The sequence below is a fragment of the Delftia acidovorans NBRC 14950 genome (assembly GCF_001598795.1).
In the GTDB taxonomy this organism is placed as follows: Bacteria; Pseudomonadota; Gammaproteobacteria; order Burkholderiales; family Burkholderiaceae_C; genus Comamonas; species Comamonas acidovorans.
The window spans coordinates 57672-168746 of record NZ_BCZP01000011.1; the positions used below are offsets into that span (position 1 = coordinate 57672).

Below are 111075 nucleotides of genomic sequence, written 5' to 3' on the forward strand. Positions count from 1 at the left end.
GCCAGGGCGGCCTCGTCGATGGCGCCCATGTCATCGAGCGGCAAGGCGCTGACCCGCACCACCGCATCGCCTGCGCCAGCCAGGGCAGCCTGCAGGGTATCGCGCTCTCCGCCCACCACGTAGGCGACCAGACCGTCGAACCCCGCAGCATTGCGCCGTGAAAGATGCACATCGGCGGCTCCCACCGCCATCAGGCGGGCTTTCAGACCGCCCGCTTCCGCCCCGCTGTCCGTACCCGCCATCGATCCGATCCCTTCAAAGCTGTGGCTCCGACGCCGATTCACTGCCCTGCCCAAAGACCGGCCGGATAGTTACAAACATTTTCTTTAATGTCAATGCAGCCATTCTCATTAAGAGAAGGTTCAATGGAAACATTGGCATGCCAACGCAAGAGAAACGCCGACAGCAAAGCCTGGCAAATTCAATTGATTATTGAAAATGGATTTTCAATATATTTTCACCGCATGTATATCACTGAAATCAGTGATATCGACATCGTGGCGTCAAAGAGCGGCGCCAGGAAGAGCGGGCGGCAAGATCACGGCGAAAGCCATGCAGGCCCGGGAACTGAAGGGTGACTGCAAGAGAGCTGCTGACCTTGAACGGGCAGGATATGGGCAGGGCATAGGCAGGCGGCCAATGCACCATGGCTGTGCATGAAAACGGTCATCAGTGGCAGCCCTGCCATGAATAAGCATGCCACCCATAAATCAGTGCTGCCAGGATCTTTTTTTTGACGCAAGCGCTTATTGAAGCAATTGCGCCACAGTCACGGAAACAGCACGGAAAGCCATCGAAACAAAACAATGCAAATTCCGAGCTGGGCAGGGGCCAGGATTTGCACGAGGAAGATCGTCCAGACGAAAAAAAGCCCCTCGGATTTTATCCGAGAGGCTTTTCACCAATATATTTGGTAGGCGCGATTGGACTCGAACCAACGACCCCCACCATGTCAAGGTGGTGCTCTAACCAGCTGAGCTACGCGCCTGTCGTTTGTTGAAGCCGCAAGTATAGCAGTGCAAAACAGGGCTTCCGGGCAAGTTGCGCAGTTTTTCCGATCACAGCACCCTGGCGCGTTCCAGCATGGCGTGCATCAGCACATTGCAGCCTGCGGTGATGTCGGCCGGCGTGGCGTCCTCGATCTCGTTGTGGCTGATGCCGTCCTTGCAGGGAATGAATACCATGCCGGCCGGTGCCAGCCGCGCCATGTAGACCGCGTCATGCCCGGCGCCCGAGACGACGGGCATGTGCGAGTAGCCCAGGGCCTTGGCGGCGCGCGCCACCGCATCCACGCAGTCGGCATGGAAGGGTTGGGCGGGGTAGCTGGACACCAAGTTGATCGCTATGGGCAGGCCCGTTTCCCGGCTGATGCGGTCGGCCACGGCGCGGATGTCAGCGTCCATGGCTTCGCAGTCGGCATCGGTGGCGTTGCGCAGGTCGATGCTGAATTTGACCTGCCCCGGGATCACGTTGCGGCTGTTGGGATGGACCTGCACCATGCCCACCGTGCCGCGCCCGTGGGGCGGATGGCGGTGGGCGCAGGCCACCACTTCCTGCATGAGCTGCGCGGCCGCCTGCAGCGCGTCCTTGCGCAGGGCCATGGGCGTGGGGCCGGCATGGGCCTCCATGCCCGTGACCACGCAGTCATACCAGCGGATGCCCAGCACGCCGGTGACCACGCCAATGGTCCTGGCGTTGTCCTCCAGCACCGGGCCCTGTTCGATGTGGGACTCGAAGTAGGCGCCGATCGGGTGGTCGCCCGGTTCCTGGCTGCCCACATAGCCGATGCGCTCGAGCTCGCCCTTGACGGTCTTGCCTTCGGAGTCGGTGGCCGCATAGGCATGCTCCAGCGTGAAGGCCTTGGCGAACACACCCGAGCCCATCATCACCGGCACGAAGCGCGAGCCTTCCTCGTTCGTCCAGAAGGCCACCTCGATGGGCGCTTCGGTCTCGATGCCGTGGTCGTTGAGCGTGCGCACCACCTCCAGCCCCGCCAGCACGCCGTAGTTGCCGTCGAACTTGCCGCCCGTGGGCTGGGTGTCGATGTGGCTGCCCGTCATGATGGGTGGCAGGCTGTTGTCGCGCCCGGGCCGGCGCATGAAGCCGTTGCCGATCTTGTCGATGGTCACCGTCATGCCCGCCTCGCGCGCCCAGCGGGTCACCAGATCACGGCCCTGGCGGTCCAGGTCGGTCAGCGTCAGGCGGCAGACGCCGCCCTTGGGCGTGGCGCCGATCCGGGCCAGCTCCATGAGTGAATCCCACAGCCGGCTTCCGTTGACGCGCAGCTGCGCGATGTCCTGCTTCACTTGGGTATCTGTATCCATTGCGGTCTCCTTGTCATGCGGGCTTCAGCGCGCCACGGCCGTGGGCTGCAGCGTGGCGGCGCGGCGCTGCACCGCGTCGAAGTTGGGGCCGAAGGCCGGGCGCTTGATATAGCGCCCCTTGCCCATCTCGGCGCGCAGATCGCCCTGCGCATAGGCCACCACGCCCTGGCTGATGGTGTGACTGGGCATGCCTTGCACGGTGCGCCCCTCGAAGATGTTGTAGTCGCCCTTGGAGTGCTGGGTCTTGACCGACAGGGTGTGGGTGGCGGCAGGGTCCCAGACGACCAGATCGGCATCGGCCCCCACGCCGACCAGGCCTTTGCGCGGATAGATGTTGAACAGCCGGGCGGTGTTGGCCGAGGTGATGGCAACGAATTCGCTGGGCGTCAGCCGGCCGGTGTTCACGCCCGCATCCCAGATCACGGCCAGGCGCTCTTCCACGCCGCCGGTGCCGTTGGGGATCTTGGCGAAGTTGTCCCGGCCCATGGCTTTCTGCGCGGCGCAGAAGGTGCAATGGTCGGTGGCCGTGGTGTGCAGTTGGCCCGACTGCAAGCCCTGCCACAAGGCCTCCTGGTGGCCCTTGGCCCGGAAGGGCGGGCTCATCACATGGGCGGCGGCCTTGGCGAAGTCGGGGTCGCGGTACACGCTTTCGTCGATCACCAGATGGCCGGCCAGCACCTCGCCATACACGCGCTGGCCGCGCGCACGGGCAGCGGCAATGGCCTGCGCCGCCTCGGTGCAGCTGACGTGCACCACGTAGATGGGCACGCCCAGCACGCCGGCGATGGCGATGGCGCGGTTGGCCGCCTCGGCCTCCACCATGGGAGGGCGGGCCAGCGGATGGCCCTCGGGCCCGGTGATGCCCATCTTGGCCACTTCCTGCTGCAGCAGGTAGACCAGCTCGCCGTTTTCGGCATGCACCGTGGGCATGGCGCCCAGCTCCAGCGCGCGCTTGAAGCTGTTCACCAACGTTTCGTCGTCGCACATGATGGCGTTCTTGTAGGCCATGAAGTGCTTGAAGCTGTTGATGCCCTCCTCGCGCACCAGCGTGCCCATATCAGCATGGACGCTGTCGCTCCACCAGGTGACGGCCACGTGGAAGGAGTAGTCGGCCGCAGCCTTCTCGGCCCAGCCACGCCATTTGCGGTAGGCGTCCAGCAGCGGCTCCTGCGGATCGGGAATGACGAAATCGATGATGCTGGTGGTGCCACCGGCCAGCGCCGCCGCCGTGCCGGTGTAGAAGTCATCGGCCGTGACCGTACCCATGAAGGGCAGTTGCATGTGGGTGTGCGGATCGATGCCGCCGGGCATGACGAACTGCCCCGAGGCATCGATCACCTGCGCCCCGGCCGGCACCAGGGCCGCCACATCCGGCCCCACGGCCGCAATCGCCCCATCCACACACAGCACATCGGCCTTCTCCTGCCGGTCTGCATTCACCACCGTGCCGCCACGCACCCATACCGAACCCTGTGATTGACCCATAGCGTCATGCCTCCTGTTGGTTGGTCCGGCCTATGCCTTGCTCAGCGCGGGAGCGCCCTTGGTCACCTGGCCTGCCATGCCGATGCGGTAGACCACGCCGGCAATGAACAGGCCGATGAACCATGCGTAGTCATAGGCATGCTTGAAGAAATCACCCACGTTCGGGAATGCAGCGGGGAACGCCGCGTGCAGGAAGCCGGGCAGGTTGGGCGCCACGCCCAGGGCGAAGGCCGCCACGGCCACCCAGTTCCAGCCGTTGGAGTAGCGGTAGACGCCCTCTTCCCTGTACAGGTCTTCCACCACCAGCTGCTTTTTGCGCACCAGAAAGTAGTCCACCATCAGAATGCCCGCGATCGGCCCCAGCAGGGCCGAGTAGCCGATCAGCCAGGTGAAGATGTAGCCCTCGGTCGATTCCAGGATCTTCCAGGGCATCATCACGATGGCAATGGCCACCGTCATGTAGCCACCCACGCGGTAGCTGATCTTCTTGGGCGCCAGGGCGGAGAAGTCATAGGCCGGCCCGACCAGGTTGGCCGCCAGGTTCACGCTCACGGTGTCGATCAGCAGCACGATCAGCGCGATCAGCACGGCCGCCCCCGTCATGCGGCTGGCGACATCCACGGGGTCCCACAGGGCCTTGCCGTAGATCACCACGGTGCCCGACGTCACCACCACCGCCAGCATGGCCAGTAGCCCCATGGGCACCGGCAGGCCGATGGCCTGGCCCACGACCTGGTCCTTCTGCGACTTGGCAAAACGCGTGAAGTCCGGAATGTTCAAGGCCAGCGTGGCCCAGAAGCCCACCATGGCCGTCAGCGACGGCCAGAACACCGACATGAACTGGCCCGCCTTGGGGCCGCCCGGCGCGTACTGCGAAGGCTGCTCCATGATGGGGCCGAAGCCGCCGGCCTTCTGGTAGACCCATCCCAGCAGCACGAAGCAGATCAGAATCTTGAGCGGCGCAGTCCAGGTCTCCAGCTTGCGGATGGACTCGATGCCATGCACCACAAAGTAGAACTGGATCGCCCAGAACACCAGAAAGCACACCAGCTGCCCCACATTGATGCCCAGGCCCGCGATCTTCTCGCCTTCCAGCGGATGGCCCAGCAGCACGCCCAGCAGGGTGTAGATCATCATGCCGCCGAACCAGGTCTGGATGCCGTACCAGCCACAGGCCACCAGGGCCCGCAGCAAGGCCGGCAGCTTGGCGCCATGGGTGCCGAACGAGGCACGGGCCAGCACGGCAAAGGGAATGCCGTACCTGGCCCCGGCATGGCCGATGAGCAGCATGGGAATCAGCACGATGAGATTGCCCAGGAACACCGTCATCACCGCCTGCGACCACGACATGCCGTTCGTGATCATGCTGGCGGCCAGCGTGTAGGCCGGGATGCACATCACCATGCCTATCCACAGGGCGGCGAAGTGGTACCAGGTCCAGGTTCGCTGCCTGGGCAGCGTGGGTGCGAGGTCGTGGTTCCACAGGCTGCCTGTGGACTCACCGGAATGCGGGGCATGCGACATTGCGAAGCTCCTTCTCGAAGAGAGAAATCACCAATCCATTGCTGATCCAGGGTCTGACCTTTTCCATCAAGCGCATTTCGTGCCAGGTCGGCCCGGATGCGGGCCGTGCGCCGACCTGCCGCAATGCCCCCTCTAGCCCTGCGCCGTCACGGCCTGGCGCATGGGGTTGTTCGGATGCGTGGTCCAGTTCGCATACTCCCCGGTGACCGTCTGGCCGGTGCGGGGGTCCACCTCGCCCGGCTGCAGGCTGCGCATGGTGATGCATTCGGGCACGGGGCAGATGGACACGCACAGGTTGCAGCCCACGCATTCGGTGTCATCCACCTCGAACCGGCGCACACCGCCCTCCTTGCTGAAGGTGATGGCCTGGTGGGAGGTGTCCTCGCAGGCCACGTGGCAGCGCCCGCACTGGATGCAGCTGTCCTGGTTGATGACGGCCTTGTCGATGTGGTTGAGGTTGAGGTCCTTCCAGTCCCTGACCGTGGGCACGGCCCGGCCCTGGAAGTCCTCGATGCGCGCAAAGCCGTGCGCGTCCATGTAGTTGGACAGCCCGTCGCACATGTCCTGCACGATGCGAAAGCCGTAGACCATAGCCGCCGTGCATACCTGGACATTGCCGCATCCCAGCGCAATGTATTCGGCCGCGTCCTTCCAGGTGGTGATGCCCCCGATCCCCGAGATGGGCAGGCCCGCAGTCTGCGGATCGCGCGCGATCTCGGCCACCATGTTCTGGGCGATGGGCTTGACGGCCGGGCCGCAGTAGCCGCCGTGCGAGCCCTGGCCGTCGGTGCTGGGGTGCATGACCAGGGTGTCCAGATTCACGCCCATCAGCGAGTTGATGGTGTTGATCAGGGACACCGCATCCGCGCCGCCGGCCTTGGCCGCACGCGCGGGAAAGCGCACGTCGGTGATGTTGGGCGTCAGCTTCACGATCACGGGCAGCCGGCTGTACTGCTTGCACCACTGCGTGACCATCTGGATGTACTCGGGCACCTGGCCCACGGCCGCGCCCATGCCGCGCTCGCTCATGCCGTGCGGGCAGCCGAAGTTCAGCTCCAGCCCGTCGGCGCCGGTGTCCTCCACCATGGGCAGGATGCGTTTCCAGCTTTCCTCCACGCAGGGCACCATCAGCGAGGCGATCAGCGCGCGGTCAGGCCAGGCCTTTTTCACGCGGGTCATCTCCTCCAGGTTGGTGCGCAGCGGCCGGTCGGTGATCAGCTCGATGTTGTTCAGGCCCATCACGCGCCGGTCCTGCGCCATGAGGGTGGAGTAGCGCGGCCCGTTCACGTTGACCACATGCGGGTCCTCGCCCAGCGTCTTCCACACCACGCCGCCCCAGCCGGCCTCGAATGCGCGGGTGACGTTGATCTCCTTGTCCGTGGGCGGTGCCGAGGCCAGCCAGAACGGATTGGGGCTGGAAATGCCCAGAAAGCGGCTGCTGATGTCTGCCATGTCGATGCTCCTTGAAAAGCGCGGGCACAGCCGCTCAAACCCCGGCCGCCACGGCGCTGGTCAGCGCCTGGTGCATGGCTCGCGCGGCGACCTTGCCGTGCTCCACCGCCTGCACGGTCAGGTCCTGGCCACCGGCGCGGCAGTCGCCGCCGGCCCAAACGCGCGGCACGCTGGTGCGGCCTTCGTCGTCGGTGTCGATGCGGCCGTCACGCAGGGCAATGGCCGCGCCCGCCGGCGTGGCCACATAGGTCTGGCCAATGGCCTTGAGCACCATGTCGGCCGGCACGTCGAACACCTCCTGCGTCACCTGCAGCCTGTCTCCCTCCATGCGGGTGCTGGCCATGCGCACGCCGCAGACCTTGCCGTCCTGCACCAGGATCTCCTGGGGCGCGGCCCACAGCCGCAGGTTGACGCCATGGGTCTGCGCCCATTCCTGCTCCACCCAGGAGGCGGACAGCGCATCCTTGCCCCGGCGGTAGAACATGGTGACCTCGTCGGCGCCCAGCAGCCTGGCCTGCACGGATGCATCCACCGCCGTCATGCCGCCGCCGATCACCACCACGCGCCGGCCCACCGGCACCGTGGATTTGTCGGCCGCCTGGCGGATGTCGGCAATGAAGTCCACCGCATTGCGCAAGCCTTCGGCCTGCGGCTCGGCCGCGCCCAGCGCGTTGACGCCCGCCAGACCCAGGCCGAGGAACACGGCGTCATGCTCTGACAGCAGCGAATCCAGCGTGAAATCTCGCCCCAGCCGCTGGTTGTTGCGCGGCGTGATCCCGCCCACGGACAGCAGCCAGTCGATTTCCTTCTGCGCAAAATCGCCCGGGGTCTTGTAGCTGGCCAGGCCGTATTCATTGAGCCCGCCCAGCTTGGGCCGGGCATCGAACAGCACCACGTCGTGGCCCTGCAGCGCCAGCTGATGGGCGCAGGTCAGGCCGGCAGGCCCTGCCCCGACCACGGCCACCTTCCTGCCCGTGGCGGCGGCACGCTGGAACAGCGGTGCACCATCGGAGGCCATGAAGGCATCGGTCGCATAGCGTTGCAGTGCACCAATTTCGACCGGCTTGTCTTCCTGGGTGTTGCGCACGCAGGCCTGCTCGCACAGCTGCTCCGTGGGGCAGACACGGGAGCACATGCCGCCCAGCGGGTTGGCCGTCAGGATCTCGCGCGCTGCGCCACGGACGTTGTCCTGGGCGATGCGGGCGATGAAGGCCGGCACATCGATGCTGGTGGGGCAGGCCGTGGTGCACGGCGCGTCATAGCAGTAGTAGCAGCGCTCGGCCTCGATCAAGGCCTGGGAACGGTTCAGCGCGGGATGGGCGTCAGAGAAATTGGCCGCGTAGTCGGCCAGGTTCAGTCGGCCGGCGGCAATGCCGCAGGCGCGTTGCGCGGGGCTATCCATGGTGCATCCTCCAGAGTCAGGATTGAGGGCGTGAAAGGGGCCGCGGCATGCAGGTGCACGCCGGGCCATCTCGGACAACGCAAGGCGGGCCGCAGGAAGGACTCCTGAACGGCCCCGGATCCAACAACACAGTCTTCGGAGGTTTCATCGTGGTCCTCGCATGTGTAAGTGACGCCTCTTGTCGGGCGCACTGGGGGTGGAACGGAATTTACGCGGGTGAAAAAATTTACCAATCAGTAAAATCACCCAGAAAGTCGTCAGCAAGAAAGATGCCAGACAATCGCACCAAAATGGCGCCACTTATCCCGACTTACCATCTGCGCAATGGCAACCCTTTCTGACAATGCGCCCCCGTCCCTGGCGCGATCGGCCACGCGCAAACCCACGGCTGCACGCCTGCGCAAGGAACTGAACATCCTGCAGACGGCCGAGCTTCACTTTGCGCAATACGGCTTCGAAGGCGCATCGCTGGAACTGATCGCGCACGACGCCGGCCTGAGCCGCCACAACCTGCTGTACTACTTCGCCAGCAAGGAGGAGCTGTACCTGCGCGTGCTGGGCGACGTGCTAACGCAGTGGCTGGCCGGCATGTCCGACCTGCTGCGCGGCGACGACCCTGCGGAGGCCCTGCGCATCTACATCCGGGCCAAGCTGCAGTCCTCGCGCGAACGGCCCCATGGCTCCCGTGTCTTCACGCGTGAGGTGATGGCCGGCGCGCCCCGCTTCGGGCAGGCCATAGCGAGCCAGGTAGGCCCGGCGCTGGCGGCAGACGTGCAGGCCTTCGAGCGCTGGGTGGCGCAGGGCAAGATTGCCCGCGTGGATTTCACCCACCTGATGTTCATCCTCTGGTCCGTGACCCAGGCCTATGCCGATCAGCAGGCCCAGTTCGCGCTGCTGCTGGGCCGGCCGGAACTGACCGCCGGCGACTACGACACGGCGGCCGATCTGATCTACCGGCTGGTAATCCGTGGCCTGCAGCCGGATACCGCGGCTCTCGCACAATGAGCGCATGAATCACAGCATCCGCCTGAGACCCCTGGAGCGCGAAGATCTGCGCTCCGTGCATCTGCTCAACAACAATGCCGCCATCATGCGCTACTGGTTCGAGGAGCCCTACGAGACCTTCGACGAGCTCTCCGCGCTCTACGACGCCCACGTGCACGACCAGACCGAGCGCCGCTTCATCGTCGAGCACCAGGGCGATCGCGCCGGTCTCGTCGAGCTGGTGGAGATCGACCTGATCCACCGGCGCGCCGAATTCCAGATCATCATCGCCCCCGAGCAGCAAGGCCAGGGCATCGCAGCCCAGGCAACGCGGCTGGCGCTGGACTATGGCTTCAAGACGCTCAACCTGCACAAGATCTTTCTCCATGTGGACCAGGAGAACGAGAAGGCCATCCACATCTACGCACGCATAGGCTTCGTGCAGGAAGGCGTGCTGATCGACGAGTTCTTCGCCAACGGCCAGTACCGCAATGCCATCCGCATGTACCTGCTGCAAAACGACTACCTGCAGGCACAGGCCGGCATCGGCACCTGAGCGCAGACCTTCATCCTTTCGGCGACCTCTTCCTGGCTGCTGCCTCGTTGAGGGCGGCTGCCTCGCGCACCAAGTCCTTGAACGCTTGCGCATCGATCTCCTCGCCTTCGCGGATATCGATGGCACGGCGCACCTTGCCTCCAAGGCTGGCGTTGAACAGGTGCTGCGGGTCGGCCAGCGATGCGCCTTTGGGAAAGGTAAGCTTCACGGCCGATTGGTAGGCCTCGCCCGTGCACAGAATGCCGCTGCACGACCAGACCGGCACCGACCATTTCCACTCTTCCGCCGCGTCCGGAAGCGCTTGCACGATGAGCCGGCGCACATGCGCCAGCACCTCGCCGCGCCAGTCGCCCAGCTCGGCAATGCGCTGGTTGATCAATGCGCTGGCCGACGCGGCCGCCTCGGGCGAAACTGTCTTGATCATCCATGTCTCCCAAAGTGATGCATGTTCGATCACAAGACAGGCCAAGGCAAGACCACAGGGAGAACGCACAAACAAAAAAGCCTTCTGAGTGATCAGAAGGCTTTTTGCATTCCATCTGGCAATGGAAAATTGGTAGGCGCGATTGGACTCGAACCAACGACCCCCACCATGTCAAGGTGGTGCTCTAACCAGCTGAGCTACGCGCCTGTGTTTGTTCGAGAAAGCGATTCTAGCACGGCTTTTTCAGCCTCCAGGCAAAAATGCCTGAACATGCTCAACGCCGCCGCGCCGAACGCACGCCCGCCACGGCGGCCACGATGCCCAGCACCTTGCTCAGGCGGCCCGAATCGGCCACCTCCACGGTGAAGGTCATCCAGGCCGTTCCCTTGACGGACTGGGTCTGCACGCCAATGACATTGGTCTTTTCGCGCGCAAAGACTTCCGAGATATCGCGCAGCAGGCCCTGCCGGTCGGCGGCCTCCACGGACACATCGACCGGGTAGACGGCCGAGGCCACGGTGGCCGCCTTGGGCTGGCCCCAGGCCACGTCGATCACGCGCTCGGAATTGCGCGCCGCCATCTCGCGGAAGTTGGAGCAGTCGGAGCGGTGCACGCTCACGCCCTTGCCGCGCGTGACAAAGCCCCGGATGTCGTCCGGCGGCGCAGGCTTGCAGCACTTGGCCAGCTGGGTCATCAGCGAGTCAACGCCAACCACCAGCACGCCGCCCTTGGGCGAGTCCGTGCCGCGCGCCTTGCGCACGAGGGTGAATTCCTCGGGTTCCTCCTCCACCTCGGCCGGCCGCAGCACGGTCTCGATATTGCGCAGCGAGTACTCATCCTTGCCGACGACCTCGAACAGCGCATCTGCCGACTTGAAGCCCAGCTGCACCGCCAGCTCCTCCAGCTTGACGGCGGTCTTGCCCTCGCGCTGCAGCAGCTTCTCGACGGCCTCGCGGCCGCGCGCGACGGTCTCGTGCGTGGCCTGGGCATTGAACCAGGCGCGCACCTTGGCCTTGGCGCGGTTGCTGGTCAGGTAGCCGAGGTCGGCGTTGAGCCAGTCGCGCGAGGGGCGCCCCTCCTTGACCGTGGTGATTTCCACGGTCTGGCCGTTTTGCAGCGGCGTGTTCAGGGGCACCATGGCGCCGTCCACGCGCGCGCCACGGCAGCGGTGACCCAGGCTCGTGTGCACCGAGTAGGCAAAGTCCACCGGCGTTGCACCCTGCGGCAGCTCGATGACGGCCGCGTCGGGGGTGAGCACGTAGATGCGGTCCTCGAACAGGCCGCGATGGTGCGCGCCCGCCAGGTCGCTGCCCCAGGCCAGCAGCTGGCGCAGCACGGCGATCTTGGCGTCGTACTCGCTGCTGGCGGTGACGCCCGCGTATCCCTTGGTGCCCGCCTCCTTGTAGGCCCAGTGGGCGGCCACGCCGTGCTCGGCATGGTCGTGCATGGCCTGGGTGCGGATCTGGATCTCGATGGCACGGCCCGTCTCGTCGCGCACCACGGTGTGCAGCGACTGGTAGCCGTTGGGCTTGGGCTTGGCGATGTAGTCGTCGAATTCCGCCTCGATGGGCGTGAACTGCTCATGCACCCAGGACAGGGTGGCGTAGCAGTCCTTGATCGTGGGCACGACGACACGCATGGCGCGGATGTCGAAGACCTGGTCGAAGTTCAGCGACTTGCCGCGCATCTTCTTGACGATGCTGTAGATGTGCTTGGGCCGGCCCTGCACCGTGGCGCTGATGCTGTGCGCACGCAGATCGGCCTCCAGCCGCGCCCGCATCTGCTCCATGTAGGCCTCGCGCTCCACGCGCTTTTCATCGAGCAGGCGGGCCACTTCACGGTAGGTCTCGGGCTCCAGGAAGCGCAGGGACAGATCTTCCAGTTCCCACTTGATCTGCCAGATGCCCAGCCGGTTGGCCAGCGGCGCGAACACCGTCAGCGCCTCGCGCGCAATACCGGGAGAGACCGGGCGCTTGCTGGCCGCGTAGTAGCGCAGCGTCTGCAGGCGCGAGGCCAGCCGCAGCAGCACGACACGCAGATCGCGCGAGAAGCCCAGCAGCATCTTGCGCACGTTCTCGGTCTGCGTGGCCTCATCGTCCAGATACTGGCCGCCCAGCTCGGCGCCGCGCGCCTGCTGCTGCACGCGCATGAGCTTGTTGGTTTCCACGGCCAGGGTGGCGAAATTCTCGCCAAAGGCCTTGGCGATCACTTCCTGCGGACGATTCAGGTGCACGCTGGCATGCACCAGATAGATCGCCGCCTGCATCGTTTCGGAGCCACCGATGGTCTTGAGGATGGCGGCCACCGCATCGGCATGGGCCATCGTGTTCTCGCCGGACTCCATGGTCTCGGTGGCGATCAGCGGCTCGGCAAAGGTGCGCGCGCGGGCCAGCGCGTTGACCTGTTCGGGCAGGGTCTGCGACGTGGCCGTGATCAGGTGCGGCAGCACCGCCGGCACCTGGCCAGGCGCGGCTGCGGCGGGCGAAGGCGCCTGCACGGCGGCCTCGCTGCTGGCGGTCTTCATTCGTCACTCTCCCTGGCCTGCTCGGCAATATTCATGGTGCTTGGCAAGCGCTCTTCTCCCCATAAGAACCGGCACAGCAAGGCCACTTGCCCTGCTGCGACGAAGGTGGGCGCATGCCCCACCCCTTCAAATTCCACGCAATGCGCCTTCGGTCCGCGCTGCGCCATGGCCTGCGCCGTGGCCGCAGTCAGCAGATCGGACTGCGCACCACGAACTAGCAAGACGCGTGCCTTGATCTGGTCATACAGCTGCCACAGCAGCGCTTCGCCGGCCTGGGCCATCTCGGGCGTCATCTGCTGCAGGGACACTGCAATCTGAGGGTCATAGTGCAAGACAAGGCCGCCATCGGCGGCCGGCCGCATCATAGGTCGCGTCAATCGCAACCATTGCCCTTCGCTATGTGGGCCGAAGCCTTCGGAAATCAAGAGCAGCGCATGGGCTGCCTGTTCAAGATTTTCAAAATGCACGCCCTTGCCCAGGTACTGACATATGCGCTCCAGGGCAGACCACTCGATGACAGGCCCCACATCGTTGAGCACCAGCCTGCGGATGGGCGCCGGCAGCGGCAGCCCCGGCTGGCCTGCAAGCGCCATGCCGATCAACCCGCCCATGCTGGTGCCCACCCAATCCAATTGTTCGACAGGCGCCTGCGCATGCACCTGGGCCAGCAAGGCCAGCATGTCGGCTGCGTAAAGAGGCACCTGGTAGGCGGCCGGATCCTGCAGCCAGTCGCTTTCGCCACGCCCGACCACGTCGGGGCAGATCACGCGGGCGCGTTCGCTGAGCCGCTCGGCCAGCACGTCGAAGTCACGCCCCTGGCGCGACAGGCCGTGCACGCAGACCACGACATGGGGATGGTGCGGATCGCCGGTGCGATTCCATTCCCAATAGGCCATGCGGTGCGACGCATTATCTTGAGCAGCCGAGCTGGCAGTACGGCTCCAGGGTGAGGCACGCCCGGCAACTGCCGGGCAGGATACGTAGTTCAGCGTAGGATGATTCATGGAAACGCATTCGCGGAGCCGGCGCCGATAATGGCTGTGTTGCATCGTACATTCATTCGGAGACTCTCTATGTTGAAAGGCAAGACCGCCCTCGTGACCGGTTCGACCAGCGGAATCGGCCTCGGGATCGCGAAGGCGCTGGCCCGCCAGGGCGCCAATATCGTGCTCAATGGTTTCGGCGATGTGGACGGCCCCCGTGCCGAAGTGCTGGCCGCAGGCCAGGCCGCCGGCGCCCAGGTCGCCTACCACGGTGCCGACATGAGCCGCGTGGCAGACATCGAGGACATGGTCCAGTACAGCGTGCGCAACTTCGGCCAGATCGACATCCTCGTGAACAATGCCGGCATCCAGCACGTGGCACGCGTGGAAGACTTCCCGCCCGAGCGCTGGGATTCCATCATCGCCATCAACCTGTCCAGCGCCTTCCACACCTCGCGCCTGGTCCTGCCCATGATGCAGGCGGCCGATGGCGGCAAGGGCTGGGGCCGCATCATCAACGTGGCTTCGGTGCACGGCCTCGTGGGCTCGGCGCAGAAGTCCGCCTATGTGGCGGCCAAGCACGGCATTGTCGGGCTGACCAAGGTCACGGCCCTGGAGAACGCCACCTCCGGCATCACCTGCAACGCCATCTGCCCCGGCTGGGTGCTGACGCCGCTGGTGCAAAAGCAGGTGGACGCCAAGGCCGAGCAGCACGGCATCAGCAACGAAGAAGCCAAGAAGCTGCTGCTGGGCGAAAAGGAACCCTCGATGCAGTTCACCACGCCCGAGGAGCTTGGCGAGCTGGCCGTGTTCTTCTGCTCGCCCGCTGCCGCCAACGTGCGCGGCGTGGCCTGGAACATGGATGGCGGCTGGGCTGCGCAGTAATCGCGGCCAGACAGATCACTGCCAAAAAAGGAGCGCCACGGCGCTCCTTTTTTCATGAATGGGTCACCCGGTCAGTACATCTGCACTGAGCCCGAAACGTGGACCATCACCTGCGCCTTGCCCGCTTCCACGGACACGGCATCCATTTCCGCGCCGGCGGCCTTGGCGGACATGGCCATCATGCGCGGACGCGGCATGGGCACCGAGGTATCGCTGCTGCTCACGTTGACCTCGCGCAGGCTGTAGTTGGCAAAGCCGAAGCTCTTGGACAGCGTGGAGGCGCGCTGCTTGAACTGTTCGATGGCCTTGGCCTGGGCCTCGCCTTCGACCTTTTCACGGGCCTCGCGCGACAGGCCGAAGCCCACTTGCGACAGCGTCATGTCCTGCACCTGGGCCGCCGTCTGCGTGATGCGCGCGAAGTCGCGGCCCTGCAGAAGAATCTCGGCGCGGCCCTGCCAGCCTTCCACCTTGTTGTCCTTGCCATAGCGCGGATAGATGCCGAAGCTGCCGGTGCTCACATCCATCTGGCCCGACTGGGCGCTGCGCTTGGTCACTGCCATGGCGGCCTCGACCACTTTCTGCAGCTGGGACTGGACCGTGGCCGCATCGCGCCCTTCGCGCGTGGCCGACAAGGTGGCGGTCAGCAAGTCCTGCACCACATCCACCGAGCCTTCTGCAGACAACTGCACCACATTGGCCGGCTGTGCCTGCGCCGTGGCGGCGTTCTGCGCCCAGGCACCGCTGGCACAGGCCAGCGCAGTGGCCGCGACCACGGACTTGACCCAGGGGCGGGACAGCTGTTTGGAAAGCTTGCTCATGCGTTCACCCTTTGAAATGAAAGGTAGTTCAGGGATACAACTGCATGCCGCCCTTTCGCTACGGCATGCCGCCAGATGGTGACAGGTGTGGAGCCGTTCAGGCCTATTCGCCCCGTCATTCACAACATTATTGCAACGATAAATGCATCAACGCGATGAACCCATAGTTAAATATTCTAAAGACACATTTTCCGTTCTAAATTTAAACGCAACATCTGTAACACACGGCAAAAGTTCGGGGTTTTGACCAGACTTTTCAGCCCAAGCTGGTAACAATGGCGGCTGTTACAAATGACCGACCGAGGATGAACATGGCCACTACGACCAACCGCACCGACAAGATCCTGGTGGTGGATGACGATGCGCGCATCCGCGACCTGCTGCGCCGCTACCTGACGCAGGAAGGCTTCGAGATCATGATTGCCGAAGATGGCAAGGCGCTGAACCGCATCCTGCTGCGCGAGACCGTGGACCTGATCGTGCTTGACCTGATGATGCCCGGCGAGGATGGCCTGTCCATCTGCCGCCGCCTGCGCTCGGCCAATGACCGCACGCCCATCATCATGCTGACCGCCAAGGGCGAGGATGTGGACCGCATCGTGGGCCTGGAAGTGGGCGCCGACGACTACCTGGGCAAGCCCTTCAACCCCCGCGAACTGCTGGCCCGCATCCATGCCGTGCTGCGCCGCCGCCCGCCGCAGGAAGCGCCGGGCGCGCCTTCCGGCGACAACGAGGTGGTGAGCTTCGGCCCCTTCACCTTCGACCTGGGCACGCGCGTGCTGCAAAAGAATGGCGAGGAACTGCCGCTGACCACGGGCGAATTCGCCATGCTCAAGGCCCTGGTGCGCCACCCGCGCCAGCCGCTGTCGCGCGAGAAGCTGGCCCTGCTGGCGCGCGGCCGCGAGTTCGAGCCCTTCGACCGCAGCCTGGACGTGCAGGTCTCGCGCCTGCGCAAGCTGATCGAGGAAGATGCCGCCGCACCGCGCTATATCCAGACGGTCTGGGGTGTGGGCTACGTGTTCGTACCCGATGGCGCGAACTGAAATGCATCACCCCCTGAGGCGCTGCGCGCCTTCCCCCTCTCTCGCTACGCGGGAGGGGGACGACGCCCTCGCCGCGAGGCGGCTCTTGCTCGGCGTCCCTGGGTTGGGGCCGTAACGTTTTATGTGCCGTTGACAATGCGCAGCGCCAAAACCTCACCCTGTCGACCGAGACAACCGGTAACGCAGGCTGGCCGGCACAGGCGTAATCTCGCAGCCGGCCCCTAGAATGACGAACCGCATTCCATGAGTTCCTTCACCGTCCCGCCCCACGACGCCACCAGCCCTGCGCCGCTCGACTACGAGCGGCGCATGACTGCGCGCTCTCCGCTGGGACTCAATCTTTTCTGGCGCACCTTCTGCCTGCTGGCCCTGCTGCTGGTGGGCAGCATCCTGGCGTGGCTGCAGACGCTGCGTGCCTTCGAGTTCGAGCCGCGCACGCTGCACACCGCCCAGCAGATCGCCTCGCTGGTCAACCTCAGCCGCGCGGCCCTGGTGCATTCGGATGCCATCAACCGCGTCTCTCTGATCAAGACCATGGCCGACCAGGAAGGCGTGCGCATTCTGCCGCGCGAGCCTGGTGACAGCTTCGAGCTGCTGGACCAGAGCACGCTGGGCAAGCGCCTGACCGAGGAGCTCACGCGCCGCCTGGGCTACGGCACCATCGTGGCGCGTAGCGTCAATGGCGAACCGGGGCTGTGGGTGGGCTTCACCATCAATGGCGACCGCACATGGCTGCTGATGGACCGCTCGCGCTTCACGCCGGCCAGCGGGCGCACCTGGCTGATCTGGCTGATCACGGCCGGCCTGCTGTCCCTCGCGGGCGCGGCAGCCATCGCGCGCCTGATCAACCGGCCGCTCAAGCAGTTGAGCTATGCGGCCAACCGCGTGCGAGATGGCGACTTTGACGCCAGCCAGCTCGACGAGGAAGCCGTCACCAGCGAGATCCGCGAGGTCAACATCGGCTTCAACCGCATGGCGCAGAAACTGGCCCAGCTGGAGCAGGACCGCGCGGTGATGCTGGCTGGCATCTCCCACGACCTGCGCACGCCACTCGCCCGCCTGCGGCTGGAGACCGAGATGAGCGTGGTGGACGACGTGGCGCGCGAGCATATGGTGGCCGACATCGTGCAGCTGGACGCCACCATCGACAAATTCCTGGACTACGCCCGCCCCGACCATGTGACCCTCAACCCGGTCAACCTGCATGCCGTGGTGTCTTCCTGCGTCTATGCGGTGCAGGACCACCGCGAGCTGCAGATCAGCATGGCCGTGCCCGAAGGCGTCTATGTACTGGCCGACGAGGTGGAACTGGCGCGCGTGATCTCCAACCTGTTCGAGAACGCACGCCGCTACGGCAAGACGCCAGAGACCGAAACCACCCACGTGGACGTGACGGCATCGGAGCGCGAAAGCTGGGTCGTGATTCGCATCCGCGACCATGGCCGGGGCGTGCCGCCCGAGCAGTTGGCCAGCCTGACCCAGCCCTTCTTCCGTGGCGACTCTGCGCGCACGGCCGCAGCGGGCGCGGGCCTGGGCCTGTCCATCGTGGACAAGACGGTGCAGCGCATGGGCGGCGTGTTTGCGCTGTCCAACTCCTCCACGGGCGGGCTGGTTGCCCATGTGCAGTTGCAGCGTGCCTCGGGCGTGGCCAAGGGTGCCGAGCCCGAGCAGCGTCTGCAGCGCCCGCAGATCAAGCGCCAGCTGCCTCCGCGTGCGCAGGACGGCGCCCTGGACGGAGAAGACTGAGCCCGCAGTGCGCGTTCGTCAGATACGTTCGGCAGATACAAAGGCCCCGGCGATCATTGACCGATCGCCGGGGCCTTTTGCCATGGGGACGGCACCCCGCTGGTCAGGCGCGGAACAGCAAGGCGGCGGCGCGCGCCTCCATGGCCTGTTGCTGGCCCACGGGCCCGAGCTTCTCGGCCGTCTTGGCCTTGACGTTGACCTGGTCCAGCGCCAGGCCCAGCGCCGTGGCGATGCGCTCGCGCATGGCAGGAATGTGCGGCGCCAGCTTGGGAGCCTGGGCAATGATGGTGCTGTCGATGTTGCCAATCTCCAGGCCCGTGGCGCGCACGCGGCGCGCAGCTTCCACCAGCAGCACCAGCGAATCGGCGCCACGGAATTCGGGGTCGGTGTCGGGGAAATGCCGGCCGATGTCGCCCAGCGCCGCGCCGCCCAGCAACGCGTCGGTGATGGCGTGCAGCAGCACGTCGGCATCGGAGTGGCCCAGCAGCCCCAGTTCATGCGGCACCTCGATGCCGCCCAGGATCAGCTTGCGCCCGGGCACCAGGGCATGCACGTCCCAGCCCTCGCCAATACGAAAATTCATGTGAAACATTCCAGGTTCAGAAAAACGGATTGCCCGACGCCTGCGGCTGGTCGCGCTTGCCCCGGTAGCGTTCCAGCGTCGCGCCATGCGCGCGCTGCGACAGCACGGCGGCAGCCAGCGCAAAGTCGTCGGGATAGGTGACCTTGAAGTTCTGCGCGCCGCCGGGCACCAGGCGCGGGCGCTGGCCCACGGCCTCCATGGCGCTGGCCTCGTCGGTCACGGCCGATCCCGCGTGCTCCAGGGCGTCGAGCAGCGGCGCGATGCGAAACATCTGCGGCGTCTGCGCCAGCCATTTGTCGCTGCGGTCCACCGTGCCCGCCACGCGCACCCCGCCAGGCCCGGTCACGGCTGTCTTGAGCGTGTCGGGCAGCTTGTGCGCCAGCAGGCCGCCCACGGCATCGTGCTCGCAGGCGTCGATCAGGGCATCGATCAGTTCGGGCGTCACCAGGCAGCGCGCGGCGTCGTGCACCAGCACCCAGTCATGCGCACTCGCACCGCGCGCCAGCAGCTCCTTCAGGCCGTTGGTCACGGATTCGGCCCGCGTGGTGCCGCCGCAGGCCGCCGTGGAGTAGCGCGTGGGCGACGGGCCCGGCAGGCCCTGGCGCCAGAAATCATCGCCGGGGGCAATCACCACCAGCGTGTGGTGCACGCGCGCTGCACCGGCAAAGGCGGCCAGCGTGTGCGCCACCATGGGCGCACCGGCCACCAGATGGTATTGCTTGGGCAGTTCAGGCGCAGGCGCATCGGGTGCGATGGCGCGCGAGCCCGTGCCCGCACAGGGGATCAAGGCCCACAGGCGGGCCGGCTCCAGGGACGCGGGCGCAGCCGCCGCAAGCAGATCTGTCATGGAGGCGCATTGTAGTGACCGCCATGCGCGGCCACGAGCGGCCATGAGCCACCATGGACATGCGGGCATGCCTGCATGGCCGTCATGCGTGCTGGCTAAAATGGTTCGATACCCCTCTGCGCGTGCCGAGGGGTTTTGTCGTTACTTCGCCCAGGCGCTGCGGCGCCAACGTCCAAGCACCATGGAACTGCCCAAGCTCACTCCCGGAAAACGCTTCACCCTGCCCCGCCCCGTGGGCAGCGCCGACGCCCTGCTGCTGGCCCGCCTGGGCGAGCGCGAGAAGGCTGCTGGCCGGGTGACGGCCATCGTCACGGCCGACGCCTCGGATGCCCAGCGGCTGATCGACGAGATGGCCTTCTTCGCCCCGGGCCTGCGCTGCGCGCTGTTCCCCGACTGGGAGACCCTGCCCTACGACAGCTTCTCCCCCCACCAGGACCTGATCAGCGAGCGCCTGGCCACGCTGTGGCGCATCAACCAGCGCGACAAGGAGCATGGTGCCGACGTGGTGCTGGTGCCCGCCACCACGGCGCTGTACCGGCTGGCGCCGCCCTCCTTCCTGGCCGGCTACACCTTCGAGTTCAAGAGCGGCCAGAAGCTGGACGAGGCCAAGCTCAAGGCCCAGCTGACCCTGGCCGGCTACCAGCATGTCTCCCAGGTGGTCAGCCACGGCGAGTACGCGGTGCGGGGCGGCCTGATCGACCTGTTTCCCATGGGCTCGCTGCAGCCCTACCGCGTGGATCTGTTCGACGACGAGATCGACTCCATCCGCACCTTCGATCCCGACACCCAGCGCAGCCTCTACCCCGTGCCCGAGGTGCGCCTGCTGCCCGGCCGCGAGTTCCCCATGGACGAGGACGCACGCGCCAAGTTCCGCCAGCGCTGGCGCGAGCTGCTGGAGGGCGATCCCACGCGCAGCCGCATCTACAAGGACATGGGCCAAGGCATTGCCACGGCCGGCATCGAGTACTACCTGCCGCTGTTCTTCGACGAAACGGCCACCGTGTTCGACTACCTGGGCGCCGATGCCACCGTGGTGATGCATGGCGACCTGGAGCCGGCCTTCCAGCGCTTTTGGCAGGACACCAAGGAGCGCTTCCGCCTGGTGCAAGGCGACCCCGAGCGCCCGGCCCTGCCGCCCGAGGTGCTGTTCCTGTCCGCCGACCAGTTCTACACGCGCGCCAAGGAGCACGCCCAGCTCGCGCTGCGCCCAGGCACCGAGGACGTGGCAGACAGCGCCATCTTCCAGAAGCTGGAGGACCTGTCCGTGGTGCGCGGCGCGGAAGACCCGCTGGCGCGCCTGCAAAGGCACATTGCCAGCAGCGCCCACCGCATCCTGCTGCTGGCCGAGTCCGATGGCCGGCGCGAAAGCCTGCTGGACTTCTTCCGCGCCTCGGGCGTGAACCCGCCGGTCTTCGACTCGCTGGCCGAGTTCCAGGGCGATGCGGGCGAGAAGGTGGGCATTGCCACGGCCGGGCTGATGAACGGCTTTGCCTGGGTGGAGGAAGGCCTGGACTTCGTCACCGAGACGGAGCTGTTCGCCACCAGCCCCACGGGCCGCAGGCGCCGCCGCCAGGAGCAGGTCAGCGATGTGGAGGCGCTGATCAAGGACCTGTCCGAACTCAAGGTGGGCGACCCCGTGGTGCATTCGGACCACGGCATCGGCCGCTACCAGGGCCTGGTCAACATGGACATGGGCCAGAAGAACCCTGACGGCACGCCGGCCGTGCAGGAGTTCCTGCACCTGGAGTACGCGGGCAACGCCGTGCTCTACGTGCCCGTCAGCCAGTTGCAGCTGATCAGCCGCTACACGGGCGTCTCGCCCGAGGACGCGCCGCTGCACAAGCTCGGCGGCACGCAGTGGGAAAAGGCCAAGCGCAAGGCGGCCGAGCAGGTGCGCGACTCGGCAGCCGAGCTGCTGAACATCTATGCGCGCCGCGCCGCGCGCCAGGGCCATGCCTTCCGCTACTCGCCCCAGGACTACGAGCAGTTCGCCAACGACTTCGGCTTCGAGGAAACGGCGGACCAGCGCGCCGCCATCCACGCCGTGATCCAGGACATGATCAGCCCCCAGCCCATGGACCGCCTGGTCTGCGGCGACGTGGGCTTCGGCAAGACCGAGGTGGCGCTGCGCGCGGCCTTCGTGGCCATCACGGGCGGCAAGCAGGTGGCCTTTCTCGCGCCCACCACGCTGCTGGCCGAGCAGCATTACCAGACCCTGGTGGACCGCTTCTCCAAGTGGCCGATCAAGGTGGCCGAAGTCTCGCGCTTTCGCTCGGGCAAGGAGATCACGGCGGCCGTCAAGGGCATTGCCGACGGCTCGGTGGACATCGTCGTGGGCACGCACAAGCTGCTGTCGGAGTCCACGCAGTTCAAGAACCTGGGCCTGCTGATCATCGACGAGGAGCACCGCTTCGGCGTGCGCCATAAGGAAGCCATGAAGGCCATGCGCGCCGAGGTGGACGTGCTCACGCTGACGGCCACGCCCATCCCGCGCACCATGGGCATGGCGCTGGAAGGCCTGCGCGACCTGTCCGTCATCGCCACCGCGCCCCAGCGGCGCCTGGCCATCAAGACCTTTGTGCGCAACGAGGGCACGGGCGTGATCCGCGAGGCCGTGCTGCGCGAGCTCAAGCGCGGCGGCCAGTGCTACTTCCTGCACAACGAGGTCGAGACCATCGAGAACCGCAAGCAAAAGCTCGAGGAAATCCTGCCCGAGGCACGCATTGCCGTGGCCCACGGCCAGATGCCCGAGCGCGAGCTCGAACGCGTGATGCGCGACTTCGTGGCCCAGCGCTACAACATATTGCTGTGCTCGACCATCATCGAGACCGGCATCGACGTGCCCAGCTCCAACACCATCCTCATCAGCCGCGCCGACAAGTTCGGCCTGGCCCAGCTGCACCAGCTGCGCGGCCGCGTGGGCCGCAGCCACCACCAGGCCTATGCCTACCTGATGGTGCCCGACCTGGACAGCCTGACCAAGCAGGCCCAGCAGCGGCTGGAGGCCATCCAGCAGATGGAGGAACTGGGCTCGGGCTTCTACCTGGCCATGCACGACCTGGAGATCCGCGGCGCCGGCGAGGTGCTGGGCGAGAACCAGAGCGGCAACATGATGGAGGTGGGCTTCCAGCTCTACAACGAGATGCTGTCCGAGGCCGTGCGCAGCCTCAAGGCCGGCAAGGAGCCCGACCTGCTCAGCCCGCTGTCGGCCTCCACCGACATCAACCTGCACGCGCCGGCCCTGCTGCCCAACGACTACTGTGGCGACGTGCACCTGCGCCTGTCCTTCTACAAGAAACTGGCCACGGCCCGCACCAGCGACCAGATCGACACCCTGCTCGAAGAAATCGTGGACCGCTTCGGCAAGCTGCCGCCCCAGGCGCAGACGCTGATCGACGTGCACCGCCTGCGCGTGCTGTCCCAGCCCTACGGCGTGGTCAAGGTGGATGCGGCGCCCGGCGTCATCAACATCACCTTCAAGCCCCAACCACCCGTGGACCCGATGGCCATCATCCACCTCATCCAGAAGAACAAGCACATCAAGCTGGCCGGCAACGAGAAGCTGCGCATCGAGCGTGCCCTGGACAACCCCAAGGACCGCGCCCAGATGGTGCGCGACGTGCTGCGCAGCCTGGGCCAGCCGCTGGTGGAAGCGAAGGCGGCCCAGCCCGCATAGAACGCGTCGTTCCAGCCATGTTCCTCGAAGCGAGCATTGCCCTGCTGGCCCTGGCCACCGCGCTGTGGCTGCGCCCCTGGCGCATGCTGGCCGGCCGCACCGGTCCGGGCGGCCCGCAGGACCGCATGGCCTCGCCCCTGATCACGCCACTGCTGGGCGTGCTCGTGCTGCTGCCCTGGATCTGGGCCCTGCCCACGCTGCACCGCATGCCGCTGCAATTGCAGTGGTCATCTGCGCCGCTGGTGGTGCTCATGCTGGGCTGGCCCCTGTCCGTGCCGCTGCTGCTCATCGTGGGCGGGCTGGCCGCCCTGCTGTCGCCGGCCCTGGGCTGGGGCGATGCGCTGGGCATCGCGGTCTGGCAGGGCATCGTGCCTGCCACGCTGGCCATGCTCTGGGGCGCGGCGCTGCGGCGCTGGCTGCCGCACCAGATCTTTGTCTACATCCTCGCGCGCGGCTTTGCGGGCACGGTGCTGTGCGTTTTCATCTCGGCCCTGCTGGCCCAGGCGGCGGGCCACGCCCTGCCCGGCGTCAACGAGGATCTGTCACGCATCGCGCGCTGGCTCATGGCCTGGGGCGATGCCGTGGTCACCGGCATGGTCACCGCCATCTTCGTGGTGTTTCGCCCCCAATGGCTGGCCACCTGGTCGGACGCCATCTACCTGCGCCAGCCGCCCGCAGCCTGACGGCAGGCCCGCCACTGGATATGATTTGCGCCTGTTTCCCGCCAGCCCGGCGGCCCGTCCCCTTTTTGCTGCCCCACCCATGACCGATGTCACCGAATTCGCGCCCGGACTGCTGATCCGCGGCATCCAGCCGCCACTGAAGCTGGCCGACTACAAGCTCATCGCGTTCGACATGGACTCGACGCTGATCACCATCGAGTGCATCGACGAAATCGCCGACGCCACCGGCAAGAAGGCCGAGGTCTCGGCCATCACCGAAGCCACCATGCGCGGCGAGATCACCGACTTCAAGGACAGCCTGCGCCAGCGCGTGGGCAAGCTCGTCGGCGTGACCGAGGCCGACATGGCCCGCGTGCTGGCCGAGCGCCTGAAGCTCTCCCCGGGCGCCGAAACCCTGGTGCGCGCAGCCCAGGCTGCGGGCCTGAAGGTGCTGCTGGTCTCGGGCGGCTTCACCTACTTTGCCGAACATGTGCGCGGCATGCTGGGCATCGACTTCGTGCGTGCCAACGTGCTGGAGATGCGTGACGGCGCGCTGACCGGCGGCCTGATCGAGCAGCCCTGGGGCGACATCTGCGACGGCGCCGAAAAGCGCCGCACCCTGCTGGAAGTCGCCTCGCTGCTGGGCATTCGCCCCGACCAGTGCATCGCCGTGGGCGACGGCAGCAACGACATTCCCATGATGCAGGTCGCAGGACTGTCCGTGGCCTACCACGCCAAGCCGCGCGTACGCAACGAAGCCAAGGTCTCCATCACCGAAGGCGGCCTGGACCGCCTGCTGGAAGTCCTGCGCTGAAAACGGGCGGCAGTGCGCGCGCAGGCCGCTGCGCCGCTCCGCAATCAATAGCTGAGAATGTTCTGTGGGCTTGCTTTTCCGGCAAGCCCCAGTCTTTTCTACAATGCTTCACGCAGCCCCATAGGCCACCGCCCCAGCGCCGGGTGGCCCACCTACAACAGCAGGCTGCACGCCGGCGCATCCGCGCGCCGGTGCTTGGAATCTCCTCCCCCATCCCCATGTGATACACAAGGCCGCAGGCCTGCCCGCATACGGGCAGCCTGTGGCGCGCCGACCGGCGCGGGCCCGCCTGCGCCGACCGTGTACATGACCACCATGATTGGAAAAAACTCCGTGAAGACTTCGTTCCGCGCCACTGCCTCCGTGATCGCCCTGGCCATTGCATCGCTGACCGTGCCCACGCTGGCCCAGGCCAAGCGCATGGGCAGCGGCGGCAAGTCCGTGCGCCCGGCGTCGATCGGCAAGGCCCCCGCTCAGCCCGCAGCGCCTGCGGCACCCACCGCCAGCAAGGCGGCGACTCCGTCCACCCCCGCCGCGCCGACCACGCCTGCAGCCCCGACCGCTGGGGCAGCCCCCGCTGCGGCACCTGCGGCTGGGGCCGCTCCCGCTGCGGCAGCCCCCGCTGCTGCTGCACCTGGCGCGGCTGCCGCTCCCGCAGCACGCGGCTCCGGCATGATGGGCACGCTGGGCGCCGCTGCCGTGGGCGCCGTTGCAGGCTCCATGGCCGGCAATGCGCTGGCTGGCGCCATGACCCCTGAAAAGGACGCGGCCGCCAAGGAAGCCGAAGCCAAGGCCAAGGCCGCTGAAACCGAGGCAGCCGAGCTGCAGCGCAAGGCCGACGAAGCCAAGGCCAAGGCCGAAGCCGCCCGCGCTGCCGCCAAGTAAACCGCCTGCGTTTTCCCCCGGAAAGGCCGCGCCCGTCGCGGCCTTTTGCTTTGTAGGGCGGCCGTTTCAGCGCGGCCCGGCGCGCAGCGGCTGCAGCAGGTGCGACAGGCCGTTGTGGTCCAGTTCCTGCATCAGCGCCAGCAACTGGCCCAGCTCTCCCTTGGGGAAGCCTTCGCGTGCGAACCAGTTCAGATAGTTGCCGGGCAGGTCGGCGATCAGCCGGCCTTTGTATTTGCCGTAGGGCATGTGCACCAGCACCAGCTTTTGCAGCATTTCGGAGTCCATGGCGGCGATGGTACGCGCTGCGGCATCGCAAGAATCTGCATAAAAAGCCACAGCCTTATAACCAAATAGCAAAATTGTTCATTGCGGCCGCTGGCTCCGCACTAGACTATGCGCCTGCCTGCCGTACCGCCCGATACAGAACCACTCCACCGGGCCTGCGGCGTTTTTGCAACCCGTTGAAGAAAGTCCTCCGGTCATGTTGAAGAAAGCCCTCTCCGCAATCGCGATTGCCACGCTGGCCCTGACGGCCCAGGCCGCCGACGTGCTCAAGGTCGGCGCCACCGCCGTGCCCCATGCAGAAATCCTCAACCATGTGAAGCCGGCCCTCAAGGCCCAGGGCATCGACCTGCAGATCAAGGAATTCAGCGACTACGTGCAGCCCAATGCGGCCGTCGAGGACAAGCAGCTGGACGTGAACTTCTTCCAGCACCAGCCCTACCTGGACAGCTACAACAAGGACCGCAAGACCTCGCTGGTGGCCGTGCCCAATGGCAAGGTCCACGTGGAGCCCTTCGGCGGTTACTCGCAGAAGATCAAGAACGTGAAGGATCTGAAGGACGGCGCCACCATCGCCATCCCCAACGACCCCTCCAACGGCGGCCGCGCCCTGATCCTGCTGGCCAAGCAGGGCCTGATCGAGCTCAAGGACCCCAAGAGCCTGACCCCCACGCCGCTGGACGTGGCCAAGAACCCCAAGAAGCTCAAGTTCAAGGAACTCGAAGCCCCGCTGCTGCCACGCGCGCTGGCTGACGTGGACCTGGCCCTGATCAACACCAACTACGCCATCGAGGCCAAGCTCAATCCCACCAAGGATGCGCTGTTCATCGAAGGCTCCGATTCGCCCTACACCAACATCGTGGTCTCGCGCCAGGACCGTGCCAACGATCCCAACATCGCCAAGCTGATGAACGCGCTGCACACGCCCGACGTGAAGAAGTTCATCCTCGAGAAGTACAAGGGCGCTGTCGTTCCTGCGTTCTGAGGCGCAGGGAATGCAGCCGCTCGGCTGCATCCTGTCCCCGCAAAAAAAGCGCTGCCTCGGCAGCGCTTTTTTCATTCCCCTTCCCTGGTATCGCCACTCAACCCGCAGGCGTCACCTCGGCCGGCGCCTTGGCCGCCGCAGCGGGCCGCGTGATGGCGCTGCCCATGGCCGCGCCCATGATGCAGGCGATGGCCAGCCACTGGGTCCCCACCAGGTGCTCATGCAGCAGCAGCATGCCCATGAGGGCGGCAATCGCAGGCTCCGTGGCCAGGGCGATGCCGAAGGTGGCCGGTGGCAGGCGGCGCAGGGCCATCATCTCCAGCGTATAGGGCAAGGCGCTGGAGATGGCCGCCACCACCAGACCGAAGGCCAGGATGGACGGCTGCAGCAGCTTGGCCCCCGCTTCGGCCACGCCGAAAGGCACCACCACCATGGCGGCGAACACCAGGCCCAGCGACACGGCCTGGCCGCTGGGAATGCTGCCCAGGCGCTGCCCCAGCAGGATGTACAGCGCCCAGCAGATGGCAGCGCCCACGGCGCAGGCAATGCCCACGGGCTCCAGCACCAATCCGCCCGCGCCGGCGCCCCCTATCGGCAAAATCAGGGCCAGCCCCGCCACGGCCAGCGCCAGCCAGACAAAGTCCACCGGCCGGCGCGAGTGGTAGATGGCCACGGCCAGCGGACCGGAGAATTCGATGGCCACGGCCAATCCAAAGGGAATGGTGCGCAGCGCCATGTAGAACAGCAGGTTCATGGCGCCCAGCGCCACGCCGAAACGCAGCAGCGCCCACGCCTGGGGGCGGGCCAGCGTCCAGCGCCAGGGCCGCCAGATGGCCACCAGGATCAGCGCGGCAAAGCCCACGCGCAATGCCGAAGTGCCCTGGGCGCCCAGCACCGGAAAAAGCTGCTTGGCAAGAGAAGTGCCCACGCCCAGTGCCGTGACCGAGCCCAGCACGGCCAGCAGGGGCCAGGCGCGGTTCCATGTGGTGTTTGTTGTCATGGCACGTACGATATTGCAGGCCAGCGATGCAAAAGGCTCGTTTTGGGGCCTCTTCGCGCAACATTCGCTCTTTCCGACCGCCTCGCACCCGTTTTCTGCCCCTGCCCCATGCCCGCCATCGCACTCGATACTTTTGACCGCGCCATCCTCGACGTGCTCCAGCGCGACAACCTCACGCCGCAGCGCCTCATTGCCGAGCAGGTCCACCTTTCGGCACCGGCCGTGCAGCGGCGCATACGGCGCCTGCAGGAGCTGGGCGTGATCACGGCCAACGTGGCCGTGGTCGATCCCGTGCGCACGGGGCGCCCGCTCACCGTGCTCATCAACGTGCAGCTGGCCAACGAGCGCCCGGACCTGTCCCTGGCCTTTCGCGCGCGCGTGGCGCGCGAGCCCGCCGTGCAGCAGTGTTACTACGTGACCGGGGAAGCCGACTATTCATTGATCGTCACGGCTGCCGATATGCAGGAGTACCAGGCGCTGGCGGCGCGGCTGTTCTCCGGAGACGACAACATCCGGCGCTACACCACCTCGATCGCTCTGGAACGCATCAAGACCGGGCTGCAGTTGCCGATGGCAGAACACAAGCCCGACAATGAAACAAGTTGACACAACCTAGACATACACCAGGAGACTGCTTTGAGCGCACCTTCACCGGACAGCATGGCCCGCCTCGTCGCCACACGCACCCTCGACAAGTACGAGCGTGACTACTATCCCAAGCGCGACCGCATCACCATTTCCTTCCGGGGCGACCTGGCCGAGCAATACAACTACGACAAGATCCAGCCCTTGTCCGAGGCCCAGCGCCATGGCCACAAGGTCGTCATCGAGGCGACCAGCCAGAAAACCGGCGCCACGGGCCACTACTGCATCGAATGCAACAGCTGGAACCTCATCGAGGCCGTGGGCACCTGGGCGCCCGGCGAGGAAGCCCCGGCCGCAGACTGATCTGCGCGGTCAGCCAACTGCCGGTGCCAACGCGCTGCCAGCCACCCACCAGGCCAGCGCCAGCATCATCACGCCCGTGAGGCCATCGAGAACGCGCCAGGCCTGCGGCTTCTCGAACAGGCGCTTCATGCGGCGGCCCGCAAAGGCCAGCGCCACGAACCACGACAGGCTGGCCGATGCGGCGCCCACCACATAGACCCACTTGAGTACGCCTTCCTGGCGCGCGCCGATGGAACCCATGAGCAGCACCGTGTCCAGATAGACATGGGGGTTGAACAGGGTGATCACGGCCAGCGTGGAGACCACGCCCAGCAGGCCACGCGGGGCCAGTTGCCCGCCCGATGCCGCCAGTTGCGCATCGGGCGCCATGGCCATGCGCCACAGCGCGATCAGCCCATAGGCCAGCAGGAACAGGGCGCCGCCCAGCGTCAGGTAGCGGGCCAGGTCGGGGTTGTCGCCCAGCAGCCGGGCCATGCCCGCCACGCCCAGGCCGATGAGCACCACGTCGCTCACCACGCACCAGGCCACGCAGGCGCGCACATGCTGACCGTGCACGGCTTGGCGCAGCACATAGAGGTTCTGGGCGCCGATGGAGACGATGAGAGACAGGCAGACCGTGAAGCCCGCCAGCCAGGAAGAAGAAACATTTGCAGTCCACATGGCCGGGATTGTCTGGCCGGCAAATGGTTAAGTAAAATTACATTTACTCAACCAAATGAAGAATATCTAAATGCTCGACTACGCCGGACTCGAAGCCCTGGCGGCCGTGGTGCGCGAAGGCAGCTTCGAGCGCGCGGCGCGCAAGCTGCATGTCACGCCCTCGGCCGTTTCCCAGCGCATCAAGCTGCTGGAGGAGCGTGTGGGCCAGGTGCTGGTGCTGCGCGGCCAGCCCTGCTCGGGCACCGATGCGGGCCGCAGGCTGTGCCTGCACCTGGAGCAGGTGGCCCTGCTCGAAAACGATCTGCGCCGCAAGAACCCGGAGCTGGTCCCCGAGGGCCAGACCGCCCTGCCCACGCTCAAGCTGGCCGTCAATGCCGACTCGCTGTCCACTTGGTTCATGGATGCCATGTCCGCCTTCACGCGCGACGGCAACGAGCTGCTGGACATCAGCATCGACGACCAGGACCACACGGCCAAGCGCATCCGCGAGGGCGAGGTGCTGGCTGCCGTCACGGCCACTTCCTCGGCCATTCCCGGCTGCAATACCTGGCCGCTGGGCCGCATGCGCTACGTGGCGGCGGCCAGCCCCGACTTCATCCGCCGCTACCTGAAGGACGGCATCACGCCCGAGGCCATGGCGCGCACGCCCATGATGAGCTACGGCCGCAAGGACAGCCTGCAGGACCAATGGCTGCAACGCCTGGGCGCAGAGGGGCGGCGCAACACGCCGCGCCACTTTCTTCCCTCCAACCAGGGCTATACGCGGGCCTGCGAGCTGGGCATGGGCTGGGGCATGCACCCGCCGCTGATGATCGGCGCGCAACTGGCCGAAGGCAGCCTGGTGGAGCTGCTGCCCGGCAACGACCTGGACATTCCCATGTACTGGGCCCATGCGCGCAATGCACAGGCCAGCCTGCAGCGGCTGACGGACTGCGTGATCCAGGCGGCAGCCGCCTGTCTTGACCCGATGGAGTGAGGGGGCCATCGACGCCCCCCTCTTTCCCCGCCTCGCCCACTCCGTCGAATCCACATCCCCGGCCAATGCGTTTTTGCCGGCCCGGGATCATCGCAATACCGGAAAAAACAGGTCTTCCATTCATTGAAGCCGCTGAAATACCGGCGTCATCAGATAATCCCGCGCACGCCCGGAAAATACAAACAGGAACAGTCCTAGAAATCAAATAGGAGCATTCCTATAAGGCAGATACAAGCGTCCCGGGGGGCAAAAAGAAGGACTCAGATTCTCTGAAAAGCCTTGACATCATTTGCAGTGAGCCTAGAGAATTCGCGGGCCTCAAGGCAATTTCATAAAGCCGCCACTCTTTTTGAAAATCACGCAGGCAATAGACGCGCCTCGAAATACTTTCCATATCCAGGAAATCGGCATCTCCGGCAATTCCTCCATTGCCGGATATTCAGGATTCGCCTATGAACACCACAGGAATACACAGGGACGAATACACGGGACAGACAATGCAGGAGTACTCCTTCGCTTTTCATTTGCGCATTCCATTCATTGCGCATGCGGCATGCCAGCGGCGCCGCGAAGCCGGCGGCATGCCTGCGCCGCCCGCAGGGCGCCACCAGGGCTTCACCCTGGTGGAGATCATGGTGACCCTGGCCGTGATGGTCATCCTGCTGGCCATTGCCGCCCCCAACATGAACGACATGGTGCAGGCCAGCCAGCAGGAGTCCGCACTGATGCGCCTGTCCGCGGCCCTGCGCATGGCCCAGCACGAGGCGGGACGACGCAACCAGCGCATCACCATCTGCCCTGCCAGCGCGGGCCGCAAGGCCTGCAGCGACACCGCCATCGGCAGCGGTCCCTATCAGGGGCTCCAGGATTGGTCCGGCGAGCTGATCGCCTTCAGCGACGGCAGCACCCCCCGCGTGATCGACGAGGACGACCAGGTCCTCAGGGTGTTTCCCAGCGTGCGCAGCGTGGATCTCTTCGCCTGGTATCCGACGGGCGGCCAGGGCATGAAATCGGCGGGCCACGCCGTACACGCGCTTCCGGACGGGCAGATCTGCTGGCCCACGGCCCGCCAGGGCGCACCGGGCGCCGAGCAGGTCCACCGCGTGGCCTACCCCTGCAACCCGGACGTGACCTTCACGGCCTGCCCGAGTCGCGCCCGGCACCTGCCCGCCCGCCATATCGCCATGTATGCCGGTGGCCTGCAGGACCTGGCGCCGCGCGACCCGCTGCCCCGCGCCTCTGGCAGCAGCAAGCCGCCAGCCATAGGCTGCGCCGCCAGCCTCTGAACACAAGCGAGGACTTCGCATGGACAGGAAGGATCCACACCCCGCTCCCACCCCCGCCGCAGCTGCGGCATCGCAGGCAGGCTTCACGCTGGTGGAGGTCATGGTCACCCTGGTGGTCATTTCCGCCGGCCTGCTGGGCACCCTCAAGGGGCTCTATCAGAACCTGGGCGACCTCAATGCCTCCTACCAGCGCACGGCGGCCGTGCAAAAGGCCGCCGAGATGGTGGAACGCCTGCGCGCCAACCGCCGGGGCGCACTGGCAGGCGACTTCGACGGCGGTGGCGGCACCGCGCCCAGATCCTGCAGCGACCCTGGCGAAGGCGGCGACGACAAGGCCCATGCCCAGTACCGGCTGTGCCTGTGGCAAAGGGACCTGGGCAACGCCCTGGCCCAGGGCCAGGGCAGCGTCAAGACTGCCGAAGGCAAGACCCTCATCACCGTGACCTGGAGCCATCCCCGCAGCGGGGATGGAAACCCCGAAGAACACAGCATCGAGGTCATCCCATGAGAGATCGGCTGGCATCCCGTGGCCCGCAGCAGGGCCTGACCCTGGTGGAACTCATGGTGGCGGTGGTCATCGCCCTGTTTCTCCTGGCCGCCTTGGCGGGACTGTATGTGAACGCAAGAGGCCTGCTGCGCCATGAAAATGCACTGGCGCGCATGCAAAGCGATGCACGCCTGAGCTTTGGCGTGATGGGCCAGGCGGTGCGCAATGCGGGCTTCACGGGCTGCAGCACGGCCTTGAGCAAGGTTCCCCCCTTCATCGCCGAGCCCCTGAGGCTCGGGCGCCACTGGAATCTGTTGGACCCCATAGGCATCCGGCGCGGACAGGCACAGGATGGTTGGACCAGTTTCGCGGAAGATGTCCCTGCCCAGGCCAGCGCCCGGTCGGACGTGCTCAGGACCGCGGGTACGGGCACGCACAAGAGCAGCCAGCAACTGAGCGACAACGATGTGGTCGTCGCGACCGATTGCTCGCAGACCTACATTTCCCGCCGGGCGCTCCTGGATACCTGCATCAAGCCCCCGCCCGGATCGGGAATTTCCGGCTTCTCCCCGGACCGGGGCACCTGCGGCCTGACGCCCCTCAAGCGCGACGCACGCGTGCTGCCCGCAATCAATGACCTGTTCTTCATCGGGCGGCTCAAGGACGGCAGCGCCACCGGCCTCATCCACTGCTCCAGCAGCCTGATCGATCCCAAGCCCGGTCACCGCAAAGCCAATGACCTGAGCTGCCGCATGCTGGCCGAAGGGGCCGTGGATCTCAAGATCGAGTCCATACACGGCCAGCCCTCGGCCGCCGTGCAGCAAAAGGCGCCGGGCAACAGCGTATGGAACAACACCGGCTCCGGCCTGGCCGGCAGAGCGACGACGCCGGGCCCGACTCCGCCGCCACCGCCTCCTGCCGTGCGCGCCGTGGAAGTGCGCCTTCTCATGGCCTCCGCGCCTGGCATGGGTGCGCTGCTGCACGCACCCCAGAGCTACACCTTCTATCGCGACAGCAACGGCGCTCCCCAGCGCACCACCGCAGCCGATCGGCGGCTGTACCGTGAATTCAGCGCGGTCTTCACGCTGCGAAACCGGGTGGAATGAGCATGGCAAGGACACGGACACAAACACGGACACAGGGCGGCCTGGCGCTCATCACCACCATGATCATCATGATGGCCCTGGTGATGCTGTCGCTGGCCGCCATGAACATGGGCCTGCTGCAGGGCCGGTCCACGGGCAACCGCAACGACTGGCACATCGCCTTCCAGGCCGCCGAGGCCGCGCTGCGCGACGGAGAGCAGGACATCACCACCCGCAACCCGGCCCTGGAGGCCTTTGACGATGCCTGCACAGCGGGCCTGTGCCTGCCCAGGGAAGACGGCAGCTCGTGGTCCGAGGCGCTCATTGCCCAGGACACGCTGGGCGTGGCGCTGGGCACGCACACCGGGCAGACCGCCCCCGGCCCCCAGGGAGCACCGACACCGCGCTACCTCATCGAGCGGCTGGAGACCCCTGCTCAAAGCGTGGTCGTGCAGGGCTATGGCGCCGACCAGGGCCGCCCTCCCGTCTTTCGCGTGACGGCCATCGGCATGGGAGCGGCCCGGCGCGCCGATGGCAGTCCGGCCTCGCGGGTGGTGCTGCAAAGCATGTACATCAATTGAAGGAAAGACCATGCGCAAACTCCCTCTGCAAAAGCCCAGCACCCCCCTCTTGCCGGCGGCAGTGGCGATGCTGCTGCTCGCCTGCATGGTCGGCCCCCGCGCGCAGCAGCCGCCGCGCCCCGTGCCTCTGAACATCTCACAGGTGCCCCTGATGGCCACGCAGAACGCCACGCCCAACGTGCTGCTCATCATGGACAACTCCAACAGCATGGACGAGGCCCCGAACGGCTCCGCCGTCGGCAGCGACAGCAATGACAGCAAGTCCGAGATCGCCCGCGCCGCTGCCCGCACCATCATCGAACGCTACCAGGGGCGCATGAACTTGGGCCTGATGGCCTACCAGCAGGAAGACGTCGTCCCGCGCAGCCTGAGCAACTCGCTATACGACGTCAGCTACGACCCCAACCACTTCGACCCGCAATGGACGGGCACGCGCGCCAGCCCCACCCGCAAGCGCTTCAGGGTTCCCAACCCCAGCGACAACGGGCGTTTCATCTACTACAACGTGGCCTTGCCGTTCTATGGTGGCGGCGACACCTCCAGCCACTGCTTTTCCGCCACGGCCAACGCCGGGCCCACGCCCGCCAATCCCGACGGCTTCCGCACCAACGAGACCGTCGATGGCCCCTGGGACGTCTATTCATGCTTCAGCGACAAGACAGGCACTACCAACGCCACCAACACCACCGGCAATGCGGGATACAACAACTTCCAGGGCCGGGCAATGTTCAACCCCACCGACTCCGACTATGCCCAGGGCATCTACGACTTCGGCAGGCAGATGTTCGACACTCCCATAGGACAGGCCTGGTTCAGCGAAAGCTTTCCGGGCCGCGGCTTCCTGCACCAGCCCATCCGGCCGCTGGACGTCGCCCACAGGGCCGCTCTGGAACGCAAGCTCGCCACCTCGCAGTTTCTGCTTAACGCGCCCCGTGATCCCGCCCGGCCCCTGCAGAACGCGGGCAACACACCGCTTGAGGGGACGCTGCTGACGGCGCTGGACTACTTCCAGGGCGAGGAACTTTGGCGCAATGCCGCAGAAGGCTATTTGCCCGCCTGCTATCCGCTGCCCCAGTCCTGCGGCCGCAACTTTGTGGTGCTGCTCACCGATGGCCTGCCCTCGACCCGGCCCGACGGCACCATCATCCAGGACATGGCGGCCGGCCTGCGCCAGACGGCAGAGGCCGCGCGGCGCCTCAGGCAAGAGGCCAACGTGGAGACCTTCGTCATCGGATTCGCCCTGCCCTTCGGCACCAATCCCGAGCAATTGAACGAGGTGGCCGCCGCCGGGGGCACGGAGCGCGCCTTCGCGGCCAACGACCCCGCGACCCTCGATACCGCCCTGCAGGCGATCTTCGCCGACATCGCCGCCCGCTCCTCCAGCGTGGCCGCCGTGGCGGCCAACTCCACCAACGTGTCCAGCAGCACCAGGATCTACCAGGCACGCTTCGATCCCCGCGACTGGAGCGGCACGCTGTCAGCGCACAGCATCACAGGCACTGCGGTGGCCGAACAGGCGCAGTGGGAGGCACGCATTCCTGCGACACGCCGCATCCTCAGCTACCGGCCCGACACGCGCCAAGGCGTGGCCTTTGCCTGGGATGAATTGAACCCCGAGCAGCAAAGGCAGATCGGAGCGCCCGACGTGCTGGCCTACCTGCGGGGCAGCCAGGCGCAGGAAGCGCCCCGTGGACCCCTGCGCAGGCGCACCAGCCTGCTGGGCGACATCGTCAACTCGGCCCCGGTGTATGTGGGCGCGCCCGAGATGCCCTACGCCGAGGCCTCCTACCGCGAATTCCGCAAGGCACGGGCCGATCGCCGCAAGATGGTCTACGTGGGAGCCAACGACGGCATGCTGCATGCTTTCGACGCGGACACGGGGCAGGAGCTCTTTGCCTATGTCCCCTCGACCGTGATCCCCCACCTGCGCCAGCTGTCCGATCCGAACTACCGCCACCGCTTCTACGTGGACGGCTCGCCCATGGTGGCCGATGCCTTCATCGGCGGCCGGTGGCGCACCATCCTCGTGGGGGGTCTGGGCGCAGGGGGCCAGGGCGTGTACGCGCTGGACATCACCGATCCCGATGCGATCACCGAAGCCGCCGCCAAGGACGTCGTGCTGTGGGAGTTCGGCGACCGCGACCGGCGCGCACCGGGCAGCAACCGACCGGCCGGTTTCGATATGGACATGGGCTTCAGCTTCGCGCAGCCTTCCATCGCCAGGACCCGAGCAGGCTGGATGGCCCTGTTCGGCAACGGCTACAACAATGTGGAAGCGGACGGCGCGGCCAGCGCCAGCGGCAATGCCGTGCTGTACGCCGTCAACCTGGAGACCGGCGCGCTGCACAGGAAATGGGACACTCGCCGAGGCGTGCAAGACAGCACGCGCAGGTGGCCCAATGGCCTGAGCACGCCGGCTGCCGTGGACCTGGATGACGACGGACTGGTGGACCGCGTCTATGCGGGAGACCTGCAGGGCAACATGTGGCGCTTCGACCTCATGGCCGCGAGCGGGGACGGGGGCGGGATCGTGCCGTCGGTCAACGGCACTCCTGCACCGATGAGCACCCCCTGGGGCGGCAGCTTCCACGGGCAGCCCATCACCACGCGGCCCGAGGCCAAGATCAGCCACGGCACGCTGCAATCGCACGTGCAGCTGCTGTACGGCACGGGCAAGAGCTTCGAGGTCGGCGACCATGACGCTGCGGCCCCGGCCTCCGCATCCCAGTACTTCTTCAGCCTGCTGGACGAAGGCGCCGGGGGCTCCTCCGCAAGCCACAGCGTGCTGAAGGTCACCAGTGTCGACGCCGGCGCCGCCAACGGCGATGGCCGCACCACGCAGATGTCCCTGCGGCTGATCTCCGACGGCCGCCCCGGCAACAGGAACTGGATCATGCCCCTGGCCGACGCGGGCGAGCGCTTGATCACCCATCCCATGCTGCGCCGCGACCGCATCATCTTCACCACGGCCGTGCCCAGCACGCAGATGTGTACGGCAGGCGGCCATAGCTGGCTGATGGAACTCTCGCTGGACGGCCAGGGCGCGGAGAAGTATGCCGACGGCCTGTTCGACATCAACGGCGACGGTACGGTGGACGGCAGCGACCGCTACGGCGACAACGACCGCGCCACCGGGGGCGCGCGGCTGGAGGGCATCAGCTCGCAGCCCGCCATCCTGAACAACGGCAAGCAGGAAACCAAGGTCATGAACAGCACCGCAGGCCTGCAGTCGCTGGCCGAAAGCAAGGGGCCGCTGAGCAACAGGCGCATTTCCTGGCGCGAGGACACCCCGGCCGACATCCATCCGCTGGGCCTGGACTGACCATGGGCATGCAGAACAACCCGTTGCCGACGCCCGGCCGCCGCCGGACGGCAGGCGGCTTCACCCTGATCGAGCTGATGGTGGTGGTGGCCGTGATCGGCATCCTGTCGGCCATCGCCTATCCCAGCTATGCCGAGTACCTGCGCAAGTCCCGCCGCACCGATGGCAGGCGCGCCTTGCTGGAGGCCGCAGGCGCCATGGAGAAGTACTTTTCCGCCAACCTGACCTACGAGGGTGCGACGCTGGGGGGCACCGGCGTCTATGCCAGCCGATCTCCCGACGGTTTCTACACACTGTCGCTGAGCCCTGACCCCACCGCATCGAGCTACACCCTCATTGCCTCGCCGCTGCGAAGCCAGCTCAGCGACAAATGCCATACCTTCACCTACGACCACCTGGGCGTGGGTGGGGTCCGCAATGGCACCCTGGCTGCACGCGATTGCTGGTAGCAGCTGAGCAGCTTACCCAGGCAGCCGCGCTCAGGGTTCGCTGCCCGGCCCAGGGCTCGGGGCCGGCGCCCCGGGCCCGGCAGGCTCGGGCCGCTGTATGGTGCGCACGGCCGCACGCACGCGGGTGAGGGTGTGGAAGTCCAGCAGGCTGGTGGCCATGATGGTTTCCCAGAGAAAGCAGGCCAGGGCCGAGAGAAACATCAGCACGCCGAACAGAAAGCCCAGCACCGCATAGCCATGGCCGTTGATGCCGTAGGCCTCGCCCAGGAACAGCAGGGCAATGGTCAGGCCGATGCAAAAGCCGCAGACGGTCAGCAGCCCTATGCAGACATTGGCCAGCCGGCCGCGCTTGCGCAGAAAGTGCAGTTCCGTGAGGCTGCGCGCGATGAAGTCCTCTTCCTGCGGGTTGCGCAGCAGTTCTTCCAGCTTGCGCGCGCGGTCGATGATGCGGGCCAGCCGCCCGGCCACGGCGCCGATCATGCCGGCCACGGCCGTCAGGAAGAACACCGGCGCCAGCGCCAGCTGGATGCTGTGGGTGACGGTATCGGCGTCTAGCGACCAATTGATCATGCGGTCCTCTGCGTGCTTTCTGTTGTCTGGTGCGGCCATGCTGACGTGTTTTCGCGCGGACAGTATTGTGGCCGCAAGCGGGGCCGGCAAGAGGCCATGTCGCCAGCTTTTGGCATTCAGCGGGCCGGTGGCGCTGGCAGCATCTGCCGGCACAGCGACAGCATCTCGGTCAGCAGGGCAGGCGCCTGGTCGCGCCGGCAGACCACGCCCAGGGGCGCCAACCTGCCCGTCAGCCGCACATCGAGCCGGCACACGCGCGCATGGGTCTGCAGGCCCGGCGCAATGCTCAGTGGCACCAGGGCCACGGCGCCGGGCTGGCTCAACAGGCCCTCCAGTATCGGCAGAGAAACGGTGGAGACGGGAAACCAGGGCGCATCGGGCAGCGCCTGGAGCACCTCGGCCTCGAAAATCCCGCGCACGGCGATGTTGGCCGTGGGCAGCACCCAGCGCGCGCCGGTCAACGCCTGCAGCGGTACGTCACGGCGCCCGGCCAGTGCATGCGAGCGTGCGGCCACCACCACGGCCGTGTCGGCCAGCAGCGGCTCGAAGACGAAGGCGCCGGGCAGCAGCGCCGGCTCGCGGCAGAACACCGCATCCAGCCCGCCGCCCAGCAGCTGCGACAGCAGCCGGGTGCTGGCGTCTTCGTGCACATCGACATGCACCTCGGGGTGCTCGGCATAAAACCGCGCCAGCAGGGGCGAGAGAATGGCCAGGGCTGCCGCCGGAATGGCGCCCAGGCGCAGCGCGGCCGCGGCGCCCCGGCGAATGGCAGCCAGCGATTCCGCCACCTCCTCCAGTGCGGCCAGCACGCCGCGCACCGTGTCCACCAGGGTCTGGCCGGCCAGCGTGGGGCGTATGCCGCGCGCATGGCGCTCGAACAGGCGGATGTCCAGCACGCGCTCCATCTCGGCCAGCGCCTGGGTGGCGGCCGACTGGCTCATGTGCAGCGTGGCGGCGGCCTGCACCACCGAGCCGCATTGCTGCAGCGCCACCAGCAGCTGCAGCTGGCGCAGGCGCACATGCTTGGTCAGGCGCGAATACAGCAGCCGCCCCTGGGGCGTGGCCGCATCGTCCAGGCCGTCGCGGTCATCGAAGTCATTGCTCATGGAAGTCTCAGTGTTTTCCCCAGGCAGGCCCTGGCGCGCCACAGGCGGCGCAGGGCAAGCTATCGGAACGGCTTATAGCTTGGCACAAATACCGTGGCCCACGCGGGCGGCAGGATTTCTATAGTCGCCTGCATCGGGAGCCGGCGCGGCCCAGGCCTGCGGCTCCTTCACCGTTGATGGAACCCATGCCATGCAAGCCAAACCCCTCTTTCAGCTGCCGCGGCGCACCGTGCTCTCGCTGGGCACGTCCGGTCTTGCCGCCGTGTTGTGCGGCCTCACCCTCGCCCACACGGCCTCCACGGCCCATGCGGCCGACGCCTATCCGAACAAGCCGGTCAAGCTCATCGTGCCGTTTGCGGCAGGCGGCTCCACCGACATCGTTGCGCGCGTGATCGCAGAGGGCCTGCGCAGCACGCTGGGCCAGCCCGTGGTGGTGGACAACAAGGCCGGCGCTGGCGGCCTGATCGGCACCGAAAGCATGGCCCAGGCCGCGCCTGACGGCTACACCATCGGCATGGCCACGGTGAGCACGGCCACCATCAATCCCTCGCTGTACACGCGCGCCGCCAAGCTGGAAGGCAGGCTTTTGCCCGTGGCCAACCTGGTGACCATGCCGTCGGTCTACATGGTCCACCCCAAGATGGGCGTCAAGGATTTCCCGGGCTTTCTGGCCAGGCTGCGCGCCCAGCCCGGCGCCTACAGCGCGGGCGTGCCGGGCCTGGGCACGCTGGGCCATCTGATGGTGGCGTCCTTCAACGAGACCATGAAGACCCAGGTGCAGATCGTGCCCTACCGCGGCAACGGGCCGGCGCTCAACGATGCGCTGGCCGGCATGGTGCAGGTGATGACCGACCAGCTGCCTTCGGCCATGCCCCAGATCAAGGGCGGCAAGCTCATCCCCGTGGCGCTGTCGGGCGACAGCCGCTCGCCCGACCTGCCCGATGTGCCCACCTTCAAGGAGCTGGGCTACGCGCAGCTCAACGAACTGGGCATCAGCTGGTTCGGGCTGGTCGTGCCGGCCGGCACGCCACCGGCCATCGTCCGGCAGTTGCAGGATGCGTCGGTGAAGGCCGTGCGCCTGCCCGAGGTGCAAAAGCACCTGAAGCTGCTGGGCGCCTCGGTCACCGAGATGGACCAGGCCCGCTTCCCGGCCCAGATCGCCAGCGAACTGCAGCGCAACAAGGCGCTGCTGGACAAGGCAGGAGTGAAGCCGGAATGAGCGCAGTCGAGCATCTCCAGGACTTCTTCCAGCAGCAGTCCCCGCGCATGGCGGCCCTGGCCGACAGCATCTGGTCCCTGGCCGAACTGCGCTATGCCGAAACCGCTTCTGCCCGGCTGCACATCGATGCGCTGGAGCAGGCGGGCTTTCGCATCACGCGCGGCGTGGCCGGCATTCCCACGGCCTTCCTGGCCGAATGGGGCGACGAGGGCCCGGTGCTGGCCTTCCTGGGCGAGTACGACGCGCTGTCGGGCCTGAACCAGCAAAGCGGCGCCCTGGTCTGCACGCCTTCCACCGACAGCCCCGGCCTGGCGGGCCACGGCTGCGGCCACCATCTGCTGGGCACCTCGGCGCATTTCGCGGCCGTTGCGCTGCAGGAGCACCTGCGCCGCAGCGGCGCCAAGGCACGCGTGCGCTACTACGGCTGCCCGGCCGAGGAAGGCGGATCGGGCAAGACCTTCATGGCGCGCGCCGGGGTCTTCGACGATGTGGACGCGGCGCTGACCTGGCACCCGGCCAGCTTCACCGGCGTGTTCAGCCAGAGCACGCTGGCCAACATCCAGGCGAAATTCATCTTCCACGGCAAGGCCGCGCATGCCGCGCATTCCCCGCACCTGGGCCGCAGCGCGCTCGACGCCGTGGAGCTGATGAACGTGGGCGTGAACTACCTGCGCGAGCACATGCCCACCGATGCGCGGGTGCACTACGCCATCACCGACTCGGGCGGCCTGTCGCCCAACGTGGTGCAGGCGCGCGCCGAGGTGCTCTACCTGGTGCGCGCCGCGCGCAACCACGAGGCAGCAGCGCTGTACGAGCGCGTGCAGAACGTGGCACGCGGCGCCGCGCTGATGACGGATTGCCGGCTGGAGATCGTCTTTGACAAGGCATGCTCCAACCTGCTGCAAAACCGCACGCTGAACCAGGTGATGTATGCGCAGATGCAGGCCCTGGGCCCGCTGCACGTGGACCCCGGCCTGCATCGCCTGGCCGGAGACTTCCAGGCCACGCTGGACAGCAACGACGTGGACCAGGTCAGCCGCCCGTTGGCCAGCGTGCTGCGCGGCAAGGTGCCGGCGGTGTTCGAAGGCCTGGCGCCCTACGATCCTGCCGTGGAGGACACCCTGTTCGGCTCCACCGACGTGGCCGATGTGAGCTGGATCACGCCCACCGTCCAGGCCTGGGTGGCCTGCTACGCCTTCGGCACGCCGCTGCATTCCTGGCAGATGGTCTCGCAAGGCCAGTCCGGCCTGGCCCACGCAGGCATGGTGCGCGCCGCCCAGGTGCTGGCGGCCACGGCCATCGACTTGCTGGAGCAGCCCGAACGCATTGCCCAGGCCAAGGCGGAGCTGCTTGAGCGCCGCGGCGGCCGACCCTATGCGTGCCCGATTCCTGCGGAGGTGCCCTTGCCGTTCATGCGGGGGTGATGGGCCTAGCTCGCCCTGGATGATGGACTACTACCCCATGCCCAGTTCCCGGGCTTGCCCGGGCTTGCCCCTTTGCGCTGCCGCAAACCCACCCCGCCGCCGCGTTGACCCATCACAAGCCCTCCGCGCCAGGCCACGGCGATAGTTGGATCGGGACCCCACCGATACCAACAAACCACAGGAGGACTTGTGAAGCTGATGATTGATCTTTTTTCCACCGACTACGGCCTGATGAGCCTGGGCGCCATCGTCTTCATGCTGATCATGGCGGGCTTTTTCCTGCGCCTGTTCCTGGGCAAGATGAAGCACGTGGCCAACAAGCCGCTTGAATGAAGAAATGCCCAGGCAGGGGCTGGCCTGGGCATTCGCACGCAGCAGCCCTGCGCACTCAATAGTGAGGGGGCAGCTCGTCGCGCAGATTGGTCGCGCCGCCGGCGGGTCCGCCTTCGGGCACCCGGCGGCGCAGGTCGCGCAGCTCGTCAAGCAGCCGTTCGATCTGCTGCTGCTGGCGGTAGATGGTCAGGTTCAGCTGCTCCAGCAGGTCTTCGGTGTAGCTGGCCTTGATCTCCAGCTCCATCACGCGCGCCTGCAGGGCATCGGCGTCTGCGTGCCCGCCGCCATGTTCTGCGTCGTCAGCCACGCTCATGCCTTGAGCGCCTGGGCCAGGCGGGCGATGCCTTCGCGGATCTTGTCCTCGTCAGCCGTGGCGAACGAGAGGCGGAAGCTGGTGGCATCGGGGTTTTGCGCAAAGAACGGCGCACCCGGCACAAAGGCCACGCCCTGGGCAATGGCCCGCTTGGCCAGCTCACCGGCATCGGCCAGCGCGCCGCCCTTGCCGGTCAGGCGCACCCACAGGAACAGGCCGCCCTGGGGCTGCAGAAATTCCACGGCATCGCCGAGGTGCTCGCGCAGCGCATCGCCCATGGCCTTGGCACGGCGCGCGTAGACCTCGCGCACATGGGCCAGGGTGGCGGGCATGGCGCCGGACTTCAGGTACTGCGCGGCCGTGGCCTGGGCAAAGGTGCTGGTGTGGGCATCGCTGAACTGCTTGCACATCACGGCGCGGCCCAGCAGCTCGGCCGGGGCCACCAGCCAGCCAATGCGCAGGCCGGGGCTGAGCACCTTGCTCAGCGAGCCGCAGTGCGCCAGCCAGTCGCGGCTGCCGGGCACCTCGCTGGACAGCGCCAGCAGGCTGGGCGGAGGCGCTTCGCCAAAATACAGGTCGCCGTAGGGATCGTCCTCCACCACCAGGGTCTGGTACTTGACGGCCAGCTCCAGCACCTTCTTGCGGCGCTCCAGGCTCAGCATGGCGCCGCTGGGGTTGCCGAAGGTGGGGATCAGGTAGACCAGCTTGGGGCGGTGCTCGGCAATGAGTTGCTCCAGCGCATCGACCTGGGCGCCTTCGGCATCGATGGGCGCGCTGATGACTTCGGCGCCGTACAGGCGGAAGCACTGGATGGTGGCCAGGAAGGTCGGGCCTTCGACGATGACCTTGTCGCCGGGGTTGATCATGGTCTTGCCCAGCAGGTCCAGCGCCTGCTGGCTGCCCGTGGTCACCACCAGTTGCTCGGGGGCCAGCTCGCGCACGCCCTTGGCGGCCATGAAGGCGGCGATCTGCTCGCGCAGCGGCTGGTAGCCCTCGGTCGCACCGTACTGCAGCGCGGCGCCCGGCTCCTGCTGCAGCGCAGCCTGGGAGGCGGCGCTGATGCCGGCCACATCGAACATGGCGCTGTCCGGGAAACCACCCGCAAAGCTGATGATGCCGGGCTTGCCCAGCAGCTTGAACAGCTCGCGGATGGCGGAGGTTTCTACGTTGTTCAGACGGTCGGCGAATTGCATGGGCAGGAGTCTCTTTGTCGGTGCAATGAAAAGGCGAAGCCTGCATTGTCGCCAATCCTGCCGCAGCTTTCCTGCACGATTAGAAGCCCCCTGAGTCGCTTCGCGCCTTCCCCCTCTCTCCCGGAAGGCAGCTGCGCTCAATCCACCTTGATGTCGGCTCTGGCGGCCACGGCGCGCATTTGCGGCAGTTCGCGCTCTATGCGCTCCTGCAGCGCGCTGGCCGGACCCCATGCGGGCGACAGGCCGATGTCCACCAGCTTCTTCTTCATGGCCGGCTCGGCCATGGCGTCGGCCAGCGCCTTTTCCAGCTTCTTCTGGATGGGTGCGGGCAGGCCGGCCGGGGCGAGGAAGGCAAACCAGGTGTCCATGGCAAAGCCCGGGTAGCCGCTTTCGGCCACGGTGGGCACCTGGGGCAGCAGGGCCAGGCGCTGCGGGCCCAGGGCTGCGATGGGACGGATCTTGCCGGCCTTGATCAGCGGCGTGGTGGCCACCACCGTGTCCACGGCCACCTGCACCTGGCCGCCCATCAGCGCGGTGAGGCTGGGCGAGCTGCCATTGAAGGGCACATGCACCATGCGCATACCCGTGGCGGTCTTGAGCATTTCGCCGCCGAAGTGCACCGAGGATCCCGTGCCGAAGGAACCGTAGGAGAGCTTATCGGGGTCGGCCTTGGCCAGGGCCACGAGTTCGGGCAGCGTGCGTGCAGGCGTTTCGTTATGGGCCACCAGCACCAGGCCCATGTCGGCCACCAGCCCCAGCGGCGTGAAGCTGCGCAGCGGGTCATAGGGCAGCGGGTTGCGGATGGCGGGGTTGAGCGTCAGCGTGGTGCTGGCGCCCAGCAGCAGCGTGTAGCCGTCGGGCGGCGCCTTGGCCACCAGCGCGCCCGCCACCACCGTGCCTGCACCGGGGCGGTTTTCCACGACCACGGGCTGGCCCAGCCGTTCACCCAGCGAAGTGGCCAGCAGCCGGCCCAGGATGTCGGTGGCGCCGCCCGGCGCAAACGGCACGACCAGCTTGATCGGACGATCCGGGTAGGACTGGGGCTGGGCTTTGGCTGCGGGCAGCGCAAGTGCCGTGGCACTGGCCATCAGACACGACAGAAAACGGGAACGGGACAAGGCCATGGCGCGGATCTCCTGGGGGACGAGGGAACGGGAACCTGGGAAAACTCGATGCAGCGGTTTCAGTCGAGCAGCGGGCTGCGCACGCGCGAGAAGCCGCCGGCCTGGTCATAGGCATGGCCGATCTGCAGCACGGCCAGATCGGCCTGTGCCGGGCCGATGATCTGCAGCCCGGCAGGCAGCCCCTGCGGCCCGAAGCCTGCGGGCGCGGCCAGGGCCGGCAAGCCGGCCATGGTGGCGGGCACCACGGTCTGCATCCAGCGGTGGTAGGTGTCCATCTCGCGGCCGCCCACGGCATGCGGCCAGTCCAGCGCCGCATCGAACGGGAAGACCTGGGCTGAGGGCAGCACCAGAAAGTCGTAGCTGTCGAACAGGCGGCGCAGGGCTTCGTACCAGGCCGAGCGCACACGCGCCGCGTCATAGACCGCCATGGCCGGCAGCGCCAGGCCGCGCTCGATTTCCCAGAGGGCCTCGGGCTTGAGCAGGGCATGCGTGACCGGGTCGCGGTACAGGGCGGCGTTGGCCCCGGCCACGCTGAAGCTGCGCAGGTCGATCCAGGCGCGCCACAGGCGCTCGAAGTCAAAGGCCGGCACGGCCTCTTCCACCGTGCAGCCGATGGTCTTGAAATGCTGCAGCGCCGCGCGGCAGGTCTCCAGCAGGCCGGGCTCGGTGGGCAGGTGCCCGCCCAGGTCCCCCAGCCAGCCGATGCGCAGGCCCTTGCAGTCGCGCTGCAGTTGCGCGGTCCAGTCCTTGGGCGGCTCGCTGCGGCGGGTCAGCGGCAGGCGTGCATCAAAGCCTGCCTGCACGGACAGCAGCAGGGCCAGGTCGGGAATGTCCCGCGCCATGGGGCCGGCCACGCTGAACTGCTGGAAGAACACCTCTTCCGAAGGGCCATGCGGCACGCAGCCCACCGAGGTGCGCAATCCATAGACATGGTTGAAGGCGGCCGGCGTGCGCAGCGAGCCCATCATGTCCGAGCCATCGGCCACGGGCAGCATGCGCAGCGCCACGGCCACGCCGGCCCCGCCGCTGCTGCCGCCAGCGGAGCGCGAAGGATCGAAGGCATTGCGCGTGGTCCCGTAGACCGGGTTGTAGGTATGGCCGCCCAGGCCGAACTCGGGCGAATTGCTGCGCGCCACAAACAGCGCACCGCCTGCGCGCATGCGCTCGAACACCACGCAATCGGTCTGCGAGACCTGGCCCGCGAAGATGGGTGATCCCTTGGTCGTCACCATGCCGGCCGCCGGCATGATGTCCTTGGGTGCCTGGGGAAAGCCGTGCAGCGGCCCCAGGCTCTGGCCGCGCGCCAGCAGCGTGTCCAGCTCGCGGGAGCGGCCGCGCAGCCAGTCCCGGTCCAGCGGAGACACCAGCGCGTTGACCACGGGGTTGAGACGGTCGATCTGTGCGCAGTAGGCATCCAGCACCTCCACGCAGGACAGATCGCGGCCCTGGATGGCCTTTGACAGCGCGACCGCCGACATCTCCACGACGCCGCCACCCCCGGTGGCCAGATCCGGCTGCTGCGTTGCGGTGCTTGCGTTTGACTCCATGGATTTCCTCGTTTTTGTGACAGAACGAAGTCAGCATAAGCAGGCGAAACTATTTCGACAATCGCCTTTTTCTTGGCTTATCGTTGCGTTTTTCGCAAACCATGAGCAGGCAACCATGCTTTCCAACCGCCTACAGGACACGGCCCTGCGCTACTTTCTCGAAGTAGTGCGCAGCGGCTCGGTCAGCGAAGCCGCCACGCGGCTCAATGTCTCGCCCTCGGCCGTGAGCCGCCAGGTCGCCGGACTGGAAGAGATGCTGGGCGTGCCGCTGTTCGAGCGCCGCCCGCGCGGCATGGCGCCCAGCCCGGCAGGCGAGCTGCTGGCCGCCCACGCACGCCGCGGTGCGCTGGAGGCCGACCGTGTGGTCTCCGACATCGAGGCCCTGCAGGGCCTGCGCCGGGGCGTGGTGCGCGTGTGCAGTTCGGGCGGCTTTGCCATCGAGTTCCTGCCACGCGCCATGGCGCTTTTCCGCGAACAGTACCCGGGCATGCAGTTCCACCTGCGTGTGGAGGCGCCTGCCGCCGTGACCCAGGCCGTGCTGGGCGGCGAGGCCGATGTGGGCCTGACCTACAGCCGCGCGGCGGCACGTGACATCGAGGTCTGGCACCGCCAGGTCTCGCCCGTGGTCGCCATCATGCGGCCCGACCATGCGCTGGCCCGGCATGCCAGCATCACCCTGGCCCAGATGCATCCCCATGCCATTGCCCTGCCCGAGGACGCCAACACCGCGCGCCAGCTGTTCGACATCGCCTGCAGCCACCGCCGCCTGGTGTTCGAGCCCGCCCTGGTCAGCGGCCAGTTCGAGACCCTGGTGCACTTCGTGCTGCACGGCGGCGGACTGTCGCTGGGCGGTGAGGTCACCATGCGCGAGCGCGTGCGCCGAGGCGAGCTGCATGCGGCGCCCATCCGCGAGCGCGGCATGAATGCGCGCGCCATCGAGCTGCAGACGCTGTCCGGACGCACCCTGTCCAAGGGCGTGCGAGCATTTGTGGAGCACCTGCGGGAACTGCTGCCGCCTGGGTAGGAGGAAGAGGAGAAGGGAGAAGGGAGAAGAGGGGGAACGGGTCTCAAGCGCAGCGGCAGGCGCTCAGGCCGGCCCGCCTTCCAGCTGGCGCTGCGCCCAATGCCACTGCGCCCGGCGTGTGGCCTGCCGCAGCCGCTGTGCCAGCGCCTGGCGCTCAGGCAGGCCGGGCAGGTACTCGGCCATCTGCACGCCGCGCAGTCCCAGCTCCAGCAGCTCGATCTGCTCGGAGCTGTTGCCCGTGCACAGCACCATGCCCATCGGCGTGTTCTCGCCCTGCTCATGCTCATGCCGGTCCAGCCAGCGCAGGTATTGCTCCATCTGCTCCTTGTCCTCGGCCGTGAATTCGCCCACCTTCAGCTCCACCGCCACCAGCCGCCGCAGCTTGCGGTTGTAGAACAACAGATCGAGGTGGAAGTCCTGCTCATCCATATGCATGTGCATTTGCCGCGCCACCAGGGTGAAGCCCGTGCCCGACCGCAGCAGGAAGGCCTCCATCTCGCGGATGATGGCGGCCTGCAGGTCGCCCTCCTGCCAGGCATCGTGCAGTCCCAGAAAATCGAAGATGTAGGGATCGCGCATGAACAGCGCTGGCGACATGCGCTCGGTGCTGCGCGGCGTGACCGGCTCCTGCGCGATCAGCGCCTCGGCATCGCAGGGCAGCGCCAGGCGTTCATAGAGCTGGGAGTCGATGCGGCTGCGCAGCGTGCGTGCGCTCCAGCGCTCGAGGCTTGCCATGCTGGCGTAGTACTCGCGCTGCACTGGGTCCTTGATCGCAATCAGCACAATGAAATGCGCCCAGCTCAATTTCCGGGTCGGCGAGATGACCAGGGGCTGGTCGGGAAACGCAGTGGAGAACTGCCTCATGCGCCACAGGTTCTTCTCCGAGAAGCTGCTGCCATAGTCCTGGACCAGATGACCGGCCAGCACCGGCAGGACCTCATCGCTGCAGCCTGCCTGCCGCACCTCGGATTCATGGCCATGGATGTGCTGGCCGATGTGCCAGTACAGCAGGGTGAGTTCACTGTTGACGTTGGCTGCCACGCGAAGCCGCGCGGCCTCGATCAGGTCCCGCACATTGCCCAGCAGGGCCTGTGACGATGCGAGCGCGGGAGAAACGGATATCTTGCGAGTGGCCATGTGGTCGCCCCCCTCCTGGTGGCGTGATGTCTGGATGTCTGGTGTCGGCGGAATCGATCCGGCCGACTATTGCGATGCGGCCTTGGCCAGTCAACGCCACATCTGCATAACCAGACGATCTGACCCTGGCAGACATGAAAAATCAGAACATTCCTAGACCCTGTTACGCACTTTCAAATACCCGCGCTTGCATGACAATGCACGCCACATCGATGGATACGCGCCCCCACAATGAAAACCACCAGCATCGAACCCTTCTTCGCCACGCTCAAGGCCGCCAATCCCTCGCCCCAGACCGAGCTGGAATACACCAACGTCTTCGAGCTGCTGTCTGCCGTGCTGCTCTCGGCCCAGGCCACGGACGTGGGCGTGAACAAGGCCACGCGCAAGCTGTTTCCCGTGGCCAATACGCCCCAGGCCATCCTGGACCTGGGACTTGAAGGGCTGGAGGGATACATCAAGACCATCGGCCTGTACCGCAGCAAGGCCAAACACCTGATGCAGACCTGCCAGATCCTGGTCGAGCGCCACGGCGGCCAGGTGCCGCGCACGCGCGAGGAACTGGAAGCCCTGCCCGGCGTGGGACGCAAGACGGCCAACGTGGTCCTGAACGTGGCCTTTGGCGAGCCCACCATGGCCGTGGACACGCACATCTTCCGCGTGGGCAACCGCACGGGCCTGGCACCGGGCAAGACGCCGCTGGCCGTGGAGATGCAGTTGATGAAGCGCGTGCCCCCGGCCTATGCCGTGGACTCGCACCACTGGCTCATCCTGCTGGGCCGCTACGTCTGCCAGGCCCGCAAGCCACGCTGCTGGGAGTGCGTGGTGGCGTCGTACTGCGACTACTCGCCCAAGACGCCTGCCCCGGCTGCGGGCAAGCGCTGAGCCTCAATCGGCCTTGAACCCCGTGGCCGCCACGGCCTTGCCCCAGGTGACCGTGTCGGCGCGCATGATGCGGGCGAGTTCGTCGCCCGTGGTGCCCGTCACGCGGAAACCCGCCTCCTCCAGCCGGCTGCGGCTGTCGGGCTGCTGCAGGGCGCGCACGATGTCGGCCTGCAGCCTGGCCACGATCTCGGGCGGTGTCTTGGCGGGCGCGACCACGCCGAACCAGGAATTGAACTCCAGCGACGGATAGCCCTGCTCCCGGATGGTGGGCAGTTCGGGCATGGACTGGGTGCGCGTGGCGCCCGTGCTGCCCAGGGCCGTGAGCTTGCCTGCCTTGACCTGGGGCGCGGCCAGGGCCGCCGTGGCGAAGACGGCCTGCACGTCGCCGCTGAACAGGCCGCCCAGGGCATCGTTGGTGTTCTTGTAGTGCACGGGCTCGGGCTTGAGCTGCACGGCATTGCCGAACATGAAGGCGCCGAAGTGGCCGGGCGTGCCGGCGCCGAAGGTGGCGATGAACAGCTCCTTGCGCTGGCGCGCCCAGGCCACGAAATCGGGCACATTGCGGGCCGGCACTTTCTGCGGATTGACCAGCAGCACGAAGTCGGAGGTGACGACCTGGCTGACGGGCACAAAGTCCTTTTGCGGGTCGTAGGGCAGGCGCTGGTAGGTGTTGGGCGCAATGCTGAGCTGGCCGGTCTCGCCCAGCATCAGCGTGTAGCCGTCAGGCACGGCGCGTGCCGCCTCGCTGGCGGCGATGAGGCCGCCAGCGCCCGGCTTGTTGTCCACGACCACGCCCAGGTTGCCCCATTGCTCGGAGAGTTTCTGCGCGAGCAGGCGCGCCACGATGTCCGGCCCCGTTCCCGCAGGAAAGCCGACGAGCAGGCGCACGGGCTTGCTCGGAAAGGCCGGCTGGGCGCCGACCACGGTCCAGGGAGCCAGCCCGGTGGCCAGCACGGCGGCAAGTGCGCAGGCCACGGCGGTGCGGCGCGACTTCGATGCCTGGTTTTTCATGTGTCTTGTCTCCTGCATTGTGGGTATCGAGAGGGGAAAGGCGCGGCTCAGAGCAGTTCGTGAAAGCGCATCTGCACGCGATCGGGATGGCGCGCGCCGGTGCCGAAGAACAGGCGCTCGTTGATCCAGGCCAGCGCACGGCTGGCCGTCTCCATGCGGGGTGCGCAGCGGAAATAGATGTGCGCGGGGTCCACGGGCTCGCCGCGTGCCAGCTTTGCCATGTGCGCCGGGTCGCCGCTGCGCAGCGCCTGGTTGCAGACATAGATCAGGTCGCCGGCATCGGTCTCCAGCACATAGCGCGCATCGAGCTCGGCCAGCCCGCCGTGCACGATGCGCTGGAAGTCCGCGCCTCCGGGCAGCACGCGCGCGCTCCAGCCGTCGCCCCGGGCCGTGCCGCCCAGGATGGGGATCAGTCGGCGCCCGCCGTGCGCCGTGGCACCGACCTCCTGCGGCGGGCCTACCTGCACGCTCAGGTCGGCGAAGAAGCGAAAGCGCGGATCGGGCAAGGCCGCAAGCTGCGGCACGTCATCTGGCATGGTTCTGGGGCTCCGGTGGTTGGAATCGGGACCTAGCATAAGCACCATTGCCCGGGCCGGCCGTCATCCCGGAAGATGACAACGCCCTGCCCGCCCCTGCCATCCCTTGAGACACTGGACCGCCCCCTCCGACACCCCTGACGCCAGCGCCCTGGGCGGCCATGCGTCCGGCCACGCGCCCAGCCACGCCATCGGCCACATGGTCGCCAGCCTGGGCGAGCCCGGCTTCGCCCGGCAGGTGCTGGAGGCCATGAACCCGCTGCTGCCCGCCGCCTCCTGGTCGGTCTACCGCACGGGCCCGCGCAGCCGGCCGCAGCTGTTCCTGTCGGCCAGCAGCGAGGCGCGCGACACCACGCGCGACTGCTGGTGGGCCTATCTCTCGGGTCCTTATCTGCGCGACAGCACCTGGAACCACGGCGACGCCGGCCCGGCACGCAGCACGGCGCTGTGCCACATCACGGCCCAGGAGGTGGAAGGCGAGCACCGCGCCTTGGTCTACGACGCGCACGGCATGGCCGAGCGCGTGTCCATCGTCGAGCACCAGGACGACGGCGGTGTGTTTGCCGTCAATTTCTATCGCCACCAGCACCAGAGGGCACTGGGCGATGCGCAGATCGACCGCTTCGGGAGCATGGCGCCCGTGCTGCTGGCCCTGGCGCACAAGCACATTGCGCTGACGCAGGCGCAGCCCGCCGTGGTAACGGCCTTGGCCTTGGCCTTGGCCTCGGCCCCGGCCACCCCACCCAGCCAGCCCCGGCAGCGGCAGACACTGCCGGCCCTGCGCATGCGCCTGCTGCAGGCACAGCCCGACCTGACGCCGCGCGAACTCGATGTCTGCGCCCGGCTGCTGCAGGGCATGACGCATGAGGGCATTGCCTGCGACCTGTGCCTGAGCCTGCCCACCGTCAAGACCTACCGCAACCGCGCCTTTGCGCGGCTGGGCATCCACTTTCGCAGCGAGCTGTTCGCGCTGGCCATGGAGCCGCAGGGCTGAGGCCTTGCGTCAATCCAGCGATGCGCCGGACGCCTTGACGATGCGCGCCCACTTGGCGATGTCCTCGCGCAGCAGGGCCGCCATCTGGGCGGGCGGCACGGGCCTGTCCGCCGGCCCGGCCAGCTCCACGCCCGAGGCTTCCAGCCGGGTGCGCAGATCACTGGCCGCCAGCGCGCGGGCCATGCCGTCCTGCAACTGCGCCAGCACCGGCGCGGGCACGCCTTCAGGCGCAAACAGACCCACCCACAGCGTGCCGTTGTAGCCGGGCACGGTCTCGCCAATGGTGGGCACATCGGGCAGCAGCGGCGAGCGCGCCGCGCCGCTCACGGCCAGCGCACGCAGCCGGCCGGCCTGGATATGGGGCAGCGTTGATGGCAGGCTGCCGAACAGCAGCGGCACCTGCCCGCCCAGCACATCGTTGAGCGCGGGCGCCACGCCCTTGTAGGGCACATGCTGCAGCTGGATGCCCGCCATGCTGTTGAGCATCTCGCCCAGCAGATGGTTGAGCGTGCCGTTGCCGGCCGAGGCATAGCGGAACTCGTCGGGCCGGCCCCGGGCCATGGCGATCAACTCGGGCACGGATTTGGCCGCAAAGCCGGGGTGGGCCAGCAGCACATTGGGCACCGAGCCGATCAGGCCGATGGGCCGGAAGTCCTTCACCGGATCAAAGCCCGGCTTGCGGTACAGCGCGGGGTTGATGGCTTGGCTGCTGCTGATGGTCATCAGCAGCGTATGGCCGTCGCGCGGCGCCTTGGCCACGGCCTGGGTGCCGATGTTGCCGCCCGCGCCGGGCCGGTTCTCAACCACCACGCTGGCGCCCAGCACCTCGGCCAGCTTCTGGCTCACCAGCCGGCCCACGATGTCGTTGGTGCCACCGGGCGCCTGCGGGACGATCATCACGATGGGCCGCGCGGGCCAGGCCTGGGCACGGCCCAGCAGGGGCAAGGCGAGTGCAGCGGCCAGCAGGCTTCGGCGGCGCAAAAGGCTTGACGGCAGGGGAAAGGAAGAATCCGGCATGGTCATGTCTCCATTTGTTCTTGTCGCAAGCCCGCATGGTTGCCCGTGCCGGGCCAGCGCACAATCGCGCATTTCCTGACCCGGCCTTCGGAATTGACAAAGCCTTGACCCAGCCCATGCCCTCTTCGCCTTTCATGCCCCTCATGCATTTCGACCTGACGGACCTGCGCCTGTTCGTGCATGCCGCCGAACTGGGCAGCCTCACGCGCGCCTCGCAAAGGCAGCACCTGTCCCTGGCCGCAGCCAGCCTGCGCATCAAGGCGCTGGAGGAGCAGGCGGGCATGCCCCTGCTGTACCGCGAGGCGCGCGGCGTGCGCCCCACGCCGGCCGGCGAAGCCTTCCTGCACCATGCGCGCGGGATGCTGCTGCAGTCCGAGCAGCTGCGCCACGACCTGCAGGAGTACGGCGCCGGCCTGCGCGGCCATGTGCGGGTGTTTGCCAACACCACGGCCGTGACCGATTTCCTGCCCGAGATCCTGCCCGCCTTTCTTGCCGACCACCCGCGCGTGAATGTGGACCTGCAGGAGCGGCCCAACGCCGAGATCGCGCGCGGCGTGCTCGACGGCCGGGCCGACCTGGGCATCGTGGCCGGCCAGGTGGATACGCTGGGCCTGCAGACCATCCACTTCAGCACCGACCGGCTGGTGCTGGCCACGCCGCGCGGCCACCGCTTTGCGCGGCGCAAGCGCATTGCGTTTGCCGAGACGCTGGACGAGGACGCCATCGGCATGCAGCAGGGCAGCACGCTGCAGACATTTCTGGCAGGTGTGACCGAGCGCCTGGGCAAGCCCATGAAGCTGCGCATACAGCTGTCCAGCTTCGACGCCATGTGCCGCATGATCGGCGCGGGCGTGGGAATCGGCATCGTTCCCGAGAGCGCCGCGCGGCGCAACCGCGAAAGCATGGGGCTGGCGCTGATCGATCTGACCGACGCATGGAGCGTGCGCGAGCGCCGCATCCTCGTGCGCGACCAGGGCAGGCTGCCGCGCCATGCGCAGGCCCTGATCGAGGTGCTGCAGGCCTACTACGCCGCGCCTGCCGTCTCCTGAGCCTGCGGCGCACCCAGCCCCATCAGGCTGGACAGCGAAAGAACCTGCCCGCCGCCCGCATCGAAGTTGCCCGGCTCCAGCCAGCGCTGGTAGGCCGCGCGCAGCGCCGGCCATTCTCTGTCGATGATGGAGAACCAGGCCGTGTCACGGCTGCGGCCCTTGTAGACCACGGCCTGGCGGAACACCCCCTCGAACTGGAAGCCCAGGCGCGCCGCTGCGGCACGCGACGGCGCGTTCAGGCTGTCGCACTTCCACTCGTAGCGGCGGTAGCCCAGCTCGTCGAAGGCGCGCTGCATCAGCAGGAACTGCGCCTCGGTGGCCGCACGCGTGCGCTTGAGCAGGCGCGAGTAGCAGACAAAGCCCACTTCCATCACGCCGCTGGCCGTGTCCACGCGCATCAGCGCCAGCGAGCCGATGGCACGGCCCGTGGCCAGGTCGATGACGGCGTGGTGCAGCGGGTCATCGCTGGCCTGGGCGGCCTCGGCAAAGCGCAGATAGGCCTCGGCATCCGCGAAGGGGCCTACCGACATGTAGGTCCAGTCGCTGGCGTCCGGCGCCTGGCTGAAGGCGTCGAACAGATCGGCTGCATGGCGCGCGGCGGACAGCGGCTCCAGCCGGCAGTAACGGCCCTGGATGGGCATGCGGGGCGGGCGCTGGCGCGGGGTCCATCCGGGAAGGTCGTGGCCTACGGGTTGGGAGTGGGCATTGAGTGCGGGGGGCATGGGAGATTCCTGGTCAGGTCATTTGGCAGGGCCACGATAGCGCTGGCGTGGCATCATTGAAAGCGCCATATCCTCCTTATTTCATGGTGCCACGCCACCCATTGCATGCACGCCTCCGATCTGCTGACCAGTCCCTTGCAATCCGGCCCTGGAGCGGCTCCCCGCCAGCGCCAACTGATCCAGCGCCTGAAGCAGGCCATCCTGGCGGGCCGCCTGCCGGCCGGTGACCGCCTGCCGGCCTCGCGCGCGCTGTCGGAGGATCTGGGAGTCTCGCGCAACACCGTGCTCATCGCCTACGAGCAACTGGCGGCCGAAGGCTATGTGGTCGCCGACCGGCAGGGCACGCGCGTGGCGGCTGTATCCACCCATTCCACGGCAGCCGCCGAGGCCGCCGCCCCGCCCCCCTGCGCACCCCGCACGGCACGGCGCCTGGACCGCATCGCGCCCACGCGCCACGCCATCGACCGCAGCCTGCCCCTGACGCCGGGCACGCCCGCGCTGGACAGATTCCCCCTGACCGCCTGGCGCCGTTCGCAGGACCGCGCATTGCGCCTTCCCGCCAACGCCACGCTGGACTATGGCGACCCTTCGGGCGAGCCCGCACTGCGCCAGGCCATTGCGCAGCACCTGCGCATCTCGCGCGGCGTGCGCTGCGATGCCTCGCGCATCATCGTCACCGAAGGCGCCCAGGGTGCGCTGGACCTGTGCGTGCAACTGCTCACCAACCCGGGCGACCATGCCTGGCTGGAGGAGCCCGGCTACCGGGGCGCCAAGTCGGCCTTTGCGGGAGGAGACCTGTGCGTCAGCACACTGCGCGTGGATGCCGATGGCGCAGCCATCGCGCCCGGCCTGTGGGACAGCCATCCTCCACGGCTGATCCAGATCACGCCGTCGCACCAATATCCCACGGGCGCCGTGCTGTCGGTGGCGCGCAGGCTGGACCTGCTGGAGCGCGCGCGCCGCGCGGGGGCCTGGATCATCGAGGACGACTACGACAGCGAATTCCGCCACCAGGGCACGCCCATCGCAGCCATGCAGGGCCAGGTGCCGGACGCGCCCGTGCTCTACGTGGGCACCTTCAGCAAGACCATGTTCCCGGCACTGCGCCTGGGCTTTGTGGTGCTGCCGCAGGCCCTGGCGGCCAGCGCCGCAACGGCGGTGCAGGAGATGCTGCGCGGCGGCCATCGACTGGAGCAACTGGCCCTGGCGGACTTCATGGACAGCGGCCAGTTCTCGCGCCACCTGGGCCGCATGCGGCGCCTGTACCGCGAGCGCCAGGCGGCCCTGCGCGAGGCGCTGGCCACGCAACTGGGCGTGGAGCACGAGGTGCTGGGCGGCCACGGCGGCCTGCATCTGACGGTGCGGCTGCCGCCGAACCTGTCCGACCGTGCCATCGTGGAGCAGGCGCGGCGCGCCGGCATGAACCCGGGCGCCCTCTCGTCCTTCGCCCTGGCACCGCTGCCCCAGGACAACGGCCTGGTAATCGGCTATGGCAACACCGATGCCGCGCGCTTCGGCGCGCTGGTCAGGCGGCTGGGCAAGCTGGCGGCAGCTGCGTTACCGCGCTAGCCGCGGCGCGGCTCCAGCGGCTATGCCTCCTCCGAACGCGTGCTCACCCCTGCCTGCGCAAAGCTGGCCATCTCGCCCAGCATGGCGCAGGCCGACACCAGCAGCGGCCAAGCCAGGGCCGCTCCCGAGCCTTCGCCCAGACGCAGCTGCCAGTCCAGCAGCGGCTCGGCACCCAGGTGGGCCAGCATGCGCACATGGCCGGGCTCGCCCGAGCGGTGCGAGAACACGCAGCGCTCCAGCACGGCCGGCTGCAGGCGGCTGGCCACCAGCACGGCGGCCGTGGTGATGAAGCCATCGACCACGATGACACGGCGCTCGGCAGCGGCCTGCAGCACGGCGCCCACCATGGTGGCAACCTCGAAGCCGCCCATGGCCGCCAGCGCGTCCAGCGGTTGCGTGGCCTGGGCGTGCAGTTGCAGCACCTCCTGCAGCACCCCGATCTTGCGGGCCAGCCCGGCTGCATCCAGGCCGGTGCCCGCTCCCGTGACCTCGGCCAGCGGCTCGCCGCACAGCCGCGCCAGCAGCAAGGATGCGCTGGAGGTATTGCCAATGCCCATCTCGCCCAGCAGCAGCGCATTGCCCGGCAGCTGGCGCACCAGGGCCGCGCCGTTGCGCAGGGCCATGGCGCATTCGGTGGCCGTCATGGCCGGGCCCTGGCTGCAGTCGCGCGTGCCGTAGCCCAGCTTGCGGCGCCACAGGCGCGGCTGGCCGGGCTGGGGAAGCTTGTCGTCGGGGTCCTGCTCGCGCGCGGGAAAGTCGCGTGCCACGCCGCAGTCCACCACGTTCAGCGCCAGCCCATGCTGGCGTGCCAGCACGCTGACGGCGGCGCCGCCGGCCATGAAGTTCTCGACCATCTGCCAGGTCACATCCACCGGATAGGCCGACACGCCGCGCGCAGCCAGCCCATGGTCGGCCGCAAACACCAGCATCTGCGGCTGCTGCAGCACCGGCCTGTCCTGGCCCAGGATGCAGGCAATGCGCAGCGCCAGCTGCTCCAGCCGCCCCAGTGCGCCCAGCGGCTTGGTCTTGTGGTCTATGGCGTGCTGCACGCGCTGGGTGAAGGCGGCATCGGCCAGCGAGGCGATGGCGGGAATAGCGGCTATAGCGGTAGTGGCAGCATTGGCGCCATCGTGCGAGTGTTCTGTGGGTGCAGCGGAATGCGGGGTGGGCGTTGACATGGCGAAGCGGCCTTGGCCCGGGGCGGGCGTGGCGGGCGGATTGCAAAGGCGCAAGTATGGCGCGCCGCGCAACTCCGGCAGAACCATCGGTCTCTTTCCTGCCGCCATGGACGGTCTGGGCGTCGATTGCCGCAGCAGGCCGTACAGGCCGCACCGTTCTGAGACAATCGCTGCCACACGTGTCTCCCCAGCCCCCCACCCCCTCCATGACGGTTTCCTTCTCGGCCATCCAGCCCGGTCTCAAGCTTGCGGACCAGGTTGCCCGGCAGCTGGAGGCGCGCATCCGCGCCGGCAATCTGCAGCCGGGGCAGAAGCTGCCGACCGAGGCCGAGCTCGTGCAGCAGCTCGAGGTCAGCCGCACCGTGGTGCGCGAGGCGGTGTCCCAGCTCAAGTCGCGCAACCTGGTGGAATCGCGCCAGGGCAGCGGCGTGTTCGTGAAGGCGGCAGGCATAGAGCCACTGGACTTCGAAGGCCTGCCGGCGGCTGGCAGGAATGCGCTGATCCAGATCACCGAGGTGCGCCGCGCACTGGAGGCCGAGGTGGCCGAACTCGCGGCGCGGCGGCGCAGCGAAGAGGACATGCAGCGCATCCACGATGCGGAGAGTGCCCTGGCCGAGGCCGTGCGGCTGGGCCGTGATGGCGTGGAGGAGGACATGGCGTTTCACCGCGCCATTGCCCAGGCTTCGGGCAACCCGTTCCTGATCAGCACGCTGGACTACCTGTCGCAGTTCCTGCGCGGCGCCATGCGCATCACGCGCGCCAACGAGGCGCGGCGCGAGGACTTCGGCAAGGCCGTGGAACGCGAGCACCACAGCATCGTGCTGGCCATCGAGGCTGGCGACCCCAAGGCCGCGCGCAAGGCCGCCGCCACGCACATGGGCAACGCCATAGACCGCATTCACCGCGCCGACGCCAGCTTCTGGGAGCAGGACGGCGAACGCCTGGCCCGCGACATCCTGGCCGCCAAGCCCTGAACCTCCGAAACCGTCCCTTGGCGCATGGCCAAGGGTTTTCACCTTGTTTGGGTTTTTGCGCAAAATTTGTATGATGACCTGATGACAATATCAGTCATACCTCTTTTTGCACCCCACACACCTGGCCTTTGCCTGGGCGTTCACCCATGAGCGACGAATCCCGCATCCGCGAGCAGATCTGCGCCACCGGCGCCAGCCTCTACCAGCGCGGCTACACCGTCGGCGCGGCCGGCAACATCAGCGCGCGCCTGCATGACGGCTGGCTGATCACCCCCACCGACGCCTGCCTGGGCCGGCTCGACCCGGCCGAGCTGTCCAAGGTCGACGCCAGCGGGCAGTGGGTCAGCGGCGCCAAGCCTTCCAAGACCCTGGTCCTGCATCGGGGCATATACGGCAACGACGGCGAGGCGCGCGCCGTCATCCACACGCATTCCACGCATCTGGTGGCGCTGACGCTGTCCGGCGTCTGGCGCGAGGACGAGGTGCTGCCGCCCATCACCCCCTACCAGGTCATGAAGGTGGGCCGCATCCCGCTGATCCGCTACCGCCGGCCCGGCGATCCGCAGGCCGCCGCCGAGGTGGCCGCGCTGGCCGGCCAGGTGCGCGGCGCCTTGTTCGAGCGCCTGGGCCCCGTGGTCTGGGAACGCTCGGTGGAGCAGGCCAGCCATGTGCTGGAAGAGCTGGAGGAGACCGCAAGGCTCTGGCTCATGACCCATCCCCGGCCGCAGCCCCTGGACGCGGCCGCCATCGACGAGCTGCGCACCACCTTCGGGGCGCGCTACTGATTTGCACCGCGGCGCCCACGGCCGCATTCCACCACCCAGCCCATCCACAGCCGCGCAGCCGCCAGGCGGCGCATCAAGCGGCGAACCAAGCGGCGAACCCAAGGGAGACTTGAAATGACGACAACGGATATCGCATCCGGCCAGGCCGGGGCCCACCCTGCCCAGGCCGACTCTGCAGAGACGGCGCGCGCCTACGCCAAAGTGTTCTGGCGCCTCGTGCCGTTCCTGATGCTGTGCTATGTGATCGCCTACCTCGACCGCGTGAACGTGGGCTTTGCCAAGCTGCAGATGTCCCAGGACCTGGGCTTCAGCGAGACCGTGTTCGGCCTGGGCGCAGGCGTGTTCTTCATCGGCTACTTCCTCTTCGAGGTGCCCAGCAACCTGCTCATGCACCGCCTGGGCGCGCGCGTCTGGATCGCCCGCATCATGATCACCTGGGGCATTCTGTCGGCCATGTTCATGTATGTGGAAACGCCCACGGGCTTCTACATCCTGCGCTTTCTGCTGGGCCTGGCCGAGGCGGGCTTCTACCCCGGCGTGATCCTGTACCTGACCTACTGGTACCCGGCCCACCGGCGCGCCAAGATCGTGGCGCTGTTCATGTCGGCCATCCCAGTGGCCGGCATCTTCGGCAACCCGCTGTCGGGCTGGATCATGCAGGCCTTCCACGGCGACCATGGCCTGCACGGCTGGCAGTGGATGTTCCTGATCGAGGCCATCCCCGCCCTGGTGATCGGCGTGGTGACCATCTTCTATCTGGACAACGGCATCTCCAGCGCCAAGTGGCTGACGGCGTCCGAAAAGCAGCTGCTGGCGCGCGAGATCGAGCTGGACCAGCAGCACTCAGGCGCCCAGAAGCATTCGCTCAAGGCCGTGTTCGCCGACCGCCGCGTCTGGTGGATGTGCCTGATCTACTTCGCCTTTGTCGCCGGCCAATACGGGCTGACCTTCTGGATGCCCACGCTGATCAAGTCCACGGGCGTCACGGGCGCGCTGAACATCGGCCTGCTCAGTGCCATCCCCTTCCTGTGCGCCATCGTGGTGATGAACCTCATGGGCCACAGCGCCGACAAGCGCCGCGAGCGCCGCTGGCACCTGATCGTGCCCGCGCTGATGGGCGCCGTGGGTTTTGCGATGACGGCCTTCTTCGCCGACAACACCGTTCTTTCCCTGATCTTCCTGTCGCTGGCCGCAGCCGGCGTGCTGACCTGCGCGCCGCTGTTCTGGTCGCTGCCCACGGCCTTCCTGTCGGGCACGGCGGCGGCGGCGGGCATTGCCATCGTCAACTCGGTCGGCAACCTCGCGGGCTTCGCCAGCCCTTACATGATCGGCTACCTCAAGGACCTGACCCAGTCCACGCAGGCCGGCATGTTCGTGCTGGCGGGGGTGCTCGTGGTGGGCGCCATCGCGGTCTGGCTCACCCCCGCAAAGATGGTCAACCGCTGACCGGCCTTTCTTCCCATCCTTCAAGCTCCAAGCCCCAAGACACATGAAAGTACTGATCACCGGCGGCGCCGGATTCCTGGGCCAGCGCCTGGCCCGCAAGCTGCTCGAACAAGGCTCGCTGACGCTGGCCGGCACCCGCTGGCCCATCCACCAGATCGACCTGCTCGACGTGGTGGCCACCCACGCCATTGACGACACGCGCGTGCGCTCCCTGGTGGGCGACATTGCCGACCCGCAGGTGCTGCGCGGCGCCATAGACCAGGACACGGCCGTGATCTTCCATCTGGCCGCTGTGGTCAGCGGCCAGGCCGAGGCCGACTTCGACCTGGGCATGCGCATCAACCTCGATGCCTCGCGCGCCCTGCTGGAGACCTGCCGCGCCGTGGGCCACATGCCGCGCGTGGTCTTCACCAGCTCGGTGGCCGTCTACGGGGGCGACCTGCCCGACACCGTGCTGGACGGCACGGCACTGAACCCGCAGTCCTCCTACGGCACGCAAAAAGCCATTGCCGAGCTGCTGCTGGCCGACTACACGCGGCGCGGCTTTGTCGACGGCCGCGTGCTGCGCCTGCCCACGATCAGCGTGCGCCCGGGCCGGCCCAATGCGGCGGCCTCGTCGTTTGCCAGCGGCATCATCCGCGAGCCCCTCAACGGCGAAGCGGCCAACTGCCCCGTGGGTGCCACCACGCGCCTGTGGCTGCTGTCCCCGCGCCGCGCCGTCGAGGCCCTGGTCGCAGGCTGCGAACTCGATGCCAGCGCCGTCGCCGACCGCCGCCCCATCAACCTGCCCGGCGTGTCCGTCAGCGCAGGCGACATGGTGCGCGCGCTGCGCGAAGTGGCTGGCGACGAAGTGGCCAACCGCGTGAGCTGGCAGCCCGACGACAAGGTCGAGCGCATCGTTGGCAGCTGGCCCGGCCGCTGGGATACCACGCGCGCCAACCAGCTGGGCCTGCGCGGCGACGAGGACTTTGCGGCCATCGTGCGCGCCTACATCGCCGATGACCTGACACCGGCCAAGCCATGAGCAACGACACCTCCACACCACAGCCCGCAGCACGCGCCGTCGGCGTGATCGGCCTGGGCGCCATGGGCGCCGGCATGGCGCAAAGCCTGCGCCGCGCCGGCCACCACGTTCACGTCCACGACATCCGCCCCGAGGCCGCAGCCGCCTTCGCCGCCGACGGTGGCACGGCCTGCGCCACGCTGGCCGACATGGCCGCCGCCTGCCGCATCGTTGTCAGCGTGGTGGTCAACGCCCAGCAGACCGAGGCCGTGCTGTTCGGCGAAGGCGGCATCGCCCCTGCGCTGCAGCCCGGCTCCGTCTTCGTCATGTGCTCCACCGTGGACCCCAACTGGTCCGTGGCGCTGGAGGCCAGGCTGCAGGCGCAGGGCGTGCACTACATCGACGCGCCCATCTCCGGCGGCGCGGCCAAGGCAGCGTCGGGCCAGATGACCATGATGACGGCCGCCCGCCCCGAGGCCTATGCCGCCTGCCAAGGCGTGCTCGACGCCATGGCCGCCAAGGTCTACCGCCTGGGCCACAGCGCGGGCGCGGGCAGCAAGGTCAAGATCATCAACCAGCTGCTGGCCGGCGTGCACATTGCCGCAGCGGCCGAGGCCATGGCCCTGGGCCTGCGCGAAGGCGTCGATGCCGCCGCGCTCTACGAGGTCATCACCCACAGCGCCGGCAACAGCTGGATGTTCGAGAACCGCATGGCCCACGTGCTGGCCGGCGACTACACCCCGCTGTCGGCCGTGGACATCTTCGTCAAGGACCTGGGCCTGGTGCTGGACACCGCGCGCCACAGCAAATTCCCGCTGCCCCTGGCCTCCACGGCCCACCAGATGTTCATGCAGGCATCCACCGCCGGCCATGGCCGCGAGGACGACAGCGCCGTCATCAAGATCTTCCCGGGCATCACCCTGCCCCAGGCCTCATCGGAATCCCCATGACCCTTCTTCTGGGCTGCATAGCCGACGACTTCACGGGCGCCACCGATCTGGCGAACAACCTGGTGCGCGCAGGCATGCGCGTGGTGCAAAGCATTGGCGTGCCTGCCGGCCCGGTGGACGAGGGCGTGGACGCCGTCGTTGTCGCGCTCAAGTCGCGCACCATCGCGCCGGCCGATGCCATTGCGCAATCGCTGCAGGCCCTCGAATGGCTGCAGGCCCAGGGCGCCAATGGCCGCGCGCCGCAGATCTACTTCAAGTACTGCTCCACCTTCGACAGCACGCCGCAGGGCAACATCGGCCCCGTGACCGATGCGCTGATGGACGCGCTGGGCTGTGGCTTCACCATCGCCACGCCGGCCTTCCCCGACAACCAGCGCACCGTCTTCAAGGGCCACCTGTTCGTGGGCGATGTGCTGCTCAGCGACAGCGGCATGCGCAACCACCCGCTCACCCCCATGACCGATGCCAACCTGGTGCGCGTGCTGCAGGCGCAGACACGGCGCAAGGTGGGGCTGATCGACCATGTGGCCGTCGCGCAGGGCGAGGCCGCCATCCGCGCGCGCATCGCCGCACTCCAGGCCGAGGGCGTGGGCATGGCCGTGGTCGATGCCGTATCCAACGACGACCTGCTGCGCCTGGGGCCGGTGCTGGCCGGCATGCCCCTGGTCACGGCCGGCTCGGGCGTTGCCATCGGCCTGCCCGCGAACTTCGGCATCCAGCCCACGGCCCAGGCCGCTGCCCTGCCAACCGCCACCGGCCTGCAGGCGGTCGTCTCGGGCAGTTGCTCGGTGGCCACCAATGCACAGGTGGCGCACTTCATCGCCTCGGGCCGCCCTGCCCTGGCGCTGGAGCCCCTGCGCATCGCCGCCGGCGAGGACGAAGCCGGCAAGGCCCTGGCCTGGGCCCGCCAGCACATCGCCAGCGGCCCCGTGCTGATCTACTCCACCGCCGAATCCGCGGCCGTCAAGGCCGTGCAGGGCCGCCTGGGCGTGGAGCAGGCCGGCGCACTGGTCGAACAGACCATCGCCGCCATCGCCCGGGGGCTGGTCGAGATGGGCGTGCGCCAGCTCGTCGTGGCCGGCGGAGAAACCTCGGGCGCCTGCGTGCAGGCGCTGGGCATCGAGCAGATGCGCATAGGGCCGCAGATCGACCCTGGCGTGCCCTGGTGCCATGCCGCCTCGCTCCTGGCGCCGCAGGGCCTGCACCTCACGCTCAAGTCCGGCAACTTCGGCACCACGGACTTCTTCACCAAGGCCTTCGGCGCGTTGCAGCGCGCCTGATGCCACACTCAGCCTCCGTTTTCAGGAAAGCTTTCATGCCCCGTTTCGCCGCCAACCTGTCCATGCTCTACAACGACCTGGACTTTCTTGACCGCTTCGAGGCCGCCGCGCGCGACGGCTTCCAGGCCGTCGAATACCTGTTTCCCTACGACTTTGCCCCCGAGCAACTGGCCCGCCGCCTGCAGGACCACGGCCTGCAGCAGGTGCTGTTCAACGCCCCGCCCGGCGACTGGAACGCGGGCGAGCGCGGCCTGGCCTGCATCCCCGGGCGCGAGGCGGAATTTGCCCAGGGAATGGAACGCGCCATCGCCTATGCCCGGGCCCTGGGCTGCCCGCGCATCCACGTCATGGCCGGGCTCAAGCCCGCAGGCGCCAGCGATGACATCCTGCGCGCCACCTACATCGCCAACGTGCGCCATGCCGCACGGCTGGCCGCGCCCCACGGCATCGCCATCCTGCTGGAGCCCATCAACGGCCGGGACATGCCAGGCTTCTTCCTGAGCCGCCAGGACCAGGCCCACGCGCTGCTGGCCGACATCGCAGAGTCCAACGTCCAGGTCCAGATGGACCTCTACCACTGCCAGATCGTCGAGGGAGACCTCGCCATGAAGATCCGCCAGTACCTGCCCACGGGCCGCGTGGGGCATGTGCAGATCGCAGGCGTGCCCGAACGCCACGAACCCGACGTGGGCGAGGTCAACTACCCCTACCTGTTCCGCCTGCTGGACCAGCTGGGCTACGACGGCTGGATAGGCTGCGAATACCGCCCCGCGCGCGGCGCGGCGGCGCACGCTACCAGCGAGGGGCTGGGGTGGATGAAGGAGTGGCTGTAGCTGTAGCGTCTGCTGCGGCAGCCCGTCATCCGCCAGGCACGGGAGGATGGGGCGGATAGCTGTCCTGCGTATCCGCCGCCTGCGTTCAGGAATATTCCAGATCGCTGTGCTTGCCGACCACCAGCCGGCCGGCCGACAGTGACATCATCAGCAGCGCAATCGCCTCATGCATGATCAGCGTGTGCGTGTTGCCGGTCTCCACCATCTTGCTGCGCAGCGATTCGCGCACCTGCAGCGAGCCAGTCACGTCGATGATGATGTCCACCGCCGCGTCCACCAGTTCCATGAACCGGGTGGTGACCGGCACGCCGCGCGCGCGTGCCAGTGCGATGCCGGGCTGGTTCAAATCCAGGTCGGCCACCCCAAGCAACTGCACGAAGGGCGCGTCCAGCAATTGCTGCAGCAAGGGAGTGCCGGTCTGCCCCGCACCAATGACCACGATCCGGAAGGCTTGCATGGGATGAATCCTTTTTCCATATGGGAAGTACGGCGCCATCATAGAAATGCCTTGCCGGTGCGCGCCGGTCCGGGACAGGTGGAATGGGTTTGTATGACCCAGATCAAATCCGGCGGACAGGGGCGTGGTGGCGGGCCAGGTCTCAGCAGGGACCACACCACAGGCTGCTGACGCGGGAGCCTGCATTCCAGAGAGTGCAGGGCCTGAACGTGGTGCTTCTGGCCTGAATGCAGCTGCCGGTGCCGCCTGCATTCGCCCACAAAAAAACCCGCCGGCTTCGTGGCCCGGCGGGTTTTCTCAGGTGAACAACAGCCAGCGCTGTTATTGCCTTACAGGAACCTGTTCCGTGTACTCGCGCAGCACGCCGCCGCCTTCGACGGAGCCGCTGACCTGGCCGTCCTTGACGCGCTCCACGCAGGAGCGGCGGTCGCCTTCGTTCTTGAAGACATCGCAGCGGGCCACGGCATTGCGCTGGAAGTGGTCGCCCGACTGGACGCCGCCTCGGCGCGATTGCTCCTGGACGGCTGCAGCCTCGTGCTGGGCAGGGTCGCGGCGGTCATAGCCGCGCTTGGCGGGCCCCTTGGGCTCGGCGTGCTTCTTGTGGTGGTGATGGGGCTTGGCCTTTTCCGCAGCGGGCGGCGGGGGCGGCATGCCATCGGGGCCAGGGGCGGGCTGGGCAGTGGCCAGTCCGGCCATGCCAAGCACGGCGGCGCCAATACACAGCTGCAGGGGACGAATCCATGGGTTCTTCATAGCTTCACTCCATTCCTCGTGAAAAAAGTCAAGGCCCAAGCATGCGTGTTTTCCAGCTCCCCATTTATCGGTACAGCGCGGCTGCGCATGCAGGCCATGGCCTACAGCTTGCCGTGCCCCCTGCAAGCGGCCCCTGACCTGGGTCAAGCCTGGTGCGCAAACCAGCGCTGCACGCCTTCGGCCATGCGCGCGAAGACGCTGTCCAGCGTGGGCACCTCGGCGCCCCACAGGGCGCGCAGCACCTCGGCGTTCTCGAACAGGCCGTGCCAGTAGCAGCCCGCGATGCGGCCATCGGGGCTGTGCCACAGCAGGCCGGGCACGGGCTCGGCCACGGCACTGCCAGCGGCCACCATGTCGGGGCGCACGCTGGTCTGGCCGTGGTGGATTTCATAGACCTGCGCCTGCACGCCAGACAGCGGCGCCAGCGCCCCCGGCAGCGGGGGCAGTTGCACGCTGGCGGGCAGCACGGTCTTGTCGGGCGCGAACAGGGTCGTCAGCGGCAGAAGGCCCAGGCCGGCTGCGTTGCCGTCCACGCCATGCAGGTCGATCAGCGCCTCGCCCAGCATCTGCAGGCCGCCGCAGATGCCCAGCACCTGCCGGCCTGCCGCAGCGTGTGCAGCAACGGCAGCATCCAGGCCCTGGGAACGCATCCAGGCCAGGTCGGCAGCCGTGGCCTTGGAGCCGGGCAGGATGATCCAGTCGGCGCCTGCCAGCTGGGCCGGCGTGCGCGCCCAGACCACGCGCAAACCCGGCACCTGCAGCAGGGGCTGGAATTCGTCGAGGTTGCTGATGCGCGGGTAGGCAATGATGGCGATGGTGGTGTGCACGGCGCGCCCCGCCCCTCCTCCAGAGCCACGGTCGTCAAAGACGCCATCCTCCTCCGGCAGGCCATGCTGGAACTGCATGGGGATGGTGGCCACGGTGGGCACGCCGGTGCGCTCCTGCAGCATCTGCGGGGCGGGCGCCAACAGGCTGGCGTCGCCCCGGAATTTGTTGAGCACGAAGCCGCGGATCAGCGCCTGTTCTTCCGGCGGCAGCAGGGCCCAGGTGCCGTAGAGGTGGGCAAAGGCGCCGCCCCGGTCGATGTCGGACACCAGCAGGCAATGCGCGCCGCAGTGGCGCGCCACGCGCATGTTGACGACGTCGCTGGCATGCAGGTTGATTTCTGCGGGGGAGCCGGCGCCTTCGATGACGACCACATCGTTGTCGGCGCGCAGGCTGTCCAGCGCCTCGGCGATCTGCGGCCAGACGCGGGCGCTGCGGCCGCGCCAGGGCAAGGCCGAGAGTTCCTCGCTGACCCGGCCCAGCAGCACGACTTGGCTGCGCATGTCGGCCTCGGGCTTGAGCAGCAGCGGGTTCATGCGCACATCGGGCGCGCAGCCTGCGGCCAGGGCCTGCAGGTACTGTGCCGTGCCGATCTCGCCCCAGGCACCACCCGGCGCGGAGACCACCCGCGCGTTGTTGCTCATGTTCTGAGCCTTGAAGGGCGCCACCTTGTAGCCCTGGGCGCGGTACCAGGCGCACAGCGCGGTGGCGACCCAGCTCTTGCCGGCGCCGCTGCTGGTGCCCAGCACCATCACGCACAGCGCAGGGCGCTGGCTGGGGGTGGGCAGGGGCAGATTCACGGCAGCGGGTTCATTCGATTGCATGGTGTTTCTCCATTGGCTGCCAGGCGGCCAGCAATGCGTTCTGGGATGCAGGCGCCAGCACGCCCATGCGCACGCAGCCGGGCAGGCCGAAGCTGTCGCAGTCGCGCAGCTTGATGCCCTGCGCGCGCAGTTGGGCCATACGCGCCTGCATGGCGTCGCCCTGCTGGGCTTGCGGCCAGCGCGCCACAAAGTAATTGGCCTGCGAGCCGGGCAGTACCTGCCAGCCCAGGCGCTGCACCAGATCGATCTGTTGCGCCTTCCAATCGCGCAGCCGTTGCAGGCTTTGCGCCAGCCATTGCCGGGTGGCCGGTGCGGTCCAGGCGGTGAGCATGGCCTCGCCATGGGCGCCCACGGGCCAGGATGGTGCCAGGGCACGCAAGGCCTCGATCTCGTCGTGCGGCACGGCTTCGGGCGCAATGGCGTAGGCCGCGCGCACGCCGGTCATGCCCAGGGCCTTGTTGGGGGTCCACATCTGCCAGGCATCGCGCACCTGGGAGGGCACGGCGGGTTCCATGCCCGGCTCCAGTCTGAGGGGTGCATAGGCGCAGTCGATCACGCGCCAGGTGCCGGGCGGTGCGGGCTCGCTCCACAGGGGCCAGACGTCCTCGGGCTGGCCCAGCGGGCTCGATGGCGCGCAGGCCCAGTGCAGGCCGGGGCCGGCCTCGGTGATGCCGTCGCGCGCGGCCAGGGGCAGGCGCCAGACCTGGGCCGCGTGGGCGTAGTCGCCGTAATGGTGTGCCGGCAGGCTGGCGACGGCCGCGCCTTCGCGCGCTGCATGCATGCTGATGCGGTGGATGAAGTCGCTGGCGCTGGCCGCGATGACGATGCGCCCGGCCGTAACGCCATGAAAGTCCGCCAGGCGCGCACGCAGCGCCGTGTACTGCGGGTCCGGGTACTGAGCCGCGTGGGCCTGGGCCAGCATGTCCAGCGCCTGCGGGCAGGGTCCGCAGGCATTGCGGTTGGTGGAGAAATCGTGCGCGGGCACGCCCAGCGCATCCGTGCCACCGTGGGTGACTGGGATCGGTTTCATGGTGTCTTTCCTGCCATCGCCCATCCAAGGACCAGGGCGGCGGCCAGCCCTGCAGCCACCAGCATGGCCACCACGCGGCCCGCATGCGCCACGGCCTGCTGCAGCTCGGCCGCCTGCGGCACGCGGCCTGCGGGGTTGAGCACATAGACGCCGGGCTTGCCCAGGCGCACGCCCAGCAGCCTTGCCATGGCGCCCATGGGCCAGCCGCCGTTGGGCGACGGGGTGATGCGCGCGTCCTGGCGCAGCGCACCCCAGCCCGGCCGCCGGCCAGCGGCCAGGCCGGACAAGGCCAGCAGCAAGGCGGTCAGGCGCGCCGGTATCCAGTTGAGCAGGTCATCGGCACGCGCAGTCCATTTGCCGGCCCATTGCCAGTGGCGCCGGTCATCGCCCTGCCCGCGCCAGCCCGGGTAGCCCCACATGGCATCGGCCGTATTGGCAAAGCGGTAGAGGGCCGCGCCCGGCAGGCCGGCCACGGCAAACCAGAGCAGCGGCGCCAGCACGGAGTCGCTGAGGTTCTCGGCCAGGGTCTCGATGGCGCTTTCGCGCACCTGGCCTGCGTCGAGCTGCGCCGTGTCCCGGCTGACCAGCCAGGTCAGCCGCTCGCGGCCTGAGGGCAGGGATTGCTGCAGCGCGGCTTCCACGGCTAGCACCTCGTCGCGCAGCATGCGCCAGGACAAAAGCGGCTTGAGCAGCACGCCCAGCACCAGGGCGCCCAGCCACCAGGGCATGGGCGGCAGCAGCCACTGGATGAACGCGTAGATGGCGAAAAACAGCAGCGCCAGCAGGCACCAGGCGACGGCGCCCAGCGCAAAGCGTGGCCAGTCGCGCACATGTTCTTCGCGTGGGGCAATTCTTCGCCCAACCGCACCCAGCAGCCGGCCCATGGCGACCACGGGGTGCATCCACACGGGCGGCTCGCCCCAGAGCCGGTCGATCAGCAGGGCCACGGGAACGGCCAGCGCTGCGGCCAGGGCGTGGCGCGCCCAGGGTTCGGCTTGGACCTGGGCCTGCGGCTGCGACAGCGCCTGCCAGCACCACCACAGCGGGCTGAGCGCGGCGCACAGCAGTTGCCAGGAAGGGCTGTCGCTCATGCCTGCGGTTGTGGGCCGGCGGCGCGCTGGCCCCAGAAGTCGTCGTAGAGCATGTCCTGCAGCGGTGCGCGGCTGGCCCACTTTTGCTGCTGCAGCATGGGCTCGGCATAGTAGGCCGACACGGGGCCCAGGCACAGCACGGCCAGCGGCCGGCTGCCCACGGGCATTTGCAGCAGCGCGGCCAACACCTCGGGATCGAACAGCGAGACCCAGCCCAGCCCCAGCCCCTCGGCACGCGCGGCCAGCCACAGGTTCTGGATGGCGCAGGCGGCCGAGGCCACGTCCATCTCCGGTAGGGTGCGCCGGCCGAAGACATGGGCCTCGCGCCCTGGCGGCATGGCCACGACCAGCACCTCGGCCGCATCCAGCACGCCCTGGACCTTGAGCTGCATGAAGTCTTCCTCGCGCTCGCCCAGCGCACGCGCGGTCTGCAGGCGTTCCTGCTCGATCACGGCATGGATCTCCTGGCGCAATTGCGCATCGCGCACGCGGATGAAGCGCCAGGGCTGCATGAAGCCGACGCTGGGCGCATGGTGGGCGGCGCGCAGCAGGCGCAGCAGTACCTCGGGCGCGACTTCGCCGCCGCAGAAGTGGCGCATGTCGCGCCGCTCATGGATGGCGCGGTAGACGGCTGCCCGCTCGGCCTCGGCAAAGGGTTGGGCGGGAATGGTCTCTGGCGCCCGGGATTGCGTTTCGCTGCTCATGCCGCCATTGTCCGCCGCAGGCCGGGCCTGCGGGCGGCATCAGTCCTCAATACCACGCTGGGCGGGAATGCCGGCCTGGAAGGCGTGCTTGACCAGTTCCATGCGCGTGACGGTATCGGCCACGGCAATGATTTCCTCGGGGCAGCGGCGGCCCGTGAGCATGACGTGCACATGGCGCGGGCGGTCGGCCAGGGCCTGCAGCACAGGCTCCAGCGGCAGCCAGCCATAGATCAGCGGATAGGTGATTTCGTCGAGCACGACCAGGAAGTGATCACCCGAGAGGATGGCGGTGCGCGCACGCTCCCAGCCTTCGCGCGCGATCTGGGCCGACCGCTCATGGTCCTGGCTCTTCCAGCTGAAGCCGTCGCCCAGGCCCTCGATGGGCATGCCCAGCTGCTCGAACATGCGGTGCTCGCCAAAGCGCGCGGTGGGCACCTTCATGAACTGGAAGATCTTGACGGACTTGCCCCGGCCATGCGCGCGCAGGGCCAGGCCGAAGGCCGCCGTGCTCTTGCCCTTGCCGTCGCCGGTGTTCACCAGCACCAGGCCACGGCGTTCGCCTTCGGGCTTTTCATAGGGCTTTTCCGTCGGGGCCTGTTCGATCTGCATGGGTCTGTCGTCCTCAAAAGTTGCACGCGCTGCGGCGGGCATGCGCCGCAGCGGAGCGCCACTTTAACCGAGGCGGGCGCCCAGCCGGCGCTGCAGGGCACGCACGGCGCTGTCCACCGTGGTGAGCACGGGCAGGCCCGTAGCGGCCTCGCAGGCGGCGCGGGCACGCGCCATGCTGAACTGGGCCAGTGCAATGCGCGTGCAGCCACGCGCAGCCAGGGCCCTGGCCTGCTCGACCACCAGGCGGTCATGCGTGGCGGTGTCGCCCCGGTTGAGCGCGTCCATGGCGCCATCGGCCAGGGCGGGCACGAGTTCGATGCCGGCCGGAAACTCCGGCGGCATGGACTGCAGCGTGGGCGCGAAGCTGGAGATCAAACCCAAGGCCCCCTGCTGGCCCTGCACGGCCTCTTCGATCATGGCCTCGTTGGGCTTGAGCACGGGCAGCGGCGCATGGCGCGCGGCCACGGCCTCGATGCACGGGCCAAAGGCCGAGCAGGTGAACAAGATCCCCTGCGCGCCCGTGTCCACGGCGTACTGCGCCAGGCGCTGGAAACGCTCGTGCATGGCGGCGTCCAGCCCGCGCCCGTTGCGCGCCAGGTCGGCCGAGAGGCTGTCGTCCAGAAGGTTCATGCGAACCGCCTCGGGCCAGTCGCGCGCAAAGGCTTCGTTGATGGGAGCGACGGAGTGGCTGAGGGCGTGGATGAGGGCGATGCGGGTCATGGATGCGTGCAATAAGTTCAGATGCCCTTGGACGAGGGATGGGCGAAGGCCTCGCGCGTCTCGGCGTTGAGCGGGTAGTTGATGTTGATGTTCCTGGGCGGGATGGGCGACATGAACCAGCGGTTGTAGAGCTTTTCCATCTCGCCGGACTGCATCATGCCCGTCACCACGCGGTCCACGATGACCTTGAAGCCGGCATCGTCCTTGCGCAGCATCAGCGCCTGGTTCTCGGTGCGCAGGCTTTCGCCGGTGATCAGGTAGTCCTGCGGGTTCTTGGCATTGGCGATCTGGCCGGCGAGCAGGATGTCGTCCAGCACAAAGGCCTGGGCACGGCCGCTCTCCACCAGCATGAAAGAGTCCGAATGGTCCTTGCCCGAAAGGTTGGTGACGTCGAGGTTGCGGCCCCGGTCCGCCTCGCGCAGCAGGCGAAAGGACGTGGTGCCCGCCGTCGTCGCCACGGTCTTGCCCTGCAGGTCGGCGACGGAGCGCAGCCCCGAGTCCGCGCGCACCAGCATGCGCACGTTGTAGCGGAAGATATCCGGCGAGAAGGCCACCTGCTTTTGCCGCTCAACCAGGTTGGTGGTGGAGCCGCACTCCAGGTCCACCGTGCCGTTGGCCACCAGCGGGATGCGGTTGGCCGAGGTCACGGCCTGATAGCGCACCTGCAGTGCGGGCAGCTTGAGCTGGGCCTTGACCTCGTCCACGATGCGCCGGCAGATGTCCATGCTGTAGCCCACGGGCTTGAGATCGCCATCCAGGTAGGAAAAGCCGAACGAGGACTCGCGGTAGCCCAGCGTGATGGCCCCCGCCTGCTGGATCTTGGCGAGCGTGCCGCTGTCCTGGGCATGGCTGGCGGCCAGCGGCAGCAGCGCGGCGATCAGGGCGCTGGTCACGGCCAGGGCCGTGCGCTTCAGGGTCGGGCGGGATGGGGTCATGGGGACACTCCTGTGACGGGGTTGGGGAAAGGGTGGGAAAGCGTGGAAGTACGCGCGAGCGCAGGAACGGATCAGAGAACCTGGGCGAGTGCGGCCTCGATGGACTCGGCCAGGCGCGTGGCAATGGTCTGCAGCTGTTCCCGCGTGGCGATGAAGGGCGGCGCCAGCAGCACGTGGTCGCCCGCACGGCCATCGGCCGTGCCGCCGCCGGGGTAGCACAGCAGGCCGCGCTGCAGGGCTTCGGTCTTGATCCGAGCGTTGAGCTTCAGGCCCGCATCGAAGGGCGCCTTGCTGGCGCGGTCGGCCACCAGCTCCATGCCCCAGAAGAAGCCGCGCCCGCGAATGTCGCCAACGTGCTCGCCCACGCGGCGGTGGCTGCCTATGGCTTGCACCAGCATCTGCCCGAAGGCTTCGCCATTGGTACGCACCTTGTCCAGCAGACCGTCGCGCCGTATCACGCGCTGCACGGCCAGTGCCGCCGCGCAGGCCACCGGGTGGCCCAGGTAGGTATGGCCGTGCTGGAAGAAGCCGCTGCCGCGCGACATGGCATCGACGATGCGCCCCTGCGCCAGCACCGCGCCCACGGGCTGGTAGCCACCGCCCAGGCCCTTGGCCACGGTGATCAGGTCGGGCACCACGCCTTCCTGCTCGCAGGCATGCAGGGTGCCCGTGCGGCCCATGCCGCACATGACCTCGTCCAGGATGAGCAGCACGCCGTGGCGGTCGCACACCTCGCGCACGGCCTTGAAGTAGCCGGGCACGGGCGTGAGCACGCCGGCCGTGGCGCCGCCCACGGTCTCGGCCACGAAGGCGATCACGCTGCGCGGGCCGTGGACGCCGATAGCCGCATCCAGTTCGTCGGCCAGGCGCTGGCCGTATTGCTCTGGGGTTTCATCGTCGCGCTGGTCGCGGTAGGCATTGCAGGGCGAGACATGGGTGGCCGGCACCAGGATGGGCGCGAACGGCGCGCGCCGCCAGGCATTGCCGCCCACGGCCAGCGCACCCAGCGTGTTGCCGTGGTAGCTCTGGCGGCGTGCGATGAAGTGCGTGCGCTCGGGCTGGCCGATCTCCACGAAGTACTGGCGCGCCATCTTGAGCGCGGCCTCCACGGCCTCGGAGCCGCCGCTGACCAGGTAGGCGTGGCTGGTGCCTTCGGGCGCGCCGCGCACCAGTTCCTGCCCCAGTTCCTCGGCCACCGCAGTGGTGAAGAAGCTGGTGTGGGCATAGGCCAGCCGGTCGATCTGGTCATGCATGGCGGCGATCACGTCGGGATGCCCGTGGCCCAGCGAGGACACGGCCGCGCCGCCCGAGGCATCGATATAGCTGCGCCCCTGCGCGTCGCGTATCTCCAGGCCGCTGGCGGCGACAGCGACGGGGGGCGTGTGGTGCAGATGGCGATGGAACACATGGCTCATGGCAGTTCTTTCAAGGAACAAATGTTTCATCACATTATTTGACGGAACATTTGTTCCGTCAACAGAGATTTCAACAACAGCCGTTCCAAGCCAGCCCGCGCCTGGGCTACAGTCGGCGCAGCCAACACCGCCCTTTTCCCCCCTTTTCTCCTGAAAACCCATGTCCGTTCAAGACGACATCCGCCAGCGATTTGCCGAGTTGAGCCCGGCCCTGCAACAGGTGGCCCGCTTCGTGCTGGAGCATCCCAACGATGTGGTCACGGCCTCCATGCGCAGCGTGGGCACGCGCGCCGGCAGCCCGCCCGCCACGCTGGTGCGGTTTGCGCAGTGGCTGGGTTTTGACGGCTGGCCGCAGCTCAAGCAGGCCTTCGCGCAGGACATGGGGCTGGGCAGCGACGAGGCCTACGGCCAGCGCGCCAAGGCCCTGGTGGGCCGCGCTGGCGACCATGACCTGGTGGGCGAGACCTTCGAAGTGCACCGCCGCAATCTGGAGGCCACCGAGCGGCGCCTGGGCGATGCGCTGCAGCAGGCCTGCGCACTGCTGGAAAAGGCCCGCAGCGTGCATGTGGCGGGCTTTCGCGCCAGCTACCCCGTGGCCTTTTCCTTTGTCTATGTGTACCGGCTGCTGCGCGCCAGCGTGCACCTGCTGGACGGCCAGGGCGGCACGCTGGAGATGCAATGCCGCGCCATGGAGCGCGGCGACGCATTGCTGGTAGTCGCCTTTGCGCCCTACTCGCGCGAGGCGCTGGCCGTGGCCCAGGCCGCCAGGGACGCGGGCTGCCGCATCGTGGCACTGACCGACAGCCCCGCCTCGCCCCTGGCGCTGCTGGCCGACGCCACGCTGCTGTTTTCGCTGCACAGCCCGTCGTTCTTCCCCTCCATCACCTCGGCCGTGGCGCTGTCCGAGGCCCTGGTGGAACTGCTGGCCAGCCGCGCCGGCAAGGGCGTGGTGCAGCGCATCGACCAGGCCGAGGAGCAATTGTTTGCCAGCGGCGCGTATCTGGAGGCGCCTCGGTCGAGGAAAGCCGGTCGCGACTAGCCCAAGGCCGAAGCCGCCATTTGCGCCACAGCCATCGCAGCGCCAGGATCGTCACCGTCTTCCATGCTCCAGACCGCAGACAGTCCTGACCAGGCCAGCACCCATTGCAACAGGCGCCTTTGCTCTATGCCCGAGACTTCGGCAATGGTGGCCATGCGGCGCGCAAAGCGCCCCGGCGCCAGTGCGTTGGCGCGGTCGGGATTGCTCAGGATGTTGGCGTAGTCAAAGCCGCGCTCGCCGTGCAGGCCCTTGGGATCGATGGCCAGCCAGCCCAGGGGGCCGAAGTCCAGCACATTGCCGTGGTGAAGGTCACCATGCAGCACGATCACGTCGCGCGGTGCGGCCAGCAGCTCGCGCGCCGTGGTGGCGCACAGGCCGAGCAGGCTGGCGGTTCCATGGCCTTGTGCAAGCAATGCATGGAACCACTGCGTCAGCGGCACCAGGGGTGGCAACGCCTTGGCGCGCGGCAGGTGCAGGCGCTTGGCAGCGGTGCACAGGATGCGCGTGGCCTCCTCATCGCGCTCGCCACGGGCCATCTCCACCAGCGATTCGGGTCCTGTGGCGCGCAGCATCAGCAGGGCCGGCCCTTCATGGGCCAGCACGGGCGCGGCACCATCGCCATTCCACCAGGCCATCAGGCGGGCACCGGCCACCTCTTCGGGCTCCAGCGCAATCTTGAGCATGGCGGGCGTGCCGCCCTGGCGCACGGGCAGCAACACACCGCGCGGCGTGTACAGGGGCTGGCCATCGATGGTCAGAGCCCAGCGGCTCAGATACGGCGCATGGAGAGACATTTTTTCCAACAGGCGATCAGGGAGCCGCAGCTTGCCCCCGCAGCCGTGGCAGGGCCAGCCACTGCCCGTCGACGGCGCGGATGCGCAGCCGGTGCTCGAACACGGCCTCCAGCGCCGCATGCGTGACCGCGTCGGCGCAGGCACCCTGGTGCACCACTTGCCCCTTGTCGAGAATGACCAGTTCCTGAGCCTGCAAGGCCATCGATATCTCATGCAGCACGCTGACCACGGTGCGGCCCTGGGTGACCAGGGCCTGCACGCATTCGAGCCAGTCGGCCTGGTGCGGCGGGTCGAGGTTGGCCAGGGGTTCGTCCATCAGCAGCACGCGGGCCTGCACGGCCAGGGCGCGCGCCAGCAGCACGCGCTGGCGCTCCCCGCCCGAGAGACTGCCCACGCTGCGCATGCGCCAGTCCCAGCCCTGGGTCTGGCGCAGGGCCTGCTCCACGGCGGCATGGTCTGCCTGGCTGGGCGCAGCCAACCAGCCCTGGTGCGGCAGGCGGCCCAGCATGACCACGTCATGGACCCGCATGTCGCCGGCCACGGGCTGGTTCTGCCCCAGCCAGGCGAGCGAGCAGGCCCGTTCGCGCGCACTCCATTGCCGCAGCGGGCGGCCCAGGAGCTCCACCTCCCCTTGCACGCCAGCGCCGGACTCCATGCCTGCCAGGGCGCGCAGCAGCGTGGATTTGCCTGCGCCATTGGGGCCGACGATGGCGGTCCAGCGGCCGGCCGGCAGGGCCAGGTTAAAGCCGCCCAGGACCTGTCGATCGCCCAGGCGAACCTTCAGGGCGCGCGCTTGCAGGGCGGGGGCCGTCATGCGCCCTCCCCGCCGCGCAGGGCGTGGCGGCGGTGCATGAGCCACAGCAGGTAGCTGCCGCCCAGCAAGGCCGTGAGCGCGCCCACGGGCAGCTCCTGCGGGGCGATGAGCCAGCGCGCCAGCAGGTCGGCGGCCAGCAGCAGCACGGCGCCCATGCCCGCGCTGAGCACCAGCAGCCAGCGGTGCATGGAGCGCACCATGGAGCGCACCAGATGCGGCGCGGCCAGGCCGACGAAGGCAATCAGCCCGGTCTGCGCCACGGCCGTGCCGGTGGCCAGCGCCAGCAGCAAGATGAGCACCATGCGCAGCGGCGCCAGCGGCAGGCCCAGGCTGTGGGCCGTAGCCTCGCCCAGGGACAGGCCGTCGAGCACGCGGCCCAGGCACCAGGCGCCCAGGGCGGTGGCCAGCAGCACGGCCAGCATCAGCGCGCAGGCGCCCCAGCCGATGAAGGAGGTGCTGCCCAGCATGAAGGCCTGCATGGCCTGCATGATGTCCGGGTTCATCAGCAGCACCAGCGATGCGGCCGCGCCCAGCACCACCCCCACCACCACGCCGGCCAGCAGCAGGCGCATGGTGTTGTGCACGCCCTGGGCCAGCACCAGGGTCAGCAGCACGGCCAGGGCCGCGCCCGCAAAGGCCGCACCCGTGACACCCAGGCGCGCCAGGCCCGCCAGTGCGAAGGGCGAGGCGCCCAGCGCCGCCATGCTCAGCGCCACGCCCAGCGAGGCGCCCGAGGCACTGCCCAGCAGATAGGGATCGGCCAGCGGGTTGCGGAACACGCCCTGGGCGATGGCCCCGGCCAGCCCCAGCAGGCCGCCCGCCAGCCACGCGCCCGCCGTGCGGGGCAGCCGGATGTCGGTGACGATCTGCCAGGACAGCGGATCGCTGCGCGCCGCCCACACGCTCTCCCAGCCCGTGCTGCCCACGCCCGCACCCAGCAGCATGAGCAGGGCACTCACGACCAGCAGGGCCAGTGCCATCCAGGGCGCAGCCAGGCCGCTGTGGTGCCTGCGGGCCGGCCTCACCGTGCGGCCCCGTTCAGGCAGCGCGCCATCAGCGCAGCGCCCTCGGCCATGCGCGGGCCGGCGCGCACCAGCACGTCCAGTTCGGCCGGCACAAAGCGGCAGACGCGCCCGGCCTGCATGGCACGCATGCGGCCCCAGCCCGGATAGGGCTCGCCTGATGTGCCCAGGCTGCGGTCGCCGCCCAGGATGAAGTCCGGATCGGCGCGCACCACGAATTCAGGGTTGATGCGCGGAAACGGCCCCAGCTGCGCACCCACGATGTTGCGCATGCCCAGGCGCGCCAGGGTCTCGCCGATGAACGAAGACTCGCCTGCGGCAAAGGGGCCGCGGTTGACCTCGAAATACACGGTCTGCCCGCGCAGCGCGGGGGCCATGCTGCGCTCCACGTCTTGCATGCGCGCCTCGATGGCGGACCAGACACGGTCGGCGCCCTGCGCGGGCGGCAGGTCCAGCAACTGGCCCACGGTGCGCAGTACGGCCTGCGCATCGGCATGGGTGCGCGGCTCCAGCGCCACCACCTTGAGGCCCAATGCCTGCAGCCGCGCCACCGAGCGCGAGGCCATGGACACCAGCACCAGATCGGGCTTGAGCGCGACGATGGCCTCGATGTTGGGATCGATTCCGCCGCCCACCACAGGCAGGGTCTTCACATGGGCCGGCCAGTTCGAATAGCGGTCCACGCCGACCAGACGCTGGCAGCCGCCCAGCTCGCACACGGTCTCGGTCAGCGAGGGCAGCAGGCTGACGATGCGCTGCGGCGGCTGTGGCAGCTCCACCGGAACGCCCCGCCCGTCCGTGACCCGGATGGCAGCCTGCGCCGCAGACAGCGCCAGTGCCAGGCCCCACAGGGCGAGACGCCATGGCCTCACGGCTGCGGGCCCTTGAGCGCCAGCGGCAGGCCGGCGCACATCAGCGTGACGGTTTCACAGCTTTGCGCCGCACGCTGGTTGAGCACACCCAGCGCATCCACAAAGGCCCTCACCTGCGATCCCAGCGGGATCACGCCCAGGCCGATCTCGTTGCCGACCAGGATCACCGGGCCGGGCGCAGCTTGCAAGGCGGCCAGAAAGGCCGTGCATTGGCCCTCCCATCCGCGCGCCAGTTCCTCGGAAGGCTGGGCCGGCATCATCCAGTTGGTCAGCCACAGCGTCAGGCAGTCCACCACCAGCAGGCGCTGCGGCGTGCTGTGCCGCGCAAGCATGGCGGCCAGGTCCAGCGGCTCCTCAAGCGTGGCCATGCCCGGCACGCGCTCGGCGCGGTCGCGCCGGTGGCGGGCGATGCGCTCGCGCATTTCGTCGTCCCATGGCTGGCCGGTGGCGATCAGCGCGGCCTCGCGGTCCAGGGCGCCATCGAGCCAGGCGCGGGCCAGCAATTCGGCACGGCGCGACTTGCCGCTTTTCTGGCCGCCCAGAATGAGTTGGCTGCGCGCAAGCGAATAGGTGGAGATCTGGTCGGTCATGACGCCTGGCCTGCGGGAATGTCAGCGCCCAGCAGCGCCGCCACGGCGCGCGGCTGCGAGGCAAACCAGGCATGGAAATAGCTGGCGTGCACACTGCCCTGGCGGTACAGCGCCTCGCCCCGGTCGGGATGGGCATCCTGGCCCGGACGGCTGCTGCGCCCGGCCTCGGCCATGGACGTGTCCAGCCGGCTGTAGTGAAAGGTATGGCCGCGCAACAGGCCCCAGGGCGTGGGCAGTTGCTGCATGCCCAGGCCGGCCAGGCGCGGCTGCATGCGCGCATGGCCGGGCAACAGGCCCCAGAGGTCCGCGGTCCGGCCCGCAGTGTCGGTCAGTCGTTCGCACAGCACGAGCATACCGCCGCACTCGGCCCAGACCGGCCGGCCGGCTGCCACGTGGGCGGCAATGTCACCACGCAGCGCGGCATGGGCGGCCAGCGCGTCCAGGTGCAGTTCCGGATAGCCGCCGGGCAGCCACAGCGCATCGCACTGCGGCAGGCGCTCTGCGGCCAGGGGCGAGAAGAAGGCAATCCGCGCACCCATGGAACGCAGGCAGTCGAGGTTGGCCTGGTAGATGAAGCTGAAGGCCGCATCACGCGCCACCGCCACGGTGCGGCCCGCCAGCCAGGGCTGCACGGCTTCGGCAGGTTCCGGGCACGGTTCAAAGTCCACGGACCAGTCCTGCCAGCTGGCGCCCTGCCCCGGCCCGACCTGCCAGGGCAACTGGCCCAGCGGCGTGGTCAGCAGCGCATCGGCGGCCACGTCCAGGCGCTGCAGGGCATCGTCCAGCTCATGCGCGGCAACCAGGCCCAGGTGCCGCTCGGGCAGCAGCGAGGTGGTGCCTGCACCCTGCACCCGCGCCAGCGCGCCCAGCCACAACGAAGGCTCGCGCAGGCCGGCACGCAGCAGGTCGGCATGGTGGGCGCTGCCCACGCGGTTGGCCAGCAGGCCGGCCCAGCGCAGGCTGGGCCGGTAGTGCTGCAGGCCATGGGCCAGTGCGCCAAAGGTGCCGGCCATGCCCGAGGCGTCGATCACGGCCAGCACCGGCAGGCCCAGCCGCTCGGCCACATCGGCCGCGCAGGGCGTGCCGTCGAACAGGCCCATGACGCCTTCCACCAGGATGAGGTCGGCCTCGCAGGCGGCAGCGTGCAGGCGCTCACGCATGTCGGCCTCGCCCGTCATCCACAGATCGACGCTGTGCACGGGCGCACCGCTGGCCAGCTCGTGCCAGTGCGGGTCCAGGAAGTCAGGGCCGCACTTGAACACGCGCACGCGGCGCCCCTGGCGCGCATGCAGCCGCGCCAGCGCAGCCGTCAGCGTGGTCTTGCCCTGGCCCGAGGCCGTGGAAGTGATCAGCAGCGCCGGGCAGCGTGCCCCGCCCCGGCCAAGGTCAATATTCATGTGTATTTGTTTGCTCCGTGCGACGCTGCCTTGAACCGGCCGCTCCGCCAACGCGGCGCATTGTAGTGCGCACCCCCGCCGTATCCGCACCCGACCCGCACCGCGCCCGCAACCAATGCTTACGCATTACACCCCGCCGAAGCAGACGCGTCCTACACATGGCGCTACGATTTTGTGAGACAGTCTGCCGCCTGCGCTCGAATACCTGAGCACGGCGCTGACGTCAAGCCTTCTAAGCCCCCCTGCTATCAGGTTTCCTCGGATACTTCCACGGAATGCGCTCACTTCGTTCGCACGTCCTACAATCTCAGCGTCTATGACCTCCCAGACTTCCCTCGACCACATTGCAGAGCGCGTGGAGCGCCTGCTGGTTCGCCACGAGGAACTGCAACGCACGAATGCGCTACTCGCCGAACAGGTGGCGGCCCTGACCCAGGAGCGTGATTTGCTGCGCTCGCGGCTCAACGCCGCACGGGCCCGCGTCGATGCCCTGATCGAGCGCCTGCCCTCCAACCAGGGGGCTTGACCCCCTTCGCAACCGCCGACGTCCCGAACGCCCATGAAGCAGATCGAAGTGCAAATCCTGCAGCAAAGCTATGTGCTGACCTGCCCCGATGGCCAGGAAGAGCGTCTGCTCGAGGCCGTGCGCCGTGTGGACACGGCCATGACCCGCATCCGCGACAGCGGCAAGGTCCGCTCGCGCGAGCGCGTGGCCGTGCTGTCCGCGCTGAACATGGCCTTCGACGTGCTGGACCGCGAAGCGCAGGAAAGCGCCATGGCCACGGCCCAGGCCGAAATGCAGTCCCTGCATGACGAGGTCACTTCGCAGCATGCCGCCCAATCCATGCCGCCCGAGCCCAGCCCCGAGGAACTGGCCGAGCGCCAGCGCCAGCAGGCCCTTGCCGAGCAACTGGTGCTGCGCCTGGACCAGGCCCTGGAAAGCGATGCTCGGCTGCTCTGAGCCGCTGCACTCCCCGTCCATCCAACGGCCTCTTCGGAGGCCGTTTTCATGGCATCGGCCATGTCAATGGAAAGCCCATGCCGTTCAAAGAACTTGATTGCGGGCCTGCTCAATCGCCGTAGAATGGAGGCGTCTGCAAACCCGCCGGGCTTTATAGTTCCTTGGACCAATGCTCTATGAGCCCGGGCTTGGTACATTGCCATTCGAGCGTGATCGTCTCGCGTTAGATGAACCCAACGTCTGGCTGCCCTTGCCCCCCTGAACCCCGGTTCAGGATGACGGCCCGGTGGTCTTTGCAGACACCTGATTCCAACCCGGCGCACCTCCACGGTGCGCCGGGTTTTTTGTTGCCCTCCCCTCCCCGCCCATCCACTACCGACCTTCTGCCGCATGCCTGACCTGCTGTTTCTCGAACTGGCCCTGCTGGGCCTGTGCTCCGGCTTCCTGGCCGGCTTGCTGGGGGTGGGCGGCGGCATGGTGCTCGTGCCGTTTCTGACCTACTTCCTCGACAAGCGCGGGGTCGGCCCTGACCTGTCCGTGAAGATGGCGATCGCCACGGCCATGGCCACCATCGTGTTCACCTCGATCTCCAGCCTGCGCGCCCACCATGGGCGCGGCGCCGTGCGCTGGGACATCGTGCGCAGTCTGGCGCCGGGCATCATCACGGGCTGCCTGCTCGCCAGCCTGGGCGTTTTCGCGCTGCTGCGCGGCAAGTACCTGGCGCTGTTCTTTGGCGTATTCATCGGCTACATGGCGCTGCGCATGCTGCGCAGCAACAGCCAGCCCACGGCCACGCACGCCCTGCCCGGCCCGCTGGGGCTGTACGGCGCGGGTACGGGCCTGGGCTTCATCTCGGGGCTGGTGGGGGCAGGCGGGGCCTTCATCAGCGTGCCCTTCATGATGCGCTGCTCGGTGCCCATGCACATGGCCGTGGGCACCAGCGCGGCACTGGGGTTTCCGATTGCCGTGGTGAATGCGGCGGGCCTGATATTCACCGGCGCGGGCGATGCGGGGCGCCCCGAATACTCGCTGGGCTACCTGTGGCTGCCGGCCCTTCTGGCCCTGGCCTGCTGCAGCGTGCTGACGGCACCGCTGGGGGCACGGGCCGCGCACCGGCTGCCCGTGGGCCAGCTCAAGCGCATCTTTGCCACGCTGCTGTTCGGCCTGGCGGCCTACATGCTCTGGAAGGGCTTGAGCGCAGGCGGCTGAGCGCTCGCGGCCTGGGCCATTCTCTGCCGGTAGGCGATGGCACCAATGCCGGCGCGCTGGGCCTGCAGGCATTCGCCGAACTGCTCGCGCGGCAGGCCAGGCGCGCACAGAAAGCCCTGGAAGTAGTGGCCCTGCATGCGGTGGATGGCCGTCAGCTGCTCGTGCGTTTCCACGCCCTCGGCCACGATCTCCACGCCCAGCGCCAGACCCAGGCTGATGATGGCGCCCACAATGGCCTGGTCGCCCTCGTCGCTGGGCAGGCCGCGCACGAAGCTCTGGTCGATCTTGATCTTGGAGATGGGCAGCTTCTTCAGGTAGGCCAGGTTGGAGTAGCCGGTGCCGAAGTCGTCAATCACCATGCCCACACCCAGATCGGCGATCTGGCACACGCGCAGCGCCATGTCCTGGGCGTCCTGCAGCAAGATGCTTTCCGTCAGCTCCAGCTCCAGCAGCTGGGGTGTGAGGCCGTAGCTGCGCAGCAGCTCGGTCACCCGCTCGACAAAGCCTGACTGGCGGAACTCCAGCGCCGACACGTTGACCGAGACCTTGATGGGCATGCCCTGCTGCTGCCAGCGTGCAGCCTCCTGCACGGCCTGCTCCATGACCCAGGCGCCCAGCGTGACGATGTAGCCCGACTCCTCGGCCAGCGGGATGAAGACACCCGGCGAGACCACGCCGAATTCGGGATCGGTCCAGCGCAGCAGCGCCTCGGCCGCGACGATGCGGTCGCTGTCTATGTGCACCTGCGGCTGGAAGTAGACCGCCATGCGGCCATGCTCCAGCGCCTGGCGCATGGCGTGCTCCAGCTTCATGCGCGACAGCAGGCCGGCGCTCATCTGCGGCTGGTAGAAGCTGAAATGGCCCCGGCCCCGCTCCTTGACGCGGTACATGGCGGTGTCGGCCTGGCGGATCAGTTCATCCAGCGTGAGGCCATCGGCCGGGTACTGGGCCACGCCGATGCTGCACTGCACGGAGAAACCCAGGCCGTCGAGCAGGAAGGGGCGCTCCATCTCCTGCAGGATGCGCTTGGCCACCGAAGCGGCCAGCTCGGCGTTGCAGCCCTGCAGATAGAGCACGAACTCGTCGCCACCCAGGCGGCACAGGATGTCTACGGGCCGCATGCAGTCGCTCAGGCGCTGCGCGACCAGCTTGAGCACGCGGTCGCCGAACTGGTGGCCCAGCGAGTCGTTGATGATCTTGAAGCGGTCCAGGTCGATGAACAGGATGCTGAACACCGTGCCGCCTGCGCGCGCGGCTTCGATGGCTGCATCCACGCGCTCCGTGAGGTTCAGGCGGTTGGGCAGGCCGGTGAGCGCGTCGCTGTAGGCCAGCTGTTCAATGCGCTGCTGGGCCACGCGCTGCTGCGTGAGGTCGCGCATGAAGCCGATGCTCTGCACCACGTCGCCCTGCGCGTTGCGCAGCGGCACCCAGGACAGGCGCACGGCGCAGCGCGCGCCGCCGGCCTGGCGCAGCCACAGGTCGCCCTCCCAGAAGCCGCCCTGGTGCCACTGGATGCGGGCCAGGTCGCCCAGGGTGTCGGCCTGGCCTTCGGCGGCCTCGAACAGCGACTCCACCGTGCGCCCCTGCACGGGCATGCCGCCCAGCAGGCGTTCGCAGGCCGGGTTGGTGCGGGCCACATCCATGTAGCCGTCGGCAATGAAGATGCCGTCCAGGCTGGATTCGAAGACGCGCGCGGCCAGCTCCAGACCCGCCTGGGTCTGGGCCTCGGCCGTGATGTCGCGGAAGGAAAAGATCCGCCCCATGGGCAGGCCCCGGCGCAGCTGGGGCACGGCGCGGCGCTCCAGGATGCGGCCGTCGCGCAGGTCCAGCACGTCGGCCGCCTCCATCAGGGGCTGGGCCGACAGCAGCTTCAGCTGGCGCGCATAGGATTCGGCATCGCGCACCTGGCTGGCCAGGTGGTCGAGGATGGCCACGTCGTTGCGGCGCACCAGCAGCGCCTCGGGAATGCCCCAGAGCGTGGCAAAGCGGTGGTTGAAGGCGCGGATGCGGCCATCGGGATCGCAGACCAGGATGGCGTCGGCCGCGGACTCCAGCGTGGCGCGCAGCTCGCCCAGCAGGCTCTCGAACTCGGCCTCGTGCAAGGCCTGCTCGCGCCGGTCCAGCATGCTGACCAGCAGCACCTCGCCGTCGAGCGCGCGCACGCGCATCTCCACGGGCGCCAGCTGGCCATCGGCGCGGCGCACCTCGGCAATGAACTGGGCTCCGGCCTGCCAGTTGAAGGGATCGCTCCAGAAAGCCTGCTGCTGCGGCGTGGCGGCCAGCACCTGCACGGGCAGGCCCGGGGCCGCATCGGCCTCATAGCCGGTGACGGATTCGCTGGCGGCGTTGGCGCGCAGCACCTTCAGGGTGCGCGCATCGATCAGCCACAGGGCCTCCTGCAGTGCATCGAGCAGGCGGGGCCAGGCGCGGTTCAGCGCTTGCTTGTTCAAGACGCCACCTTCGGTGGATCCAACTCCACCGCCCGTTCAAAGTAATAGCAGACACGCCGGCGCGGCGACAGGTAGTCCAGCGCATCGCGCGGCAGCTGCGCGGGCGCCACTCCCCGGCGTATGCCCAGCTCGGGAAACAGCTCCAGCGCCAGCACGGGCGCCTGCGCGGCCGGCACGCCGGCATCGTGCACCATCACCGAGGGCTTGAGCGGGCGTGATGCATTCACGGACATGACCATGGCATGGCGCCCGTCGGTCAGCTCCACCACCGAGCCCGGAGGGAACACACCCATCATGCGGATGAAGCCATTGAGCACGGGCGCGGCGAACTTGTCGCGCAGCCGACTGAACAGCATGGACAGGGCCTCGTGCGGCGTATGCGGCGTCTGTGCATCGCCGGGATTGCACAGGCGATCGTAGGTGTTGACCAGGGCCAGGATCTGGCCCGTGAGTTCCATGTCTTCGGCCACCAGGCTCAGCGGGAACCCCGTGCCGTCGGCCCATTCATGGTGCTGGGCGATGGCCGTGGTGACCTGGGCCGACAGGCCCATGCGCATGGCAATGGCCACGGATTCGCCCACATGGCGCTCGTAGCGCTCGCGCAGGGCGTCGGGCACGGAAGGCTCCAGGGCCAGGCCGTGCATGCCTTCGACACCGGCCACGGGCTTGCCCGCGTCATGCAGCAGCGCCGCCAGACCCAGGTCGCGCAGCAGCGATTCCTGCAGGCCCAGGGCCCGGCCCAGCAGCAGGCTGAGCACGGTCACGTTGACGGCATGCACGCTCTGGCTGCTGCCCACGCCATCGGACAACAGGTGAATGGCCACGTCCTGTGGTCCCGCCAGTTCGGCCAGGCAGCCATCGACCAGGGCCTCGGTGGGCATGCGCGCCTGCTCGGGCGCGCTGGCAATGGTGGTCTCTATGGCCACATAGCCGCGCTCCACTTTCTGAAAGCGCGCATTGCAGTCCTCCAGCCGGCCGCGCCAGTCGGGCACGGACAGCAGCAGCGGTGCTGGCGCAGGTTCGGTGGGTGCAGGCTCGGGTGCCACCACGACGGGCGGCAGCTCCTGCGGCGGCGGGGTGCGCACCTCGGCGGGCCAGGTGTCGCTTTTGTGCGGGACACAGCGCACCACCTCCAGGCCCAGGGATTTCAGGGTCTGGATCTGTGCGCTGGAGGTGATCTTGAAGCTGCTGACCGGAAAGGGATGGTTCAGCCACCCAACATCGAGCTGGACAAACATGCCCGGACGGAGGTCTCGGATATCGATGAGGACGGAATGGTTCACGCGCGGCAACGGCCCCGAGGCTGAAGGAATCGGCAATATGTAAGCCGATGATTCGGGCATTATCTCCAGTTCTGAGGGCCTCGCAGCCAATCCGCGACCCCAGGTGCCAAGTCTGGCCTCAGCTGTTGCTCAACGGCACCAGAGGCTGGGCTTGTAGATCAGGTCCATCCACAGCGCCCAGACGGCCACGCCCACCAGCATCAGGCCGGCCAGGCGCGTGCCCCATTCGGCGCGCAGACCGTTCAGGCGCTGCCGGCCCAGCCGCCACAGCCAGGGACCGGCCACCAGCCACAGGCCGCTGCCCACGCCAAAGGCCGCCATGGCCAGCGCGCCCTGCAACGGGCCGCCGCTGAGCGCGGCGACCAGCACGGCCGAATACAGCAGTCCGCAAGGCATGAGCGCCCAGGCATAGCCTGCCGCCAGCGTGCCGCCCGGCGCCGACACCCAGGGCTGCACGCGCCGCCAGGCGGCGCGGCCGGCTGACTCCAGCCAGGCGGGCTGGCGGGCCTGCACCATCATGGCCAGGCCCCAGGCCATCACGGCGACATGGGTCAGCGTCCAGAACGGCTGCAGCGCCGTGGTCTGGCTGGTGAGCCAGGACAGGCTCTCCATGGCCAGGGCCGAGGCAGCGCCCAGGCTGGCATAGCCGGCCAGACGGCCGCCGTGGAACAGCGCCGTGCGCAGCCACAGCCGGCTTTGCAATCCATGCACGGCCACCACCTGCGAGCCGCCGCCCTGCCCCGCCCCGCCCGTGACCACGCCGCAGGGCGCAGCGCACATGGCAAGGCAATGGGGCCCGCCGACGAGCCCCATGATCAAAGCGGTCCAGAGCAGCGACAAGAGCATGGGGCCTAGATGATCCTCGAAAACCGCGCCCGGTTCTTGTCTGCCTGCAGATATCGGTCAAACAGCATGGCCACGCCACGCACGAAGTACCAGCCCATGGGCGTGACCTGGAAGCCCTCGTCGCTGATCTGCACCAGGCCCTTGGCCTGCAGGTCCTCCAGCGCCGCCATCTCGGGCGCGAAGTACTCGCGAAAGCCCAGCAGCCAGGCCTGCTCCATGGGCTCGAACAGCACGGCACCCTGGCACATGATGGCCATGATGACGGCGCGGCGCACCAGGTCGTCACGCGACAGCGCCAGGCCCCGCACCACGGGCAGGTGGCTGGCGTCGATGGCGTCGTAGTACTCCTCCAGCGTCTTGGCGTTCTGGCTGTAGCTGGCACCCACCTTGCCGATGGCCGACACGCCCAGCGCAATCAGGTCGCAGTCGGGCTGGGTGCTGTAGCCCTGGAAGTTGCGGTGCAGCCGGCCCTGGCGCTTGGCCACGGCCAGCGAGTCCTCGGGCAGGGCGAAGTGGTCCATGCCCACATAGACATAGCCACCGTCCATGAACGCGGCGATGGAACGCGACAGCATGGCCAGCTTGTCGGCCCCCTGGGGCAGATCCTCGGCCGCAATGCGCCGCTGCGGCTTGAAGCGCTCGGGCAAGTGGGCATAGGCATAGAGCGCGATGCGGTCGGGCCGCAGCGCGTTGACCTGGGCCAGCGTGCGCTCGAAGGATTCGGGCGTCTGCTTGGGCAGGCCGTAGATCAGGTCCACGTTGATGGAGGCAAAGCCCAGCTGCCGCGCGGCCGCCACCAGCTCGAACACCTGCTCTGCCGGCTGCACGCGGTGCACGGCGATCTGCACCTGCTCGTCGAAGTCCTGCACGCCGAAGCTCAGGCGGTTGAAGCCCAGCTCCTTGAGCACGGCCAGGCGCTCGACGCTGACGGTGCGCGGATCGACCTCGATGGAGTATTCGCCACCCGGCTCCAACTTGAAATGCTCGCGCAACAGGCCCATCAGCGTGCGCAGCTCGTCGTCGGAGAAGAAGGTGGGCGTGCCGCCGCCCAGGTGCAGTTGGCTGACGGTCTGGCCCTTGCCGCAATGGGCCGTGTGCAAGGCCATCTCGCGCGCCAGGTAGTCCAGGTAGACGGCGGCGCGATCGTGGTGGCGCGTCACGATCTTGTTGCAGGCGCAGTAGTAGCAAAGCGACTCGCAAAAGGGCACGTGCACATACAGTGACAAAGGCATGGCACGCGCTGCGGTACTCGATTTGCGTTGTTGCAGCGCCAGGATATAGTCCTCTGCACCAAAGGCCTCGACAAAGCGGTCGGCGGTAGGGAACGAGGTGTATCGGGGCCCCGGTACGTCAAAGCGACGCAGCAGCTCTGGGGTGACAGCGGTCATGGGTTTTTTCCTCTAATACCTCGACTGTGCCGCAGCACATCGGTCATGTCCTTGACTCATATCAAGAGTTGTTTGAGGGACTGCTGCGACAATTTGATCCAACTCATCGCAATCCACGAGGTCACCGCCGGCACGCTGTGTGCCGCTGATGTTTATCACTCCATGAACCTTCAGACCATCAAAGCCTCCTGCTCCAACTGCAACCTGCGCGAACTGTGCATGCCCATGGGCCTGGATGCCGAGCAGATGCAGCGCATCGACGACATCGTGGCCACGCGCCGCAAGGTCAAGCGCGGAGGCTTGCTGTTTCGCAACGGCGAGACATTCACCTCGCTGTACGCCATCCGCACCGGCTTCTTCAAGACCTGCGTGGCCACCGAGGACGGACGCGACCAGGTCACGGGCTTTCAGATGGCCGGCGAGATCATCGGCCTGGACGGCATCGTCAACGACCACCACACCTGCGATGCCGTCGCGCTGGAAGACGCCGAAGTCTGCGTCATGCCCTTCGACAAGCTGGAAGACCTGTCGCGCGAGGTCACGGCCCTGCAAAACCATGTGCACAAGGTCATGAGCCGCGAGATCGTGCGCGAGCACGGCGTGATGCTGCTGCTGGGCAGCATGCGCGCCGAAGAGCGCCTGGCCGCCTTCGTGCTCAACCTGGTGCAGCGCCTGCATGCACGGGGCTTTTCCAAGTCCGAACTGGTGCTGCGCATGACGCGCGAGGAAATCGGCAGCTACCTGGGCCTGAAGCTGGAGACGGTGAGCCGCACCTTCTCCAAGTTCGCGGACGACAACATCATCGAGGTGCGCCAGCGCCATCTGCGCATCCTGGACACGGAGGCGCTCAAGCGCATCGTCAACAGCCAGCAGTGCCAGTGAGGCTGCAAGGGCGGCAAGCATTCATCCGCCAATGAACAAGGCCCGCGACAGCGGGCCTTGTTCATTGCGGCGGGCTCTCGCTCAGTCCCGCCCCAGCCCCTGCATGGCCAGATCCGGGTCGGGCTCGGAGACCACGCCGTCATTGAGATCGCGGGCCGAGCGGCCCAGCATGGTGGTCATCAGGCTGGAGAGCATGGTCACGCCCCAGAAGGCGAAGAAGGCCAGCGTGTAGATGCCCTGGCGCGACCAGCCCAGGTCGCCGAGCCAATGCAGCTCCAGCGGGTCCACAAAGGCAAAAACCAGCATCTCCATCACGGCGGCTGCCAGAAAGGCAGGCCAGGCAATCCACATCCAGCGTTGGGCCAACATCAGCGATCTCCTTGTGCTGTCGAGGGGTCGCCTTCATTGTGCGCCGCGCCAACGCATGGCGCCAAGCCCCGCAGCGCCCTGCACGCCTGTAGGAAACCCTCACCCGTCGCGCATGCCGGAGATGCGATCCGCCATGCAAAAAGGCCGCGACTGCGGCCTCTTGCAGGGGTGCACGGCGATCAGCGGTCCGTGGGGTGATCGTGCGCGGGCGTGGCCGCATGGTTGCGGCCGGTGACGGCGGGCGCCATGCTCTTGGGCACTTCGCGCACGCCATCGGCACGCTCGTTGATCGTGATGCCGTTGCGGTAGTAGTCGGGGTCGATCACGGGATCGGCGCCATTGATGGCGATGATGGCCGTGATCACGGCAGCGACCACCACGGCCGCCGGGCCGGCCACCACCAGCCAGACATGGCCGAACTTCCACCAGGGCTTGCCGGCGTCGGGGTGCGATGGAGCGTGCGCGGGCGCGGACACTGCGGGACTGGAAGACATGGGAAACCTCTTTCTTTCAGGCGGCAGGCGCGGACCGTGCCGCGCCTGCCAGGAACATCACCGGGGCACCAGGAAGACGGCCTTTTCGGACGCGCGTCCCGCGCCTGAATGCACGGCATCGATATCGAAGAATACGGTGTGCGAGCCCGGCTCGGCCGAACCGTAGGGAATCTGCAGGCGCGCCGCAATGCCGCGCGTCTCGGCCGGGCCGACCTCGACTTCCTGCTCGGACGCCAGCTCCAGCCCATCGAGGCCGTGGGCGCTGATGCGGTAGCGCTGGGCCTGCTCGGTGGCATTCATGATCTGCAGGCGGTAGACATTCTCCAGCTTGCCGCCCGCCACGATGCGCGACAGCGAGGCGCGGTCGCGGATCACGTCCACCTTGACCGACTGGCGCAGCGCCAGGCTCACGATCATGGCCACGCTCAAGCCGATCAGCACGGCCGAGTAGATCAGCACGCGCGGACGGAAGATGCGGCGCAGCACCTGGGCACGCCGCCACAGGCCGGCCATGGCGTTCTGCGTGGTCAGGCGGATCAGGCCGCGCGGGTACTCCATCTTGTCCATGATGGAATTGCAGGCGTCTATGCACAGGCCGCAGCCAATGCATTCGTATTGCAGACCGTTGCGGATGTCGATGCCCACGGGGCAGACCTGCACGCACATCTTGCAGTCGATGCAGTCGCCCAGGCCCTGGGCCTTGTAGTCCACCTTCTTGGTGCGCGGTGCACGCGGCTCGCCCCGGCCCGTGTCGTAGCTGACGATCATGGTGTCCCGGTCGAACATGGCGCTCTGAAAGCGCGCATAGGGGCACATGTACTTGCAGACCTGCTCGCGCATGTAGCCCGCGTTGCCATAGGTGGCAAAGCCGTAGAACAGCACCCAGAACATCTGCCAGCTGCCCTGCAGCGCCAGCAGCTCGCCGCCCAGCTCGCGGATGGGCACGAAGTAGCCCACGAAGGTGAAGCCGGTCCACAGCGCAATGGCGATCCACAGCAACTGCTTGAGCGACTTCTTCCAGGCCTTCTCGAAGGTCCAGCCGTTCTTGTCCAGCCGCATGCGCGCGCTGCGGTCGCCTTCGACCTTGCGCTCCACCCACATGAAGATCTCGGTGTAGACCGTCTGCGGGCACGAGAAGCCGCACCACAGGCGCCCGGCCACGGCCGTGAACAGGAACAATGCCAGCGCCGAGATGATCAGCAGGCCCGCCAGGTAGATGAAGTCCTGCGGGTACAGCACCAGCCCGAAGAGATAGAAGCGCCGCGTTCCGAGGTCGAACAGCACCATCTGGCGCTGGCCCCACTCCAGCCAGGGCAGGCCGTAGAAAACCAGTTGGGTGAGAAACACCAGGGCCCATCGCCAGCGTGCGAAGACACCGCTGATGGAGCGCGGGTAGACCTTCTTTTCCGACTCGAACATCGACACCAGCTCGCCCGGATCAGGCGTGGCCGGCGTGATCGGAATGACTTTGCGGGGAGGCTTCCCGGTGTCATCCCCGCTCTCGGGCTTCATGGTGGGTTCCTTTGTTTTTTTGAAATATCTGAAAACTCAAAACGCAAAAAGGCGGCGCCGCAGCGCCGCCCCTGTGCTTACTGACGGACTGCGCCGTCTTTGTGCGACATGCCCCAGACATAGGAAGCAAGCACCGCGATCTGCGCCTCGGTCAGCTTGTCCTTCTGGGCAGGCATCTCGTTGTGCTTGCCGTTGTTGATCATGGCCGTGATGGCGGCCTCGCCCCAGCCGTGCAGCCAGATGTCGTCGGTCAGGTTGGGCGCGCCCAGGGCCTGGTTGCCCTTGCCGTCCATGCCGTGGCAGGCAGCGCAGGCCGTGAACTTGGACTTGCCCAGCGAGGCCTTGAGCGAGTCGTGCGGGCTGCCCGACAGGCTCAGCACATAGTGCGAGAGGTTGCGCACATCGTCGGGCGTGCCGACGGCAGCGGCCATGGGCGGCATGATGCCGATGCGGCCACCCGTGATGGTTTCCCTGATCTTCTCGGGCGTGCCGCCATGCAGCCAGTCGCCATCGGTCAGGTTGGGGAAGCTCTTGCCGCCGCGTGCATCCGAGCCGTGGCACTGTGCGCAGTTGTTCATGAACAGGCGCTCGCCGATGGCCATGGCCTGGGGGTCCTTGGCCATGTCTTCGGTGCTCATGCTCGTGAACTTGGCGTACAGCGGCTCCAGGTCCGCGCGGGCCTTGGCCATCTCGTTTTCATAGGCGCCCAGCTGCGTCCAGCCCAGCTTGCCCGCGAACGAGCCCAGGCCCGGATAGGCCGCCAGGTAGGCGAAGCCGAACACCGAGGTGATGATGAACAGCCACATCCACCACTTGGGCATGGGGTTGTTCAGCTCGCGCAGGTCCTCGTCCCAGACGTGGCCCGTGGTGTTGTCGGCCGATGGGACCACCTTCTTGCGTGCGGTGAGATACAGCAGCAGCAGGCAGCCGATGATGCCGCCCAGCGTGATCGCCGTGACATAGATCGACCAGAAGTTGTTTACGAAATCGCTCATGGGAAGTTCTCGTTCTGGTGGAGGGACTCAGTCTTGCTCGAACGGCAGCTGGGCGGCCTCGTCGAAACGGGCCTGGTTGCGGCGGGCGAACGCCCACCACCAGATGCCGATGAAGCAGGCCAGCGAGGCCAGCGTGGCCACGATGCGCATGGTGGTGATGTCCATGTCGCTCTCCTTTACTTGACCGAACGGCCCAGGACCTGCAGGTAGGCGATGACGGCGTCCATTTCCGTCTTGCCCTTGACCTGCTCGGCAGCGCCGCTGATTTCCTCGTCGCTGTAGGGCACGCCCACCTTGCGCAGCGCGCTCATGTGCTGGGCGACCACGGTGTCATCCACCTTGTTCTTTTCCAGCCAGGTGTAGGCAGGCATGTTGGACTCGGGCACCACGTCGCGCGGGTTGTTCAGGTGGATGCGATGCCATTCGTCGCTGTACTTGCCGCCCACGCGGTGCAGGTCGGGACCCGTGCGCTTGGAACCCCACTGGAAGGGGTGGTCATAGACGAACTCGCCAGCCACCGAGTAGTGGCCGTAGCGCATGGTCTCGGCGCGGAAGGGGCGGATCATCTGCGAGTGGCAGTTGTAGCAGCCCTCGCGCAGATAGACGTCGCGGCCCATCAGCTGCAGCGGCGTGTAGGGCTTGAGGCCAGCCACCGCTTCCGTGGTCGACTTCTGGAAGAACAGCGGAACGATTTCCACCATGCCGCCGACGGCCACCACCAGCAGGGTCAGCACGATCAGCAGGAAATTGTTGGTTTCCACCTTCTCGTGGGAAAAGCTCTTGGGAGCGCTATTGTTGTGATCGGACATGAGTAATGCTCCTAGACGCTCAGGCGTGGGCCACGACGGCAGGCACGGCCACCTTCACCGAACGGCCCGAGATCGCGGTCTTCCAGGTGTTCCACAGCATGACCAGCATGCCGCCCAGGTACAGCAGGCCACCGGCCACGCGGATCACGTAGAACGGATAGCTGGCCTTGACGCTTTCGACGAAGGTGTAGGTCAGCGTGCCATCGGGATTGACGGCGCGCCACATCAGGCCCTGCATCACACCGGCGATCCACATCGCGGCGATGTACAGCACGATGCCGATGGTGGCCATCCAGAAGTGCAGTTCGATGGCGCCCACCGAGTGCATCTTGGTCTTGCCGAACAGGCGCGGGATCAGGTAGTACAGCGAGCCCATGGTGATCAGGCCCACCCAGCCCAGGGCACCCGAGTGAACGTGGCCCACGGTCCAGTCCGTGTAGTGCGACAGCGCGTTGACGGTCTTGATGGACATCATCGGACCTTCGAACGTGGACATGCCGTAGAACGACAGCGACACGATCAGGAAGCGCAGGATGGGGTCGTCACGCAGCTTGTGCCATGCGCCCGACAGCGTCATCACGCCGTTGATCATGCCGCCCCAGCTGGGAGCCAGCAGGATCAGCGAGAACACCATGCCCACGGACTGCGTCCAGTCGGGCAGCGCGGTGTAGTGCAGGTGGTGAGGACCCGCCCACATGTAGGTGAAGATCAGCGCCCAGAAGTGGACGATGGACAGGCGGTAGCTGTAGACCGGACGGCCAGCCTGCTTGGGGATGAAGTAATACATCATGCCCAGGAAGCCCGCGGTCAGGAAGAAGCCCACGGCGTTATGGCCGTACCACCACTGCACCATCGCGTCCTGCACGCCGGCGTAGGCCGAGTAGCTCTTCATCCAGCCGGCCGGAATGGCCGCGCTGTTGACAATGTGCAGCAGTGCCACGGCGATGATGAAGGCGCCGAAGAACCAGTTGGCCACATAGATGTGACGGACCTTGCGGATGCCGATGGTTCCGAAGAACACGATGGCATACGAGACCCAGGTCACGGCGATCAGCAGGTCGATCGGCCACTCCAGCTCGGCGTACTCCTTGCCCTGGGTGTAGCCCAACGGCAGGCTGATGGCGGCGGCGACGATGACGATCTGCCAGCCCCAGAAGGTCAGGCTGGCCAGCTTGGGCATGAACAGCCGCGTCTGGCAGGTGCGCTGCACCACGTAGTAGCTGGTTGCGAACAGCGCCGATCCGCCAAAGGCAAAGATCACGGCGTTCGTGTGCAGCGGACGCAGGCGTCCGTAGCTCAGCCATGGAATGCCGAAGTTGAGTTCCGGCCAGGCCAGCTGCGAGGCGATCAACACCCCGACAGCCATGCCTACCACCCCCCAGACGACGGCCATGATAGAGAACTGCCTTACGACGGAATCGTCGTAATAGACAGCGTTTTTATTTGAACTATCCATCGTGCACCCCTTAGATTGCTATCAAAGTGTTACGTTCTTCGCTCCCGGGCGTGTTGACCCACGTCAATCGTCCCGAAGAATGCGCTCACCCTCTTGCTCCACACTCTCGAACTGCCCGCGATATACGGCCCACCACAGGGCCGCAAGGATGGCCAGCACCAGCACCACCGACAGCGGGATCAGCAAATACAAAATATCCATGGTCAGTTCCCCGTGGCGCTGACGCGCCACGCCTTGCCCCCAGAACGGGCGCGATCCAGCTCAGTGACACCGAGCAAGAGCCGCCTCGCGGCGAAGGTGTCGTTCCCCTCCCGCGAAGCGAGAGAGGGGGAAGCGGCGCAGCCGCTCAGGGGGTGTATTTCCATCAGAACCTCCCCACCGTTGCGGTGGAGCCCGTCTTCATCGCGACGGACGCTGCGGGCGCAGCAGGCGTGCCCGTGTGTTTCGTTGCAGCCAGTGGCAGGCTGCGCGCAAGGCGCGCGGCATTCATCACCACCAGCAGCGAACTCAGTGCCATTCCCAGGCCGGCCACCCAGGCAGGCATGAAGCCCGCCAGGGCCAGCGGAATCGACACCGCGTTGTAAGCGGCTGCCCAGGCCATGTTCTGGCGCACCACCTGCAGCGTGCGGCGCGACAACAGGCATGCCTGGAGTACCAGTTCCAGGCTGTCACCCAGAACAACGAAATCTGCGCGCGATTGTGCCAGGGGCACTGCTCTACCAAAAGCAAAAGAGACATGCGCTCCAGCTAAAACTGGGCCGTCGTTGAGGCCGTCGCCCACCATGGCCACGTGGTGGCCGGCAGCCTGCGCCTGCTGCAGGCGCTCCAGCTTGTCCTGCGGGCTGCAGCCGCCTTCGGCCTGGGTGATGCCCACGCGCGCCGCCATGGCGCGGGCCGCGTCCTCGCGGTCGCCGGACAGCAGCATCACCTGCACGCCATGCCGGTGCAGCGCCTGCACCACGGCGGCGGCCTCGGGCCGCACGTCCTCGCTGAGGACGAAGCGGGCCAGCGTGTGCCAGCCCTGCGAGGTCTCCTCGGCCAGCAGCACACCCTGCACGGGCTGCTCCCCGGCCAGGCCTGCGTGCAGGGCCGAGCCCAGCCGCAGATGGCGGCGCGCGCCGGGGCGCTGCACCCAGGCGTCCAGGCCCAGGCCGGCCATTTCCTGCATGGTGTCCAGCTTCCAGTCTGTGGCGGCATCGGCGCCAGCCTGCGCAATGGCGCGCGAGGCCGGGTGGATGGACTGGCGCGCCAGCAGCGCCGCCAGTGCCAGCACTTCGTCGGCGTCTTCGCCCGCAGCAGGCTCGAAGGACGACAGGGCCAGGCCATCGCGCGTGAGCGTGCCGGTCTTGTCGAACACCAGGGTGTCCACGGCGGCCAGCGCCTCCAGGCCCTGCAGGTTGCGCACCAGCACGCCGCTGCGCGCCAGCGTGCCGGCGGCGGTGAGCATGGCCACGGGCGTGGCCAGCGACAGCGCGCAGGGGCAGGTGACGATGAGCACGGCCACCGCCACCATCATGGCCTTGCCGGGATCGGTGGGCCACCACCAGATGGCGGCGCCCAGCGCAGCCAGCAGCACCACGACGAGAAAGGGCCGCGCCACCTTGTCGGCCAGTTGGGCCAGGCGCGGCTTTTGCAGCGAGGCGCTTTCCATCAGGCCCACGATCTGGGCGAAGCGCGTATCGGCGCCCACGCCATCCACGCGCACATCGACCACGGCATCCAGGTTGTAGCTGCCGGCCGTGACGGTATCGCCCTCGGCACGCAGCACGGGCGTGGACTCGCCGGTGAGCAGGGCCTCGTCGGCATGGGTGCGGCCGCGCACGATGGTGCCGTCGGCCGGGAAGGCCTCGCCACTGAGCACGCGCACCCGGTCGCCCGCCCGCAGGCGGCGCGTGGCCACGCGCTCGAAATGGCCGGCTGCGTTCTCGCGCAGCACGGCATCGGGCAGGCGGTTCATCACCGCTTCCAGCGCGCCGGCCGTGCGGTCGCGCAGGCGCAGCTCCAGCCAGCGGCCGGACAGCAGGAAGAAGACGAACATGGTCAGCGAGTCGTAGAAGACTTCCTCGCCGAAGGGCCCCGAAGGATCGAAGGTGCCCAGCGAACTGATCACGAAGGTGATCAGCATGCCCAGGGCCACGGGCAGGTCCATGCTCACGCGGCGCTGGCGTATGTCGCGCAGCGCGCTGGAGAAGAAGGGGCCGCAGCAAAACAGCACCACGGGCAGCGAGATGACCCAGGAGGCCCAGCGCAGCAGCGTCTCCATCTCCTGCGACAGGTCGCCGGGGCGGGCCACGTAGGCGGGCCACGCATACATCATGACCTGCATCATGCAAAAGCCGGCCACCAGCCAGCGCCACAGCGCACGGCGGCTCTCGGCCTGGCGGCGCTCGCGCGCAAAGGCATCGCGTGCGGGAAGCGCCTGGTAGCCGGCGCGCCGCACGGCCTCCATCCACTCGGAGGGAAGCACCTGCGCATGGCGCCAGGTGACACGGGCGCGGCGCGTGGCAGCACTGACTTCGGCCTTCTCCACTCCGGGCACGGCACGCAGCGCATCCTCGATGGTCAGGGCGCATGCGGCACAGTGCATGCCTTCCAGAACGACGTGCGAATCCCAGGCGGGAAAGTCGGTAGGTTCCTTGGAAGGGTCGGCGGGAGTTGCGGGGCCTGCGGGCCGTCCGAACGAACTCCACTCCTGCGGGTCATCCAGCAGCCGGGCGGTGGCCTGCTGCGAGGGCGAGGGGCCTGAATCAAGCGCCGCCACTGCCGCCTCGCTGGATGGGGCTATCGTGGTGTGGGGCATGGTTCTTAGCGTAATCGGGCCGCATGATAAGCGTATTGACATTAATCAACCGTTAACTCATGGTTGGGTCTATGCTGACTTCATCCCATCCATCAGCACACACGAAAGGAGCACGCATGTACAACCGCATCCTGATCGCCACCGACGGTTCCGAGCTTTCCGACAAGGCCGTGGACAGCGGGCTGGGCCTTGCCGCGCTGTGCGGCGCCAGCGTCGTCGTCGTCCAGGTGGTGCAACACTATCCGCGCAGCTACTTCGAGGGCGGCGAGACCGTGGACCTCAAGCAGATCGAGCGCATCGAAGGCCAGTGGACTTCCAACGCGCAGACCGTGCTGGATGCCATCCATGCCAAGGGACAGGCTCTGAAGGTCAACGTGACCACCGAGATCGTCAAGTCCGACCTGGTCGCCGAAAGCGTGATCGACGTGGCCAAGCGCCGCGACTGCGATCTCATCGTCATGGCCTCGCACGGCCGCAAGGGCCTGCAGCGCCTGCTGCTGGGCAGCGAGACGCAGCATGTGCTCACGCACACCCATATCCCCGTGCTCGTCCTGCGTTGAAGGGTAGCGGCAGCCTCGGCGGCCGCCACACAAAAAAAGGCATCGGCGGCGCCGATGCCTTTTGCTTTTTCAATCAGGCCAGGGCGCAATCCGCACCCTGGCGCCAACTCAGGCGAACAGCTGCTTGTGTTCGTCGCGCAGCAGGTTCTTCTGCACCTTGCCCATGGTGTTGCGCGGCAGCTCCTGCACTACGAAGCAGCGCTTGGGAATCTTGAAATTGGCCAGCTGGCCCTTGAGCGCATCGACCACCGCCTGGGGCTCCAGGGCGGCACCGGGGCGCGGCACGACCACGGCCACGCCCACTTCGCCGAAGTCCGGGTGCGGCACGCCGACCAGGGCGCTTTCGGCCACGCCGGGCAGCTCGTTGATGAAGCCTTCGATCTCGGCCGGATAGACGTTGTAGCCGCCCGAGATGATCAGGTCCTTGCTGCGGCCCACGATGCTCACATAGCCCCGCTCGTCGAGCTTGCCCACGTCGCCCGTGCGGAACCAGTCATCGGCCGTGAACTCCTCGGCCGTCTTCTCGGGCATGCGCCAGTAGCCCTTGAACACATTGGGGCCACGCACCTGGATATTGCCGATCTCGCCCACGGGCACCTGCTCGCCTGCGTCGTCCACGATGCGCACGCCCACGCCGGGCAGCGCAAAGCCCACGGTGCCGGCGCGGCGCTCGGACTGGCCGCCGTTGTGCGCGTCGGCGCGGTAGGGATTGGAGGTCAGCATGATGGTCTCGCTCATGCCGTAGCGCTCCAGGATGACGTGGCCGGTGCGCTCCTGCCAGTCGCGGTGCGTCTCCACCAGCATGGGTGCCGAGCCCGAGATGAACAGCCGCATGTGGGCCGCCGCCTCGCGCGTGAGCCGCGCGTCCGCCAGCATGCGCACATAGAGCGTGGGCACGCCCATGAAGACAGTGGCGTCGCGCATGCGCGAGATCACCGTGCCGGGCTCGAACTTCGACAGCCAGATCATGGGGCTGCCATTGATCAGCGCGCCGTGGATGGCCACGAACAGGCCGTGCACATGGAAGATGGGCAGCGCGTGGATGAGCACGTCGCCGTCCTGCCAACCCCAGTAGTCCTTGAGCGTCTCGGCGTTGGACAGCATGTTGCCGTGCGTGAGCATCGCCCCCTTGCTGCGGCCGGTGGTGCCGCTGGTGTAGAGGATGGCGGCCAGGTCGTCCTCGCCGCGCTCCACCACCTCATGCTCGTCGCCATGGTGGGCCGCGCGCTCCAGCAGCGTGCCGCTGCGGTCGTCGCCCAGGGTGTAGACATGGGCCACGCCCGAGGTGAAGGCGATCTTGGAGACCCAGCCGAAATTGCCCGGCGCGCAGACCACGACGGCGGGCTCGGCATTGCCCACGAAGTATTCGATCTCGGCGCTCTGGTAGGCCGTGTTCAGCGGCAGGAAGACATGGCCGCTGCGCAGCGTGGCCAGATAGAGCATCAGCGCCTCGACCGACTTTTCCACCTGCACGGCGATGCGGCTGGCGGGCGGCAGTTGCAGCGACTGCAGCAGGTTGGCCATGCGCGCGCTGCCACGGTCCAGGTCGGCCCAGCTGTAGAACAGGCTGGCGCCGTCCGCGCCTATGGCCTCTACGGCCCACTTCTGCAGATCCTGGGGAAAGGCGGCGCGCAAGGCAGCGAACAGATTGCGGTTGGTCATGGCTGTGAAGAAGAAGGAAGAGTCCGCGGGAAGCAGGGAAATCTCAGGCACGTTCATGGTTGGGCGAAGGCTGCGCCACGGACAGCTCGCGCAGGATGCGCTCGCGGTCCGCGTCCAGCGCGGGCGGCTGCCTGCGCACCAGGGGCTGATCGCACGCGGCCAGCAAGGGGTTGCCCGCCACACGCAGCGTCTGGCCACCGGGGGCCTGCACCTGGGCCAGCATGCCGCGCTCGCGCACCTGGGGGTGCTCGACGACATCGGCCACGCTGTTGTACTCCCCCGCCGGGATGCCATTATCAGTGAGCAGGCGCAGCCAATGCGCCCTGGGACTGTCCCGCAGGCGCGCCTCCAGCGCGGCCTTGAGTTCGGCCTGGTGCTCGCAGCGCAGGGCATTGCCGGCAAAGCGCGCGTCCCCGGCCAGTTCGGGCAATTGCAGCAGGCTGCACAGCTTGCGGAACAGCACATCGCTGCCCACGGCGATGACGAACCAGCCGTCCTGTGCCGCGAACACATCGAAGGGTGCCATGGACGGATGCCGCGTACCCATGGGCCCCGGCACGCTGCCCAGCGCACCGAGCCGCGCCACGGGGTTCTCCAGCAGGGCCACCTGGCAGTCGAGCATGGAAACATCGACACGCTCGCCCTGCCCCGTGCGGGCGCGGCGCATGAGTGCGGCCTGCGTGCCGATGACGGCGTACAGCCCTGCGCCCAGGTCGCCGATGGACACGCCCACGCGGCAGGGCCCGGCGCCGGGGTGGCCGGTCACGCTCATCATTCCGCTCATGGCCTGAACCACCATGTCGTAGGCAGGAAAGCCGCTGTAGGGACCTGTCTGGCCGAAGCCAGAGACCGACGTCATCACCAGCCGGGGATGGCGCGCATGCAGGGTCTCCCAGCCATAGCCGAGCTTGTCCATGGTGCCGGGGCGGAAGTTCTCGACCAGCACATCGGCGCCTTGCAGCAGGCGCTCGAAGACCTCGCGGTCCTGCGGCTGCTTGAGGTCCAGCGCAATGGATTCCTTGTTGCGGTTCACCGACAGGAAATAGGCCGACCCCCCGTCCACAAACGGCCCGATGCCGCGCGCATCGTCGCCCGTGCCGGGCTGCTCCACCTTGATCACGCGCGCGCCCAGGTCGGCCAGCATCTGCGTGCACATGGGGCCGGCCAGCACGCGCGTGAGGTCGATGACGGTAAGGCCTTCCAGCGGCAGGCCCGTGGCTTGTTCATTCATAGGGATTTCCATATCGTTATCTATTGCTTGATGCGACACCCACAACCCGTGGGACCGGCGGGGCCCAAGACCAGGACACCGAGGAAGGGCCGCTCCCGCACCGAGGGTGTCGTCCCCCCCGCGAAGCGAGAGGGGGAAGGCGCGTGGCGCCTCAGGGGGTGTCTCACTGCAGCCCGGCGCCGGAACGCTGGGTCAGGGCCTTGGACTCCTGACCTTCCTTCAGGGCCCAGGTACGGAATTCCTCAAGGGATGCCGAGGGCGCGGCCAGATTGCCCTGCTTGGCCAGCCTGGCCTTCACATCGGGGTCTTCCAGGGCCTTGGTGCTGGCATCGAACAGCTTCCTGGCCACCTCCTCGGGCAGGCCCGCCGGTGCGAACAGGCCGAACCAGAAGGTGTAGTCAAAGCCCGGCACGCCGGACTCCTTCATGCCAGGCAGCTCGGGAAACAGCGGGGAGCGCTCGGCCGTGCTCACGGCCAGCATGCGCAGCTTGCCGGCCTGGGCCAGCGGCAGCACCGAGGGCGGTGTGCCGAAGGTGAGGTCCACATCGCCGGCGGCCACGGCCTGTATCGATGGCGCGCCGCCCTTGAACGGCACATGCAGCATGCGCAGGCCGCCGCTGGCGCCCGCAAACGACAGCGTGGCCAGGTGCGTGATCACGCCTGCGCCCGAGGAGGAATAGCTGAGCTTGTCGGGCTGGCTGCGTGCCAGAGCCACCAGATCGCCCACGCCCTGGCCCGGAAAATCCTTGCGCACGGCCAGCAGCATGGGGGCCGAACTCCAGCGCGTGATGCCCGTGAAGTTGCGCGCGCCGTCATAGCGCGCGCTCTTGTAGAGCAGCTGGTCCGAGCCATAGATATTGGCGCTGCCCAGCAGCAGCGTGTAGCCGTCGGGCGCTGCACGCGCCACATGCTCGGAGGCCAGCGTGGTGCCGGCGCCCGGGCGGTTGTCCACCAGCAGGGGCTGGCCCAGGATCTTGCCGACCTTGTCGGCCACGATGCGCGCCACCGCGTCGGCACCGCCGCCGGGCGGAAATCCCACGACCAGCGTGACGGGCCGCGCGGGATAGGACTGGGCCATCGCGCCACCGGCCAATCCGGCCAGCAGCAACGACAGTGCAAAACGCTTGAACATGGCTTGTCTCCTGTTTATTGATACCCCCTGAGTCGCTGCGCGCCTTCCCCCAAAGGGGGACGACACCCTCGGTGCGGGAGCGGCCCTTCCTCGGTGTCCCCGAGTTGGGCCGCGCCGGTTCCGTGGGCTGTGGGCGGTAGGCAGCACCACGGGCAATCTGCGTGTATGCGGGAGGATGCGGTTCAGCGCCCCTTGAACTCCGGACTGCGTTTCTCGCGCCAGGCCCGGCCACCTTCCTGCAGGTCTTCGGAGGCGATGCTGCGCTGCACCTCGCGCGTGATCTCGGCCACGTCATGGCGGCCACGCGCGATCAGGTTCAGGTGTTTTTTCATGCCGAACAGGGGGATGGGCGCCATGGCGGCCAGCGTGCCGGTGAGCTGCTCCACGGCCGCGGCGAAGGCGGCGGGATCGGCCAGATGGGTGAGGAATCCGCAGGCCTTCATCTCCGGGGCCTGGATGCGCTCGCAGGTCAGGAACAGCCGCTTGGCCGTGTCCAGGCCCAGGCGCGAGACATAGCGCTCCAGCCCGCCCGCGTAGAAATGCAGGCCCAGGCGCGCGGCCGGCATGAACATTTCGGCCGCCGTGCTGCCCACGCGAAAGTCGCAGGCCAGGGCCATGTCGGTGGCGCCGCCGTAGACGCCGCCGTGGATGGCGGCCACGGTCACGGCGCGGCATTGCTCGATGGCGTCCACCATCTCGCCGAAGCTGCTGCCCTCGGTCTGGCTACCCTGGATCTCTGATATATCATAACCACTGCAAAAGTACTTGCCTTCGCTGCGCAGCACCACCACGCGCACATCGTCGCGGTGGTTGATATGCTCCATGTGCGCAACCAGCGCGCCCAGGTCTTCCGGGGCCAGCTTGTTGGCCGCTTCGGGGCGCTGCAGCGTGATGGTGGCCAGGTGATCCTGGATATCGAGTCTGGGTGTCATATGTATCAGTCAGTCAATCAGATATATTTGAATTAGAAAATGCTTCCAGCCAAGCAGCCATTGGAGAAAACCCCGGCCACGTCCAGCCTGCAGGAGCGTATACGGCAATCGCTGGAAGACGAGCTGCGCTCGGGCGCCATGCGGCCCGGCGACGCCATCGACGAGCCGGCCCTGTGCGAACGCTTCGGCGCCTCGCGCACCCCCGTGCGCGAGGCGCTGCTGCTGCTGGTGGCCAAGGGGCTGGTGGAGATCGTTCCGCGCTCGGGCATCTATGTGCGGCGGCTGGATGCGCGCGAGCTGGTGGCCATGATGGAAGGCCTGGCCGAGCTGGAAGGCGTGCTGGCCCGGCTGGCTGCCACGCGCATCCATGCGCAGCTGCGCGAGCGGCTGCAGGAGGCGCTGGCGCACACCGCCGCCTGCGCCCAGGCGCAGGATGCCGAAGGCTATGTGCAGGCCAACATGCAACTGCACGAACTGATATACGAGGCCAGCGGCAACGACTTCATCGTGGAGCAGACGCGGCTGCTGCGGCTGCGCATCACGCCCTACCGGGGCCGCATGTTCGAGAAGCCCGGCCGGCTTGCGCGCTCGCAGCAGGAGCACGCCACCGTGGTGGCCGCCATCTGCGCAGGCCAGGCGGAGGTGGCCGCCGAGGCCATGCGCCAGCACATCTGCGCAGGCGGCAGCGCCTTCACCGACATGGTGCTGGGCGCGCCCGCGCAGGCGGGCTACGAGCGCCCGCGCAAGTCAAGGTAGCCCGAAGAGGGCTCAGGGCCGCACTTCAAAGGCCAGGAACTGCGTGACCTGGTTGTCCGCGAAGTTGTTGTCGGCCACCAGCACCAGGGTGCGGTTGCCGTTGGCCAGGCGCGGGCCCCAGGAGATGCCTTCGATGTTGTCGAGCTTGATGCCCTGGTAGGTCACGGGCATTTCCAGCAGCAGCTCGCGCTTCATGGGCTTGTAGCTGGCGCCCACCAGGCTCTTGAAGCTGCTCACATCGGTGGTGTCCGGCTCGATGGTGGCGCGCGTCAGGCGGATGGTGTTGCCCACGCCATCGGCAAAGGCGCGCTCGATGGCGATGAACTCGTTGTTGGAGACCGCCAGCAGCTCGGGCAAGCCGTTGTCCGGCGGAAAGCTGCCGCTGGCGGCCTTGTCCAGGGGAATCTTCGGCAATGCGTAGGCATACTGCGCGCCCGACTTGCCCGTGGCCGGATCGAGCTTAAGGACGCGGATGACGCTGCCCGCCGTCAGCGTGGTGAGGGGGCCGTCTTCCACCAGCGCATCCTCGTTGGCCGTGAACACGCTGCCGTCGGGCGTGACGGCCAGGGCCTCGAACAGCTTGTTGTTGCGCCCTCCGCTGGTGGTGTTGTCCACGTAGTTGAAGGCCGCAGGCCTCTCGAAGTCGCGCACGAAGCTGCCGTCCACCCTGATCTCGCGCACAAAGGGCTGGAACAGGCTGGCGGGGTCGGTGCTGAAGTTGCCCTCGCTGGACACGTAGAGGTTGCCGTTGGGCGCCACGCGGATGCCCTCGGGGTCCACGGTGCGGCGTGTGCTGGGCAGGGGCTGGCCGTCGCGGCCCTTGAGCGTGACCATCTTGCGGATGGTCACGGCCTGGATGGCCTTGTCATCGAACTGAATGCCCAGGTTGTAGAAGCGCGGCGTGCCACGCTCGCCGCCGCGCTCATCGGAGATGGCCCAGTAGCTGCCATCGGGCGCGCGGTCCAGGCCGGAGATGCCGCCGAACTCCACGCCGTCGAACAGTGTCTTGGTCTTGATGCTGTAGTCGCCGATCAGCCGCAGCGAGCCGATGGTCTCGGGGCCGTCGTCGCTGCCGCCGCAGCCTGCCAGGCCCGTGGCCGTGCCGAAAGCCAGGACCAGCGCGAGCAGCACGGATGCGGGCGAGCGGACCTTGTCTGCCTTGTTCATATTCCCTCCCAGGATGGATCTCAGAAGGGATGGACCGTAGCCAAGGCCCGTGACAGGGTGGTGACATGCACGCGCATGCCGCCGCCCTGCACCAGCCCTGACCAGCCCCTCGTCCGCTACTCCAGCTTGGCGCCCGAGGCCTTGACCACCTGCGCCCAGCGCGCGATCTCGCCATGCACCATGGCCGCGAACTGCTGCTGGTTCATGCCGCCGTAGTCGGCGCCGTTGCGCGCCCAGATGGACTTGATCTCTTCGGCCGATCCTATGCGCTGCACCTGGTCGATGACCTGGGCCTGCACGGCCTGCGGCGTGCCCTTGGGCGCCCACAGGCCGTACCAGGTCGTGACCGTGTAGTCGGGCAGGCCGGACTCGGCCGCGCAGGGCACGTCGGGGAAGGCGGGATTGCGCTTGTCGCCAGAGACCATCAGCGCGCGGATGCGCCCGCTCTTGATGTGCTGGGCCGACGAGCCCAGGCCGTCGAACATCATGTCCACATTGCCGGCGATCAGGTCCTGCAGCGCCGGGCCCGCGCCCCGATAGGGAATGTGGGTGATGAAGGTATTGGTCTGCAGCTTGAACAGCTCGCCGGCCAGGTGGTGCGAGGTGCCCGCGCCCGCCGAGGCGTAGTTGAGCTTGCCCGGCCGCTTGCGCAGGTCGGACAGCAGCTCCTGCACGGTCTTGTGCGGCACGTTGCGCGGGTTGACCACCAGCACCTGGGGCACGCTGGCCAGCAGGGCCAGCGCGATGAAGTCGCGCTCCAGGTCATAGTCCAGGCGCGGGTACATGGACGGCGCAATCACATGGTGGGTGCCGCCCATGAAGAAGTTGTAGCCGTCCGGAGCCAGCTTGGCCGCGTAGCTGGCGCCCAGGGTGCCGCCTGCGCCGCCGCGGTTGTCGATCACCAGGGTCTTGCCCGCGCTTTTGGCGAACTGGGCCGAGAACGGCCGGGCAAAGGCATCGGTGCCCCCGCCGGCCGGAAACGGCACGACCAGGTTCACGGGTTTGGACGGCCAGTCCGCCGCCGCGCGGGCTGCCATGGGCAGGGCCAGCGCGGCCATCGAGGCCCCGGCTGCGCGCAACACCGCGCGCCGCCCCGTGGGGTGGGAAGCTTGCATGACTTGTCTCCTTGTCGCCTCTTTGAGGCTGTCTTCGTTGTCAGGCGCAGCAGTCCCTGTGCAAGAAAAGGGGCACGGCCTGCGCCGCGCCCCTTTTCATTTGCACAGGGCTTCGATGTCCGAGGACACCGGTATGCGGCCCTGCGCCAGCAGGCCGCGATGCTTGTCCAGGCGCTTGAGGTCGTAGAGGTAGTTGACCATCAGCCCCAGCGACTGCTTGAGTCCCTTGGCCGACAGGTCGGCCGCCCAGTTGAGCCGCTCCACGCGCGCGCCGTTGCCCAGGTGAAAACGCGCCACCGGGTCCAGCGGCCGGCCCTTGGCCGTCTCGCGCCCCAGATAGTGGGCGGCGCAGAACAGCAGTGCGCGGCGCACGGGTGCGTCGGGCTTGAGATCCTGCGGCGCATCCAGCGCCGCCAGCAGGTGCTCGGCGCCCATGCCGCCGGCCTTGAGCTCGAAGGCCTTGCGCTGGCGCTCGTCCATCTTCTCCAGGATGGCATCGCCGTGCTTGGCGATCCAGGCACGCAGGCCCGGAATGGGAGACAGCGTGGCGAAATGGCGCAGCCGGGGGAACTCGCCCGTCAGCGTCTCCACCACATGCTTGATCAGCGAGTCGCCAAAGCTCACGCCGCGCAGGCCGGCCTGGGTGTTGCTGATGGAGTAGAAGATGGCCGTGGTGGCGCGGCCCAGGTCGGAGGCCGCCGCAGTCTCGTCCAGCAGCGGGGCAATGCTGTCGGACATCTTGTCCACCAGCGCCACCTCCACGAAGATCAGGGGCACGGTGGGCATGCGCGGGTGGAAGAAGCCGTAGCAGCGCCGGTCGCTGTCCAGGCGGTTCTTGAGGTCGGCCCAGCTGCGGATGTCGTGCACGGCCTCGTACTGGATGAGCTTTTCGATCAGCGAGGCCGGCGAGTCCCAGCTCAGGCGGCGCAGCTCCAGCAGGGCCACGTCGAACCAGTTGGCAAACAGGTGCTCCAGCTCGGCGTCCAGCGCGGAAAAGCGCTGCTGCTCCGCCTTGGGCAGGGCCAGCAGTTCGGCGCGCAGGTCCACAAGAAAGCCCATGCCGCCCTGGGGCTGGGCAAAGCGCTGCAGCAGCCGCGTGCGCGGCGACATCAGCGCGCGGCGCAGGTCCATCTCGGCCTGGCCGCGCTCGGCATCGCTGGCCGCCGTGTCATAGCGCTTGCGCGCGGCCATCAGGGCTTCGGTATCGGGGCCGAACTGTTCGACGATCAGCGCCCAGAAATCCTTGTGCGCGGGCAGCTCGGCCTGGGCGTACCAGTCCATGAGCAGTTGCGCATGGCGACCGCCCTCGACATCGCTCAGGCCGGCGTCGGCGGCAGCCTGCAGGTCTTCCATGAGCTTGCGCAGCTCGCGCGGGGACAGCACTTCCTGGCCGCGCCGCAGGGTGGCCTGCAGGCGCTGGGCCGTGCCGCGCGGCGCGGGACCCTTGGCTGCCTCGCCCTCGGACTTTGTTGCAGGCGCAGCCGCATCGGTGCTGCGAAAGCGGGACACATTGCGGGCAATCCAGTCAGTAGCCAGACCCATTCAGAAGTTCCTCCATGTCAAGCGGTCACGGGACTGTCATGCCGCCAATCGGCCAATGACAATCTTTTGCTGCTCACATTATGAGAGTCTGCACGGCAGACCGTGTACGCCGATGTCGCGTTCTTGTCTTCGGGCTATCCCCATGCACGCCCCTGTCCCCTCTCCCGTCAACCTTGCACAAAAAAAAGCGGGCACCAGGCCCGCTTCGTATCCGTGCGTACCGCCGGCCTCAGGCCGGCTTGCCCGCCTGGGCAGGATAGGCCGGGCGCCCCGCAGCCCAGAACCACATGGCGATGCCGCCGATCACCATGGGCACGCACAGCCACTGGCCCATGCTCATGCCCAGCGACAGCAGGCCCAGGAAGTCATCGGGCTCGCGGAAGTACTCGGCAATGAAGCGGAAGGCGCCGTAGCCGACGAGGAAGACCGCCGCCACCTGGCCCGGCTTGTGCTCCTTGCGCGCATACAGCCACAGCAGCACGAACAGCAGCAGGCCTTCCAGCAGGAACTGGTAGACCTGCGAGGGGTGGCGCGGCAGCATGGAGCCGCTTTGCGGGAAGACCATGGCCCAGGGCAGCTCGGGGCTGGCGAAGCGGCCCCACAGTTCCCCGTTGATGAAGTTGCCGACGCGGCCGGCCGCCAGGCCCGTGGGCACACAGGGCGCGACGAAGTCGGCCACCTCCAGCCAGGAGCGGGCCCGCGAGCGCGCGAACCAGACCATGGAGGCGATCACGCCGACCAGGCCGCCATGAAAGCTCATGCCGCCCTGCCAGACATAGAAAATCTCCAGCGGGTGGCTCAGGTAGTAGCCCGGCTTGTAGAACAGGCAGTAGCCCAGCCGGCCGCCGACGACCACGCCGAGCACGCCCAGGAAAAGAATGTCTTCCACGTCCTTGCGCGTCCAGGCGCGGTCGCCCTGCATGCGCACGAAGGGCGGGTGGCGCAGCCTGCGCGTTCCCAGCCAGAGGAAGAGGCCGAAAGCGGCCAGATACGTCAGGCCGTACCAGTGCACGGCGAGGGGCCCGATCTGCAGGGCCACGGGATCGATCTGCGGGTACATCAGCATGGTCGGCATTGTGCCGCAGCGCCGCATGGCCGGCGCCGGCCAGGGGTTGGAAAGCTGGCGGCGCGGCGGTTCAGCCCGGCTGGCTTTCCTGGATGGCCATGAGCTTGTCCAGGGCCGCGAACAGATGGCGCTGCTCGGTGGAGGTCAGAAGTTGCTCCAGCTCGTCTTCCAGTTGCACCACCACGCCCTCGGCCCGCGCCTGCAGCGCGCTACCTTCGGCCGTCATGTGCAGCTGCTGCAGCCGACGGTCGCGCGGATCGGGCTGGCGCCCGATGAGCCCGCGCTGCACCAGGCGCTCGACCACCGGCACCAGGTTGGAGGGCGAGATGTCCAGCGCCTCGCCCAGCTGGCGCAGGTAGATGCCGGGATTGGAGTGGATCAGCACCAGGATGGAGAACTCGCTGGGCTTGAGGTCCAGTTCGGCCACGCGCCGCGCGAACAGCTTGTGGATGTGGATTTCCGCGCGCGTGAGGCGGTAGCCCAGGAAACGCTGCAGGCGCGACTGATCGACGGCGGGTTCGGAGGAGCTGTCCATGGACACGGATCTGGAAGAGGAAGAAGGCACACCGAGGCAAAGCCGCCCCGGCGCCTGCGGATCTTCAGGGCCGGTGCGGCGTTCCATCATAAAAGCCCCGGCTGCCCGCTCAGGCCACGGCAGCCGGCAGCGGCGTGCGGGCGGCGGACTCGGTGCGGCGCAGCCAGTGCTCCGCATCCAGCAGCCCATGCGCGAAGAACCAGGCCGCGCTGTCCGCCTTGGAGCGGCGCAGCGCCGGATCGGCCAGCGACTGGCTGACACGCGCCGCGCGCGCCCAGGCAAAGGCCATGCACAGCGTGCCGACCAGGCGCAGATAGTCCTCGGCGCAGCGCGCCAGCAACGGGGCATCGCCTGCGGCGCGGGCGCACAGCGCGCCCGTCAGCGCTTCGGTCCGATCGCTCCAGCTGCGCAGCGCGCCGGCCAGGCCGGGCTCCATGCCCGCCGCCTCGCAGGCAGCGGCCTCCTCGCGCAGTGCCGCCAGCAGCGGCGCCAGCGCGGCCCCTCCGCTGGCCGCCACCTTGCGCTGCAGCAGGTCCAGCGCCTGGATCTGGTTCGTGCCCTCGTAGATCATGGCGATGCGGGCATCGCGCAGCGTCTGCTCGATGCGGTACTCGTGCACATAGCCGTAGCCGCCGAAGACCTGCAGCGCCTCGCTGGCCAGCGCAAAGCCCCGCTCGGTGAAGAAGGACTTGACCACGGGCGTGAGCAGCGAGGCCAGCGCATGGGCCTGGGCGCGCTCCTCGGCATCCGGCGCCTGTTCGGCCAGGTCCAGCTGGTGCGCCACCCAGCCTGCAATGGCGCGCATGCCTTCGGTCCACACACGCAGGTCGGCCAGCATGCGCTGCACGGCCGGCTGCAGGGCGATGGGGTCGGCGGGGCCCTGCGCATCGGCAGGCCGGGGCTGGGCGCGCATCTGGCGGCGCTCGGCTGCATAGGCGCGCGCCAGCTGCCAGGCCATCTCGGCATGGCCCAGGCCCTGCAGGCCCACGTGCAGGCGGGCCGAGTTCATCATCACGAACATGGCGGCCAGGCCCTGGTGGGGCTGGCCCACCAGCCAGGCCTGGGCGCCCTCGAAGCGCATGGCGCAGGTGGCGCTGCCCTTGATGCCCATCTTCTTTTCGATGCCGTCGCA

108 protein-coding genes and 2 tRNA genes (2 of these 110 running past the window's edge) are annotated in these 111075 nt (G+C 67.7%); 42 read left to right on the plus strand and 68 right to left on the minus strand.

What is annotated here, in order from left to right:
- Positions 1–191: the 5' portion of an SDR family NAD(P)-dependent oxidoreductase gene (locus tag DA1_RS15775; RefSeq protein WP_034398333.1), read on the minus strand. It extends 3841 nt beyond the left edge of the window; 191 of the gene's 4032 nt are visible here — the first part of the coding sequence; it begins with the start codon at positions 189–191; the stop codon falls past the left edge of the window.
- 174 nt (positions 192–365) lie between these two features.
- Between DA1_RS15775 and DA1_RS30460 the strand changes: the two genes are divergently transcribed.
- Positions 366–578, plus strand: a complete 213-nt coding sequence (locus tag DA1_RS30460) for a hypothetical protein (RefSeq protein WP_155294198.1) — start codon at positions 366–368, stop codon at positions 576–578.
- A 333-nt stretch (positions 579–911) separates the two neighbouring features.
- On the opposite strand, the gene DA1_RS15780 is transcribed toward DA1_RS30460, so the two are convergent.
- From DA1_RS15780 to DA1_RS15805, 6 genes are all read right to left on the minus strand, one after another.
- Positions 912–988, minus strand: a tRNA-Val gene (locus DA1_RS15780).
- A gap of 70 nt (positions 989–1058) precedes the next feature.
- Positions 1059–2324, minus strand: a complete 1266-nt coding sequence (locus DA1_RS15785) for a Zn-dependent hydrolase (RefSeq protein WP_034391915.1) — start codon at positions 2322–2324, stop codon at positions 1059–1061.
- A gap of 24 nt (positions 2325–2348) precedes the next feature.
- On the minus strand, positions 2349–3809 hold the full coding sequence (gene hydA, locus DA1_RS15790) for a dihydropyrimidinase (RefSeq protein WP_013803148.1): 1461 nt from the start codon (positions 3807–3809) through the stop codon (positions 2349–2351).
- Positions 3810–3839: 30 nt separating this feature from the next.
- Positions 3840–5333, minus strand: a complete 1494-nt coding sequence (locus tag DA1_RS15795; protein ID WP_034391912.1) for an NCS1 family nucleobase:cation symporter-1 — start codon at positions 5331–5333, stop codon at positions 3840–3842.
- Between the two features lie 132 nt (positions 5334–5465).
- The gene (gene preA, locus DA1_RS15800) at positions 5466–6785 is read right to left on the minus strand and encodes an NAD-dependent dihydropyrimidine dehydrogenase subunit PreA (RefSeq protein ID WP_013803150.1); all 1320 of its coding nucleotides are present in this window, start codon (positions 6783–6785) and stop codon (positions 5466–5468) included.
- A 34-nt stretch (positions 6786–6819) separates the two neighbouring features.
- Positions 6820–8187 carry an NAD(P)-dependent oxidoreductase gene (locus DA1_RS15805; protein ID WP_034391907.1) on the minus strand — a complete coding sequence of 456 codons (1368 nt, stop codon included), beginning with the start codon at positions 8185–8187 and terminating at the stop codon, positions 6820–6822.
- Positions 8188–8511: 324 nt separating this feature from the next.
- On the opposite strand from DA1_RS15805, the gene DA1_RS15810 reads away from it, so the two are divergent.
- On the plus strand, positions 8512–9192 hold the full coding sequence (locus DA1_RS15810; protein ID WP_034391904.1) for a TetR/AcrR family transcriptional regulator: 681 nt from the start codon (positions 8512–8514) through the stop codon (positions 9190–9192).
- 4 nt (positions 9193–9196) lie between these two features.
- Positions 9197–9727 carry a spermidine N1-acetyltransferase gene (gene speG, locus DA1_RS15815; RefSeq protein WP_012204707.1) on the plus strand — a complete coding sequence of 177 codons (531 nt, stop codon included), beginning with the start codon at positions 9197–9199 and terminating at the stop codon, positions 9725–9727.
- A 10-nt stretch (positions 9728–9737) separates the two neighbouring features.
- Here speG and DA1_RS15820 read toward each other — a convergent pair whose 3' ends face one another.
- From DA1_RS15820 to DA1_RS15835, 4 genes are all read right to left on the minus strand, one after another.
- Entirely contained in the window at positions 9738–10151 is a 414-nt protein-coding gene (locus DA1_RS15820; protein WP_034391901.1) for a DUF1801 domain-containing protein, read from the minus strand.
- A 130-nt stretch (positions 10152–10281) separates the two neighbouring features.
- Positions 10282–10358, minus strand: a tRNA-Val gene (locus tag DA1_RS15825).
- Positions 10359–10425: 67 nt separating this feature from the next.
- A complete protein-coding gene (locus DA1_RS15830) occupies positions 10426–12675 on the minus strand; it encodes a RelA/SpoT family protein (RefSeq protein ID WP_034391898.1) in 2250 nt (749 codons plus the stop codon).
- Complete coding sequence (locus DA1_RS15835; protein WP_034391895.1) at positions 12672–13571, minus strand: alpha/beta fold hydrolase; 900 nt, start codon at positions 13569–13571, stop codon at positions 12672–12674. The genes DA1_RS15830 and DA1_RS15835 overlap by 4 nt, the downstream gene beginning before the upstream one ends.
- A gap of 177 nt (positions 13572–13748) precedes the next feature.
- Between DA1_RS15835 and DA1_RS15840 the strand changes: the two genes are divergently transcribed.
- Positions 13749–14543, plus strand: a complete 795-nt coding sequence (locus DA1_RS15840; RefSeq protein ID WP_012204702.1) for a 3-hydroxybutyrate dehydrogenase — start codon at positions 13749–13751, stop codon at positions 14541–14543.
- Positions 14544–14614: 71 nt separating this feature from the next.
- On the opposite strand, the gene DA1_RS15845 is transcribed toward DA1_RS15840, so the two are convergent.
- Complete coding sequence (locus DA1_RS15845; protein WP_034391893.1) at positions 14615–15361, minus strand: SIMPL domain-containing protein; 747 nt, start codon at positions 15359–15361, stop codon at positions 14615–14617.
- A 305-nt stretch (positions 15362–15666) separates the two neighbouring features.
- Between DA1_RS15845 and ompR the strand changes: the two genes are divergently transcribed.
- Together ompR and DA1_RS15855 are read left to right on the plus strand one after the other, a co-directional pair.
- Positions 15667–16404 carry an osmolarity response regulator transcription factor OmpR gene (ompR, locus tag DA1_RS15850; RefSeq protein WP_017404718.1) on the plus strand — a complete coding sequence of 246 codons (738 nt, stop codon included), beginning with the start codon at positions 15667–15669 and terminating at the stop codon, positions 16402–16404.
- Positions 16405–16647: 243 nt separating this feature from the next.
- Positions 16648–18150: an ATP-binding protein gene (locus DA1_RS15855; RefSeq protein WP_012204699.1), complete on the plus strand. Its 1503-nt coding sequence runs from the start codon at positions 16648–16650 to the stop codon at positions 18148–18150.
- A gap of 103 nt (positions 18151–18253) precedes the next feature.
- Here DA1_RS15855 and ispF read toward each other — a convergent pair whose 3' ends face one another.
- Complete coding sequence (ispF, locus tag DA1_RS15860; RefSeq protein ID WP_013803157.1) at positions 18254–18733, minus strand: 2-C-methyl-D-erythritol 2,4-cyclodiphosphate synthase; 480 nt, start codon at positions 18731–18733, stop codon at positions 18254–18256.
- A 16-nt stretch (positions 18734–18749) separates the two neighbouring features.
- Positions 18750–19580 (minus strand): 2-C-methyl-D-erythritol 4-phosphate cytidylyltransferase, encoded by an 831-nt coding sequence (ispD, locus tag DA1_RS15865; RefSeq protein ID WP_034391892.1) that lies wholly within the window; start codon positions 19578–19580, stop codon positions 18750–18752.
- 181 nt (positions 19581–19761) lie between these two features.
- Between ispD and mfd the strand changes: the two genes are divergently transcribed.
- From mfd to DA1_RS15885, 4 genes are all read left to right on the plus strand, one after another.
- The gene (gene mfd, locus DA1_RS15870) at positions 19762–23256 is read left to right on the plus strand and encodes a transcription-repair coupling factor (RefSeq protein ID WP_034391890.1); all 3495 of its coding nucleotides are present in this window, start codon (positions 19762–19764) and stop codon (positions 23254–23256) included.
- Between the two features lie 17 nt (positions 23257–23273).
- On the plus strand, positions 23274–23939 hold the full coding sequence (locus tag DA1_RS15875; RefSeq protein ID WP_034391888.1) for a hypothetical protein: 666 nt from the start codon (positions 23274–23276) through the stop codon (positions 23937–23939).
- A 79-nt stretch (positions 23940–24018) separates the two neighbouring features.
- The gene (gene serB / locus DA1_RS15880) at positions 24019–24732 is read left to right on the plus strand and encodes a phosphoserine phosphatase SerB (protein WP_012204694.1); all 714 of its coding nucleotides are present in this window, start codon (positions 24019–24021) and stop codon (positions 24730–24732) included.
- Positions 24733–25038: 306 nt separating this feature from the next.
- On the plus strand, positions 25039–25617 hold the full coding sequence (locus DA1_RS15885) for a hypothetical protein (RefSeq protein WP_034391886.1): 579 nt from the start codon (positions 25039–25041) through the stop codon (positions 25615–25617).
- 66 nt (positions 25618–25683) lie between these two features.
- On the opposite strand, the gene DA1_RS15890 is transcribed toward DA1_RS15885, so the two are convergent.
- Positions 25684–25902 (minus strand): DUF3820 family protein, encoded by a 219-nt coding sequence (locus DA1_RS15890; protein WP_034391884.1) that lies wholly within the window; start codon positions 25900–25902, stop codon positions 25684–25686.
- Between the two features lie 196 nt (positions 25903–26098).
- Between DA1_RS15890 and DA1_RS15895 the strand changes: the two genes are divergently transcribed.
- Complete coding sequence (locus DA1_RS15895) at positions 26099–26884, plus strand: MetQ/NlpA family ABC transporter substrate-binding protein (protein WP_034391882.1); 786 nt, start codon at positions 26099–26101, stop codon at positions 26882–26884.
- 97 nt (positions 26885–26981) lie between these two features.
- On the opposite strand, the gene DA1_RS15900 is transcribed toward DA1_RS15895, so the two are convergent.
- Entirely contained in the window at positions 26982–27884 is a 903-nt protein-coding gene (locus tag DA1_RS15900; RefSeq protein WP_034391880.1) for an EamA family transporter, read from the minus strand.
- A gap of 108 nt (positions 27885–27992) precedes the next feature.
- On the opposite strand from DA1_RS15900, the gene DA1_RS15905 reads away from it, so the two are divergent.
- Together DA1_RS15905 and DA1_RS15910 are read left to right on the plus strand one after the other, a co-directional pair.
- Positions 27993–28490, plus strand: coding sequence for an Lrp/AsnC family transcriptional regulator (locus DA1_RS15905; protein ID WP_013803176.1), 498 nt, complete (start codon positions 27993–27995; stop codon positions 28488–28490).
- A gap of 30 nt (positions 28491–28520) precedes the next feature.
- Positions 28521–28832 carry a hypothetical protein gene (locus DA1_RS15910; RefSeq protein ID WP_034391877.1) on the plus strand — a complete coding sequence of 104 codons (312 nt, stop codon included), beginning with the start codon at positions 28521–28523 and terminating at the stop codon, positions 28830–28832.
- 9 nt (positions 28833–28841) lie between these two features.
- Here DA1_RS15910 and DA1_RS15915 read toward each other — a convergent pair whose 3' ends face one another.
- The gene (locus DA1_RS15915; protein ID WP_013803178.1) at positions 28842–29492 is read right to left on the minus strand and encodes a LysE/ArgO family amino acid transporter; all 651 of its coding nucleotides are present in this window, start codon (positions 29490–29492) and stop codon (positions 28842–28844) included.
- A 70-nt stretch (positions 29493–29562) separates the two neighbouring features.
- Between DA1_RS15915 and DA1_RS15920 the strand changes: the two genes are divergently transcribed.
- The 7 genes from DA1_RS15920 (at position 29563) to DA1_RS15950 (ending at position 37678) form a co-directional block, all read left to right on the plus strand.
- Entirely contained in the window at positions 29563–30468 is a 906-nt protein-coding gene (locus DA1_RS15920; RefSeq protein WP_012204684.1) for an HTH-type transcriptional regulator ArgP, read from the plus strand.
- A gap of 452 nt (positions 30469–30920) precedes the next feature.
- On the plus strand, positions 30921–31754 hold the full coding sequence (locus DA1_RS15925; protein WP_080736830.1) for a GspH/FimT family pseudopilin: 834 nt from the start codon (positions 30921–30923) through the stop codon (positions 31752–31754).
- Positions 31755–31773: 19 nt separating this feature from the next.
- On the plus strand, positions 31774–32262 hold the full coding sequence (pilV, locus tag DA1_RS15930) for a type IV pilus modification protein PilV (protein ID WP_051940613.1): 489 nt from the start codon (positions 31774–31776) through the stop codon (positions 32260–32262).
- Complete coding sequence (locus DA1_RS15935) at positions 32259–33347, plus strand: PilW family protein (RefSeq protein ID WP_034391874.1); 1089 nt, start codon at positions 32259–32261, stop codon at positions 33345–33347. Before pilV ends, DA1_RS15935 begins: the two co-directional genes overlap by 4 nt.
- Before the next feature lie 2 nt (positions 33348–33349).
- Positions 33350–33907, plus strand: coding sequence for a pilus assembly PilX family protein (locus DA1_RS15940; protein WP_062794134.1), 558 nt, complete (start codon positions 33350–33352; stop codon positions 33905–33907).
- Between the two features lie 10 nt (positions 33908–33917).
- Positions 33918–37229, plus strand: a complete 3312-nt coding sequence (locus DA1_RS15945; protein WP_062794135.1) for a PilC/PilY family type IV pilus protein — start codon at positions 33918–33920, stop codon at positions 37227–37229.
- Positions 37230–37231: 2 nt separating this feature from the next.
- On the plus strand, positions 37232–37678 hold the full coding sequence (locus DA1_RS15950) for a type IV pilin protein (RefSeq protein WP_269770623.1): 447 nt from the start codon (positions 37232–37234) through the stop codon (positions 37676–37678).
- 30 nt (positions 37679–37708) lie between these two features.
- Here DA1_RS15950 and DA1_RS15955 read toward each other — a convergent pair whose 3' ends face one another.
- Both DA1_RS15955 and DA1_RS15960 read right to left on the minus strand, forming a co-directional pair.
- Positions 37709–38248 carry a DUF2721 domain-containing protein gene (locus DA1_RS15955; protein WP_051941074.1) on the minus strand — a complete coding sequence of 180 codons (540 nt, stop codon included), beginning with the start codon at positions 38246–38248 and terminating at the stop codon, positions 37709–37711.
- 116 nt (positions 38249–38364) lie between these two features.
- Positions 38365–39354 (minus strand): LysR family transcriptional regulator, encoded by a 990-nt coding sequence (locus DA1_RS15960; protein ID WP_034391870.1) that lies wholly within the window; start codon positions 39352–39354, stop codon positions 38365–38367.
- A 190-nt stretch (positions 39355–39544) separates the two neighbouring features.
- Between DA1_RS15960 and DA1_RS15965 the strand changes: the two genes are divergently transcribed.
- The 3 genes from DA1_RS15965 to DA1_RS29765 all read left to right on the plus strand — a co-directional run bounded on the left by DA1_RS15965 (position 39545) and on the right by DA1_RS29765 (position 42330).
- Positions 39545–40573, plus strand: coding sequence for a tripartite tricarboxylate transporter substrate binding protein BugE (locus tag DA1_RS15965; RefSeq protein ID WP_034391869.1), 1029 nt, complete (start codon positions 39545–39547; stop codon positions 40571–40573).
- The gene (locus DA1_RS15970; RefSeq protein WP_034391868.1) at positions 40570–41997 is read left to right on the plus strand and encodes a M20 family metallopeptidase; all 1428 of its coding nucleotides are present in this window, start codon (positions 40570–40572) and stop codon (positions 41995–41997) included. Before DA1_RS15965 ends, DA1_RS15970 begins: the two co-directional genes overlap by 4 nt.
- A gap of 198 nt (positions 41998–42195) precedes the next feature.
- Positions 42196–42330 carry a DUF3149 domain-containing protein gene (locus DA1_RS29765; protein WP_012204679.1) on the plus strand — a complete coding sequence of 45 codons (135 nt, stop codon included), beginning with the start codon at positions 42196–42198 and terminating at the stop codon, positions 42328–42330.
- Between the two features lie 55 nt (positions 42331–42385).
- Here the strand turns inward: DA1_RS29765 and DA1_RS15975 are convergent, their stop codons facing one another.
- The 4 genes from DA1_RS15975 to DA1_RS15990 all read right to left on the minus strand — a co-directional run bounded on the left by DA1_RS15975 (position 42386) and on the right by DA1_RS15990 (position 46507).
- Positions 42386–42643 (minus strand): SlyX family protein, encoded by a 258-nt coding sequence (locus DA1_RS15975; RefSeq protein WP_034391864.1) that lies wholly within the window; start codon positions 42641–42643, stop codon positions 42386–42388.
- Positions 42640–43836 (minus strand): aminotransferase-like domain-containing protein, encoded by a 1197-nt coding sequence (locus tag DA1_RS15980; RefSeq protein WP_034391863.1) that lies wholly within the window; start codon positions 43834–43836, stop codon positions 42640–42642. Before DA1_RS15980 ends, DA1_RS15975 begins: the two co-directional genes overlap by 4 nt.
- A gap of 137 nt (positions 43837–43973) precedes the next feature.
- A complete protein-coding gene (locus DA1_RS15985) occupies positions 43974–44960 on the minus strand; it encodes a Bug family tripartite tricarboxylate transporter substrate binding protein (protein ID WP_034391861.1) in 987 nt (328 codons plus the stop codon).
- Between the two features lie 59 nt (positions 44961–45019).
- Complete coding sequence (locus DA1_RS15990) at positions 45020–46507, minus strand: amidase (protein WP_034391859.1); 1488 nt, start codon at positions 46505–46507, stop codon at positions 45020–45022.
- A gap of 115 nt (positions 46508–46622) precedes the next feature.
- On the opposite strand from DA1_RS15990, the gene DA1_RS15995 reads away from it, so the two are divergent.
- Positions 46623–47531 carry a LysR family transcriptional regulator gene (locus DA1_RS15995; protein WP_013803186.1) on the plus strand — a complete coding sequence of 303 codons (909 nt, stop codon included), beginning with the start codon at positions 46623–46625 and terminating at the stop codon, positions 47529–47531.
- Positions 47532–47594: 63 nt separating this feature from the next.
- Here the strand turns inward: DA1_RS15995 and DA1_RS16000 are convergent, their stop codons facing one another.
- Entirely contained in the window at positions 47595–48668 is a 1074-nt protein-coding gene (locus DA1_RS16000; RefSeq protein WP_034391858.1) for a PDDEXK nuclease domain-containing protein, read from the minus strand.
- Positions 48669–48899: 231 nt separating this feature from the next.
- Between DA1_RS16000 and nth the strand changes: the two genes are divergently transcribed.
- Positions 48900–49553, plus strand: coding sequence for an endonuclease III (nth, locus tag DA1_RS16005; protein WP_013803188.1), 654 nt, complete (start codon positions 48900–48902; stop codon positions 49551–49553).
- 3 nt (positions 49554–49556) lie between these two features.
- Here the strand turns inward: nth and DA1_RS16010 are convergent, their stop codons facing one another.
- Both DA1_RS16010 and DA1_RS16015 read right to left on the minus strand, forming a co-directional pair.
- On the minus strand, positions 49557–50564 hold the full coding sequence (locus tag DA1_RS16010) for a Bug family tripartite tricarboxylate transporter substrate binding protein (protein ID WP_013803189.1): 1008 nt from the start codon (positions 50562–50564) through the stop codon (positions 49557–49559).
- A 47-nt stretch (positions 50565–50611) separates the two neighbouring features.
- On the minus strand, positions 50612–51100 hold the full coding sequence (locus DA1_RS16015) for a DUF3237 domain-containing protein (RefSeq protein WP_016453040.1): 489 nt from the start codon (positions 51098–51100) through the stop codon (positions 50612–50614).
- A gap of 106 nt (positions 51101–51206) precedes the next feature.
- Between DA1_RS16015 and DA1_RS16020 the strand changes: the two genes are divergently transcribed.
- Entirely contained in the window at positions 51207–52094 is an 888-nt protein-coding gene (locus DA1_RS16020; protein WP_373861118.1) for a helix-turn-helix transcriptional regulator, read from the plus strand.
- Between the two features lie 9 nt (positions 52095–52103).
- Here DA1_RS16020 and DA1_RS16025 read toward each other — a convergent pair whose 3' ends face one another.
- The gene (locus DA1_RS16025; RefSeq protein ID WP_034398322.1) at positions 52104–53111 is read right to left on the minus strand and encodes a tripartite tricarboxylate transporter substrate binding protein; all 1008 of its coding nucleotides are present in this window, start codon (positions 53109–53111) and stop codon (positions 52104–52106) included.
- Positions 53112–53254: 143 nt separating this feature from the next.
- On the opposite strand from DA1_RS16025, the gene DA1_RS16030 reads away from it, so the two are divergent.
- Positions 53255–54160, plus strand: a complete 906-nt coding sequence (locus tag DA1_RS16030; RefSeq protein ID WP_026062687.1) for a LysR family transcriptional regulator — start codon at positions 53255–53257, stop codon at positions 54158–54160.
- Here DA1_RS16030 and DA1_RS16035 read toward each other — a convergent pair.
- A complete protein-coding gene (locus tag DA1_RS16035) occupies positions 54136–54882 on the minus strand; it encodes a GNAT family N-acetyltransferase (RefSeq protein ID WP_034391856.1) in 747 nt (248 codons plus the stop codon). The two genes, DA1_RS16030 and DA1_RS16035, sit on opposite strands and share 25 nt — an antisense overlap.
- A gap of 105 nt (positions 54883–54987) precedes the next feature.
- Between DA1_RS16035 and pdxR the strand changes: the two genes are divergently transcribed.
- Complete coding sequence (pdxR, locus tag DA1_RS16040) at positions 54988–56451, plus strand: MocR-like pyridoxine biosynthesis transcription factor PdxR (protein ID WP_034391855.1); 1464 nt, start codon at positions 54988–54990, stop codon at positions 56449–56451.
- Between the two features lie 20 nt (positions 56452–56471).
- Here pdxR and cobT read toward each other — a convergent pair whose 3' ends face one another.
- Positions 56472–57716, minus strand: a complete 1245-nt coding sequence (cobT, locus tag DA1_RS16045) for a nicotinate-nucleotide--dimethylbenzimidazole phosphoribosyltransferase (RefSeq protein WP_080736828.1) — start codon at positions 57714–57716, stop codon at positions 56472–56474.
- A gap of 119 nt (positions 57717–57835) precedes the next feature.
- On the opposite strand from cobT, the gene DA1_RS16050 reads away from it, so the two are divergent.
- The 7 genes from DA1_RS16050 to otnI all read left to right on the plus strand — a co-directional run bounded on the left by DA1_RS16050 (position 57836) and on the right by otnI (position 64900).
- A complete protein-coding gene (locus tag DA1_RS16050; RefSeq protein ID WP_013803197.1) occupies positions 57836–58603 on the plus strand; it encodes a FadR/GntR family transcriptional regulator in 768 nt (255 codons plus the stop codon).
- A 146-nt stretch (positions 58604–58749) separates the two neighbouring features.
- A complete protein-coding gene (otnC, locus tag DA1_RS16055; RefSeq protein ID WP_034391854.1) occupies positions 58750–59388 on the plus strand; it encodes a 3-oxo-tetronate 4-phosphate decarboxylase in 639 nt (212 codons plus the stop codon).
- Positions 59389–59502: 114 nt separating this feature from the next.
- Positions 59503–60834, plus strand: coding sequence for an MFS transporter (locus tag DA1_RS16060; RefSeq protein ID WP_034391852.1), 1332 nt, complete (start codon positions 59503–59505; stop codon positions 60832–60834).
- Between the two features lie 43 nt (positions 60835–60877).
- Positions 60878–61858 (plus strand): D-erythronate dehydrogenase, encoded by a 981-nt coding sequence (denD, locus tag DA1_RS16065; protein ID WP_034391851.1) that lies wholly within the window; start codon positions 60878–60880, stop codon positions 61856–61858.
- Positions 61855–62787: an L-threonate dehydrogenase gene (gene ltnD / locus DA1_RS16070; RefSeq protein WP_034391849.1), complete on the plus strand. Its 933-nt coding sequence runs from the start codon at positions 61855–61857 to the stop codon at positions 62785–62787. The genes denD and ltnD overlap by 4 nt, the downstream gene beginning before the upstream one ends.
- Positions 62784–64067 (plus strand): 3-oxo-tetronate kinase, encoded by a 1284-nt coding sequence (gene otnK / locus DA1_RS16075; protein ID WP_034391847.1) that lies wholly within the window; start codon positions 62784–62786, stop codon positions 64065–64067. The genes ltnD and otnK overlap by 4 nt, the downstream gene beginning before the upstream one ends.
- A gap of 35 nt (positions 64068–64102) precedes the next feature.
- The gene (gene otnI / locus DA1_RS16080; RefSeq protein ID WP_034391846.1) at positions 64103–64900 is read left to right on the plus strand and encodes a 2-oxo-tetronate isomerase; all 798 of its coding nucleotides are present in this window, start codon (positions 64103–64105) and stop codon (positions 64898–64900) included.
- A gap of 85 nt (positions 64901–64985) precedes the next feature.
- Here otnI and DA1_RS16085 read toward each other — a convergent pair whose 3' ends face one another.
- The 10 genes from DA1_RS16085 to DA1_RS16130 all read right to left on the minus strand — a co-directional run bounded on the left by DA1_RS16085 (position 64986) and on the right by DA1_RS16130 (position 74263).
- Positions 64986–65357, minus strand: coding sequence for an oxidoreductase (locus tag DA1_RS16085; RefSeq protein WP_012204656.1), 372 nt, complete (start codon positions 65355–65357; stop codon positions 64986–64988).
- A 321-nt stretch (positions 65358–65678) separates the two neighbouring features.
- Positions 65679–66110, minus strand: a complete 432-nt coding sequence (locus DA1_RS16090) for a hypothetical protein (RefSeq protein WP_013803206.1) — start codon at positions 66108–66110, stop codon at positions 65679–65681.
- Positions 66111–66253: 143 nt separating this feature from the next.
- On the minus strand, positions 66254–67759 hold the full coding sequence (locus tag DA1_RS16095; protein WP_034391845.1) for a cobyric acid synthase: 1506 nt from the start codon (positions 67757–67759) through the stop codon (positions 66254–66256).
- Positions 67746–68789 (minus strand): aminotransferase class I/II-fold pyridoxal phosphate-dependent enzyme, encoded by a 1044-nt coding sequence (locus DA1_RS16100; RefSeq protein ID WP_034391843.1) that lies wholly within the window; start codon positions 68787–68789, stop codon positions 67746–67748. The genes DA1_RS16095 and DA1_RS16100 overlap by 14 nt, the downstream gene beginning before the upstream one ends.
- The gene (cbiB, locus tag DA1_RS16105) at positions 68786–69880 is read right to left on the minus strand and encodes an adenosylcobinamide-phosphate synthase CbiB (protein ID WP_034391841.1); all 1095 of its coding nucleotides are present in this window, start codon (positions 69878–69880) and stop codon (positions 68786–68788) included. Before cbiB ends, DA1_RS16100 begins: the two co-directional genes overlap by 4 nt.
- Positions 69877–70584, minus strand: coding sequence for a 5,6-dimethylbenzimidazole synthase (bluB, locus tag DA1_RS16110; protein ID WP_012204651.1), 708 nt, complete (start codon positions 70582–70584; stop codon positions 69877–69879). Before bluB ends, cbiB begins: the two co-directional genes overlap by 4 nt.
- A 39-nt stretch (positions 70585–70623) precedes the next feature.
- Positions 70624–71193, minus strand: a complete 570-nt coding sequence (cobO, locus tag DA1_RS16115) for a cob(I)yrinic acid a,c-diamide adenosyltransferase (RefSeq protein ID WP_013803210.1) — start codon at positions 71191–71193, stop codon at positions 70624–70626.
- Positions 71194–71256: 63 nt separating this feature from the next.
- Positions 71257–71913, minus strand: coding sequence for an aspartate/glutamate racemase family protein (locus DA1_RS16120; protein ID WP_034391838.1), 657 nt, complete (start codon positions 71911–71913; stop codon positions 71257–71259).
- Between the two features lie 17 nt (positions 71914–71930).
- On the minus strand, positions 71931–72848 hold the full coding sequence (locus DA1_RS16125; protein ID WP_034391836.1) for an amino acid ABC transporter substrate-binding protein: 918 nt from the start codon (positions 72846–72848) through the stop codon (positions 71931–71933).
- Positions 72849–72919: 71 nt separating this feature from the next.
- A complete protein-coding gene (locus DA1_RS16130; RefSeq protein ID WP_034391834.1) occupies positions 72920–74263 on the minus strand; it encodes an aspartate aminotransferase family protein in 1344 nt (447 codons plus the stop codon).
- Positions 74264–74423: 160 nt separating this feature from the next.
- On the opposite strand from DA1_RS16130, the gene DA1_RS16135 reads away from it, so the two are divergent.
- Positions 74424–75302, plus strand: a complete 879-nt coding sequence (locus DA1_RS16135) for a MurR/RpiR family transcriptional regulator (RefSeq protein ID WP_034391831.1) — start codon at positions 74424–74426, stop codon at positions 75300–75302.
- On the opposite strand, the gene DA1_RS16140 is transcribed toward DA1_RS16135, so the two are convergent.
- Genes DA1_RS16140 through DA1_RS16165 form a run of 6 tightly spaced genes read right to left on the minus strand, consistent with a single transcriptional unit; the run spans position 75299 to position 80791 of the window.
- Positions 75299–76096 carry an aminoglycoside phosphotransferase family protein gene (locus tag DA1_RS16140; RefSeq protein WP_034391828.1) on the minus strand — a complete coding sequence of 266 codons (798 nt, stop codon included), beginning with the start codon at positions 76094–76096 and terminating at the stop codon, positions 75299–75301. The two genes, DA1_RS16135 and DA1_RS16140, sit on opposite strands and share 4 nt — an antisense overlap.
- 16 nt (positions 76097–76112) lie before the next feature.
- On the minus strand, positions 76113–76910 hold the full coding sequence (locus DA1_RS16145) for an ABC transporter ATP-binding protein (protein ID WP_034391825.1): 798 nt from the start codon (positions 76908–76910) through the stop codon (positions 76113–76115).
- Positions 76907–77890: a FecCD family ABC transporter permease gene (locus tag DA1_RS16150; protein ID WP_034391823.1), complete on the minus strand. Its 984-nt coding sequence runs from the start codon at positions 77888–77890 to the stop codon at positions 76907–76909. The genes DA1_RS16145 and DA1_RS16150 overlap by 4 nt, the downstream gene beginning before the upstream one ends.
- 41 nt (positions 77891–77931) lie before the next feature.
- Positions 77932–78804 carry an ABC transporter substrate-binding protein gene (locus tag DA1_RS16155; protein ID WP_034391821.1) on the minus strand — a complete coding sequence of 291 codons (873 nt, stop codon included), beginning with the start codon at positions 78802–78804 and terminating at the stop codon, positions 77932–77934.
- Positions 78801–79394, minus strand: coding sequence for a bifunctional adenosylcobinamide kinase/adenosylcobinamide-phosphate guanylyltransferase (locus DA1_RS16160; protein WP_013803219.1), 594 nt, complete (start codon positions 79392–79394; stop codon positions 78801–78803). The genes DA1_RS16155 and DA1_RS16160 overlap by 4 nt, the downstream gene beginning before the upstream one ends.
- Entirely contained in the window at positions 79391–80791 is a 1401-nt protein-coding gene (locus DA1_RS16165; RefSeq protein ID WP_034391820.1) for a cobyrinic acid a,c-diamide synthase CobB, read from the minus strand. The genes DA1_RS16160 and DA1_RS16165 overlap by 4 nt, the downstream gene beginning before the upstream one ends.
- Positions 80792–81107: 316 nt before the next feature.
- On the opposite strand from DA1_RS16165, the gene DA1_RS16170 reads away from it, so the two are divergent.
- From DA1_RS16170 to DA1_RS16180, 3 genes are all read left to right on the plus strand, one after another.
- On the plus strand, positions 81108–81317 hold the full coding sequence (locus tag DA1_RS16170) for a hypothetical protein (protein WP_034391817.1): 210 nt from the start codon (positions 81108–81110) through the stop codon (positions 81315–81317).
- A 33-nt stretch (positions 81318–81350) separates the two neighbouring features.
- The gene (locus tag DA1_RS16175; protein ID WP_034391815.1) at positions 81351–81752 is read left to right on the plus strand and encodes a cell division protein ZapA; all 402 of its coding nucleotides are present in this window, start codon (positions 81351–81353) and stop codon (positions 81750–81752) included.
- Positions 81753–82142: 390 nt separating this feature from the next.
- Positions 82143–82961, plus strand: coding sequence for a sulfite exporter TauE/SafE family protein (locus tag DA1_RS16180; RefSeq protein ID WP_034391813.1), 819 nt, complete (start codon positions 82143–82145; stop codon positions 82959–82961).
- On the opposite strand, the gene DA1_RS16185 is transcribed toward DA1_RS16180, so the two are convergent.
- From DA1_RS16185 to hemN, 4 genes are all read right to left on the minus strand, one after another.
- Positions 82925–85411 carry a bifunctional diguanylate cyclase/phosphodiesterase gene (locus DA1_RS16185; protein WP_034391812.1) on the minus strand — a complete coding sequence of 829 codons (2487 nt, stop codon included), beginning with the start codon at positions 85409–85411 and terminating at the stop codon, positions 82925–82927. The genes DA1_RS16180 and DA1_RS16185 overlap by 37 nt on opposite strands.
- Entirely contained in the window at positions 85408–86754 is a 1347-nt protein-coding gene (locus DA1_RS16190; protein WP_080736827.1) for a cyclic di-GMP phosphodiesterase, read from the minus strand. The genes DA1_RS16185 and DA1_RS16190 overlap by 4 nt, the downstream gene beginning before the upstream one ends.
- A gap of 69 nt (positions 86755–86823) precedes the next feature.
- The gene (locus tag DA1_RS16195; RefSeq protein ID WP_012204632.1) at positions 86824–87540 is read right to left on the minus strand and encodes a sulfite exporter TauE/SafE family protein; all 717 of its coding nucleotides are present in this window, start codon (positions 87538–87540) and stop codon (positions 86824–86826) included.
- A gap of 5 nt (positions 87541–87545) precedes the next feature.
- A complete protein-coding gene (hemN, locus tag DA1_RS16200; protein ID WP_034391810.1) occupies positions 87546–88928 on the minus strand; it encodes an oxygen-independent coproporphyrinogen III oxidase in 1383 nt (460 codons plus the stop codon).
- Between the two features lie 162 nt (positions 88929–89090).
- Here hemN and fnr point away from each other — a divergent pair, with 162 nt between their 5' ends.
- Positions 89091–89810, plus strand: coding sequence for a fumarate/nitrate reduction transcriptional regulator Fnr (gene fnr, locus DA1_RS16205; RefSeq protein WP_034391808.1), 720 nt, complete (start codon positions 89091–89093; stop codon positions 89808–89810).
- An 81-nt stretch (positions 89811–89891) separates the two neighbouring features.
- Here the strand turns inward: fnr and DA1_RS16210 are convergent, their stop codons facing one another.
- From DA1_RS16210 to DA1_RS16250, 9 genes are all read right to left on the minus strand, one after another.
- The gene (locus DA1_RS16210) at positions 89892–90179 is read right to left on the minus strand and encodes a hypothetical protein (RefSeq protein ID WP_013803226.1); all 288 of its coding nucleotides are present in this window, start codon (positions 90177–90179) and stop codon (positions 89892–89894) included.
- Positions 90180–90358: 179 nt separating this feature from the next.
- The gene (locus DA1_RS16215; protein ID WP_034391806.1) at positions 90359–90673 is read right to left on the minus strand and encodes a FixH family protein; all 315 of its coding nucleotides are present in this window, start codon (positions 90671–90673) and stop codon (positions 90359–90361) included.
- A 57-nt stretch (positions 90674–90730) separates the two neighbouring features.
- Positions 90731–92185, minus strand: a complete 1455-nt coding sequence (gene ccoG, locus DA1_RS16220) for a cytochrome c oxidase accessory protein CcoG (RefSeq protein WP_013803227.1) — start codon at positions 92183–92185, stop codon at positions 90731–90733.
- A gap of 77 nt (positions 92186–92262) precedes the next feature.
- On the minus strand, positions 92263–93180 hold the full coding sequence (ccoP, locus tag DA1_RS16225) for a cytochrome-c oxidase, cbb3-type subunit III (RefSeq protein WP_012204626.1): 918 nt from the start codon (positions 93178–93180) through the stop codon (positions 92263–92265).
- Between the two features lie 27 nt (positions 93181–93207).
- Positions 93208–93345 (minus strand): cbb3-type cytochrome oxidase subunit 3, encoded by a 138-nt coding sequence (locus DA1_RS16230; protein WP_012204625.1) that lies wholly within the window; start codon positions 93343–93345, stop codon positions 93208–93210.
- 11 nt (positions 93346–93356) lie between these two features.
- Positions 93357–93989, minus strand: a complete 633-nt coding sequence (gene ccoO, locus DA1_RS16235) for a cytochrome-c oxidase, cbb3-type subunit II (protein WP_012204624.1) — start codon at positions 93987–93989, stop codon at positions 93357–93359.
- A 19-nt stretch (positions 93990–94008) separates the two neighbouring features.
- Positions 94009–95445, minus strand: a complete 1437-nt coding sequence (gene ccoN, locus DA1_RS16240; protein WP_012204623.1) for a cytochrome-c oxidase, cbb3-type subunit I — start codon at positions 95443–95445, stop codon at positions 94009–94011.
- 63 nt (positions 95446–95508) lie between these two features.
- On the minus strand, positions 95509–95646 hold the full coding sequence (gene ccoS, locus DA1_RS16245) for a cbb3-type cytochrome oxidase assembly protein CcoS (RefSeq protein ID WP_013803228.1): 138 nt from the start codon (positions 95644–95646) through the stop codon (positions 95509–95511).
- Positions 95647–95809: 163 nt separating this feature from the next.
- The gene (locus DA1_RS16250) at positions 95810–98245 is read right to left on the minus strand and encodes a heavy metal translocating P-type ATPase (protein WP_034391803.1); all 2436 of its coding nucleotides are present in this window, start codon (positions 98243–98245) and stop codon (positions 95810–95812) included.
- A gap of 116 nt (positions 98246–98361) precedes the next feature.
- Between DA1_RS16250 and DA1_RS16255 the strand changes: the two genes are divergently transcribed.
- On the plus strand, positions 98362–98805 hold the full coding sequence (locus DA1_RS16255) for a universal stress protein (protein WP_012204620.1): 444 nt from the start codon (positions 98362–98364) through the stop codon (positions 98803–98805).
- 108 nt (positions 98806–98913) lie between these two features.
- Here DA1_RS16255 and DA1_RS16260 read toward each other — a convergent pair whose 3' ends face one another.
- The 4 genes from DA1_RS16260 to DA1_RS16275 form a co-directional block, all read right to left on the minus strand.
- Positions 98914–100467, minus strand: a complete 1554-nt coding sequence (locus tag DA1_RS16260; protein WP_034398319.1) for a malonate--CoA ligase — start codon at positions 100465–100467, stop codon at positions 98914–98916.
- Between the two features lie 43 nt (positions 100468–100510).
- Positions 100511–101698 (minus strand): CaiB/BaiF CoA transferase family protein, encoded by a 1188-nt coding sequence (locus DA1_RS16265; RefSeq protein ID WP_034391801.1) that lies wholly within the window; start codon positions 101696–101698, stop codon positions 100511–100513.
- 163 nt (positions 101699–101861) lie between these two features.
- Positions 101862–102830 carry a Bug family tripartite tricarboxylate transporter substrate binding protein gene (locus tag DA1_RS16270; protein WP_034391799.1) on the minus strand — a complete coding sequence of 323 codons (969 nt, stop codon included), beginning with the start codon at positions 102828–102830 and terminating at the stop codon, positions 101862–101864.
- Positions 102831–103012: 182 nt separating this feature from the next.
- On the minus strand, positions 103013–103762 hold the full coding sequence (locus DA1_RS16275; protein WP_012204616.1) for an enoyl-CoA hydratase/isomerase family protein: 750 nt from the start codon (positions 103760–103762) through the stop codon (positions 103013–103015).
- Between the two features lie 39 nt (positions 103763–103801).
- Here DA1_RS16275 and DA1_RS16280 point away from each other — a divergent pair, with 39 nt between their 5' ends.
- Positions 103802–104518 (plus strand): GntR family transcriptional regulator, encoded by a 717-nt coding sequence (locus DA1_RS16280; protein WP_034391797.1) that lies wholly within the window; start codon positions 103802–103804, stop codon positions 104516–104518.
- Between the two features lie 12 nt (positions 104519–104530).
- On the opposite strand, the gene DA1_RS16285 is transcribed toward DA1_RS16280, so the two are convergent.
- From DA1_RS16285 to DA1_RS16310, 6 genes are all read right to left on the minus strand, one after another.
- Positions 104531–105685 carry an esterase-like activity of phytase family protein gene (locus DA1_RS16285; RefSeq protein ID WP_034391795.1) on the minus strand — a complete coding sequence of 385 codons (1155 nt, stop codon included), beginning with the start codon at positions 105683–105685 and terminating at the stop codon, positions 104531–104533.
- Between the two features lie 116 nt (positions 105686–105801).
- Positions 105802–106800 (minus strand): Bug family tripartite tricarboxylate transporter substrate binding protein, encoded by a 999-nt coding sequence (locus DA1_RS16290; protein ID WP_012204613.1) that lies wholly within the window; start codon positions 106798–106800, stop codon positions 105802–105804.
- A gap of 96 nt (positions 106801–106896) precedes the next feature.
- Entirely contained in the window at positions 106897–108342 is a 1446-nt protein-coding gene (locus DA1_RS16295; protein ID WP_034391793.1) for a malonyl-CoA decarboxylase, read from the minus strand.
- Positions 108343–108571: 229 nt separating this feature from the next.
- Entirely contained in the window at positions 108572–109417 is an 846-nt protein-coding gene (lgt, locus tag DA1_RS16300; RefSeq protein ID WP_225614206.1) for a prolipoprotein diacylglyceryl transferase, read from the minus strand.
- A gap of 61 nt (positions 109418–109478) precedes the next feature.
- Positions 109479–109943 (minus strand): MarR family winged helix-turn-helix transcriptional regulator, encoded by a 465-nt coding sequence (locus DA1_RS16305; RefSeq protein ID WP_034391791.1) that lies wholly within the window; start codon positions 109941–109943, stop codon positions 109479–109481.
- 109 nt (positions 109944–110052) lie between these two features.
- Positions 110053–111075, minus strand: the 3' portion of a protein-coding gene (locus DA1_RS16310) for an acyl-CoA dehydrogenase (RefSeq protein WP_034391788.1). 768 nt of this gene lie beyond the right edge of the window; the window shows 1023 of its 1791 coding nt (coding positions 769–1791); its start codon lies off the right edge, out of view; the stop codon is at positions 110053–110055.

What these genes read in the sequence shown, in the direction of transcription:
- fnr (WP_034391808.1), top strand. Translation starts at nt 89,091, where the DNA reads ATGAACCTTCAGACCATCAAAGCCTCCTGCTCCAACTGCAACCTGCGC.
- DA1_RS16120 (WP_034391838.1), bottom strand. Translation starts at nt 71,913, where the DNA reads ATGACCCGCATCGCCCTCATCCACGCCCTCAGCCACTCCGTCGCTCCC.
- DA1_RS15975 (WP_034391864.1), bottom strand. Translation starts at nt 42,643, where the DNA reads ATGAGCGTGGCTGACGACGCAGAACATGGCGGCGGGCACGCAGACGCC.
- DA1_RS15845 (WP_034391893.1), bottom strand. Translation starts at nt 15,361, where the DNA reads ATGAGCAAGCTTTCCAAACAGCTGTCCCGCCCCTGGGTCAAGTCCGTG.
- DA1_RS15875 (WP_034391888.1), top strand. Translation starts at nt 23,274, where the DNA reads ATGTTCCTCGAAGCGAGCATTGCCCTGCTGGCCCTGGCCACCGCGCTG.
- DA1_RS16160 (WP_013803219.1), bottom strand. Translation starts at nt 79,394, where the DNA reads ATGACCGACCAGATCTCCACCTATTCGCTTGCGCGCAGCCAACTCATT.
- DA1_RS16135 (WP_034391831.1), top strand. Translation starts at nt 74,424, where the DNA reads ATGTCCGTTCAAGACGACATCCGCCAGCGATTTGCCGAGTTGAGCCCG.
- DA1_RS15985 (WP_034391861.1), bottom strand. Translation starts at nt 44,960, where the DNA reads ATGGCCTTGTCCCGTTCCCGTTTTCTGTCGTGTCTGATGGCCAGTGCC.
- ispD (WP_034391892.1), bottom strand. Translation starts at nt 19,580, where the DNA reads ATGACAGATCTGCTTGCGGCGGCTGCGCCCGCGTCCCTGGAGCCGGCC.
- lgt (WP_225614206.1), bottom strand. Translation starts at nt 109,417, where the DNA reads ATGCCGACCATGCTGATGTACCCGCAGATCGATCCCGTGGCCCTGCAG.
- DA1_RS16230 (WP_012204625.1), bottom strand. Translation starts at nt 93,345, where the DNA reads ATGGACATCACCACCATGCGCATCGTGGCCACGCTGGCCTCGCTGGCC.
- DA1_RS16030 (WP_026062687.1), top strand. Translation starts at nt 53,255, where the DNA reads ATGCATTTCGACCTGACGGACCTGCGCCTGTTCGTGCATGCCGCCGAA.
- speG (WP_012204707.1), top strand. Translation starts at nt 9,197, where the DNA reads ATGAATCACAGCATCCGCCTGAGACCCCTGGAGCGCGAAGATCTGCGC.
- DA1_RS15915 (WP_013803178.1), bottom strand. Translation starts at nt 29,492, where the DNA reads ATGTGGACTGCAAATGTTTCTTCTTCCTGGCTGGCGGGCTTCACGGTC.
- DA1_RS15895 (WP_034391882.1), top strand. Translation starts at nt 26,099, where the DNA reads ATGTTGAAGAAAGCCCTCTCCGCAATCGCGATTGCCACGCTGGCCCTG.
- ccoS (WP_013803228.1), bottom strand. Translation starts at nt 95,646, where the DNA reads ATGGATATTTTGTATTTGCTGATCCCGCTGTCGGTGGTGCTGGTGCTG.
- nth (WP_013803188.1), top strand. Translation starts at nt 48,900, where the DNA reads ATGAAAACCACCAGCATCGAACCCTTCTTCGCCACGCTCAAGGCCGCC.
- ccoO (WP_012204624.1), bottom strand. Translation starts at nt 93,989, where the DNA reads ATGTCCGATCACAACAATAGCGCTCCCAAGAGCTTTTCCCACGAGAAG.
- DA1_RS16130 (WP_034391834.1), bottom strand. Translation starts at nt 74,263, where the DNA reads ATGAGCCATGTGTTCCATCGCCATCTGCACCACACGCCCCCCGTCGCT.
- pdxR (WP_034391855.1), top strand. Translation starts at nt 54,988, where the DNA reads ATGCACGCCTCCGATCTGCTGACCAGTCCCTTGCAATCCGGCCCTGGA.
- DA1_RS15970 (WP_034391868.1), top strand. Translation starts at nt 40,570, where the DNA reads ATGAGCGCAGTCGAGCATCTCCAGGACTTCTTCCAGCAGCAGTCCCCG.
- cobT (WP_080736828.1), bottom strand. Translation starts at nt 57,716, where the DNA reads ATGGTTCTGCCGGAGTTGCGCGGCGCGCCATACTTGCGCCTTTGCAAT.
- DA1_RS16090 (WP_013803206.1), bottom strand. Translation starts at nt 66,110, where the DNA reads ATGAAGAACCCATGGATTCGTCCCCTGCAGCTGTGTATTGGCGCCGCC.
- DA1_RS16095 (WP_034391845.1), bottom strand. Translation starts at nt 67,759, where the DNA reads ATGCAATCGAATGAACCCGCTGCCGTGAATCTGCCCCTGCCCACCCCC.
- DA1_RS16305 (WP_034391791.1), bottom strand. Translation starts at nt 109,943, where the DNA reads ATGGACAGCTCCTCCGAACCCGCCGTCGATCAGTCGCGCCTGCAGCGT.
- ccoN (WP_012204623.1), bottom strand. Translation starts at nt 95,445, where the DNA reads ATGGATAGTTCAAATAAAAACGCTGTCTATTACGACGATTCCGTCGTA.
- DA1_RS16150 (WP_034391823.1), bottom strand. Translation starts at nt 77,890, where the DNA reads ATGGCACTGGCCCTGCTGGTCGTGAGTGCCCTGCTCATGCTGCTGGGT.
- DA1_RS15830 (WP_034391898.1), bottom strand. Translation starts at nt 12,675, where the DNA reads ATGAAGACCGCCAGCAGCGAGGCCGCCGTGCAGGCGCCTTCGCCCGCC.
- ispF (WP_013803157.1), bottom strand. Translation starts at nt 18,733, where the DNA reads ATGAATTTTCGTATTGGCGAGGGCTGGGACGTGCATGCCCTGGTGCCC.
- DA1_RS16255 (WP_012204620.1), top strand. Translation starts at nt 98,362, where the DNA reads ATGTACAACCGCATCCTGATCGCCACCGACGGTTCCGAGCTTTCCGAC.
- otnK (WP_034391847.1), top strand. Translation starts at nt 62,784, where the DNA reads ATGACCCTTCTTCTGGGCTGCATAGCCGACGACTTCACGGGCGCCACC.
- DA1_RS15855 (WP_012204699.1), top strand. Translation starts at nt 16,648, where the DNA reads ATGAGTTCCTTCACCGTCCCGCCCCACGACGCCACCAGCCCTGCGCCG.
- DA1_RS16270 (WP_034391799.1), bottom strand. Translation starts at nt 102,830, where the DNA reads ATGTTCAAGCGTTTTGCACTGTCGTTGCTGCTGGCCGGATTGGCCGGT.
- DA1_RS15980 (WP_034391863.1), bottom strand. Translation starts at nt 43,836, where the DNA reads ATGCAATTCGCCGACCGTCTGAACAACGTAGAAACCTCCGCCATCCGC.
- DA1_RS15795 (WP_034391912.1), bottom strand. Translation starts at nt 5,333, where the DNA reads ATGTCGCATGCCCCGCATTCCGGTGAGTCCACAGGCAGCCTGTGGAAC.
- DA1_RS15960 (WP_034391870.1), bottom strand. Translation starts at nt 39,354, where the DNA reads ATGAGCAATGACTTCGATGACCGCGACGGCCTGGACGATGCGGCCACG.
- DA1_RS15805 (WP_034391907.1), bottom strand. Translation starts at nt 8,187, where the DNA reads ATGGATAGCCCCGCGCAACGCGCCTGCGGCATTGCCGCCGGCCGACTG.
- DA1_RS16125 (WP_034391836.1), bottom strand. Translation starts at nt 72,848, where the DNA reads ATGACCCCATCCCGCCCGACCCTGAAGCGCACGGCCCTGGCCGTGACC.
- DA1_RS29765 (WP_012204679.1), top strand. Translation starts at nt 42,196, where the DNA reads ATGATTGATCTTTTTTCCACCGACTACGGCCTGATGAGCCTGGGCGCC.
- mfd (WP_034391890.1), top strand. Translation starts at nt 19,762, where the DNA reads ATGGAACTGCCCAAGCTCACTCCCGGAAAACGCTTCACCCTGCCCCGC.
- DA1_RS15925 (WP_080736830.1), top strand. Translation starts at nt 30,921, where the DNA reads ATGAACACCACAGGAATACACAGGGACGAATACACGGGACAGACAATG.
- DA1_RS16050 (WP_013803197.1), top strand. Translation starts at nt 57,836, where the DNA reads ATGACGGTTTCCTTCTCGGCCATCCAGCCCGGTCTCAAGCTTGCGGAC.
- DA1_RS15890 (WP_034391884.1), bottom strand. Translation starts at nt 25,902, where the DNA reads ATGGACTCCGAAATGCTGCAAAAGCTGGTGCTGGTGCACATGCCCTAC.
- DA1_RS16010 (WP_013803189.1), bottom strand. Translation starts at nt 50,564, where the DNA reads ATGAAAAACCAGGCATCGAAGTCGCGCCGCACCGCCGTGGCCTGCGCA.
- DA1_RS16165 (WP_034391820.1), bottom strand. Translation starts at nt 80,791, where the DNA reads ATGAATATTGACCTTGGCCGGGGCGGGGCACGCTGCCCGGCGCTGCTG.
- DA1_RS16265 (WP_034391801.1), bottom strand. Translation starts at nt 101,698, where the DNA reads ATGAATGAACAAGCCACGGGCCTGCCGCTGGAAGGCCTTACCGTCATC.
- DA1_RS16180 (WP_034391813.1), top strand. Translation starts at nt 82,143, where the DNA reads ATGCCTGACCTGCTGTTTCTCGAACTGGCCCTGCTGGGCCTGTGCTCC.
- DA1_RS15810 (WP_034391904.1), top strand. Translation starts at nt 8,512, where the DNA reads ATGGCAACCCTTTCTGACAATGCGCCCCCGTCCCTGGCGCGATCGGCC.
- DA1_RS15885 (WP_034391886.1), top strand. Translation starts at nt 25,039, where the DNA reads ATGACCACCATGATTGGAAAAAACTCCGTGAAGACTTCGTTCCGCGCC.
- DA1_RS16060 (WP_034391852.1), top strand. Translation starts at nt 59,503, where the DNA reads ATGACGACAACGGATATCGCATCCGGCCAGGCCGGGGCCCACCCTGCC.
- otnI (WP_034391846.1), top strand. Translation starts at nt 64,103, where the DNA reads ATGCCCCGTTTCGCCGCCAACCTGTCCATGCTCTACAACGACCTGGAC.
- DA1_RS15900 (WP_034391880.1), bottom strand. Translation starts at nt 27,884, where the DNA reads ATGACAACAAACACCACATGGAACCGCGCCTGGCCCCTGCTGGCCGTG.
- cobO (WP_013803210.1), bottom strand. Translation starts at nt 71,193, where the DNA reads ATGCAGATCGAACAGGCCCCGACGGAAAAGCCCTATGAAAAGCCCGAA.
- pilV (WP_051940613.1), top strand. Translation starts at nt 31,774, where the DNA reads ATGGACAGGAAGGATCCACACCCCGCTCCCACCCCCGCCGCAGCTGCG.
- DA1_RS16215 (WP_034391806.1), bottom strand. Translation starts at nt 90,673, where the DNA reads ATGTCTTCCAGTCCCGCAGTGTCCGCGCCCGCGCACGCTCCATCGCAC.
- DA1_RS16170 (WP_034391817.1), top strand. Translation starts at nt 81,108, where the DNA reads ATGACCTCCCAGACTTCCCTCGACCACATTGCAGAGCGCGTGGAGCGC.
- DA1_RS16285 (WP_034391795.1), bottom strand. Translation starts at nt 105,685, where the DNA reads ATGAACAAGGCAGACAAGGTCCGCTCGCCCGCATCCGTGCTGCTCGCG.
- DA1_RS15990 (WP_034391859.1), bottom strand. Translation starts at nt 46,507, where the DNA reads ATGGAGTCAAACGCAAGCACCGCAACGCAGCAGCCGGATCTGGCCACC.
- DA1_RS16085 (WP_012204656.1), bottom strand. Translation starts at nt 65,357, where the DNA reads ATGCAAGCCTTCCGGATCGTGGTCATTGGTGCGGGGCAGACCGGCACT.
- DA1_RS30460 (WP_155294198.1), top strand. Translation starts at nt 366, where the DNA reads ATGGAAACATTGGCATGCCAACGCAAGAGAAACGCCGACAGCAAAGCC.
- DA1_RS15995 (WP_013803186.1), top strand. Translation starts at nt 46,623, where the DNA reads ATGCTTTCCAACCGCCTACAGGACACGGCCCTGCGCTACTTTCTCGAA.
- cbiB (WP_034391841.1), bottom strand. Translation starts at nt 69,880, where the DNA reads ATGAGCGACAGCCCTTCCTGGCAACTGCTGTGCGCCGCGCTCAGCCCG.
- DA1_RS16210 (WP_013803226.1), bottom strand. Translation starts at nt 90,179, where the DNA reads ATGTTGGCCCAACGCTGGATGTGGATTGCCTGGCCTGCCTTTCTGGCA.
- hemN (WP_034391810.1), bottom strand. Translation starts at nt 88,928, where the DNA reads ATGACCGCTGTCACCCCAGAGCTGCTGCGTCGCTTTGACGTACCGGGG.
- DA1_RS15840 (WP_012204702.1), top strand. Translation starts at nt 13,749, where the DNA reads ATGTTGAAAGGCAAGACCGCCCTCGTGACCGGTTCGACCAGCGGAATC.
- DA1_RS16000 (WP_034391858.1), bottom strand. Translation starts at nt 48,668, where the DNA reads ATGGCCACTCGCAAGATATCCGTTTCTCCCGCGCTCGCATCGTCACAG.
- ltnD (WP_034391849.1), top strand. Translation starts at nt 61,855, where the DNA reads ATGAGCAACGACACCTCCACACCACAGCCCGCAGCACGCGCCGTCGGC.
- DA1_RS16195 (WP_012204632.1), bottom strand. Translation starts at nt 87,540, where the DNA reads ATGCTCTTGTCGCTGCTCTGGACCGCTTTGATCATGGGGCTCGTCGGC.
- denD (WP_034391851.1), top strand. Translation starts at nt 60,878, where the DNA reads ATGAAAGTACTGATCACCGGCGGCGCCGGATTCCTGGGCCAGCGCCTG.
- DA1_RS16140 (WP_034391828.1), bottom strand. Translation starts at nt 76,096, where the DNA reads ATGTCTCTCCATGCGCCGTATCTGAGCCGCTGGGCTCTGACCATCGAT.
- DA1_RS16250 (WP_034391803.1), bottom strand. Translation starts at nt 98,245, where the DNA reads ATGCCCCACACCACGATAGCCCCATCCAGCGAGGCGGCAGTGGCGGCG.
- DA1_RS15950 (WP_269770623.1), top strand. Translation starts at nt 37,232, where the DNA reads ATGGGCATGCAGAACAACCCGTTGCCGACGCCCGGCCGCCGCCGGACG.
- DA1_RS16290 (WP_012204613.1), bottom strand. Translation starts at nt 106,800, where the DNA reads ATGCAAGCTTCCCACCCCACGGGGCGGCGCGCGGTGTTGCGCGCAGCC.
- DA1_RS15835 (WP_034391895.1), bottom strand. Translation starts at nt 13,571, where the DNA reads ATGGCCTATTGGGAATGGAATCGCACCGGCGATCCGCACCATCCCCAT.
- otnC (WP_034391854.1), top strand. Translation starts at nt 58,750, where the DNA reads ATGAGCGACGAATCCCGCATCCGCGAGCAGATCTGCGCCACCGGCGCC.
- DA1_RS16260 (WP_034398319.1), bottom strand. Translation starts at nt 100,467, where the DNA reads ATGACCAACCGCAATCTGTTCGCTGCCTTGCGCGCCGCCTTTCCCCAG.
- DA1_RS15945 (WP_062794135.1), top strand. Translation starts at nt 33,918, where the DNA reads ATGCGCAAACTCCCTCTGCAAAAGCCCAGCACCCCCCTCTTGCCGGCG.
- DA1_RS16145 (WP_034391825.1), bottom strand. Translation starts at nt 76,910, where the DNA reads ATGACGGCCCCCGCCCTGCAAGCGCGCGCCCTGAAGGTTCGCCTGGGC.
- DA1_RS16100 (WP_034391843.1), bottom strand. Translation starts at nt 68,789, where the DNA reads ATGAAACCGATCCCAGTCACCCACGGTGGCACGGATGCGCTGGGCGTG.
- DA1_RS16275 (WP_012204616.1), bottom strand. Translation starts at nt 103,762, where the DNA reads ATGACACCCAGACTCGATATCCAGGATCACCTGGCCACCATCACGCTG.
- DA1_RS15965 (WP_034391869.1), top strand. Translation starts at nt 39,545, where the DNA reads ATGCAAGCCAAACCCCTCTTTCAGCTGCCGCGGCGCACCGTGCTCTCG.
- ccoP (WP_012204626.1), bottom strand. Translation starts at nt 93,180, where the DNA reads ATGAGCGATTTCGTAAACAACTTCTGGTCGATCTATGTCACGGCGATC.
- DA1_RS16025 (WP_034398322.1), bottom strand. Translation starts at nt 53,111, where the DNA reads ATGCCGGATTCTTCCTTTCCCCTGCCGTCAAGCCTTTTGCGCCGCCGA.
- DA1_RS15920 (WP_012204684.1), top strand. Translation starts at nt 29,563, where the DNA reads ATGCTCGACTACGCCGGACTCGAAGCCCTGGCGGCCGTGGTGCGCGAA.
- bluB (WP_012204651.1), bottom strand. Translation starts at nt 70,584, where the DNA reads ATGAGCAGCGAAACGCAATCCCGGGCGCCAGAGACCATTCCCGCCCAA.
- DA1_RS16015 (WP_016453040.1), bottom strand. Translation starts at nt 51,100, where the DNA reads ATGCCAGATGACGTGCCGCAGCTTGCGGCCTTGCCCGATCCGCGCTTT.
- preA (WP_013803150.1), bottom strand. Translation starts at nt 6,785, where the DNA reads ATGGCAGACATCAGCAGCCGCTTTCTGGGCATTTCCAGCCCCAATCCG.
- DA1_RS16035 (WP_034391856.1), bottom strand. Translation starts at nt 54,882, where the DNA reads ATGCCCCCCGCACTCAATGCCCACTCCCAACCCGTAGGCCACGACCTT.
- DA1_RS16295 (WP_034391793.1), bottom strand. Translation starts at nt 108,342, where the DNA reads ATGGGTCTGGCTACTGACTGGATTGCCCGCAATGTGTCCCGCTTTCGC.
- DA1_RS15935 (WP_034391874.1), top strand. Translation starts at nt 32,259, where the DNA reads ATGAGAGATCGGCTGGCATCCCGTGGCCCGCAGCAGGGCCTGACCCTG.
- DA1_RS16190 (WP_080736827.1), bottom strand. Translation starts at nt 86,754, where the DNA reads ATGCCCGAATCATCGGCTTACATATTGCCGATTCCTTCAGCCTCGGGG.
- DA1_RS16175 (WP_034391815.1), top strand. Translation starts at nt 81,351, where the DNA reads ATGAAGCAGATCGAAGTGCAAATCCTGCAGCAAAGCTATGTGCTGACC.
- DA1_RS15820 (WP_034391901.1), bottom strand. Translation starts at nt 10,151, where the DNA reads ATGATCAAGACAGTTTCGCCCGAGGCGGCCGCGTCGGCCAGCGCATTG.
- ccoG (WP_013803227.1), bottom strand. Translation starts at nt 92,185, where the DNA reads ATGAAGCCCGAGAGCGGGGATGACACCGGGAAGCCTCCCCGCAAAGTC.
- ompR (WP_017404718.1), top strand. Translation starts at nt 15,667, where the DNA reads ATGAACATGGCCACTACGACCAACCGCACCGACAAGATCCTGGTGGTG.
- DA1_RS15940 (WP_062794134.1), top strand. Translation starts at nt 33,350, where the DNA reads ATGGCAAGGACACGGACACAAACACGGACACAGGGCGGCCTGGCGCTC.
- hydA (WP_013803148.1), bottom strand. Translation starts at nt 3,809, where the DNA reads ATGGGTCAATCACAGGGTTCGGTATGGGTGCGTGGCGGCACGGTGGTG.
- serB (WP_012204694.1), top strand. Translation starts at nt 24,019, where the DNA reads ATGACCGATGTCACCGAATTCGCGCCCGGACTGCTGATCCGCGGCATC.
- DA1_RS16280 (WP_034391797.1), top strand. Translation starts at nt 103,802, where the DNA reads ATGCTTCCAGCCAAGCAGCCATTGGAGAAAACCCCGGCCACGTCCAGC.
- DA1_RS15905 (WP_013803176.1), top strand. Translation starts at nt 27,993, where the DNA reads ATGCCCGCCATCGCACTCGATACTTTTGACCGCGCCATCCTCGACGTG.
- DA1_RS15955 (WP_051941074.1), bottom strand. Translation starts at nt 38,248, where the DNA reads ATGATCAATTGGTCGCTAGACGCCGATACCGTCACCCACAGCATCCAG.
- DA1_RS15785 (WP_034391915.1), bottom strand. Translation starts at nt 2,324, where the DNA reads ATGGATACAGATACCCAAGTGAAGCAGGACATCGCGCAGCTGCGCGTC.